This is a genomic window from Xenorhabdus littoralis (assembly GCF_033949345.1).
In the GTDB taxonomy this organism is placed as follows: Bacteria; Pseudomonadota; Gammaproteobacteria; order Enterobacterales; family Enterobacteriaceae; genus Xenorhabdus; species Xenorhabdus littoralis.
Genome location: NZ_VCDP01000061.1, coordinates 1 through 85114, shown reverse-complemented (window position 1 = coordinate 85114; position 85114 = coordinate 1). Strand labels below are relative to the sequence as shown.

General features: G+C 42.1%; 67 protein-coding genes and 2 pseudogenes. 49 read left to right on the top strand and 20 right to left on the bottom strand.

Annotated elements, in window-relative coordinates; translation table 11 throughout:
- Window positions 1–219 precede the first annotated feature (219 nt).
- The 4 genes from metA (at window position 220) to aceK (ending at window position 6217) form a co-directional block, all read left to right on the top strand.
- On the top strand, window positions 220–1149 hold the full coding sequence (metA, locus tag FE394_RS15200) for a homoserine O-acetyltransferase MetA (protein ID WP_319927205.1): 930 nt from the start codon (window positions 220–222) through the stop codon (window positions 1147–1149).
- A 307-nt stretch (window positions 1150–1456) separates the two neighbouring features.
- The gene (gene aceB, locus FE394_RS15195) at window positions 1457–3052 is read left to right on the top strand and encodes a malate synthase A (RefSeq protein WP_319927204.1); all 1596 of its coding nucleotides are present in this window, start codon (window positions 1457–1459) and stop codon (window positions 3050–3052) included.
- Between the two features lie 56 nt (window positions 3053–3108).
- Entirely contained in the window at window positions 3109–4416 is a 1308-nt protein-coding gene (aceA, locus tag FE394_RS15190) for an isocitrate lyase (protein WP_319927203.1), read from the top strand.
- 76 nt (window positions 4417–4492) lie between these two features.
- Window positions 4493–6217, top strand: a complete 1725-nt coding sequence (gene aceK, locus FE394_RS15185) for a bifunctional isocitrate dehydrogenase kinase/phosphatase (protein ID WP_319927202.1) — start codon at window positions 4493–4495, stop codon at window positions 6215–6217.
- A 162-nt stretch (window positions 6218–6379) separates the two neighbouring features.
- Here the strand turns inward: aceK and FE394_RS15180 are convergent, their stop codons facing one another.
- The 4 genes from FE394_RS15180 to lysC form a co-directional block, all read right to left on the bottom strand.
- Window positions 6380–7021: a bifunctional 4-hydroxy-2-oxoglutarate aldolase/2-dehydro-3-deoxy-phosphogluconate aldolase gene (locus tag FE394_RS15180; RefSeq protein ID WP_319927201.1), complete on the bottom strand. Its 642-nt coding sequence runs from the start codon at window positions 7019–7021 to the stop codon at window positions 6380–6382.
- A 54-nt stretch (window positions 7022–7075) separates the two neighbouring features.
- Complete coding sequence (edd, locus tag FE394_RS15175) at window positions 7076–8914, bottom strand: phosphogluconate dehydratase (protein ID WP_319927200.1); 1839 nt, start codon at window positions 8912–8914, stop codon at window positions 7076–7078.
- Window positions 8915–9108: 194 nt separating this feature from the next.
- On the bottom strand, window positions 9109–9939 hold the full coding sequence (iclR, locus tag FE394_RS15170; RefSeq protein WP_319927199.1) for a glyoxylate bypass operon transcriptional repressor IclR: 831 nt from the start codon (window positions 9937–9939) through the stop codon (window positions 9109–9111).
- A gap of 353 nt (window positions 9940–10292) precedes the next feature.
- Window positions 10293–11666 carry a lysine-sensitive aspartokinase 3 gene (gene lysC, locus FE394_RS15165; protein WP_319927198.1) on the bottom strand — a complete coding sequence of 458 codons (1374 nt, stop codon included), beginning with the start codon at window positions 11664–11666 and terminating at the stop codon, window positions 10293–10295.
- A 265-nt stretch (window positions 11667–11931) separates the two neighbouring features.
- Here lysC and pgi point away from each other — a divergent pair, with 265 nt between their 5' ends.
- The 3 genes from pgi (at window position 11932) to ubiA (ending at window position 15156) form a co-directional block, all read left to right on the top strand.
- Window positions 11932–13578 carry a glucose-6-phosphate isomerase gene (pgi, locus tag FE394_RS15160; protein WP_319927197.1) on the top strand — a complete coding sequence of 549 codons (1647 nt, stop codon included), beginning with the start codon at window positions 11932–11934 and terminating at the stop codon, window positions 13576–13578.
- A 182-nt stretch (window positions 13579–13760) separates the two neighbouring features.
- Complete coding sequence (gene ubiC, locus FE394_RS15155) at window positions 13761–14288, top strand: chorismate lyase (protein WP_319927196.1); 528 nt, start codon at window positions 13761–13763, stop codon at window positions 14286–14288.
- 13 nt (window positions 14289–14301) lie between these two features.
- Window positions 14302–15156 carry a 4-hydroxybenzoate octaprenyltransferase gene (gene ubiA / locus FE394_RS15150; protein ID WP_319927195.1) on the top strand — a complete coding sequence of 285 codons (855 nt, stop codon included), beginning with the start codon at window positions 14302–14304 and terminating at the stop codon, window positions 15154–15156.
- Between the two features lie 53 nt (window positions 15157–15209).
- On the opposite strand, the gene plsB is transcribed toward ubiA, so the two are convergent.
- Window positions 15210–17681, bottom strand: coding sequence for a glycerol-3-phosphate 1-O-acyltransferase PlsB (gene plsB / locus FE394_RS15145; RefSeq protein ID WP_319927194.1), 2472 nt, complete (start codon window positions 17679–17681; stop codon window positions 15210–15212).
- A gap of 137 nt (window positions 17682–17818) precedes the next feature.
- Here plsB and FE394_RS15140 point away from each other — a divergent pair, with 137 nt between their 5' ends.
- Window positions 17819–18190 (top strand): diacylglycerol kinase, encoded by a 372-nt coding sequence (locus FE394_RS15140; RefSeq protein WP_319927193.1) that lies wholly within the window; start codon window positions 17819–17821, stop codon window positions 18188–18190.
- A 118-nt stretch (window positions 18191–18308) separates the two neighbouring features.
- On the top strand, window positions 18309–18923 hold the full coding sequence (lexA, locus tag FE394_RS15135) for a transcriptional repressor LexA (protein WP_319927192.1): 615 nt from the start codon (window positions 18309–18311) through the stop codon (window positions 18921–18923).
- Between the two features lie 152 nt (window positions 18924–19075).
- On the opposite strand, the gene zur is transcribed toward lexA, so the two are convergent.
- Window positions 19076–19588, bottom strand: coding sequence for a zinc uptake transcriptional repressor Zur (zur, locus tag FE394_RS15130; RefSeq protein WP_319927191.1), 513 nt, complete (start codon window positions 19586–19588; stop codon window positions 19076–19078).
- A 289-nt stretch (window positions 19589–19877) separates the two neighbouring features.
- Window positions 19878–20285, bottom strand: coding sequence for a DUF2628 domain-containing protein (locus FE394_RS15125; protein WP_319927190.1), 408 nt, complete (start codon window positions 20283–20285; stop codon window positions 19878–19880).
- Between the two features lie 425 nt (window positions 20286–20710).
- On the opposite strand from FE394_RS15125, the gene FE394_RS15120 reads away from it, so the two are divergent.
- From FE394_RS15120 to dusA, 4 genes are all read left to right on the top strand, one after another.
- Window positions 20711–22993 (top strand): type I restriction-modification system subunit M, encoded by a 2283-nt coding sequence (locus tag FE394_RS15120; RefSeq protein ID WP_319927189.1) that lies wholly within the window; start codon window positions 20711–20713, stop codon window positions 22991–22993.
- Window positions 22993–24414 carry a restriction endonuclease subunit S gene (locus FE394_RS15115; protein ID WP_319927188.1) on the top strand — a complete coding sequence of 474 codons (1422 nt, stop codon included), beginning with the start codon at window positions 22993–22995 and terminating at the stop codon, window positions 24412–24414. The genes FE394_RS15120 and FE394_RS15115 overlap by 1 nt, the downstream gene beginning before the upstream one ends.
- 176 nt (window positions 24415–24590) lie before the next feature.
- Window positions 24591–27836, top strand: coding sequence for a type I restriction endonuclease subunit R (locus FE394_RS15110; protein WP_319927187.1), 3246 nt, complete (start codon window positions 24591–24593; stop codon window positions 27834–27836).
- Between the two features lie 154 nt (window positions 27837–27990).
- Window positions 27991–29019 carry a tRNA dihydrouridine(20/20a) synthase DusA gene (gene dusA / locus FE394_RS15105; RefSeq protein ID WP_319927186.1) on the top strand — a complete coding sequence of 343 codons (1029 nt, stop codon included), beginning with the start codon at window positions 27991–27993 and terminating at the stop codon, window positions 29017–29019.
- A gap of 20 nt (window positions 29020–29039) precedes the next feature.
- Here dusA and FE394_RS15100 read toward each other — a convergent pair whose 3' ends face one another.
- Window positions 29040–30023, bottom strand: a complete 984-nt coding sequence (locus FE394_RS15100; protein ID WP_319927185.1) for a quinone oxidoreductase — start codon at window positions 30021–30023, stop codon at window positions 29040–29042.
- A 267-nt stretch (window positions 30024–30290) separates the two neighbouring features.
- Here FE394_RS15100 and FE394_RS15095 point away from each other — a divergent pair, with 267 nt between their 5' ends.
- Together FE394_RS15095 and FE394_RS15090 are read left to right on the top strand one after the other, a co-directional pair.
- Window positions 30291–31508, top strand: a complete 1218-nt coding sequence (locus FE394_RS15095) for a tyrosine-type recombinase/integrase (RefSeq protein WP_319927184.1) — start codon at window positions 30291–30293, stop codon at window positions 31506–31508.
- Between the two features lie 44 nt (window positions 31509–31552).
- A pseudogene (locus FE394_RS15090) lies at window positions 31553–32107 on the top strand (primase-helicase zinc-binding domain-containing protein); the annotation flags it as partial.
- Between the two features lie 394 nt (window positions 32108–32501).
- Here the strand turns inward: FE394_RS15090 and FE394_RS15085 are convergent.
- A complete protein-coding gene (locus FE394_RS15085; RefSeq protein WP_319927183.1) occupies window positions 32502–33401 on the bottom strand; it encodes a YopJ family acetyltransferase in 900 nt (299 codons plus the stop codon).
- A gap of 268 nt (window positions 33402–33669) precedes the next feature.
- Between FE394_RS15085 and FE394_RS15080 the strand changes: the two are divergent.
- The 8 genes and pseudogenes from FE394_RS15080 to FE394_RS15045 form a co-directional block, all read left to right on the top strand.
- Window positions 33670–34371 (top strand): annotated as a pseudogene (locus FE394_RS15080) (phage major capsid protein); the annotation flags it as partial.
- Window positions 34372–34582: 211 nt separating this feature from the next.
- On the top strand, window positions 34583–35383 hold the full coding sequence (locus FE394_RS15075) for a phage tail protein (protein WP_319927182.1): 801 nt from the start codon (window positions 34583–34585) through the stop codon (window positions 35381–35383).
- A gap of 407 nt (window positions 35384–35790) precedes the next feature.
- A complete protein-coding gene (locus FE394_RS15070) occupies window positions 35791–36084 on the top strand; it encodes a helix-turn-helix domain-containing protein (protein WP_319927209.1) in 294 nt (97 codons plus the stop codon).
- 294 nt (window positions 36085–36378) lie between these two features.
- The gene (gene dnaB / locus FE394_RS15065) at window positions 36379–37788 is read left to right on the top strand and encodes a replicative DNA helicase (protein WP_319927181.1); all 1410 of its coding nucleotides are present in this window, start codon (window positions 36379–36381) and stop codon (window positions 37786–37788) included.
- A gap of 107 nt (window positions 37789–37895) precedes the next feature.
- Window positions 37896–38975 (top strand): alanine racemase, encoded by a 1080-nt coding sequence (gene alr, locus FE394_RS15060; protein WP_319927180.1) that lies wholly within the window; start codon window positions 37896–37898, stop codon window positions 38973–38975.
- Between the two features lie 134 nt (window positions 38976–39109).
- Window positions 39110–40312 carry an amino acid aminotransferase gene (locus FE394_RS15055; protein WP_319927179.1) on the top strand — a complete coding sequence of 401 codons (1203 nt, stop codon included), beginning with the start codon at window positions 39110–39112 and terminating at the stop codon, window positions 40310–40312.
- A gap of 460 nt (window positions 40313–40772) precedes the next feature.
- A complete protein-coding gene (locus FE394_RS15050) occupies window positions 40773–41522 on the top strand; it encodes an RNA ligase family protein (RefSeq protein ID WP_319927178.1) in 750 nt (249 codons plus the stop codon).
- Complete coding sequence (locus FE394_RS15045) at window positions 41519–42646, top strand: AAA family ATPase (protein WP_319927177.1); 1128 nt, start codon at window positions 41519–41521, stop codon at window positions 42644–42646. The genes FE394_RS15050 and FE394_RS15045 overlap by 4 nt, the downstream gene beginning before the upstream one ends.
- Window positions 42647–42741: 95 nt before the next feature.
- Here FE394_RS15045 and FE394_RS15040 read toward each other — a convergent pair whose 3' ends face one another.
- From FE394_RS15040 to uvrA, 3 genes are all read right to left on the bottom strand, one after another.
- The gene (locus FE394_RS15040; protein ID WP_319927176.1) at window positions 42742–43308 is read right to left on the bottom strand and encodes a disulfide bond formation protein B; all 567 of its coding nucleotides are present in this window, start codon (window positions 43306–43308) and stop codon (window positions 42742–42744) included.
- 12 nt (window positions 43309–43320) lie between these two features.
- Window positions 43321–43473 (bottom strand): DUF5993 family protein, encoded by a 153-nt coding sequence (locus tag FE394_RS15035; RefSeq protein ID WP_419836350.1) that lies wholly within the window; start codon window positions 43471–43473, stop codon window positions 43321–43323.
- A gap of 261 nt (window positions 43474–43734) precedes the next feature.
- A complete protein-coding gene (gene uvrA, locus FE394_RS15030) occupies window positions 43735–46566 on the bottom strand; it encodes an excinuclease ABC subunit UvrA (RefSeq protein WP_319927175.1) in 2832 nt (943 codons plus the stop codon).
- Between the two features lie 250 nt (window positions 46567–46816).
- On the opposite strand from uvrA, the gene FE394_RS15025 reads away from it, so the two are divergent.
- Entirely contained in the window at window positions 46817–47338 is a 522-nt protein-coding gene (locus FE394_RS15025; RefSeq protein WP_319927174.1) for a single-stranded DNA-binding protein, read from the top strand.
- Window positions 47339–47738: 400 nt separating this feature from the next.
- Here the strand turns inward: FE394_RS15025 and FE394_RS15020 are convergent, their stop codons facing one another.
- Window positions 47739–49484, bottom strand: a complete 1746-nt coding sequence (locus FE394_RS15020; protein WP_319927173.1) for a beta-ketoacyl synthase — start codon at window positions 49482–49484, stop codon at window positions 47739–47741.
- 155 nt (window positions 49485–49639) lie between these two features.
- On the opposite strand from FE394_RS15020, the gene FE394_RS15015 reads away from it, so the two are divergent.
- Window positions 49640–50617 carry a GlxA family transcriptional regulator gene (locus FE394_RS15015; protein ID WP_319927172.1) on the top strand — a complete coding sequence of 326 codons (978 nt, stop codon included), beginning with the start codon at window positions 49640–49642 and terminating at the stop codon, window positions 50615–50617.
- 126 nt (window positions 50618–50743) lie between these two features.
- Here the strand turns inward: FE394_RS15015 and glk are convergent, their stop codons facing one another.
- The 5 genes from glk to FE394_RS14990 all read right to left on the bottom strand — a co-directional run bounded on the left by glk (window position 50744) and on the right by FE394_RS14990 (window position 54367).
- Window positions 50744–51712: a glucokinase gene (gene glk, locus FE394_RS15010; protein WP_319927171.1), complete on the bottom strand. Its 969-nt coding sequence runs from the start codon at window positions 51710–51712 to the stop codon at window positions 50744–50746.
- A 183-nt stretch (window positions 51713–51895) separates the two neighbouring features.
- Window positions 51896–52141, bottom strand: coding sequence for a nitrite reductase (NAD(P)H) small subunit (locus FE394_RS15005; RefSeq protein WP_319927170.1), 246 nt, complete (start codon window positions 52139–52141; stop codon window positions 51896–51898).
- Window positions 52138–52344 (bottom strand): hypothetical protein, encoded by a 207-nt coding sequence (locus FE394_RS15000; RefSeq protein WP_319927169.1) that lies wholly within the window; start codon window positions 52342–52344, stop codon window positions 52138–52140. Before FE394_RS15000 ends, FE394_RS15005 begins: the two co-directional genes overlap by 4 nt.
- Before the next feature lie 10 nt (window positions 52345–52354).
- Window positions 52355–53617 carry a DUF1479 domain-containing protein gene (locus tag FE394_RS14995; protein ID WP_319927168.1) on the bottom strand — a complete coding sequence of 421 codons (1263 nt, stop codon included), beginning with the start codon at window positions 53615–53617 and terminating at the stop codon, window positions 52355–52357.
- Between the two features lie 147 nt (window positions 53618–53764).
- The gene (locus tag FE394_RS14990) at window positions 53765–54367 is read right to left on the bottom strand and encodes a hypothetical protein (RefSeq protein ID WP_319927167.1); all 603 of its coding nucleotides are present in this window, start codon (window positions 54365–54367) and stop codon (window positions 53765–53767) included.
- 729 nt (window positions 54368–55096) lie between these two features.
- Between FE394_RS14990 and gltS the strand changes: the two genes are divergently transcribed.
- The 6 genes from gltS to FE394_RS14960 all read left to right on the top strand — a co-directional run bounded on the left by gltS (window position 55097) and on the right by FE394_RS14960 (window position 63088).
- Complete coding sequence (gltS, locus tag FE394_RS14985; RefSeq protein ID WP_319927166.1) at window positions 55097–56302, top strand: sodium/glutamate symporter; 1206 nt, start codon at window positions 55097–55099, stop codon at window positions 56300–56302.
- Between the two features lie 106 nt (window positions 56303–56408).
- Complete coding sequence (locus FE394_RS14980; protein ID WP_319927165.1) at window positions 56409–57314, top strand: LysR family transcriptional regulator; 906 nt, start codon at window positions 56409–56411, stop codon at window positions 57312–57314.
- Between the two features lie 57 nt (window positions 57315–57371).
- On the top strand, window positions 57372–58613 hold the full coding sequence (locus FE394_RS14975) for a D-amino acid dehydrogenase (protein WP_319927164.1): 1242 nt from the start codon (window positions 57372–57374) through the stop codon (window positions 58611–58613).
- A gap of 294 nt (window positions 58614–58907) precedes the next feature.
- Window positions 58908–60254: an NCS2 family permease gene (locus FE394_RS14970; RefSeq protein ID WP_319927163.1), complete on the top strand. Its 1347-nt coding sequence runs from the start codon at window positions 58908–58910 to the stop codon at window positions 60252–60254.
- Between the two features lie 261 nt (window positions 60255–60515).
- The gene (locus FE394_RS14965) at window positions 60516–62165 is read left to right on the top strand and encodes a Na+/H+ antiporter (protein WP_319927162.1); all 1650 of its coding nucleotides are present in this window, start codon (window positions 60516–60518) and stop codon (window positions 62163–62165) included.
- 23 nt (window positions 62166–62188) lie between these two features.
- Window positions 62189–63088, top strand: coding sequence for a carboxylate/amino acid/amine transporter (locus tag FE394_RS14960; RefSeq protein WP_319927161.1), 900 nt, complete (start codon window positions 62189–62191; stop codon window positions 63086–63088).
- Here the strand turns inward: FE394_RS14960 and metR are convergent.
- Window positions 62973–63929 carry an HTH-type transcriptional regulator MetR gene (gene metR, locus FE394_RS14955; protein ID WP_319927160.1) on the bottom strand — a complete coding sequence of 319 codons (957 nt, stop codon included), beginning with the start codon at window positions 63927–63929 and terminating at the stop codon, window positions 62973–62975. The two genes, FE394_RS14960 and metR, sit on opposite strands and share 116 nt — an antisense overlap.
- Before the next feature lie 108 nt (window positions 63930–64037).
- Here metR and metE point away from each other — a divergent pair, with 108 nt between their 5' ends.
- On the top strand, window positions 64038–66317 hold the full coding sequence (metE, locus tag FE394_RS14950; RefSeq protein ID WP_319927159.1) for a 5-methyltetrahydropteroyltriglutamate--homocysteine S-methyltransferase: 2280 nt from the start codon (window positions 64038–64040) through the stop codon (window positions 66315–66317).
- A 95-nt stretch (window positions 66318–66412) separates the two neighbouring features.
- Here metE and FE394_RS14945 read toward each other — a convergent pair whose 3' ends face one another.
- Window positions 66413–66805, bottom strand: a complete 393-nt coding sequence (locus tag FE394_RS14945; RefSeq protein WP_319927158.1) for a YidB family protein — start codon at window positions 66803–66805, stop codon at window positions 66413–66415.
- Window positions 66806–67200: 395 nt separating this feature from the next.
- On the opposite strand from FE394_RS14945, the gene ltnD reads away from it, so the two are divergent.
- The 17 genes from ltnD to hemB all read left to right on the top strand — a co-directional run bounded on the left by ltnD (window position 67201) and on the right by hemB (window position 85003).
- Window positions 67201–68109: an L-threonate dehydrogenase gene (ltnD, locus tag FE394_RS14940; protein WP_319927157.1), complete on the top strand. Its 909-nt coding sequence runs from the start codon at window positions 67201–67203 to the stop codon at window positions 68107–68109.
- Window positions 68106–69371 carry a 3-oxo-tetronate kinase gene (gene otnK / locus FE394_RS14935; RefSeq protein ID WP_319927156.1) on the top strand — a complete coding sequence of 422 codons (1266 nt, stop codon included), beginning with the start codon at window positions 68106–68108 and terminating at the stop codon, window positions 69369–69371. Before ltnD ends, otnK begins: the two co-directional genes overlap by 4 nt.
- Window positions 69372–69539: 168 nt before the next feature.
- Window positions 69540–70319 carry a 2-oxo-tetronate isomerase gene (gene otnI, locus FE394_RS14930; protein ID WP_319927155.1) on the top strand — a complete coding sequence of 260 codons (780 nt, stop codon included), beginning with the start codon at window positions 69540–69542 and terminating at the stop codon, window positions 70317–70319.
- Window positions 70320–70347: 28 nt separating this feature from the next.
- The gene (locus FE394_RS14925; protein ID WP_319927208.1) at window positions 70348–71115 is read left to right on the top strand and encodes a DeoR/GlpR family DNA-binding transcription regulator; all 768 of its coding nucleotides are present in this window, start codon (window positions 70348–70350) and stop codon (window positions 71113–71115) included.
- A 292-nt stretch (window positions 71116–71407) separates the two neighbouring features.
- Window positions 71408–72793, top strand: a complete 1386-nt coding sequence (locus FE394_RS14920) for a GntP family permease (protein WP_319927154.1) — start codon at window positions 71408–71410, stop codon at window positions 72791–72793.
- A gap of 502 nt (window positions 72794–73295) precedes the next feature.
- The gene (locus FE394_RS14915; RefSeq protein WP_419836349.1) at window positions 73296–74675 is read left to right on the top strand and encodes a GntP family permease; all 1380 of its coding nucleotides are present in this window, start codon (window positions 73296–73298) and stop codon (window positions 74673–74675) included.
- Window positions 74676–74988: 313 nt separating this feature from the next.
- On the top strand, window positions 74989–75744 hold the full coding sequence (gene udp / locus FE394_RS14910) for a uridine phosphorylase (protein ID WP_319927153.1): 756 nt from the start codon (window positions 74989–74991) through the stop codon (window positions 75742–75744).
- Window positions 75745–76034: 290 nt separating this feature from the next.
- Window positions 76035–76817 (top strand): tyrosine-protein phosphatase, encoded by a 783-nt coding sequence (locus FE394_RS14905; protein WP_319927152.1) that lies wholly within the window; start codon window positions 76035–76037, stop codon window positions 76815–76817.
- A 94-nt stretch (window positions 76818–76911) separates the two neighbouring features.
- Complete coding sequence (locus tag FE394_RS14900; RefSeq protein ID WP_319927151.1) at window positions 76912–77442, top strand: DedA family protein; 531 nt, start codon at window positions 76912–76914, stop codon at window positions 77440–77442.
- A 172-nt stretch (window positions 77443–77614) separates the two neighbouring features.
- A complete protein-coding gene (gene rmuC / locus FE394_RS14895) occupies window positions 77615–78982 on the top strand; it encodes a DNA recombination protein RmuC (protein WP_419836348.1) in 1368 nt (455 codons plus the stop codon).
- A 119-nt stretch (window positions 78983–79101) separates the two neighbouring features.
- Window positions 79102–79857, top strand: a complete 756-nt coding sequence (gene ubiE / locus FE394_RS14890) for a bifunctional demethylmenaquinone methyltransferase/2-methoxy-6-polyprenyl-1,4-benzoquinol methylase UbiE (protein ID WP_319927150.1) — start codon at window positions 79102–79104, stop codon at window positions 79855–79857.
- Between the two features lies 1 nt (window position 79858).
- A complete protein-coding gene (gene ubiJ, locus FE394_RS14885) occupies window positions 79859–80533 on the top strand; it encodes a ubiquinone biosynthesis protein UbiJ (RefSeq protein WP_319927149.1) in 675 nt (224 codons plus the stop codon).
- Entirely contained in the window at window positions 80530–82167 is a 1638-nt protein-coding gene (gene ubiB / locus FE394_RS14880; RefSeq protein WP_319927148.1) for a ubiquinone biosynthesis regulatory protein kinase UbiB, read from the top strand. The genes ubiJ and ubiB overlap by 4 nt, the downstream gene beginning before the upstream one ends.
- A gap of 159 nt (window positions 82168–82326) precedes the next feature.
- Window positions 82327–82596: a Sec-independent protein translocase subunit TatA gene (tatA, locus tag FE394_RS14875; RefSeq protein WP_319927147.1), complete on the top strand. Its 270-nt coding sequence runs from the start codon at window positions 82327–82329 to the stop codon at window positions 82594–82596.
- A gap of 3 nt (window positions 82597–82599) precedes the next feature.
- On the top strand, window positions 82600–83076 hold the full coding sequence (gene tatB / locus FE394_RS14870) for a Sec-independent protein translocase protein TatB (RefSeq protein WP_319927146.1): 477 nt from the start codon (window positions 82600–82602) through the stop codon (window positions 83074–83076).
- Window positions 83077–83079: 3 nt separating this feature from the next.
- Window positions 83080–83871 carry a Sec-independent protein translocase subunit TatC gene (tatC, locus tag FE394_RS14865; protein ID WP_319927145.1) on the top strand — a complete coding sequence of 264 codons (792 nt, stop codon included), beginning with the start codon at window positions 83080–83082 and terminating at the stop codon, window positions 83869–83871.
- A gap of 115 nt (window positions 83872–83986) precedes the next feature.
- Window positions 83987–85003, top strand: coding sequence for a porphobilinogen synthase (hemB, locus tag FE394_RS14860; RefSeq protein ID WP_319927144.1), 1017 nt, complete (start codon window positions 83987–83989; stop codon window positions 85001–85003).
- The last annotated feature ends 111 nt before the right edge of the window (window positions 85004–85114 follow it).

Genomic DNA, 85114 nt, shown 5'->3' with positions numbered 1-85114 from the left:
CGGGTGGTTCTGATTTTGGGCCGCCGGAAAATTCGGGACCGTATCTGACAAAAAATCTACCATTCTTGTTACTTCCTTTATTATTCTTTTTTATCTCATAGAACAAAATGAAATAATTTCAATTTGGGTACAATAACTCGACATCTTTATCTCTTTCTGATTAAATTTGGCTATCTGGAAGTCTAAATGAGATAATTAATGTAGTTGAGGTTTCGAACAATGCCAATTTGTGTACCAGATGAATTACCTGCGGTAAATTTTCTCCGTAATGAAAACATCTTTGTCATGACATCTACACGGGCAAATATTCAGGATATTCGTCCATTGAAGGTATTGTTGCTTAACTTGATGCCAAAGAAGATAGAAACTGAAAATCAGTTTATTCGGTTATTGTCCAATTCTCCGTTACAGGTTGATATTCAATTGCTGCGCATTGATAGTCGGCAATGTAAAAATACACCTGAGGAACATTTAGATACCTTTTATTGTGATTTTGACTCAATAAAAGATCAAAATTTCGATGGATTGATTGTCACGGGTGCTCCTTTGGGGTTAGTTGAGTTTAAGGATGTGACTTATTGGCATGAGGTTGAAAAAATTGTCATTTGGGCAAAGAGCCATGTCACTTCGACACTTTTTGTTTGTTGGGCGGTTCAGGCAGCCTTAAATATTCTTTACAATCTTCCAAAATATACCCGAACGTCCAAACTATCCGGTGTTTACTCTCATTCAACTTTAGATCCTCTGACTTTATTAACACGCGGATTTGACGAAACTTTTTTTGCACCTCATTCCCGTTTTGCTGATTTTCCTGAATCAGTTATTCGCGATCATACAGATTTAGATATTTTAGCCTCTTCTGAAGAGGCTGGTGCTTATTTATTTGCCAGCAAAGATAGAAGACTGGTATTTGTAACAGGTCATCCTGAATATGACGCGGATACACTTGCTGCAGAATATTGGCGTGATCAGGGCGCTGGTTTGGAGCCAATGTTACCCGTTAATTATTTTCCAAATAATGATCCTGAAAATAAACCAGTTGCTGCTTGGCGTAGTCATGGTCACTTACTATTTTCAAATTGGTTGAATTACTATGTTTACCAGATTACGCCATATGACCTGACTTTTATGAATCCCTCCTTAGATTGAATGCTGTTTGAAACAGGAAAATGGGAATTAGCTGAAGCGAGCCATTTCTCATTTTTAAAATTTTCTTTCTCTTACGGTTAGTCCCCACCTATTAGTTATTTCTCATACATAACAAAAAGTTAACAATACGATATCGACCTTTTCGGAATTTATTTCTTCTGCTTTTTTATCATTGCATCATCTTAATCATTTGATTTTATTTAACTAATCCAAATTATTTAAAATAATGGAAATGGTTTTTGATTTATTTTTAATATTGATTACTCTTAATCGAGCAGACATTTAAAAGATGATAGAGAAGGGGATTATGCAGCAGACACTAACGACCCAATTGACCTTTACGAAGCCTTTCACTGAGGCAGATAATCAGGTGTTATCACCTGAATCTATTCGTTTTTTAGAGGATTTAGTTGTTGAATTCTCTGACAGGCGCCAAAAATTATTGGAAGAACGTGTTCATTGGCAGAAAAAAATAGATGATGGATTATTACCTGATTTTATTTTGGAAACATCTTCCATTAGAGAAGGTGATTGGAAAATTCTGGGAATACCAGATGATCTCAAAGATCGCCGTGTTGAAATAACAGGACCAGTAGAACGTAAAATGGTTATTAATGCCCTGAATGCAAATGTAAAAGTGTTCATGGCTGACTTTGAGGATTCGCTGGCTCCTGCATGGGATAAAGTTATCAGTGGGCAAATTAACTTACGGGATGCTGTGGATGGCTCAATCTCATACAGCAATGAGCAGGGTAAACGTTACGAATTGAAAGCAGATCCGGCAGTGTTGGTCGCTCGGGTCAGAGGTTTACATCTGCCAGAAAAACATGCTCTCTATAAAAACGAACCGATTTCAGGTGGATTATTTGATTTTGCCCTGTACTTTTACTTAAACCATAAGAAATTATTGGAAAAAGGGAGTGGTCCTTATTTTTATCTACCCAAGATACAGAGCTACCATGAAGCACAATGGTGGAGTGATGTTTTCAGTTTTGCAGAATCACGTTTCAATTTGCCAAAAGGCACTATTAAAGCCACCGTTTTAATTGAAACATTACCTGCCGTCTTTCAGATGGATGAAATTCTCTATCACTTACGTCACCACATCGTTGGCCTGAACTGTGGTCGCTGGGATTACATTTTCAGTTATATCAAAACACTGAAAAATCATGCAGATCGTGTCTTGCCGGATCGCCAATCCGTTACGATGACACAACCTTTCTTGAGCGCCTATTCTCGTTTATTGATTAAAACCTGCCATAAACGCGGTGCATTTGCGATGGGTGGAATGTCGGCATTTATACCGAGTAAAGATCCGGAGCAAAATCAACAAGTGTTGAATAAAGTCAGGGCAGATAAAGAACTGGAGGCGAACAATGGTCATGATGGTACATGGGTAGCGCATCCGGGACTGGCGGATATTGCCATGATGGTCTTCGATACAAAACTGGGAGATTGCCAAAATCAATTGACTGTTTTGCGTGAAGAAGATGAAGAAATCACAGCTTCACAATTACTCGCCGCTTGTCCGGGAGAAAGAACCGAACAAGGAATGCGTGCGAACATTCGTGTTGCTGTCCAGTATATAGAAGCATGGATTTCGGGAAATGGATGCGTTCCGATTTATGGCTTGATGGAAGATGCTGCTACAGCAGAAATTTCCCGCACCTCCATTTGGCAATGGATCAGACATGAAAAATCACTTTCCAACGGCAAAAAAGTGACAAAGGAACTGTTCAGGGAAATGTTGAAAGAAGAACTTGACGTTATTAAACATGAGATTGGAGAGCTTTCCTTTAATCAGGGACGATTTATAGAAGCGTCTTCTTTGATGGAAAGGATCACCACTCAGGATGACTTAATTGATTTCTTAACGTTATCAGGCTATCAATTAATTGATTAATAAAAACACAATAATGACAACAATATCCGATTAATAAGAATAGGAAGTAGAACATCATGACCATCTCCCGTACACAACAGATCGCTCAACTAGAACAAGAATGGAAACAGCCACGTTGGAAAGATATTACTCGCCCATATAGTGCTGAGGATGTCATTAAATTGCGTGGTTCTATCAATCCTGAACACACTTTGGCGCAAATGGGGGCGAAAAAGCTGTGGGAATTGTTGCATGGCAAATCAAAAAAGGGCTATGTAAACGCACTTGGTGCGCTGACTGGAGGTCAGGCTCTTCAGCAGGCTAAAGCGGGTATTGAGGCAGTTTATCTTTCTGGTTGGCAGGTTGCAGCGGATGCAAATACGGCTTCCAGCATGTATCCCGATCAATCATTGTATCCCGTTGATTCTGTTCCTAATGTAGTTAAACGTATCAATAACAGCTTCCGTCGTGCTGATCAGATCCAATGGTCAAATGGCATCGATTCAGATAGTCAGGAATATATTGATTATTTCCTGCCGATTGTTGCGGATGCAGAAGCGGGATTCGGTGGTGTTCTGAATGCATTTGAACTGATGAAAGCGATGATTGAGGCAGGTGCCGCTGCGGTGCATTTTGAAGACCAATTGGCTGCGGTGAAAAAATGTGGCCATATGGGGGGGAAAGTCTTGGTTCCGACTCAAGAAGCCATTCAGAAACTGGTAGCAGCGCGTTTAGCGGCTGATGTATCCGGTGTCCCCACCCTGTTAATCGCGCGTACTGATGCAGATGCCGCTGATTTACTGACATCTGACTGCGATCCTTATGATAGTGAGTTCATCACGGGTAAGCGGACTTGTGAAGGTTTTTACTGTACCCGCGCTGGTATTGATCAAGCTATCAGCCGTGGGTTGGCTTATGCTCCTTACGCTGATGTTGTCTGGTGTGAAACTTCAACTCCGGATATTGAAGCGGCACGTCGTTTTGCAGAAGCCATCCATGCCAAATATCCGGGCAAATTACTGGCCTATAACTGCTCCCCATCTTTCAACTGGAAAAAGAATCTGGATGATAAGACTATTGCCAGTTTCCAAGAACAATTGTCGGCTATGGGATATAAATTCCAGTTCATCACGTTAGCAGGTATTCATAGCATGTGGTTTAACATGTTTGATTTGGCCTACGATTACGCCCGTGGTGAAGGCATGAAACATTACGTTGAGAAAGTTCAGGAACAAGAATTTGCAGCCCTTAATCGTGGCTATACTTTCTCTTCACACCAGCAGGAAGTAGGGACGGGATATTTTGATAAAGTAACCACTATTATTCAGGGAGAAACCTCTTCTGTTACCGCATTGGCGGGATCAACAGAAGAGCAGCAATTCTAATTGAAGAGCATCCATTGATATCATTGGGGGATTCCATAAGGAATTCCCTTTTACGTGTTGGATAAGGTGACTAAATATGGAAATAGATCTTGCCCATTTAATTGCACAAACCATTTTGCAGGGATTTGATGCGCAATATGGTCGATTTCTCGAAGTCACTTCTGGCGCGCAGCAACGTTTTGAACAGGCTGACTGGCGTGCTGTACAGAAAGCGATGAAAAAGAGGATCAACTTGTATGATCACCATGTAGGTTTGGTGGTAGAACAGTTGAAACGAATTCACGGTTCATTGCAGCATGATGAAGATGATATTGCTGAGGTCAAAGCTGTTTATACCCGCTTATTACCTGATTATCCTCGTTTTGAAATTGCAGAGAGTTTTTTTAATTCGGTTTATTGTCGTTTATTTCATCATCGTAATTTAAAGCCAGAGAATCTGTTCATCTTCACTTCTCAGCCACCTTGCCGTTTTCGTTATATTTCTCGTCCACTGTCGCGGGATTTTTTCCCTGATGGCAATCTTATATCGATGTTACGAACCATCTTAAACGATTTGCCATTACGTCTTAAATGGGAAGATCTGGAGCGGGATATTGGTTACATCACACAATACTTACAACGTACATTTTCCCAGCCCGATTTATTACAGGCTACGTTCCAAATTGCCAATGAGCTGTTTTACCGTAATAAAGCAGCATGGCTGGTGGGGAAAATCAGAATAGGCACTGAGGTTTACCCATTTTTACTGCCCATTCATCACGACGAATCAGGGGGAATTTTTATTGATTCTTGTTTGACCAATCGCGATGACGCCAGCATTGTTTTTGGTTTCGCTCGTTCCTATTTTATGGTTTATGCCCCCCTGCCAGCCGCTTTGGTGGAGTGGCTGCGTGAGATCCTGCCGATGAAATCGACAGCCGAGTTATATATGGCGATTGGTTGTCAGAAGCACGGTAAAACGGAATATTACCGAGAATATCTGACGTTCATTCATTCCTCTTATGAACAGTTTACGATTGCTCCGGGTGTTAGGGGAATGGTGATGCTGGTTTTTGCGTCACCATCATTTGATCGCGTATTTAAAGTGATTAAAGATAAATTTGCACCGCAGAAAGAGGTTTCCCAGGAACGGGTTCAGGAATGCTATCGTCTGGTAAAAGAGCATGATCGGGTGGGTAGAATGGCTGATACGCAAGAGTTTGAAAATTTTGTCATTGATAAGCGCCATATCAGTTCTGAATTAATGGAGGAGTTGCAAAAAGAGATACCAGCAAAACTTGAAGATCTGGGAGACAAGATCTTGATAAAACATCTTTATATGGAACGCAAAATGATCCCTCTGAATATTTACATGGAGAATGTGAATGAGGCGCAACTTAAGGATGTAATAGAAGAATACGGCAATGCCATTAAACAATTGGCAGCCGCAAATATCTTTCCTGGCGATATGTTGTTTAAAAACTTTGGGGTCACGCGTCACGGTCGTGTGATTTTCTACGATTATGATGAAATTTGCTATATGACGGAAGTGAACTTTAGGGATATCCCTCCGCCACGTTATCCTGAAGATGAGCTGGCTAGTGAGCCTTGGTACAGCGTTGCTGTAAATGATGTTTTTCCGGAGGAGTTTCGACACTTTTTATGCACAGACAAGCGGGTACGAAGCTACTTTGAAGAAAGTCACAGTGATCTATTCAACGCTGATTATTGGCGGGCATTGCAAGAGCGTATTAAAAATGGGCATGTGGAGGATGTTTTTGCTTATCGCCGTAGACAGAGATTCAATCAACGTAATGAGTAAAATAGGAAATTACAGCTACAAACATTTATCATCGTAAAAATTAACTGTAATCAGATTCTCAATGATAAGAATGATTTTAAAAATGGAATTGGTTATTTATTTTTTCAATGCGGAAATGATGAAATAGTCAAATTCCGCATTGAAAATATTTAAATAAACAAATTACGCTTTTGCTCCAGAAATTGCGGCACGTGCCAGTTCTGTAATCTGAGCATAATCTCCTTTTTTCAATGCGTCACCCGGTACTAACCATGAGCCACCAATGCATAGAACACTATTTAACGCGAGGTAATCGCGATAGTTTTCAGGCGAAATACCACCAGTCGGGCAGAAACGTACTTGAGGGAATGGGCCAGCAATGGCTTTCAAGGCCTTAACTCCGCCATTCGCTTCTGCTGGGAAGAATTTGAAGCATTTTAAACCATAACTCATTCCCAGCATCAATTCAGAAACCGTGGAGATCCCCGGAATAAGAGGAATAGAACCCGCAGTTGCTGCTTTTAGCAGCTCGTCCGTTAATCCCGGGCTAATGGCAAATTGAGCACCCGCTTCAGTAACGGCAGCCAATTGTTCAGGATTAATGACCGTGCCTGCACCGATAATGGCTTCGGGAACTTCTTGGGCAATCAGACGAATAGCATCCAGTGCCCACTCAGTTCTTAGTGTCACCTCTAAGACACGAATTCCACCGGCAACCAACGCCTTTGCCAAAGGAACAGCGTGTTCAATCTCATTGACGACAATAACAGGAACGACTGGGCCATCGGTCAGGATATTTTCTGCGGTTGTTTTCCAATTATTCATTAGCAGTTTCTCTCGTTAAATCAGAACACAGGGGGATTTAAAATCCCTCGTCTATTAAAATGTAATGCAACATGCGCCGTGCTCTGCACCCGAAAGCTGAGTTCGCAGGGCACCAAATAGTTCACGTCCACAACCAGTGTGCGCTTCGCTTAAATCCGGTTGATATGGCATTCTTTGTGCTAATTCTTGCTCATCAACCAGAAGCATAAGTTCTCCGGTACGACCATCAACGCGGATCAAATCGCCATCTTGTACTTTTGCCAGCAATCCGCCTGTTTTTGCTTCCGGCGTAACATGAATAGCTGAAGGCACTTTGCCCGAAGCGCCGGATAAGCGCCCATCAGTGACCAAAGCTACTTTAAAGCCGCGATCCATCAGAACCCCCAAGGGTGGCATTAGTTTATGCAATTCGGGCATCCCGTTCGCTTGTGGACCTTGATAGCAGACAACCACAACACAGTCACGATCCAGTTTACCAGCCTCAAAAGCAGGTACGATATCATGTTGGCTATTGAAGACGACTGCGGGTGCTTCGATAACTTTATTCTCAGCAGGAACGGCAGAGGTTTTCATTACTGCACGACCAAGATTACCGGTCATGACTTTCGTGCCGCCGTGCTGTTCGAAAGGGGATTCGATGCTGGCAATCACATTGCTGTCCAATGAAGTCAGTGAACCTTCACGCCATACTAACTGGCCTTCATTAAGCCAAGGCTCTTGAGTATAACGCTCCAGACCAAACCCTGCGATAGTATTAACATCGCGGTGCAGTAAGCCTTTTTTCAGTAATTCTCGAATAACCAGCGCTACTCCGCCTGCCGCCTGAAATTGATTGATATCTGCCGGCCCATTTGGATAGATGCGGCATAGCAGAGGAATAACGTCTGACAATTCAGAGAAATCATCCCAATTAATGATAATCCCTGCGGCTCTTGCCATTGCGATGAGATGCATAGTCAGGTTGGTTGATCCACCGGTTGCCAGTAAGGCAATAATGCCATTGACGATCACTTTCTCATCGACCAGCAAACCTAACGGAAGATAATTACCCGAAGTTTCAGTTAAACGAGTGAGTTGACGTGCCGCCGCATCATTTAATGCTTCACGCAGTGGAGTATCAGGATGGATAAAAGAGGCACCCGGTAAATGCAGACCCATAACTTCCATCACCATTTGGTTGGAATTGGCGGTGCCATAAAAAGTACAGGTGCCGATACTATGATAAGAGGCAGCTTCGGCTTCGAGCAGTGCTTGGCGGTCAACTTTGCCTTCAGCATAAAGTTGGCGGATGCGAACTTTTTCTTTGTTTGGCAAGCCGCTGGTCATCGGTCCTGCGGGAACAAAAACAGCAGGCAAGTGACCGAATGACAGTGCAGCCATTACCAAGCCCGGTACAATTTTATCGCAGATCCCCAGATAGAGAGCACCATCAAACATATTATGAGAAAGCCCGACAGCAGCCGACATCGCAATGACATCACGGCTGAGCAGGGACAACTCCATACCGTCCTGACCTTGTGTCACACCATCGCACATCGCGGGAACACCTCCTGCGACCTGACCTACAGCCCCAACTGAACGCAAGGCGTCTTTTAATTTTTGGGGATAATCTTCATAAGGTTTGTGAGCAGAGAGCATATCGTTGTAAGAGGTGATAATGGCGATGTCATTATGCACCATATTCTTCAATGCGATTTTCTCATCGTTGTGACAGGCAGCAAAACCATGAGCCAGATTACCGCATGCCAGCTGTGCGCGATGGACGGTTTTTGAACGGGCAGCTTCAATGTGTGTTAAATACTGGCTGCGAGTCTCTTTTGATCGTTCAATAATACGTTGTGTAATACGCGCGACAGTTTCGTTGGTAGCCGTGCTGTTCTGGTTTGTAGTCATGATAATTGCTCCTGACACCACAATGGAATGTGACTATTGCTTCATTGTTACCGGTAACATTGTTAATGCAATAATCAGTGGATGCAATCAACTTTCATCGAACACACATTTATCTGTGATCTACATCAACTTTTAAAGCTGAAACGTAACAGCTTGTCAACAAAATCGCCTTTTTGGTGATATTTTGACGAAAATCACTTAATTCCACCGTATTCCCGACTGATCGCTTTTGCTGCGCGCATAACAAGAGCTCCAAGTTCAGTAACACGATCATCAGAGATGCGTGATATCGGGCCAGAGATGGAAATCGCGGCAAAGGCTTCATGATGCTCATCATAGATACAGGCGGCAATACAGCGTAACCCTAACGCATGTTCTTCATCATCAAATGAAAAACCTTGCTTGCGGATCTGCTCCAGGTTTTCGGTTAATGCTGCGGCTGTGGTACGGGTATGTTGGGTGTAAGCATGCGTTCCTTTTTTATGCAGCAATTGGAGGCGTTTTTGTTCAGACAGCGTAGAAAGCAGTGCTTTTCCTGCGCCGGAAGCATGCATCGGTAGATTGCCACCAATCGGGGCGGACATTCTCATCAACGCGTTGCATTGTACTTGATCGACAATCACAGCTTCGTATTCATCGAGGTTAAGGATGGCAAGGTTGACGGTTTCGCCGGAATCTTCCATTAACTGGCGCAATATCGGATGAACCAACACCATCAGATTGCGGCTTTGCAGAAAACTACTGCCAACCACAAATGCATGAGAAGCGATCACCCATAATCCCAAATCACCTATTTGGCGGACAAAGCCATGTTGCTGCAATGTCGTCAAAAGACGATGTGTAGTGGAGTTAGGCAAACCTGCTTGGATCGCCAAATCAGTCAAGGCAACACCAACGGGTGAATCGGAAATGTATTCCAAGAGTGTTAGCCCTCGGCTTAAAGACTGAACCTGACCGCTCGCAGCGGCACTGTTTGTTGTGACTTTAGTTTTTTTTGTGCGCTTGCTGGTAACGGCTGTGCTCATAAAAATACCCTCTGAATCATCGTCTGTTTGCAGCAATGATCGCTGCGATGAAAAATGGAACTCATTTTCGTTTTATTATTATGGACGATAAAGAGGGTAAAAACACATCCGATGAGTGTGAACTGGAAAGTGGGATTTATTTCCCACTAATTTACTTTATGAGTATTAAGTCAACTTTTCTGTTACTAAACAATTCATGCATTGGGAGGGATATAAAATAATGACATTTCGCGACAAAATGATGCCAAAAGCTGCTTTTTGCATTGTGGATTTCAATGATGTCATTGTGTTGGTGCTATAAATCAGAAAGTTAATCCCATCACTCAAGATAGGATTAACGGTATAAACGAGTATTAAGACTCAAACAAACTCCGATGCAACGTCTGGATCACCTGTTCTGCATCTTTGCCGGGAACAAGCAGGCAGACATTATGGCTGCTTGCACCACAGCTGATCATCCGAATATTAAACGACTCCAGAGCGCCAAAAATTTCTTTCCCCAGTCCTTTGGCGTGTGACAAGTCATTACCGATAATCGCCACGAGTGCCATATCTTCTTCGACTTCCACGCGGCAGAGCGTAGAAAGCTCTGTCAGCAGGGCATTGGTCAGCAGGCTGCCATTAGTGCTGGTGGAACCTGTTGTATCCAGAGTCAGGGCGATGCTCACTTCTGAGGTGGTAATCAAATCCACTGAAATATTATGCCGTGAGAGCAGGGTAAAGACTTCTGCCAGAAAACCTCGTGCATGCAGCATTTTCAGGCTATGCAATGTCAATAAGGTTTGTTTGCGACGCAAGGCCAACGCTCGGTACAGTGGTGGATTTTTCGTTTTATCACACACTATTGTACCTCCCGCTTGTGGATCTTTGCTGGAACCAACAAAGACCGGAATACCACAACGCACTGCTGGCAATAGTGTGGCGGGGTGGAGGATTTTGGCACCAAATGTCGCCATCTCCGCTGCTTCATCAAAAGCAATGGTATTGATACGTTTAGCCGTTGGGACAAGGCGGGGATCTGTTGTGTAGATGCCCGGAACATCTGTCCAGATATCAACGCGCTGTAATCCAAGCGCTTCACCCAGCAAGGCAGCAGTATAATCACTGCCACCTCGTCCCAGTGTGGTTGTGCGGCCCTTTTCTTCCCTGCCGATAAAACCCTGAGTGACGACAATGGCATTATTCAGGCGGGGATGAAGGTGTTCCATCGCCAAAGAATGAAGTCGGGAAGTATCAGGCTCTGCGCGACCAAAGTTATCGCTGGTTCGCATGATCCGGCGGATATCAAACCATTCTGCGTCAGTATTGCGTTGCCGCAGCAATTCTACAAACAGCAAAGTAGACATGACTTCACCGTGGCTAACTAATTCATCTGTCAGCGCTTCTGAGGTAGCGAGCGATGAGGCTTCTGATAACGTTGCGATATTTTCCAGCAGGCGATCAATTTCTTCGTAGATTACGTCTGGTTCATTCAATTGCTCAATAATGGCATATTGAATATCACGGATCTGTTTCAGGTAACTCTCCCGTTTATCGCTGTTGCAGCCTGCCGCCAACGCAACCAGCAAATTAGTCACGCCAGATGAGGCTGACAGAACGACTACGCGGACATTTGCGTTTGCCAAAATAATATCAGCACAGTTATTCATGGCATCAAAATTTGCCACACTAGTACCACCAAATTTTGCTACAACATATTGCGAGTCAGGAGATGAAACAGCACACATGGATGATAACCTTTTGTTCGGAGAGTAGACTTTTAGAAATATAGGGTTAAATGCACTGAGTCAATGTTTGCTAATTAAGCATAAATAATTTTCATGATGGAAATGGAATTATCGTTTTTGCCTATCTCAACAATTAGGGCTGGAAATCATTGCCTATTTTGACCAATATCAGTAATTACAAGGAAAGGGGAACTAAACACAGAATTAACCCGTTACAATCTGTGCATTCCCATTGTTTATCGACAGTTGATAGAGAGTATCATCCATGAAAAACATCAACCCTAGCCAGACTGAAGCTTGGAAAGCATTGCAACAACATTTTGAGCAGATGAAAAATGTTCATTTGCGGGAACTGTTTGAACAGGATAAAGAGCGTTTTACAGCATTTTCTGCGACATTTGATCAGCAAATCTTGGTGGATTATTCCAAAAACCGCATTACCACTGAAACATTGACAAAATTACAGGCGCTGGCACAAGAAACAGATTTGAGCAGCGCAATTCGCAGTATGTTCTCCGGTGATAAAATTAATCGTACCGAAGATCGAGCTGTGTTACACATCGCCCTGCGTAATCGCAGCAATACTCCGATTATTGTGGATGGGGAAGATGTGATGCCGCAAGTCAATGCGGTACTGGCAAAAATGAAATCCTTCAGTGAACGCATTATCGGTGGTGAATGGAAAGGTTATACCGGTAAAGCCATTACTGACGTGGTAAATATCGGTATTGGTGGTTCCGATCTTGGCCCGTATATGGTGACTGAAGCACTGAAAGCGTATAAAAATCATCTGAATATGCACTTTGTTTCCAATGTTGACGGAACCCATATTGCAGAGACGCTAAAAAATCTGAATCAAGAAACGACTTTGTTCCTGATTGCTTCCAAGACTTTTACCACGCAAGAAACCATGACCAATGCGCATTCTGCGCGTGACTGGTTCCTGCAAAGTGCCGTTGATGAAGCGCATGTGGCGAAACATTTTGCAGCACTATCGACGAACGAACAGGAAGTCAGCAAATTTGGTATCGATCCCCAGAACATGTTTGAATTCTGGGATTGGGTCGGAGGGCGTTATTCGCTCTGGTCTGCGATTGGTTTATCTATTGCTCTTTCCATTGGCTATGACAATTTCGAACAGTTGCTGAGCGGTGCTCATGCAATGGATAAACACTTTGAACAGACTGCCTTTGAACAGAACATTCCTGTTTTATTGGCGTTGATTGGCATCTGGTACAACAATTTCTTTGGCGCAGAAACTGAAGCGATTCTGCCATATGATCAATACATGCATCGCTTTGCTGCTTACTTCCAGCAAGGCAACATGGAATCAAACGGCAAGTACATCGATCGCAATGGTAACCCAGTGAATTATCAAACCGGACCAGTTATCTGGGGAGAGCCGGGCACGAATGGGCAACATGCGTTTTACCAGCTTATTCATCAGGGAACCAAGCTAATTCCTTGTGATTTTATCGCTCCGGCAATCAGCCATAATCCCATTAGCGATCATCACAGCAAACTGTTATCCAATTTCTTCGCGCAAACAGAAGCGCTGGCATTTGGTAAAACTCAGGCGCAAGTGGAAGCAGAATTTGTGGCGGCAGGAAAAAGTGCTCAGGACATGGAGAGTGTGGTGCCATTCAAAGTATTTGAAGGTAACCGCCCGACTAATTCCATTTTATTGCGCGAAATTACGCCATTTAGTTTAGGGGCACTCATTGCTCTGTATGAACATAAGATCTTTGCTCAAGGCGCAATTCTGAATATTTTCTCCTTTGATCAATGGGGCGTAGAATTGGGTAAACAGTTGGCGAACCGTATTCTGCCGGAATTGCACGATGCAGAAGCCGTGAATAGTCATGACAGCTCTACAAATGCCCTGATTAACCGATTCAAAGAATGGCGTTAATCTGACTCTTTGTTTTATTTGATTTACCTTCCCTTAATAAATGTTGTTATTGAGGGAAGTTTTTTTATGATTTCCATAATTTGTTATCAACTTTTTATTTTCTTGGTCTGCAACATGATATCCTCATTCCCCATTCGTTGTACTATCGGGGAAATTGATATTCCCCGTAGTGGGAAAATGACATGACAGATGACTCAATATTAACTTCGACCCCTATCCACTGGTTTTCGACCGATGAATCCGACCTTCCTGAAAATATTTTAGATTGGTTGATAGAAGTTGGTTCAATGACACGCCGTTTCGAACAACATTGTCAGCAGGTTTCAGTCGCTCCTTTTAGGGAATGTTTCGTCACAGCAGAAGAGTTAGGTGATGAAAGTGAGTGCTTACCTGAAAGTGAAAAATATTGGTTGCGTGAAATTATCTTGTATGGGGATAACATTCCGTGGCTTTTGGGTCGTACCGTTATTCCGGCTGAAACACTCACTGGCCCAGATAGAAAATTAGTCGATGTGGGAACTGTTCCCCTCGGACGCTATCTTTTTAGTGGTAATAATCTGACGCGGGATTATATTCAAATAGGCCAGCAGGAGCATCGTTGGGTACGCCGTTCTCTATTGAGACTATCCGGTAAGCCACTGCTGCTTACAGAGGTTTTTCTTCCAGAATCACCTGCATATAAAATTAACAGCACAAAAAGGGAGAAATAGATTGGAGGTCAGCATGACGCAGAATAAATGGCGTGCTTATTGCCGTTTAATGCGTATCAATAAACCGATTGGCGCATTATTACTACTATGGCCGACATATTGGGCCTTGTGGATTGCCGCAAAAGGTATGCCGAATTTGCACATCTTGTTAGTATTTACTATCGGTGTATTTTCCATGCGTGCCGCAGGATGCTGCATTAATGATTTTGCAGATAGAAAATTTGATGGATATGTAGAACGGACAAAATCCCGTCCTCTTCCTAGTGGCGACATCACCGAAAAAGAAAGCAAAATCTTGTTTGCCACCCTGGTACTTATCTCTTTTGCACTGGTTCTGACACTGAATAAAATGACCATTGCACTGTCGGTCGTGGGCTTAGTGTTGGCGTGGGCTTATCCTTTCGTCAAACGAGTGAGTCATCTGCCACAAGTTGTATTAGGCGCAGCCTATGGTTGGTCAATCCCGATGGCATTCGCCGCAGTAAGTGAGTCCTTACCTTTAGAATGCTGGCTGCTATTTTTGGCTAATATTATCTGGTCAGTGATTTATGATACACAATACGCAATGGTTGATCGTGATGATGACCTGAAAATCGGTGTGAAATCGACCGCCGTACTCTTTGGGCGCTTTGATAAACTGATTATTGGTATCCTGCAATTCATCATGTTGAGCATTCTGGTATCGGTTGGCTGTATGGTCAATCTGGGAGGAATGTATTACTGGACGATATTGCTGGCAGTAGCACTGTTTGTTTATCAACAGAAATTGATTGCAGGCCGGGAAAGATCATTTTGCTTCCAAGCATTTATGAATAATAACTACGTTGGTCTTATTTTATTCCTTGGTATCTTTTTCAGTTATGTCTAGCATAACGGGCGGTATTCCCGCCCGTTAACCCTCTGAGATTCAGCGCAACATCATTATTCCTGCTCTTTTGCCTGTTCAGGGTCATTTTGCTCTGGAGGCATACTGACACTTTCAATTGTCAGGCGAATTTCAGGTGACATCAAATCACTCAGCACATGGTAGAGTTCCTGAGCACTGGTCGTAATCATATCGCCGCTGTCTTGAATATATCCTTCTTCGCGCAGCGTATTGACTGAGCTGGCGAACACGGCTTTGTCAAAGAACTCGGGGGCATTGATACCATGTAGTACGGACAAACGTTGTGCCAGCATTCTACTCTCTTTTTCCAGTACACCACGGCTGATTTCCGGGGTGGCATTCAATAAAGAGAGCGTAATGGCATAGCGTTGCAGAGTTTCCCTGATACCGGCTGCCAGCAATTGCAGCGGGCGAATACGGGCAGGATTCAGTACCAGCATATCTTGTTCTTTATTACAGATAAGGTACTGACGTGCCAATTCATCAATCAGGGTATTGACGACATCGGGAAGCGTTTCCTTGTTGTAACGCATGAACAATTCCTGCTTAAGTAGTGGATAAATCAGCTCTACTTGTCTGAGCAGTTCACTACGACTAATGCGACGGTGGTGCATCACAATGCTGGCAATCAAGGATGGAAGAATCAACAAGTGCTGGATATTGTTGCGATAATAAGTCATCAGCACTGCGATTTCTCGAGGCAGAATAATAATATCTCCCAGACTGTCTTTTTCCACTTCGAACTTATTCATCAGCAAGGCATGTTCCAGCAACTCTTCTGCTGTTTTGTTCGGCACAGTGATATCGTCAGTGTAAGGCACATTTCGCAGTAATTGCAGATAGCAATCCAACTGTTCAATAAGCTGTTCACGAGTAAGTGCCCGCTGACGTGACGAAAGCAATGCTGTGGTGCATAAATTGATAGCATTGGCTGCGGCGGCATTATTGATATTGACCATAATATTACCAGCCAGCTTGCTGACTGTTGGATTCAGCCAGCTAGGACGTTGGGATTCTATCGGGTCAATAGAATCACGCCACTCAGGAACATGGTGGTTAAGGTACTGTATCAACGGGATTGGCTCACCAAAGTTCACGTAACCCTGCCCCAGATTACGCAATTTGCGCAAGCCACGCACCATTTGGAAAAAACCTTCTTTTTCTTTGGTTGCACCGCGTAGTTCTTTGGCGTAAGTCGCAACTTCCATCACATGCTCGTAACCGATATAGATTGGCACAATAGTGATTGGGCGAGATTCACCACGTAACATCGCCTGTAAGGTCATAGAAATCGTACCCGTTTTCGGGTCAAGTAAACGACCAGTACGGGAACGACCACCTTCGACAAAGTATTCCACCGAATAGCCACGGACAAACAACTCACCGAGGTATTCACGGAAGATCGTCGAATAGAGTTTATTGCCTTTAAAAGTACGGCGGATAAAGAACGCACCAAGACGACGGAATATCGGGCCGGCAGGCCAGAAATTCAGGTTAATGCCCGCTGCAATGTGCGGTGGAACCAACCCTTGGTGATAAAGCACATAAGAGAGCAGGAGATAATCCATATGGCTGCGGTGGCATGGAACATAAACCAGTTCATGACCATCCTGAGCCAATTGGCGAACGCGTTCAGCATTGTGAACATTGATGCCTTGATATAAACGGTTCCACGTCCAACTCAAAACGCGGTCGGTTAAGCGCACTGTTTCATAAGAAAAATCAGCAGCAATCTCTTCCAACATATTGATGGCGTTCTGTTTCGCCTTTTCAGGAGAAATTTTCTTGCTACGGGCTTCATCTGCAATCGCTTTTTCTATTGCTTTTGATGTCAGTAACTTTTTGAACAAATCCTGTCTGGCAGGCAAACGAGGCCCAACAGCAGCCAGACGTTGACGGGAATAGTGTATCCGCGCAACACGGGTAAGTTTATTGGCGATGATATTATCCGTACCATGTTCGTCAGCCATGTGGCGTAGAGAAACCGGCGTGGAGAAACGCACAAAACTATCTCGCCCAAGCCACAGAATGGCAAAAAACTTCTGAACACCATTCAGCAGGCGTAATTGTGGCGCAGTATTAACTTCTTGCCCTTGCCCTTCACGCCCCGGAGAGCGACCAAACATCACGGAAACAGGCACCATCTGAATATTCAAATCAGGATTATTGCGATGCAGATCCAGATATGAGTGAAAAATTTTCACAGATTCATGTTTTGGTGCATAGCAACTGAATACACGTGGACCGTTATCAATAAAAACACAACTAGGAAGTTGCGTGTCACCTATTTCCAAAGAATTCAACGGATCCGGCAGATCTTGCGCCAGACATTGTTGACGCAGGGTCAATAAGTCTGTTTTTGAATGATACGGTAGCACGTACAAAATAGGCCGAGTCGTATCAAGACGCAGCTCTGCAATGGGATCCGTAGGGATGAGTTTACTTTTGACTAATAATTTTAGTGGTAAATTCAATAACTTATAATATATTTTACGCCAACCTGACATAACTGCTTTAAGCCTCTTGTTAGCAACGGGTCGCAAGGATACCAGAAACAGATTTTGAGATCTGTGGAAATAAGACAATAATAAGAGCTAAAAGTTATATAACCATACAATAAATAAGTTTTTTAAAGAAAATTCTTATGGCAAATCAATCTACGGGTTTAACCCGAATCATTAAAGCGGCTGGATATTCGGCGAAAGGTATCAAAGCGGCATGGCGAAATGAAGCGGCGTTCCGACAGGAGGCAATCGCGTCTATATTTGCAGTCATAGTCGCATTTTCTTTAGATCTTGGCCTATTCGAGAGACTCCTGCTTATCAGCTCTGTCATGCTGGTCATTATTGTTGAGATCCTTAATAGTGCCATAGAAGCGGTAGTGGACCGCATTGGCAGCGAATATCATGAATTATCGGGCCGGGCGAAAGATATGGGTTCAGCAGCAGTATTCCTGACTATACTTCTGGCGCTGTTTATCTGGGGAATGCTCCTTTGGTCGCATTTCATGCGCTGATATGATGTGTTTATCATCAAAACACGTTATTTAGCTGCTTTTACGTGCTGACCGGTTCCCAATTCGAATTTAGCTGTATATACTCACAGCTGGACTGTATAAACAAACAGGGGGCGAAATGAAAGCATTAACTGCCAGGCAGAAGCAAGTCTATGACTTGGTGCGTGACCATATTTCGCAAACGGGTATGCCACCAACACGTGCTGAAATTGCAGCACGTCTTGGTTTTCGTTCACCTAACGCGGCAGAAGAGCATTTAAAAGCACTGGCGCGTAAAGGGGTGGTAGAGATTATCTCTGGTGCATCCAGAGGTATCCGTTTGCTTCTCGAAGAAGAAGATAATACGGGATTACCGTTAATCGGTCGTGTTGCAGCTGGCGAACCATTGCTGGCTCAGGAACACATCGAAAGTCACTATAAGGTTGATCCTGAATTATTTAAACCAAGCGCTGATTTTTTGTTGCGTGTTAAAGGAATGTCCATGAAAGACATCGGAATTATGGACGGAGATTTACTTGCTGTACATAAAACACAGGATGTTCATAACGGACAAGTTATAGTTGCGCGCATTGAAGATGAAGTGACAGTAAAACGCTTAAAACAAACAGGCAACAAAATTGAGTTGATTGCTGAAAATCCAGAATTTGAACCCATTGTTGTTGATTTAAGCGAGCAGAGTTTCACCATTGAAGGATTGGCAGTAGGCATTATTCGTAACGGGGACGGGTTCTGATTGTAAAAACGGATAATTGTACTTTGCCATTCTGGGGCGGTCATTTCTCACAGTACCCGTAAACCCGAGTTCAACGGGAACTTGATAATATATCAACCATGACCGCCTCACTGCCTTATAAGGCTTCAAGTATTTCGTCTTATTTCTTTTTCTTATTTCTTTTTATTTTCTTCAACCGGATGAGGGTGCTGGCATGTATCGCGTTCCGTACAGGAATCGATCTCATGACAGGAAGAGCATAAGCCGTGGATTTCTATCACACTATTCCGCAGATGAAAGCCTGTTCCTTGTGCTAACTGTTGAATAGTAGATTCAATATCTTTCGCGTTCTTTTCGGTCACTGAACCGCAATCTTCACAGATAAACATAGCCGAAGTATGGCAGGGTTCTTCAAAATGATGGCAGAGAACATAACTGTTTGTCGATTCTATTTTGTGGATAAAACCTTGTTCCAACAGGAATTCCAATCCACGGTAAACTGTTGGTGGCTTAGCTTGCGGCTCAACTTCTCGTAACAGATCAAGTAAATCATAAGCACTGATTGCGCTGGGTTGTTCCGTAATTAAACGAAGAATTTGCAGGCGCTGAGGTGTCAAACGAACCCCTCTTGACAGACAAATAGTCTCAGCCTGTGCCAGTAAATTTTTTTGATTGATAGTTTTCATACACCTCTCACACCTACACGATGCTAATGGCTTTAATGTTATCACGTTTTTTGGCTTGAGAGTGGAACCCACGTAATGCTCAGAGAATATATCCCAGAAGCAGAAATAGAGAATTTGATGAGAATTTGGATAGATGAAATGAAGTAGGGGAATACCCAATTGCACGGTAAGGAGTGGACGATTCCTGTTTAAGTGAATCGATCTTTGATCGAATATTGATTTATTGTTGTGCATAAAAAGTAAAAAAGACAGCGGATTTTAAAATCTGCTGTCTTTATGAAAATGTCTTTTATTTGGAAAATATACCTTTAAAGGGATTCCAGCTATCGTCCCCTTTTACTTCTTTTAAATAGTAAGAATAATTTGCTGAGAACCCATACAATATTGCAAATCCAGCTCCTAATCCATTCCAAATAGCATCTGATAATTCATAGCCCACCATCTCTTCAGTAATTCCTATTGCTATAGCCACTGCAAAGATCATTCCTAATAAGGCCAGTCCTTTTTTCCATAATCCAAGAATTAAAAAGTAAAAAATACCAAAGAAAACGGCAAAGAAATTCATGCTTATTTTTATACGCTTAGAAAAAGTGACTTTTCTAAGCGCTTCTTGGTGTCCTTTAGAAGAAGGACACCCATTTTTTTCAAAAAATTCAAAACGTTCTTGCCATTTTTCAGAATACTTAGATGAATCCATTTTCTTTCCTTAATAGTGATGGTATCTAATAAAGGCTAGATACAATAATTATTGTTAATAACAATACCAGTAGAAAAAATCATTAAGCAGAGCAATTTATAATTGATATTTTATTACTGATTTATAGGTTTTTTTTATTTTTCCAATTGTAATGTGTTGGATAAACACACTTTTATTGATGTTTCAGTAAGGTATTCTATCTGTCCATGATTTTTACAGCCAGAAATTTTCGGTAAAAAGAACAAATATTCAAACACGATAAAAATTTCCTCACACTTTTCCCACTAGCTGCCATAATTAAATTAGGAAAATTGTGTGCAATTGTATGCGTTTTTCTTTGAGTTTAGTGACACCTTCATCGTGCTGATTAATACCATTGCTGTGTGTAATCAGCCCAATTAATTTTCTCAAAATTATGTGCTGTTATGACGAACTCAAATTTTTCTCGAACCGCTGCTTTTATCTGGTCAGTTGCTGATTTGCTTCGTGGTGACTTCAAACAATCTCAATATGGGCGGGTGATCTTGCCATTTACGCTGCTCCGTCGGTTGGAATGCGTACTGGAACAGAGTAAAGATGCAGTTGTTGCTGAATACGAACGTATTAAGCCTATGAAGCTACTGGAAGAGGCACAGGAGAAATTCTTATTTCGTGCAGTCAATGGATTAGCTTTCTTTAATATCTCACCAATGAATCTTGGCAAGATGGGGCAAAATGGCATCAAAGATAACTTAGAGAATTACATACAGTCGTTTTCCAAGGATGCACGTGAAATTTTTGAACATTTTAATTTTTATGAATTTATTGGCTTATTGGATGAGGCTAACTTGCTTTACAAGATAGTGAAAAAATTTGCTACAACACCTCTCAGTCCCGATGTGGTTTCTAATCATGAAATGGGCTTGATATTTGAAGAGTTAATCCGCCGCTTTGCAGAAAGTTCCAATGAAACAGCAGGGGAACACTTTACCCCGCGTGATATTGTAGATCTAACAACATCGCTTGTTTTTACTGGAGATGAAGACAGTTATACACCAGGTTCAATTAGAACAATTTATGATCCTACCGCTGGAACGGGTGGATTCCTGTCTGCGGGTATGGAATATGTTCTGAAAGGTAGTCCATTAGCGAGGATGGTTGCTTTTGGTCAGGAATTAAATCCTGAATCCTATGCGATTTGTAAAGGGGATATGCTGATTAAAGGTCAGGATGTCAGCCGTATTAAATTGGGCAATACTTTATCTAATGACCAACTACCAGCCGATAAATTCGACTATATGCTGTCAAATCCGCCATTTGGTGTGGATTGGAAAAAGATAGAAGAAGACATCAAAAGTGAACATGCTGTAAAAGGTTTTGATGGTCGTTTTGGTGCGGGATTACCACGTGTTTCTGATGGTTCTTTGCTATTTCTGATGCATCTGCTCAGCAAAATGCGTGATCTTCGTTTTGTTGATGGTAGAGCTATTGAGGGTAGTCGTATCGGCATTATCCTTAATGGTTCACCACTGTTTACGGGCAGTGCAGGCAGTGGCGAAAGTGAAATTCGTCGCTATATTCTGGAAGCTGATTTACTTGAAGCGATTGTCGCCTTGCCGACCGACATGTTCTACAACACGGGCATTGCAACTTACGTGTGGATACTGAGTAATAAAAAAGTGCCAGAACGTAAAGGTAAAGTGCAACTGATTAATGCTACAAACCTGAGCAGCAAAATGCGTAAGTCTCTGGGTTCAAAACGTCATTATCTTACCGATGAAGCAATCCGGGCCATTACACTTAATTACGGTCAGTTTGAAGAAGCTGATACTCAGATCCAAGATGGTGCTACCGATAGTCAAAAGCCTTTTGCGAGCAAAATCTTTGAAACCTACGCTTTTGGTTATCGCCGTTTAACCATTGAACGCCCCTTACGTTTGTCTGCGCAAATTACCGATCAAGCGGTGGAATCACTGCGTTTTGCACCAAAACCATTTAATGCGGCGATGTCTGCTATTTATGAAGCATTTGGCTCGGAATGGACTGCAGAGACTTATGGCTCTTTGAATAAAGTAGAAGACAAAATCCGCGCAATGGTCAAACGGAATTTCCCGGAACTTAAAGAGAAACAGATCAAAGATCTATTGGATAGCAAAATATGGTTATTCCAGAAGTCATTACTGGAAAAGGCGCGAAAACTGCAAAGTATTATTGGATCAGAGCAGTTTAATGATTTTAACCAGTTTGAGCAGGTTCTTAAGGATGCGCTTAAAACAGCAGGTATCAAACTTGATACCAAAGAGAAAAAGCAATTCATTGATGCGATTACGTGGAAAAATCCAGAGGCTGAGCCTGTGATTGCCAAAGTATTAAAAGAAAAAGCCCAGCCACTTTATGGTGCATTTAACTACCAAGGTAAAGTCGTTGAATTACAACAGGATGGTGATTTGCGTGATAACGAAAATGTGCCACTTGATCCAGCAACGACGACAACACAGTTAATTGAAGATTACTTTAAACGTGAAGTACAACCGCATGTTGCTGATGCCTGGATCAATGCGGATAAGCGCGATGAAAAAGAGGGTGAAATCGGCGTAATCGGGTATGAAATTCCCTTTAACCGCTATTTTTATGTCTATCAGCCACCGCGTGACCTTGCAGCCATTGATGCCGATTTGGATAAAGTCAGTGCCGAGATTATGAAACTGCTGCAAGAGGTGCATTCGTAATGAGTAAGTATCAGGCGTATCCGGAATATAAGGACTCTGGGGTTGAATGGTTGGGATATGTACCCAGTCACTGGAAGCTAACTCAAGTAAAATATGGCTATAATATTACATTAGGCAAGATGTTGCAGAAATCACCTAAATCCAGTGTTGATATACTCAGGCCATACCTTAAAGCTCAAAATATACAGCCAAATGGTATTAATCTATCAAAAGTAGATCAAATGTGGTTTTCTCCTGAAGAGTGCAAGAACTTATTACTTCTTCCTGGAGATGTATTAGTGAGTGAAGGTGGCGATGTTGGGAGATCTGTTCTCTGGAATAATGAAATTGCAGAATGTTACATCCAGAATGCGATTAATCGAGTAAGAACTGTCAATGATAATAGTACAAAATTCTTTAATTATTGGATAACTTACTTAAAGGCCTCAGATTATATTAATGTTCTCTGTAATAAAGCTACAATCGCTCATTATACAGCAGAAAAGCTCAAAGCATCGCCATTGCTGTTACCAATGGTGAATGAACAAGAACAAATAGCCGATTTCCTCGATCATGAAACAGCAAAAATAGACACTTTGATTGAAAAACAACAACAACAACTAATTAAGTTACTCAAAGAAAAACGCCAAGCAGTAATTAGCCATGCTGTGACTAAAGGGCTGAACCTTGATGTGCCAATGAAAGATTCTGGTGTGGAGTGGTTGGGGAATGTGCCAACGCATTGGAATATCACGAGAATAGGATTCCATACTTTAAAAATTGGTAGTGGCAAAACACCAAAAGGCGGTGCTGAAATCTACCAAGAGGATGGAGTGTTGTTTTTGCGTAGTCAGAATATTTATGATGATGGTTTACGCATAGGAAAATCAGAAAGTGTCTTCATTTCGGAGAATATACATGAGGAGATGAAGGGAACAAAAGTTTATGGGGGAGATATTCTGCTAAATATTACTGGTGGTTCAATTGGTCGAAGTTGTTTGGTACCTAAAAATTTTATAGAAACTAATGTAAATCAACACGTTTGCATCATAAGGATGCCAAAATCGTTGAGTGAATACGTATCGCTTGTAATGAAGTCTGTATCAATTAAAGAACAAATAGTATCTATACAGACAGGTGGAAATAGAGAAGGGTTGAATTTTGAACAGATATCTAAGTTTGTTTTTTGTTTGCCTTCTGAAAAAGAGAGAATTTCATTAATAAAATATATTCATTTCGTACTTAAAAAATTTGATAGTCTCGAAAGTAAAGCTAATGAGGTAATTCGATTGATGCAAGAACGCCGCACCGCCCTAATCTCCGCCGCAGTTACAGGCAAAATTGATGTTCGTCATTGGCAAGCACCCGTTACCCACCAAGCAAGCAATCACTCAGCATATCAAAGCCATTTATGCAGGCATGATTTGTCAAAAGTAAGCTAAACAAAAAACCAAGCAGGAATACGATAAATACCGCCGGATCAAAGGTATACATCCTTCTCGGGTTGATAAAGATTTAGCGGATGAATTGAAACTTCTAAGTGATAAACAAAGTAAAAAGTAATCAGTGATGAACGTTTATTAATTGTCTACAGGACTGAAAGAGTAAATACAAAACAATGAAAGACGTAACGCAGGAAAGGACTTTTCAAGCCGATATTATTTCCCAAATGGTGAGCAATGGCTGGGTACAAGGTAAACCGGAAGGCTATAGCCGTGAATCAGCACTGTATGAGCAAGATGTATTGATTTTTGTTCAGCAAACTCAACCTAAAGAATGGGAAAAGTTCTGCAAAGTTTTTCCTGTCGATTCTGAACGTCACTTTTTAGCCGCATTGGTTGCTCAGCTTAAGAAGGCGGATATCAATGCCACCGATAGAGCTTCACGTACCTATGGTACTTTGGGTGCATTGCGCCACGGCTTAAAAATCCGAAATGCCCGTTTTTCTCTGTGCCAGTTTAAACCAGAACATGCCCTTAATCCTGATACATTGGCGCGTTACCAGCAGAATATCTGCCGTATTGTACCGGAATTGGTCTATAGTCCTTATGCAACGAAAGAGCATTTAGATCTCACCGGAAAACAAGCCAAAAAGTGGCGTATTGATCTGGTTTTGTTTATCAATGGGTTGCCTGTTTCGACATTAGAACTGAAATCAGAATTTAAACAGGCGGTAGACAGTGCAATTGCACAGTATAAGAACACACGACGACCGAAAGACCCGGCCACCAAAAAATTAGAACCCCTGTTGGCTTTTAAACGTGGTGCGTTGGTGCATTTTGCTGTCAGCCAGTATGAAGTCTATATGACAACAAGACTGGCAGGTGAAGAGACTTTTTTCTTACCCTTTAATAAAGGTACGCACGATGGCGGTGCAGGTAATGATATTCCTGATGATCCAAATCGTTATGCCACTGATTATCTTTGGAATGAAGTTTTAACTCCGGATAATTTACTGAATATCATTGGATGCTTTGTTCATCTACAAATTGAAGAAAAAGAAGATGAACAGGGATATAAGTCTAAAAGAGAGACGCTGATTTTCCCGCGTTATCATCAATGGGATGTGGTGACAAAGTTGATTAATGCGGCAGTTAAAGAGGGTATAGGCAATAAATACCTGATTCAACACAGTGCAGGCTCAGGTAAATCCAACTCTATTGCATGGACAGCACACCAATTATCTACTTTGCATGATGTACAAGGTGACAAACAGTTTCACTCGGTCATTGTGATCACAGACCGGACTGTTTTAGATGATCAGCTACAAGAAACTATCTATCAATTTGAACATAAAGACGGTGTTGTTGAGCGTATCAGCAATAAAAAAAGGGATGGTTCAAAATCAGAAAAATTGGCTACTGCGTTAGAAACCTCACGATCAATCATTATTGTTACCATCCAAACTTTTTCGTTTGTGCTTGATGCAATTGAGAACAGCACAAGTCTGAAAGAACGTCGTTATGCAGTAATTGCTGATGAAGCCCATTCATCACAAACTGGTTTGGCAGCCGCTGAATTAAAAAAAGCGCTGATGAAGAAAGAAGCGGAGGATGTTGAACCTTCTTCGGAAGATGCTATTAACGCAATGATAGCAGCTCGTTCCGGTAGTCTTAATATCAGTTATTATGCTTTCACCGCAACACCAAAGGCTAAAACCATAGAATTATTTGGTCGTCGTCCCAATCCAGACTTGCCTGCTTCAAAACAGAATAAACCTGAGGCCTATCATATTTATTCAATGCGCCAAGCCATCGAAGAAGGATTTATTCTTGATGTCCTGAAAAATTACACCAATTACAAGGTAATTTATCAATTGGCGCAAAAGGTTGAAGCGAAGGACAAAGAAGTAGACGCTGGTAAAGCCAAAGTCAAACTCAGCCATTGGGTGCGGCTGCATGATTACAATATTTCACAAAAAGTGAAAGTGATTGTGGAACATTTTAAAAAGAATGTCATTCACCTGTTGAGTGGCCAAGCAAAAGCGATGGTTGTTACCCGTTCTCGTAAGGAAGCCGTACGCTATAAGTTGGCATTTGATAAATACGTGGCTGAAAATGGTTATTCATCCATTAAAGCAATGGTCGCCTTTTCTGGTGAAGTAGAGTTTGATTCGAGTGACCCCGATAGCTCTATGTTGCTTGATCAAAAATTTACGGAACGGGGGATGAATCCAAACCTAAAAGGCCGGGAGATGCGTAAAGCCTTTGATAGTGATGACTATCAAGTGCTATTGGTCGCAAATAAATTCCAAACGGGTTTTGATCAACCAAAGTTATGCGCCATGTATGTGGATAAAAAGTTAGCAGGAGTGGAATGTGTCCAGACTCTTTCACGTTTAAATCGGACTTACCCGGGAAAAGCCGAATCAGGCACATTTGTTTTGGATTTCTTTAACGAACCGCAGGATATTCTGGATGCTTTCCAGCCTTATTACCAAGTGGCAGAATTAGGGGATGTTTCTGATCCTGACAAGATATTTGATTTATTTGAAAAACTGCGTAGCAGCGGTATTTTTCAGTGGTCTGAAGTGGAGCAATTTATCGAGGCTTTCTTCACTAAAAATAAGTCTCCTGCTGCGATAAGCAATATTTGCAAGCCTGCGGTAGAACGTTGGCAGAAGCGCTACAGTTCAGCAATACAGGCTTATGTTAAAGCCAAAGAAATGTCTGAGCGTACAAAGAAAACTAATGATGCGGTATTAATCGCCAATGCTGAAAACAGTCTTAAAGATTGTACGAAAGAAAAAGATCGTCTTGAAATCTTCAAAAAAGATTTAGGCAGTTTTACCCGTTTTTATGAATTTATGTCACAAATTGTCGATTATGATGATAGAGAACTGGAAAAACTCAGTCTTTACGCGCGTCATCTGCGTCCGTTGCTGCGTGAAAAAGTCGTTGCGGAAGATGAGATCGATCTCAACAACGTCGTTATGAGTCACTATCGTGTATCGAAGATACGTCAGCAAGACCTTCAACTACAAGAAAATAGCGCTGAATATAAACTCCAGCCAAGCAATGACATTGGAACTGCCAAACCTAAAGACAAAAAAGAAGAGTTATTATCCCTTATTATTGAGCGGTTAAATGAAGTTTTTATTACGGATAATCTGACCATCAAGGACATGATTAACTATGCTTTCACCGTGCGGGATAAACTGACCGAAAACGAAACGGTAATGAGTCAAATAGCGAATAACACGCGTGAACAGGTGATGTTAGGCGATTTTCCCCAAGCGATTGATGATGCAATCCTGAGCAGCAGCACAGCACATCAAAATCAGATGATGCAGCTTCTTTCTGATCCAGAAAAAACCCGTCAATTCTCACAGGTTATTTTTGATATGTTGAGTATAGGTAAATAACGTCTCATCACTAATGGCATCATCACTAATAGCATCATCAATGCGAGGTCGTTGCACTATGTTATAATCGGTCATTACTCACCTCTAAAGACGCCAGTTCACCACTTTCAATGGTGTACTGGATGGCGTACCGATAAACTGAAAATAGCCTAAAATGCACGAAAATAAAGAATTTAATTATATTTCTGAAAATGGCGAAAAAGCCTATAAATTCAAACCCTCCCGCTTCTCCGTTGCGCCCATGTTGGACTGGACTGACCGTCATTGCCGTTATTTCCATCGCCTGTTGAGTAAAGAAGCTTTGCTTTACACAGAAATGGTGACGACAGGCGCGATTATTCATGGCAAAGGGGATTATCTGGCTTATAACGAACATGAACATCCACTGGCATTGCAGTTGGGCGGCAGCGATCCTCAGGCATTGGCTCAATGTGCCAAGATTGCGCAGGATCGGGGTTATGATGAAATCAATTTGAATGTCGGTTGTCCTTCTGATCGCGTGCAGAATGGTCGTTTTGGTGCTTGTCTGATGGGAGACGCAATGCTGGTGGCCGATTGTGTTAAGGCGATGCAGGATGTAGTTGATATCCCTGTTACCGTCAAAACCCGCATCGGGATTGATGAGCAAGATAGCTACGAGTTTTTGTGCGATTTCATCAATACTGTCGTGAAAAATAGCGATTGCGATAATTTTGTTATCCATGCGCGCAAGGCATGGTTGTCCGGTCTGAGCCCAAAAGAAAACCGTGAAATTCCGCCTTTGGATTACCCTCGTGTCTATCAGTTGAAGAAAGATTTCCCTCAACTGACGCTTTCTATCAACGGTGGCATTAAGTCACTGGAAGAAGCAAGGCAACACTTGCAGTATGTGGATGGCGTGATGATTGGGCGAGAAGCTTATCAAAACCCCTCTATTCTGGCACAAGTAGATAGTGAGTTGTTTGATCAGAAAGCACCAGTAACGAATACGATTGATGCGATTAAGGCACTTTACCCTTATATCGAACAGGAATTATCAAAAGGCACTTATTTAGGGCATGTCACCCGCCATATCTTGGGAATATTTCAAGGTATCCCCGGTGCTCGTCAATGGCGCCGTCACTTGAGTGAAAACGCTCATAAACCGGGTGCTGATATTATGGTAATTGAAAAAGCGTTGGAAATGGTGACTGAGCGGATGTAATCCGCCCAGATTGTGCGGCATTACGGAATAAGTAAACTGGAGCCGTGAGTGGCGCGGCTTTCCAGTGCCTGATGCGCTTTTACCGCTTCGCTCAATGGGAACTTCTGGTTTTCTGGTACGTTCACATTGATTTTTCCGCTGGCGATCAAATCAAACAGAGCCTTGCTGGCTTCATTTAATTCTTCCCGGGTGGTGATATAGCCGTTAATAGCAGGTCGGGTGACAAACAGAGAACCTTTTTGGTTGAGAAGCCCTAAATCGACGCCAGTGACAGGCCCGGAAGCATTGCCGAAACTGACCATCAAACCCCGGCGCTTAAGACAATCCAGTGAATCCAGCCACGTGGCTTTACCTACGGAGTCATAAACGACACTGACTTTCTCCCCTCCAGTAAAGTTTAAAACACGCTCTACAATATTTTCATCGTTATAATTGATGGTCTGCCATGCGCCCGCTTCTTTAGCAAGAGCGGCTTTTTCATCAGAACCTACTGTTCCAATCAATTTTGCTCCCAGCGCTTTTGCCCATTGGCAGGCGATCAAGCCAACTCCACCTGCTGCGGCATGGAATAAGAAAGTTTCACCTTCTTGAATTTGGTATGTCTGATGGAATAAATAGTAGACGGTCAGACCTTTCAACAGTGATGCTGCGGCTTGTTCGAATGAAATTTCATCGGGCAGGAGAGCGAGTCTGCTTTCCGGCACATTATGCACTTCGCTGTAAGCGCCGACGCCAGACTGCGCATAAGCCACACGATCACCAATTTTGACTGATGTTACATTTGAGCCAACTTTGGTGACTATGCCAGCGGCTTCCATTCCAAGCCCACTTGGCAAGCTGGCTGGAGGATATAACCCACTGCGAACATAAGTATCAATATAATTAATTCCGATGGCCTTATTTTCTACCTGAACTTCGTCAGGCGCAGGATCAGCAGGCGTGAATTCACCATATTGGAGTAATTCAGGGCCGCCAGTGGCGGAAAATTCGATGCGTTTTGCCATAGTAACTCTCTCATTATGTAGGGAATATTGGTAAGAGCCTCGCACGTTTGCAATGAAAACGCTGTAAACGGCGTAAATGTAACTGAAATCATTACAGATTATCTATATTAACTTTGTGTTTTGATGTTTGTCCATGATGATTGTTTTTATATAAATATCAAGTAATTAATAAGCTATCCAACTGTATGTTGTTACAGTGTTTATTGACGTTTCCTCACTCTTGCAGCACACTATGTATAAACATTTGTATAAATACCTTGAGTAATCATGGCTGCCGAATTAAACAAGCTCAGTGACAAAAAACTTAGAACCCTGAACGGGAAAGAAAGGGATAATATTGAGTTTTTTGCCGATGGTGCTGGATTGAGTGCCAAAGCATCTAAAGCTGGTGGCATTAGCTGGGTTTTTACCTACCGACTTGATGGTAAAAAGTTAAACCGCCTTACCATTGGGCGCTATCCTGATATGCCACTCAAACAAGCTCGTGAAACACGGGACAAATGCCGTAACTGGTTGGCATCCGGTAAAGATCCAAAGCTCCAATTTAACTTAGTAATGCAAGAATCATTAAAACCAGTCACTGTAAAAGATGCTATCGAATATTGGATAGAGCACTACGGTAGAGAGAATCGAGTGAATATCGATACCCTCATTCTCCAATTAGAAAAGCATATTTATCCTTATATTGGTGAAATGGCATTGTCTGATTGTGAAACAATATATTGGCTGCAATGCTTTGATAGAATGAAAAAGAAAGCGCCGGTGGCTTCTGGTTCTGTATTTCAACTGTGCAAGCAAGCTCTAAAATTTTGCCGAGTAAGAAGGTATGCAGTTAGCCATGTATTGGATGATTTAACTATTCAGGATGTTGGACAAAAACAAAATAAAGGTCAGCAGTATTTAGAAGATAATGAACTTGGTCAATTATGGGAATCCATAAATTCAGGTATTTACCTACCTTATTATAATAATCTATTGAAAATACTGGTTGTATTTGGTTGCCGGACACGAGAGGTCAGGCTGTCTAAATGTTCAGAATGGAATTTTAATTCTATGTTATGGACTGTTCCAAAAGAAAATAGCAAAACAGGCGAGAAAATCATTCGTCCGATACCAGAATGTATGAAAGCATTTTTAGAAAATCTTGTTTATCAAAACAATAAAAGTGATTACCTCTTAGGAGAATTTAAAAAACTTGAAGCAGTCGCCCAATATGGCAGAAAAATATGGAAAAAATTAGAGCATGACGAGGAGTGGTCTTTGCATGACTTGAGGCGAACGTTCGCAACTAAATTAAATGACATGGGAATAGCGCCACATATTGTCGAACAGCTTCTAGGCCACGCTTTGCCGGGCATTATGGCGATATACAACAAGAGCCAATACCTACCAGAGAAGCTGGACGCTTTAAACAAATGGTGTGAGCGGCTTGATGTAGTGGCGGGTAATTATGAGAATGTGGTTATATTGAAAGCAGTGCAATAATCGGTATTAATTCGTTTAATGATGGACATGAGCATTAATCCGCCATGAATCACTGGCAAAGCCTATTGCCAGCTTGTGGCGTTGATGTTCCTGCAAAGGGGAAGCATGGCGTTTGCCCGATATGCGGCGGTACTGACCGTTTTCACTTTATAGACGATAACCATCACGGCGACTGGCATTGTCGCCAGTGTGACCAGCCCAATCATGGTGATGGTCTGGATTTAGTGGCAAGAGCTAAAGGTATCACTATTCTGGCCGCCGCTAAGCAGGTTGCTGATGTGTTGGCGATGCCGTTGCCTGAACCCAAACCAGTTAAAGATCAGCCTCGAACAGTAAAACCTATTGCGGAACGGATCTCGGTGCTGGTGGAAAAGTCGATAAGGGGAGAATTTCTGTATCTGGTGAAAAAGGGGCTGCAATGCCCCAATCAGCGGTTATTACAGGATTCTCTATTACTGGTGACTCAGATACTGGACGGTACTATCACGGGCGCTCAGACCATCAAACCAAACGGTGAAAAACACCTTGTTTCCGGCACTCAGAAAAAAGGGAGCTTTATTCCGGTATTTGAAATTACCGGAGCGCCTGACACCATCATTACACTATTTCAAATATCTAACTGTATTTAAAAGAAAATAATAGATGTATAGTTATTTTTTAACTGTACATCAACTCTACATGCTCTTCATTAATCTAAAAAGTGGGTGAACAGGTGATACAGTCAGTGAATATCATGTTAATTGCCTCAAATCAGATGTAGCAAGGCTTTCAGAGTATTGTGCAGAGGGTGCATAACTGAGAGGATGAAAAAGATTTTCAGGGGGGGCTTCTGGCAAGTAAACGAAATCAGAGACAATTTTATTTTCACCTTTGGTGAAATTGGCTTTATTGGATATAAACCCCGCTTGAAATTTGGGTTTGTGATAGCCCCAAATAACCTCTATCTCGAAGAAGTAGCTCAAAAGATGAAAAGTTATCATTCTTATTTTTTATTTATGACTCATCGAGCCAACGTAGCGCAGCCTCAGCAAGGCTAAGTCTTTTTTCTTCAATAGAGTTACTGTAGGTTCGTTTTTTTTCGGCAATTGTTCGGGTTACTTCATGGCGCTTATATCTGTCTATTAATGTCTCTCTTCCTCCTGGCTGTTTATTTGCTTTCATATCCTTATTGATTTCACCCAAATGATTTTTGAAGTAATTATTATAAGTATCCATTATCTTCATTGACTGTGCGTGTTTAAAAAAATCAATAGGCAATAATTTTATTGCTTGATCGAAAAATACTACCTTAGCTGTCTTCAATAAGGCATCATCAAATCCTAGATCGTAAGGAGTATGGCTTTCTCTAATAAATTCTATTTTATTATTGAAAAGATCTTGATGAAGCTTTACAAAGTGATCGCTATATTTATGCATCTTTTTCAAAAAATGGAGTGAAAAGAGTAAACAATCTGCATCACTATTTTGTATTTGGTTGTAAATATAAAGGGTTTTTATATTGGAAACATCATTAAGTTTATTAAGCTTAATATATAATATGGAAAAAATAAACTGATTTCTTCCGTGACTTGAATCAACAAAAATGATAGAAATATTATTATCCATATCTTTAAAAACATTAGCTACGGCAAAATGTGTTCTATCATCACCAGCATTAATCACAAATCTCTTGTGCTCATTATTATTCAAATTGTTTAATTCATGTATGGAATTAGCAAAATCATTTATAGTCATAATAGTAGGATGTGCATTCATACTGGATGTCGCATTTAAATGCTTTAATATTATTTGACAATTAATAAAATCCATTCGTATATTATTGAATTGATAGTTATTTGTTTTATTTGATCGAATTTTATCTATATACGATATTAACGAATCTCTATCAGACATTTTAATACTCCAATTAGCTATCTGAAAAAACCATAGCTCTGATTGTTAATTTTTTTACCTTGAGAAACACAGGTAATAATGACTGTGTTACTTATTGTATTTTACTCTACTTCATTTTTAATGGAAGTGCTTAATCTAATTATTTTGTTAAACAACAAGCATTAAATTTATTGTATATTCAAACATCATAGTTAGAGTTCTTTCTTGTTATTTTTCATTCTGTTAAAAAACTCACTTACTGAGAAAACAAATTAATTATGAAAATATCATGAAAAAATTACTCGAATTACGTCAACAAAAGTCCGATTTAAACCATCAAATGCGTTCACTGCTTACCAAAGCCGAAATTTAAAAATGTTCACTCACCAGCGATGAATCCAAACAGTTCGACGAATTGCGCCACTATGTTCTGACTGGTGAGTCTCGTTCCCTATCTACGGGCGTTCCGTCTGATGGCGGCTATACCGTTATCCCTGAATTGAACAAAAAAATCATGCAGCAATTGACTGATGAGTCAGTCATGCGCCGTATCTGTTCAGTTAAAACTACGCGCGGCAACGAATACAAACAGCTTGTTTCTGTCGGCGGTGCTGCCGTGGCATACGGGGAAGAAGGCAAGGCACGTACTGAGACTGCCACGCCAAAAATGGAAGAAGTTAGCATTAAACTTTTCCCCATCTACGCCTATCCTAAGACAACCCAAGAGATTATCGATTTTAGCGATGTAGATATCTTAGGCTGGCTGACCGCTGAAATTGCCGACACGTTTGTCGATACCGAAGAAACGGATCTCGTGAGTGGTTACGGCAGCAAAAAAGCGAAAGGCTTCCTGTCTTATCCCCGTGATACCCAAGCCGACAAGATTCGCGCGGTTGGCACATTGCAAAAACTGGAAGTTGCAACCCTTGAAGCGGATAGCCTGATTGACCTGAAATTCTTACTCAAAAACAAATACCGTAACCGTTATGTGTCCATTGCTTACAGATGGATATATTTTATTAATTCCCCGCCTGTTATTTTATGTCATCCTGCCGTCAAAACATGCAACCTGTCAAATATTAGTCAATCCGTACTCTCCAATATTGATGAACCGATTTTATTGATGTTCACTGGCGGAGCAGTATCCCACCGCCTTCATGTTACTTAGCAATGTGTATTGTTGATTAAATGAGGGAATTACTATGCAAGATAAGAAGCCTGATGCACCTGTTTCAGAAGATAGTAATCTGGTTATTGTTACCACACCGGAGTATGTCAAAGACTCAATTAAAGAAGCCATCGAACAACACGCCGCAAGTCGGAATCATCCCTATGCAACATTGGACGATAGGGGTTTTGTCACTCTCAGTAATGATGTTTGTAGTGATAGTGAAACTCATGCAGCAACATCTAAAGCAGTTAAAGCGGCAAATGATTTAGCAAACAAAGCTAATGATAATGCTGATACTCGTCTGGCAAAAGACCAAAATGGAGCAGATATACCTAACAAAGAGGAATTTGTTAAGAACCTTGGTCTAGCAGAAGGATCGGTATTACCTGTTGGTGTTCCCGTTCCTTGGCCGACAGAAACGGCACCGGAAGGATGGTTTATATGTAATGGTGAGCCATTTGATAAATCCAAATACCCGAAACTTGCTATTGCCTATCCATCAGGAATATTACCTGATTTGAGAGGGGAATTTATTCGTGGCTGGGATAATGAGCGAGGAGTCGACTCTAACCGTACAATGCTATCATGGCAGGAAGGTTCTTATGTAGTGCAAGAAGCTAAAACTTCTGCTGATAGAGTTGTAAATTTTTCACTTAATGGACGTGAAGAGTTAAATTGGGATACTCCGAATCTCCCAGATACAGAAATTAAGTTGCGTGCAAAAGCAACATCGGGAGGAGTATGGCACACAGATCATTATTATGACTATCATTATATAGGTGCAACCCGCCCCCGAAATATAGCATTCAATTATATAGTTAGAGCAGCTTAAGACTGAATCAATATAGATAACTTTTAACTCGCAGCTTCCTGTGAGTTCATCTCAATTTCACAGATTATTCCAACATCAGGGGCAATCAGCCCCTGTTCTGAAGCACTTTAATATACTTAATGGCATATAACGCAAAAAGTTAAGCTGTTTTACTGGTTCACTTATTAAATTTGATAAACCAATTCATTAAAGTAGCTCCGCCATTGGCAAAATCCGATGGTCAAGGTTTTGCAGCCTTGAATGTATCCCACTGGTAGGAAATTTCTACCAGTGTGCCTGCTATCGCCTGTTCAATGGCGGTTCAGGCAGGGGAGGCTTCGGCCTCACCGGTTGGATACATCCGGTCTGCAAACCCTGTCTTGAATCGCCACCATCAATTTTCTCAATTAATGGAAGGGGTAGCAAAGATGATTAATGTCAAACCAGACTGGCATCAAGCCGATGTTATCGCCGCATTACGTAAACGCGGTACAACGCTTGCCGCAGTTTCCCGCGAAGCTGGACTCAGTTCTTCTACATTAGCAAATGTATTAGCAAATGTATTATCACGCACTTGGCCTAAAGGGGAATGGATCGTTGCCAATTACCTCGGCATTCACCCCGCAGAAATTTGGCCAAGCCGTTATTTAGATATGGACGGTAATACCCCGCAATCCCTTCATAGCGACCAACGAAATGCGTTACAATACTCTATAGATTAGTACATTTAATGTACTGTCTGCTTTTTATTTATCACAAATTCACTCTTAATTCTTTTCTTTCTTTTATATTGTTCTTATCTTATGTTTTGTTTATAGGTTCGTTCAGTGTTTTATGTATAAACAATTATATAAACAAGTAAGGAAAATTCAGTTAATAAATAAAATTTATTTATTTAATATCAAGTGATTATATCTTAACTATAAGTGCAGACTATATATAATTACTCAAGGCTGTTTTCATGGCGTATACTGATGCGCTATTTTGTTCTTTTTTAATAGATTGAAGCGGTGTACATGGCTGGAAAAAAACCAACTAACAACAGTATGGCTGAACCAAAAGATCGCCAAGTGGAAGGGCTGAAACTTCCACCTCACTCTTTGGAAGCAGAGCAATCCGTGTTGGGCGGTTTGATGCTGGATAATGAACGTTGGGATAACGTATCTGAGCGAGTTACCAGCAATGATTTTTTCAGCCGACCACACAGGCGTATTTTCTCTGAGATGCAGCGTTTGCTCGAGACGGGTAAACCTATCGACCTGATTACGTTATCTGAATCGCTTGAGCTGAATGGGGATCTCGATAATGTCGGCGGGTTTGCTTATCTGGCGGAGTTATCGAAAAATACTCCAAGTGCTGCTAACATCAATGCTTATGCTGATATTGTCCGTGAACGTGCCGTCGTGCGCGATATGATCTCGGTGGCAAATGAAATCGCAGATGCGGGCTATGATCCACAAGGGCGAACCAGCGAAGAATTATTGGATCTGGCGGAATCGCGGGTATTTCAAATTGCGGAGAATCGGGCCAATAAAGATGAAGGCCCGAAAGGCATTGAGCAGATCCTTGAAGAGACTGTCGAACGAATTGAGCAGCTCTATCAGCGCCCGCATGATGGCGTAACAGGCGTTTCTACTGGCTATCAGGATCTGGATAAAAAGACCGCTGGCTTGCAAAAATCGGACTTAATCATCGTGGCGGCCCGTCCTTCAATGGGTAAAACCACTTTTGCGATGAACTTGTGTGAAAACGCAGCGATGATGCAGGATAAGCCTGTCCTGATTTTCAGTCTTGAGATGCCCGGCAACCAGATCATGATGCGTATACTGGCATCCCTTTCCCGCGTGGACCAAACACGCATTCGTACTGGTCAGCTTGATGACGAAGATTGGGCGCGTATTTCCAGTACCATGGGTATTTTGCTGGAAAAACGCAATATGTATATCGATGACTCATCCGGTTTGACGCCTACAGAAGTACGCTCCCGCGCCCGACGAGTTTTCCGTGAACATGGCGGGCTTAGCTTAATTATGATCGACTACCTGCAATTGATGCGGGTGCCTTCTTTGTCTGACAACCGAACACTGGAAATTGCGGAAATTTCCCGCTCACTGAAAGCATTAGCGAAAGAGCTCCAGGTACCGGTTGTTGCACTCTCCCAGCTTAACCGTAGTTTGGAACAGCGGGCTGATAAACGCCCGGTTAACTCTGACTTACGTGAATCAGGCTCTATCGAACAGGATGCCGACTTGATCATGTTTATCTATCGTGATGAGGTTTATCACGATAACAGCGAACTAAAAGGTGTGGCAGAAATAATCCTTGGTAAACAGCGTAATGGCCCTATCGGTAAAGTAAGGCTGACGTTTAATGGCCAATGGTCACGATTCGATAATTACGCAGGGCCAAGCTATAGCGACGAATAAACTCAGAGCCTATCGTTCATATTCAAATGATCTGTAATCATTGGTGTCTATGGCGGTAGGCGGTTATTTATCAGACCTGAATCGGAAAAACATAAAAAGGGGATGAAATGAAAGCGGCAACTGCTGTTATCAACCGCCGCGCTCTGCGACATAACCTGCAACAGGTCAGGATACAAGCTCCTGACAGCAAAGTGATTGCAGTTGTGAAAGCAAACGCCTATGGACATGGTGTATTAGAAGTTGCGTACACAATGGAAGATGCTGATTGTTTCGGTATTGCTCGAATTGGGGAAGCGCTTGCCTTGCGTAGTGGTGGGATCGTTAAGCCAATTTTACTATTGGAAGGTTTTTTTGAGGCAGCAGATTTACCCGTATTGGTCGCCAATCATATTGAGACCGTAGTGCATAGCATTGAGCAATTAGAAGCACTGGAACAGGTTGATTTGTCCCATCCGATTAAAGTGTGGATGAAATTGGATACAGGGATGCATCGTCTGGGAGTCAGGCTTGACGAAGCGGAAGCATTTTATCAGCGCCTGAATCGCTGCCATAACGTAGAGCAGCCTGTGAATATCATCAGCCATTTCAGTCGTGCAGATGAACCAGAAGTAGAAACGACCCAACAACAAATTGACCATTTTATGGCATTCGCTGCGAATAAATCTGGTGAAAAATCCATAGCGGCATCAGGGGGCGTTCTGTTGTGGCCACAATCACATTTGGATTGGGTACGTCCTGGCATCATGATGTACGGAGCTTCGCCGATGGCAGACAAAACTGCCGCTGATTTCAAACTGATCCCTGCCATGACATTAAAATCCAGTTTAATTGCTGTGCGTAAACATAAAGCAGGTGAGTCGATAGGATACGGTGGTACATGGTGTAGCGAGCATGATACTTGTATTGGTGTCGTAGCGATGGGATATGGTGATGGTTATCCCCGCAGTGCGCCTGCGGGTACCCCAGTCTTTGTCAATGGCCGGGAAGTGCTGCTTGTTGGCCGGGTTTCAATGGACATGATTACCGTGGACTTAGGGCCTGCGTGTCAGGATAAAGTCGGGGATGAAGTGACCCTTTGGGGCAGAGTGCTACCTGTTGAAAGAATCGCGGAACATTCAGGGATCAGCGCTTACGAACTGATTACTAAACTGACTTCACGTGTTGAAATGGAATATCTAGACGAATAATTCGATAAGTTATACTGTTTGTTAATTAGTTTTTATATGCCCGAGAGATTTCAGGTGCAGCCAACAAGGCCATAATTTGAAAGCTATAACTTGAAATATCAAGGGGATAATTTAATAGCAGGGAGTATAACTTGATGTTCCAGAATGTTGATGCATATGCAGGCGATCCGATCCTGTCGTTGGTGGAAGAATTTAAAAAAGATCCTCGTACAGACAAAATCAATCTGAGCATCGGACTGTATTACGATGAACAGGGCATAACGCCACAATTACAGTCTGTTGCAACCGCAGAAAAACAAATCTGTGCTTTGCCTCAGTCAGCGTCTCTTTATCTGCCGATGGAAGGTTTGCTGGCTTATCGTGTGGCAATTCAGGAATTGCTGTTCGGTAAAGATCACCCATTGTTAAAGCAGAAGCGTATCGCAACCATTCAAACAGTGGGTGGTTCAGGTGCATTGAAAGTGGGTGCGGATTTCTTGCACCGTTATTTTCCTGATTCCGAAGTATGGTGCAGTGATCCAACATGGGAAAATCATGCTTCCATTTTTGCCGGAGCAGGGATCAAGGTGAATTATTACCCCTATTTTGATAATAAAACCAAAGGGGTAAAATTCGATGAAATGCTGGCAAAACTCAAGCAACTGCCGGCAAAAAGCATTATTTTGATGCACCCTTGCTGCCATAATCCAACGGGCTCAGATTTAACCAATGATCAGTGGGATCAAGTCGTTCAGGTTACGGAAGAACGGGAGCTAATACCTTTCTTTGATATCGCCTATCAGGGATTTGCTGAGGGTATGGAAGAAGATACTTATGCTATCCGTGCAATGGCAAATGCAGGACTGCCTTGTTTGGTCAGTAACTCATTTTCGAAAATCTTTTCACTCTATGGTGAGCGCGTTGGTGGCTTATCAATTATCGGTGATGATGCAGAAACGACTGAATGTATTCTGGGGCAATTAAAAGCAAGTGTGCGCCGTATATACTCCAGTCCGCCGAACTTTGGTGCTCAGGTTGTTGCCGGAGTATTAGGTAATCCTGAATTAAAAAAACAATGGCTGGATGAAGTTGAACAGATGCGCTTGCGTATGCGGGAAATGCGGACTGTATTGGTGAATGCATTGCAACAAGCTTTGCCCGAGACGAATTTTGATCACTTGCTGAACCAGCGTGGTATGTTCAGTTACACCGGATTCAGTCGGGAGCAAGTTGATAGATTGCGTGAAGAATTTGGCGTCTATCTGGTCGGTACTGGTCGTGTTTGCATGGCTGGCGTCAATCATCATAACGTACAACGTATTGCAGAAACGTTTGCTGCGGTGAGTGATCACAATTAACAATGCTGCGGCTTGAAAGACGGCGAGTATGTAATCCCCTGTTCTTATAACGAGCAGGGGAAAATCCATCAACCAAGTAAATTAAAGGCTCATTCCATAGGATGAGTAATACAGAATATCTCGTATAACAAGATAAAATGATTAGCCATATCACAGATATCTCTGTTATAGCTCAAAATAGCAGGTTTTTATTGTTTATTAGTGATTGAAATTTATTCAATATGTCAATATATAATGTTTTCATATATAGTAACCCTCTGGATTTTTACTCCTTCCTTTAATATAAAACCCAATCGAATATTTAACTTAATCTTTTTGACATTAAAAGATTAAATGAATGGAAATAAAGAAAATGTAATACCAATACTTGAGCTCTTTCATCAGTTATTAAGATGAACATTAGTCTGTAAAGGCGCTATTGCGCTTTTATTGGGATAGTTAATAAAAGAGTAAAGGCATTATGGATATGCAATCAAGAAAGTATGGTAGAACGTTTCATTACCCGTTCTCGCCAGGTACAACCAGTGACGATCGTATTAACCATCATTGGTGGCCGGATATACAAAAAATTAAGCAGCTTATTCATACGGAAAAATTAGACGGTGAAAATAACTGTCTAAATCGTTATGGCGTATTTGCCCGATCACATGCGGCACCCACACAATCAGCATGGAGTCAGCAAATTCGCCAACGTTGGCAATTAATCAAAGATGATTTAGGTGATATCGAAATCTTCGGTGAGAACCTTTATGCCATTCATTCTATTGAATATCTTCATCTTGAAGAGTATTTTTTTGTGTTTGCTGTACGAATTAAAAATAGATGGCTCAGTTGGGAAGAAGTCAAATTTTATGCATCGCTATTCGATTTTCCTACGGTGCCTGAAATCATTATTCCTGAAGCACGGAATGAATTTGCATTTATGCAAAACATTATTGAAACAGCAAAACAGGGAAGTTGTTTTTCTTCATGGGATACACAAAGCAAAAATTTGTGTTCAATGGAAGGTATTGTTAGTCGTGATGCAGGGGAATATTCGGTAACTGATTTTGCGCATCATGTATTTAAATATGTGCGAAAAAATCATGTCAAAACAGATATTCATTGGAAGCGACATTGGAAAAGATCACCTCTCTGTTTCGAACGCCTTTCTGACTCAAATGAGTTTTCTGACTTGAAAAAACACGGTGTAGAAGGAGGAAGGGAATGAGCTGGGTATTTAGTCACAATAAATCGTGGGATTACTTATCTTCAACCTTCTCTTTTATTGCTGATATGAATGGGATTCAACAAGATCCCATTCATCATGCAGAAGGTGATGTGGCAATTCATACCCAAATGGTATTAGCTGCATTGGAACAATTGCCAGAATATTCCTTGTTGACGGCTGAAGAACAGGAAATTCTCTGGGTGGCTACCCTGTTGCATGATGTAGAAAAGCGCAGCACGACGCGGGAGGATTGGGATGGACGTATTATTTCTCCGGGACACGCCCGTAAAGGCGAATTGACGACCAGACAAATTTTGTTTCAGCAAATACCGACACCGTTTGCAACACGAGAACACATTGCCGCGCTTGTGCGTTTTCATGGATTACCATTGTGGTTAATGGAAAAGCCTAATCCACAAAAGGCACTACTGGCAGCCTCACTGCGTGTGGATACTTATCTACTGACTTTATTGGCAAAAGCAGATGTATTGGGACGAACATGTCATGATGCACAAGAATTTCTAGAGCGTATTGAGCTGTTTGAACTCTACTGTCGTGAACAGGGTTGTTGGCGTGAACCGAGAAAATTCTCTTCTGACGAAGGTCGGTTTCATTATTTTTCCAGCAATAGTGAACAGCCAGATTATCAGCCTTATGATGACTACGGCAGTCAGGTAACTTTGTTATGTGGATTACCGGGAATGGGAAAAGACCATTTTATCCAACAGCATTGTGAAGGAATACCGATTATTAGTTTGGATGCGATCCGTCGTCAACATCAAATTAGGCCCGAAGATAAAGATGCGAATGGTTGGGTGGTACAACAGGCAAAGCACCAAGCCAGAGAAAAACTACGCAGTAGACAAGATTTTATCTGGAATGCGACTAATCTGACCGCTCAAATGCGCCAGCAATTGATTAAATTGTTCATAGGCTATAACGCCAAAGTCAGGATTGTTTATATTGAGCAGGACTACAAACGCTGGCGGCAGCAGAACCGGGATCGCCAATATGTCGTACCGGATAAGGTGCTGGATCGAATGCTTGCTAAGTTGGCGATTCCAACACCTGAAGAGGCACATGAAGTCTGTTATTTCATTGATTCGGTATTGTTGAACAGATGATGGTGGAATAGCTTTCTGTAAATTTGCGTTGAAAAAAGTAGAAGGCTGCGTGAATACGTCAGCCTTCCTGTCTTCGCATCTCAGTATAAAAAGAATTACTTATTCAATAACTGATAGAACGTTGGGTTGTCGTCACATTGACCAGCACCGCATTCCAATATAGTAGAAACGAGATTAGCGGCGATCAAAAATGCGAACAGGCCCATGGCAACTTTACCTAATGTTGGTGGAGTATATCTTGAGGAATCCGTATTGCCTGCTTTCAGAGGCATAATAACTGCGATGGCAATAACAGTCAGAATAGACAGGATTGCAGCCCAGGTATAAAAATGTAATCCGAAGAAAGTTGAACCATATCCTGTATCTCCCGGCAGAATATGAAGAGAAACCTGACGCATGGCAACAAATCCAGTCACAATACAGCCAAATATTGAAAGGCTATAATGGGAGTTTTTTATACCGAAATAAATATTAAATAAAAATCCGAAACCAATCATTATGATCCCTGCACGTTGTAATAAGCATAACGGGCAAGGAAGTTCAAAACGCGCTAACTGATAATAAAATGCGACTATCAAAATCACACTGATGCCGAACAGACCGAGAATATTTAAGGCCGTCGCGAGGTTAATATCACGTTGTGCTGACATTGTATTATTCATTACTGCCTCCGATCAGAAAGAAAGATTTAATGCATCAGTAGCATGATATTTAAACCAAAATACCGTGATGACGAATAAAGCAAACCAAAGCGTATATGTCAGCTTTTTCTTGCCGGTAATGACAGTGACAATAATAACTAGCGCAATTAAGAATGGTAAAAACATATACATGTAGAATCTCCATTATAAATTTAAAGCATATGTTATGTCATTATGACATTAGTACATCGGCAATGTGATCATTAATAATATTAGATCAACAATACAATACTGATTTACGAAAGGTTATTTCATTCGAAATGATTGCAAGAATAGCCCTTATTGGTACGTATAGAGATAATCTTGGTTAACAATTGGTTATCGGATAGACAAAAAAACTCCCCACAGGGTGGGGAGATAGTAGTTTACTTTCGTTACGAAAGTAAACTACTCACGCTCAAGCATCGGCTTCAAGAAACGGGCGGTATATGATTCCTTGCATTGAGCCACCTCTTCCGGTATTCCGGATATAAGTATCTCACCACCACCGCTACCGCCTTCCGGTCCGAGATCGACAATCCAGTCAGCAGTTTTGATAACATCCAGATTATGTTCGATCACAACAATCGTATTTCCCTGATCTCGCAGTTGATGCAGAACAGACAGTAACTGCTGAATATCCGCAAAATGCAGGCCGGTTGTCGGTTCATCAAGGATATACAGGGTTTGGCCTGTCCCTCGTTTGGATAGTTCCCGCGCCAGTTTTACCCGCTGCGCTTCCCCGCCTGAAAGTGTGGTTGCGGATTGACCCAAACGAATATAGGAAAGGCCGACATCTATCAAAGTTTGCAGTTTGCGGGAGAGGGCAGGAACGGCATCGAAAAACTCCCGCGCCTCTTCGATGGTCATATCCAACACTTCATGAATATTCTTGCCTTTATATTTGATTTCCAGTGTTTCGCGGTTGTAACGTTTGCTCTTACATTGATCACAAGGTACATAAACATCAGGCAGGAAGTGCATCTCAACCTTAATCACGCCATCGCCCTGACAGGCTTCACAGCGCCCACCCTTTACATTAAAACTGAAACGTCCCGGTGTATAGCCACGGGCGCGGGATTCAGGAACGCCGGAAAAGAGTTCCCTTACAGGAGTAAATACGCCGGTATAGGTCGCAGGATTTGAACGGGGTGTTCTGCCAATCGGGCTTTGATCGATATCGATAACCTTGTCAAAATGCTCTAATCCCTGAATATCAATATACGGAGCAGGATTAATGTTTGTTGCACCGTTTAACTGGCGCTGTGCGATAGGGAAGAGAGTATCATTGATCAGGGTCGATTTACCGGAACCGGAAACACCAGTGATACAGGTAAACAGGCCAACCGGCAGTTTTAGTGTCACTTTTTTGAGATTATTGCCTTTTGCGCCAATCAGTTTCAGCATCTTGTCAGGATCGGCAGGCACGCGCTGTTCCGGGATGGCAATTTTACGTTCACCACTCAGGAATTTGCCTGTGAGCGATTTATCACTCTCCATGATATCGGTGATACTCCCTTCGGCAACAATTTCTCCGCCATGTATACCCGCTCCCGGCCCGATATCAATAATGTGGTCAGCCGCGCGGATAGCATCTTCATCGTGTTCGACCACGATAACGGTATTACCCAGATTGCGCAGGTGCAGCAACGTTTCCAGCAAACGCTCATTATCGCGTTGATGCAGACCAATGGAAGGCTCATCCAGCACATACATCACACCGACAAGGCCTGCACCAATTTGGCTGGCTAAACGAATACGCTGGGCTTCCCCGCCTGAAAGGGTTTCTGCTGAACGGGAAAGCGTCAGATAATTCAATCCGACATTGACCAGAAATTTTAGCCGGTCACCGATCTCTTTCAGGACTTTTTCAGCAATCTTCGCCCGTTGCCCATTCAGTTTAATATTCTGGAAAAACTCCATCGCATGACCGATGCTGAAATCCGAAATCTGTGGCAGCGTAGTGCTTTCAATAAAGACATAGCGAGCTTCTTTTCGCAGTCGGGTACCTTCGCAGGAAATGCAGGAGCGATTATTGATATATTTTGCTAACTCTTCCCGTACGGCAGTGGATTCCGTTTCTTTATAACGGCGTTCCATATTATGCAGAACACCTTCGAACGGATGGTTACGGACAGTCACATCACCACGATCATTGGTGTATTTGAATTCAATGGATTCTTTGTCTGAGCCGTATAAAACGACTTTCCTGATCTCTGGGTTTAACTGATTAAATGGCGCTTCGATATCGAATTTATAATGTTCTGCCAGCGATCTCAGCATCTGGAAGTAATAGAAATTACGGCGATCCCAACCACGGATTGCACCACCGGCAAGAGAGATATCGCCATTTTGGACAACACGTTCAGGATCGAAAAATTGCTGAACGCCTAAACCATCACAAGTCGGGCAAGCGCCTGCGGGATTGTTGAAAGAAAACAGACGCGGTTCCAATTCGCTCATGCTATAGCCGCAGATAGAACAGGCAAAATTGGCGGAAAAGACGAGTTCCTCAGCTTGTTCGTCATCCATATTGGCAATGACAGCAGTACCACCAGAGAGATCCAGGGCAGTTTCGAATGACTCCGCCAGCCGTTGAGCGAGGTCAGCACGTACTTTGAAACGATCGACGACCACTTCGATAGTGTGCTTTTTCTGTAATTCCAGTTTTGGCGGATCAGAAAGATCGCACACTTCACCATCAATACGGGCGCGGATATAGCCTTGTGCAGAGAGATTATCCAACAGTTTGGCATGTTCGCCTTTACGCTCTTTGACCACCGGCGCCAGCAACATCAACCGTTGTCCTTCCGGCAGTGCCATAACATTATCCACCATCTGGCTGACAGTTTGCGCCGCCAGAGTGATATCGTGATCAGGACAACGTGGTTCGCCTACCCGTGCAAACAACAGGCGAAGATAATCGTGGATCTCGGTAATTGTCCCGACCGTAGAACGTGGATTATGGGAAGTAGATTTTTGCTCAATTGAAATGGCGGGGGATAGCCCCTCAATATGATCGACATCCGGTTTTTCCATCAATGACAAAAACTGTCGGGCATACGCAGAAAGTGATTCTACATAACGTCGTTGACCTTCTGCATACAGAGTATCGAAAGCCAGAGATGATTTACCGGAGCCGGACAACCCAGTAATGACGATTAGCTTGTCACGGGGAATTACCAAATTGATATTTTTGAGATTATGGGTGCGGGCGCCCCGAACTTCGATGTTATCCATATACCACTTCCCAGATTATTGATAGAGCAATACTCGTAAACGGGTTATTATTGCACAAACATTGCTGAATGGATATACAGTGTTTGATGGAGAATCATGCTGCAACCATTACAATGTAAAGTACGATGCGCTTCGTAAAGTATAATATAACGGGTCTATGTTTAAACTTAGTCCTCGCATGGTAAACTACTTCGCTTATAATTAGAGAAATCCATTTTTAGTAAAATTCATTTCATCAGGAGTATTTCCAATGGCCAGCAGAGGCGTAAACAAAGTTATTTTAGTGGGTAATTTGGGACAGGACCCGGAAGTTCGCTATATGCCGAACGGAGGAGCAGTCGCCAACATTACTCTGGCAACGTCTGAGAGCTGGCGTGATAAGCAAACCGGTGAGATGAGAGAGAAAACCGAATGGCACCGTGTAGTGCTTTTCGGCAAACTGGCAGAAGTCGCTGGTGAATATCTGCGCAAAGGTTCTCAGGTTTACATCGAAGGTTCTTTGCAGACTCGCAAATGGCAGGATCAGAGCGGTCAAGACCGTTACACCACTGAGATCGTGGTAAATGTTGGCGGCACAATGCAGATGCTGGGCGGTCGCGGTGGTGCAGCAGGACAAGATGCACCAGCACAAGGCGGCAGCTGGGGACAACCACAGCAGCCACAAGCATCACAGCAATTCAGCGGCGGCGGTGCTCCATCTCGTCCGGCACAGTCTCCTGCGCCACAGAGCAATGAACCACCAATGGATTTCGATGACGATATCCCATTCTGAGTTTCTGGGTTCAAAAGTGTAAACTAAAAACTCATATGTTATTTGCTAAGCCGCGCTTGTCGCGGCTTTTTTTGACGCGTTTTTATGATTTCCTAATAATTTTATTTTGTTGAATTAAAAAAATAAAAAACATTGCTCCCGTTATTAAAGAGGCAGTAATGACCACACTCCAGACACTTACAAATCCGGATGATTGAATATGTCTAGTCCTGATATGCGTTATGATTTCTTTTTTATGCTGAAAAAGAAAATTCAATTGTTCAGAACTTCTTGGGTAAGAATCCATAAAGTGATTTTTCGGAGTGTTATATCACACTTTGTAGTTAAAAATAGTAGTCAAAAATATCGAAATTCAAGATGTTATGTCTCAACGGTGGTTGATTACATGCCATGAGTATAATCAAAAAAACTCACTAAACTCTTCTGCATTTGGTAGTTTTATCGTTTGTTTGAAGCCAGATAATTTGATTTCCTGACGTGAAAGCGTGATATCAGATGCTTGCAGTACGGCATTACCGAAGTTGTAAATAACGGATTCTTCGCCTCGACAGATTGCCTGATCTTGCTCATCACTTTTGTTTTTTACTATTTCATTGCGTTTATGGTACGCACTGATGGACGCGCTGCCGTGCTTTTTGCCCAGCATTTGCAGAGTGTGTTGTGGAGACAAAACAACAGCACTTGCGTTATTACCCCCGAATCCTTTTGAATTAATAATACTGGCTTTCATATTTTTGCCACGTTCGCCAACAAATTTACTCTGCATTAAGATATTCAAATTGGTTGCATGTACATCTTCCGCGATGTGATCAATGGTTGTAATTCCTGGGATCCAGCCATACTGCCAAACACCTAAAGCACTGGCTAATTGATCCCCTGCGGCTGCGGCAATGGAGTGTCCGACATGAGCTTTAATGGCGGTGACATCCCAGCTATTGAGTCCAAAAATTTTGGCGACTTCATTAATGATATGGCTTTCAGTTACTCTGTTTTGTGGTGTTCCAGTCCCATGTGCCTGAATGTAAGAATATTGCAACTTCTCATCCAGTAAATGGTTGGCAAGGGAAGCGGCTTTCATCATGGTGATATAATTACCGGCACCCGGTGAAGATATTGATTTTTTGTTTGCATCCGCATTAACGAAAACATCGGGTATTGAGCCAAGAATATTCGCGCCACACTGCAAGGCTAAATCATCACTCATCAGTAAGACAAATTGAGCAGATTCTGCAATGGTAAACCCGACATTGGTCGAAAATGGGCGGCTAGCGCGTCGATGATTAACAATATCAGTTTTATCTAGCTTACAGAGTTGATGGTCTTCAGCAAGGGCACTCATGGACCTGAATCCTTCAATAATTTCCGGGACGATAGGTGCTTCTGCACATCCAACTAAACAGATCTTGGCCTTACTTTGCTTGATGTCATTAATACCTTGTCTGAGGTTATACAGAAAACTCGCACAGGCGCCCAGATTGGCTGAAGTAGTACCTATATTGTTAATTATGTAGCCATTAATGAAATTGGCGGGCATATCTGCCATAGAAAATGGGAGCATTTTGGAACTGACTCGTGAGCCATTCAATGGGTTGCCAATTAATCCCGCAAGTGAAAATCGATCTATTTGGCCATATGCGCTGCTGGCATAAACAGAAATCTGGTCTGGCTCTACCAATGCAGTGATGTCTGACCATGAAAGTCCGATTGAACTCAGCAAATCAGAAGCACCATAGACTGTCAGGCGCAAGCCGCGTGGATGGTTATTGGCGTTATATAGCTCACCAATTTCAAATCCCTCCGGCAATTGCCCCGCACTAGTGACAGAAAGTGACATATATGTGCTTTTCAATAATCTGTCTGAATTATTGTTCTTGTTGGTAACTATTTTGTTTATTTGTACTTTTTGGGTGTCAAACTGAGAGATCTTTCTTATTAACGTACCATTTTTGGCACATTCAATATGGGAGTCTGTTATAGATTCTGAATTCTTGATAATTCCCATTCGGTGACATAAATCGGCCCATGTGTTTTGCATTATTTCGTCATTAAGGCTGTCTGACACAATGCGTTTATATCCGTGGAATCCAGAACTCCTTCCTGCTGCATTGATTCCGCCGAAACCTACAATTACAGGTAATTTACTCATCATTAACTCCAAACAGATTTTTATTTAAGTCTATCAGTTAGGATTAATGACTATCTCTGATATTAATGTCATTAATACTGATAATATGGTCATCAGGTCTATTATTAGGAAGTTAAATGTAGGTATAGTCAGGTGCAATATGCGGAGGTATAACAATGAAAATCGCGTTTGTTTTGTATGACAAAGCACTACAAAGCGGGATAACTTTAGCATCGGATATGTTAAATAGTGCCAGCAGATTGAGAAGTCGGAAGCAGCAGAGAGAAGAACCTCTCCATATGTCTGTTATTGGTGATCTGGCAAAAAATCACGAACAAATACCGCAAATTACGTTATATACACATCATCAGTTTGCAGAGCTGGCCGATTTCGATTTGGTTTTTTTACCTCCAATGTGGGGAAATCCACTCCCTTCCATGGTTGGTAGGGGCGATATTCTTGAATGGCTGCGTCGACAAAAAGAAAATCAAGCCGTTATCGTCGCAACAGGAACGGGGGTATGTTGGCTGGCGAAAGCTGGATTGCTTGAAGAAAAAACAGTAACAACTCATTGGTATTTTTATGACAAATTTGAGCACCATTTCCCAACGGTAGATATAAACCGTAAAGCAAATATTACGTATTGCGACAATATTTATTGTGTGAAAAGTATTAACTCCCAAACAGAATTACTTGTTTATCTAATTGCCCAGTTTTTCAGTGTGCCAATTGCTGAAATCATTGAGAAACATTTTTTGCATGAAGTATCGAATTTCCAATCTGAACCCTTTTTTCAAATCGGAGGCAACGCGCAATTTGATGAAATGATTGCAATAGCACAAGACTACATTAAGCAGAATGTTGATTCACAAATTACTATTAAAAATATTGCCACTTATGTTGGTGTATCAGAAAGTACTTTACTGCGCAGATTTAAACGACAAGTTGGGATCTCACCTCATAAATACATACTGAACCATCGCTTATTAACAGCTAAACAGTTATTGACGGATAATAGCTTAACTTTACTGCATATCTCTCAATTAGTGGGATTTAAAGATACTCATTACTTCAGCAAAGTGTTTGAACAACACTTCAAACTGACGCCAACGGCTTACCGTAAACTTGTTAAAGCTAAAGTTTTTAGTGCTTGATGAGTAAATAACAATTTAGTGTAATTTGTTATCGATCTGTCGATTGCCCATGCTGAATATCGCTTAAATTTGTTATCAGCAAAATCAAACAAATAAATAGCATGAGCAAATATAAAAAGGATCTATTTACCCAATCGCTTTACCCAGCGATTGACGGATATAAGATCCTGCTCCCAATAATCCCGGTTTATCATGGGTAATCAGATACACAGGAATATTCTTCAAATAACTTGTAAATCGGCCTTTGCTCTCAAATCCCTTTCGGAATCCCGATTTCTGCAAGAAATCGAGGAAGCGCGGAACGATCCCACCCGCAATGTAAACGCCGCCGAATGCGCCAATATTCAGTGCCAAATTTCCGCCAAAACGACCCAATGCCGAACAGAAAAGTTCTAATGCGTGTTTACAGGTAGGGCAGTTTCCACTCAATGCACGATCAGAAATGTCGCGAGGACTCAAGTCTTCCACTGACTGACCATTCAGTTTCATCAGTGAACGATAAATATTGACCAATCCCGGTCCGGAAAGAACTCGCTCGGCAGAGACATGACCATACTCTTCCCGCAATACATTCAGCATGTGATCTTCTTCCGCACTGTCTGGTGCAAAATCGACATGACCGCCTTCACCAGGCAGACTCATCCACTGCGTTCCCGTATGAATCAGATGGGCGACACCCAATCCTGTTCCTGCACCATAAACCGCGATGGGTCGCTTGGACTGAGGCTGTTTTCCGCCAATCTGAATCATGTCTTCTGCATTCAGAACCGGGATCGCGAGGGAAACAGCGGTAAAATCGTTAATTACCTCAAAACGTTCCCATCCCAGAGATGCTTTCATTTGGCTGACGGAAAAACACCAACTGTGGTTGGTCATACTGATAACGTCATCTGTCACCGGACAAGCAATGGCGATGCAGCCGTATTTAATGTCACAGTTTTGCTGTTGCAGATAATGACGGATAACTATTTCAAGCGATGCATAATGCGCACAGGGATAGCATTCGACAGTGCTCAGTTGCCCAGTATCTACATCACATAATGCCAGACGTGCATTTGTACCACCGATATCACCTACCAGCGCATAAGTTGTCATGGTTTATCTCCTTAAGTCTTACGAAACAGTCTATATCCTAATGAACCAGTCAAATTGAGGGGATTTTACACAAGGACAAGGGTAAAGACGCATAAAAATGTATCGCTATACTGACAAAAAATATTGTAAGCCCTCAAGCAATGCGAGGGCCATATATTGCTAAGCGTGAAAAAGAGGAATGTTCTATTCAAGAAAAACCTGAACATACCCGTGATTTACTCTGACTGGAAATGAACGGATAGAGTAATTTTCATCTTCCAGACAAAAACCATCACTTAGCCTGAATCGCTCTTTTTTCAACGGACTGGCAACCCATAATTCATCATTATATGGACGAAAGATGGCAACTTGTTGATCCCCGACCAGAGCACAAACACCTGTGCCGGGAACAATATCTTCTGGCAGACAGACTTCTATCCATTGATTCATGCGGTTTCCTCCTCCGATTTAACCATCCTGATTGCAATTTTTTCTTGTGGATATGCAGGCCGATGTTGCGCCCGTTCTGCAACCATCTGAATATTGGGATCACGTTCAGGACTATTAATAAAATGGGAAAAACGGATCAGTGCGTGAGGATCGTTTACGGTTTGCTGCCATTCGCAGACGGTTATCGCTCTCAGCTCAGCCATATCTTGTTTTTTAACTCAAGCCAAGTCCACGCAAGCCAATGGAGTTTAATTCAGCAGCAGTAAAACGATGTTCCCAGTTTTTTTCATAATCTTCATGCGCAAAATCAGCCGGAGATGTACCATTTTTAAGTGATTCAGCCACGTTATGCGCATACGTCAGATTTCTGTCACATCGAGGAGCCGCAGGAATATACATTACATTCCCCCAACCTTGCTGGTTTTCCACGGGAGCAACGGAATGGATAAGATCACAGTGCCACCAGACGGAATCACCGGCTTGTAAAGATGGAATACTGTATAGCCCACAGGCGAGATGAGGGTGCCATTTTTCAGAAGTCGGTAACGCCTTGCTGGGAGCAACACCGCAAAGCTCATCCTCAGGTACATCCTTCAGCAAAGGCCGTAACAGTATATAAGCGATCGCTTCTGGGACGGGGACAACATGCAAAAGCCCTTGATTGAGCGCCATATCTGACAGCGCTGTCCAGCCTTGAAATGTGCGAAAAACCGAACATCGGGTGGCGTTATCCAACTTATATTCATTTATTTCTGGGCGATAGGCTGCATCCCAAGGATCGTAATCTGCAAATCGGCTATTGAAAATATTTCTGAACACTTTCTGATAAGCAGGATGTAGCCAACGTTCCAAAGCTCCTGAGTCAGTATGTGCCCCAAGCCCCTTCGAAATCGTACCCGGAGGCCTGCGCCGGATTCGATCGGGATAAATCATGCTGACATCAGGATCAAACCAACGTGTTCCATCTGACTCAAATTTCCACAGTCGGTTGAGAAAAGATTGTACTTGAGCGATCTCTTCACTTTGCCGAGCCTGCATTTGTGCCTGCGACCAATAGATGGGATAAATTTCCGGACGAGAGGCTTCAAGGCTGCCGAAATAGTTATCCCCCGCGTTTTGATAAACATCATCAAAGTGATTCAAATCAAGATAATCTCGTATAGATTTATCCCATGCCAACGCAGTATCACGGGGAAAATTCTGTCTGATAACTAAACATCCCCGACGTTTAATTTTCTGTATGGTTTCTGCTGTGACTCGGTTTTCGGCCAAATCACACCAGTGGATCTCCGGCCAGGCACTGCCTGCGTTTTTTTCATCTTCCCGGGCTGCGGAGAGTTCTTGTTCTATTTTGTCGCAAACCTGCTTGAACAGACCTTCAACATCACCAATTTGCTCGCGCATGGCTTGCTTCATCTGGCGGATTTTTTTGCGGTAATCATCAGGAAAGGTAATAGAAGTAAATGATGTATCCATTGTAGCCCCCTATTTATTCACCATAATTTGCTTATCATTTTCGTATGCAGATAGAGTTGAAAGGGCGTCGGGCAAAAAAGATTTGTTCATTATTAAAGGGATAACTTACATAGATTTATATGATATTCCCGAGTATGTTGAGCCTTGTTACAACAAAGCATTTTTGCTGATTATAATCAGGCGATGACGGTGTATTTCAGTATCATATCCCCAACAGAATGTTTCCCACTTTTCAATGAGTTCATCCATTGAAGAAATCTGTGTCAGTGGTCGATCCATTTCCGTCCCATCAGAGACATAGACGTGATAATTTGCTGCGAGAGACCATGCAATCATTATCTGCCAAAAGCGTTTACCATCACCTGTTTGCTCTTCGTCAGTAACAATAATGTTGTAATTTTCTAATAGGTATTTGAAAAACTGCCTTGGGAAACCACTTATAGCATCTTGGTGTTCAGCAGAAAATGTACGCCATACCATAATTTGGGTACATGTTTCTTTATCAATGATAATGTCTCTACGGAATGTAATCATAACTGCATAAACGGTTTCTGGGGTATTACCTGCCGTTATCATACGAAATTGATCTTGCTTGAGTGATTTCACAAAGCGGTATCCATAAGGGACTATGAATCCCGGAAAAGAAAAATCTTTCGCACCATTCTCCAGAAAGGTTTTAGTGTGTTCTCTGTTTTTTTCTGAAATACGTAATTTTTGATTGAATTCTGCATCGTGGATCAAATAAGGCATTGTTTGATCCCCTGTATTGTTATGATTCGACATGTCTTGCCCCCAATCAGTAGAACCACCAGAAAATTGAGTGAACACTGCTTAAGGTTCATTATACATATCCTCGTAATTTTTGAGTGAATATTCATCAATTTTAACCAATTGCCCTGTAAAAAGACAGCGCATAAGTTTTATCGTTCGAAATGTCAGCAAAGCTGCAACCAGTGCTAAATATTGTGTATGGGGACTCATATCCATCTTCTTGTGTTTTTCTGGAGCAATAAAGAATGAAATCTTCTGTGATGCTTCCAATTATTTATAATATGACGGATTTCATTCATGAAGTCATGGTCGTTGAGATAAGGACTAATGTTAATACATTTGAGATTTTTTGAAGGTGATTTTTGCTAGATATATCAAATATATATTTGGTTAGGCTTTTATTATGTGAATGCAAGCCCAATTAAAATTTCTTATTAATCAGTCAGCTCAAAAATAACGCCTAAACACGATAATGACTTAATCGGCATTCTTATCATCCTTTCAAGTAAATATAGGATAATCACGAATATTTAATTTTTAACATTTAATGACATAACTACGTTTTAAATCATATTAAGGTTAACTAAAAGTTATAGATACCCAATGAAAACTCATTATTAAATAAACGTTAACCAAAGTAATTTAATTCATCACTGATGTTAGATAACGATAGTGAAGGGTCTGGTAAACTAACGTGAGGTAAAAATAATGATTCTAGATGCCAGTTATACATTATTAGTGGCATGCTTAGCGCTACTAATTGGTATGTTTGTTGTAAAATTTACCCCTTTCCTACAAAAAAATCATATTCCAGAAGCCGTTGTTGGTGGTTTTATCGTTGCTATTATTCTATTGATTTTTGATAAAACAGCTGGTTATACATTTACATTTGATACTTCGTTACAAAGTTTGCTAATGATTAGCTTCTTCTCCTCTATCGGGCTAAGCTCTGATTTTTCTCGCTTACTTAAAGGCGGCAAACCACTTGTATTACTGACTATCGCAGTCACAGTCCTTATTGCCATCCAAAATACCGTAGGTATGGGTATGGCTGTGATGATGAATGAAAGTCCGTTCATCGGCTTAATTGCGGGATCTATCACATTAACAGGTGGTCATGGTAACGCCGGCGCTTGGGGACCTATTTTAGCCGACAAATACGGTGTGGTGGGTGCAGTCGAATTAGCCATGGCCTGTGCGACCATGGGGCTGGTATTAGGGGGATTAATTGGTGGACCTGTCGCAAGACACCTATTGAGAAAAGTCGCTATACCCAAAGCGACAGAACAAGAACGTGATACTATTGTTGAAGCTTTTGAACAACCTAGCGTTAAAAGAAAAATCAATGCGAATAATGTGGTTGAAACCATTTCAATGATGATCATCTGTATTATCGTGGGCGGCTATATCAGTGCTTTATTTAAAGATACTATTCTTCAAATGCCAACCTTCGTATGGTGTTTATTTATCGGTATCATTATTCGTAACGTGTTAGCCCATGTTTTTAAACACGAGGTTTTTGAGCCAACCGTGGATGTTTTAGGAAGTGTGGCCTTATCGCTCTTCTTAGCGATGGCATTAATGTCATTGAAATTTGGTCAACTGGCTGGCATGGCGGGTCCAGTATTAGCCATCATCGCAGTACAGGCCGTCGTTATGGTGTTATTTGCTTGCTTTGTGACATTCAAAATGATGGGCAAAGATTATGATGCGGTCGTTATTAGTGCGGGGCATTGTGGTTTTGGTATGGGGGCAACACCAACCGCCATTGCGAACATGCAGACGGTAACTAAAGCCTTTGCACCGTCACATAAAGCTTTCCTCATTGTACCCATGGTTGGTGCCTTTATTGTCGATATTTCAAACAGTATTTTGATTAAAATCTTTATCGAAATCAGCACCTACTTTGCCTAGTAGTACCGGAGCAGTGGTTTGACCATAACAAACGTATATGGGGTGAATCACTGAATTTCATTTATTTCCTTCCCCAAAATTCATAGCAACTTGTAGGTCACGAAGGATGAAGTTAAGACACCTCGATATCTTTTATGCCGTGATGACTTGCGGCTCATTAACCCGGGCGGCGGAAGTTTTACATATATCTCAACCTGCTGCCAGTAAGGCGCTTAAGCATGCCGAACAGCAATTAGGCCTTGTTTTATTCCAACGTATCAGGGGGAAATTATTACCGACTGATGAGGCATTACTTCTATTTGATGAAGCAAAAGAGGTTTACCGAAATTTAGACCGATTAAGAATTTTGGCACAAAATTTGTCCAAAAATCCGCATGGGAAGTTGGCAATTGGTTGCTTGCCTAGCTTAGGTTTGAGTTTAGTACCGGAAGTCACCGCACAGTTTATAAAAAAACACCCTAATATAAAATTAACCATTGGTACTCATCATACTGCCGATATTTTGCAATTATTAACGCAACAGGATTTAGATATCGGTATTGGCTTCAATCTGGCTATTGAAGGTGGTATTACAGTTCTTCCTATCGCCGAAATTCCTCTTGTGTACGTCGATAATAAAAAAAAGCAATCGCCTGTTTCATTAGCTGATATTGATAAAGAACGTTGGATTCATCCGGGCTCTGATTCTCTCGCACAATTATTACAGCAGTATCATGAATTTTCAGCCTCCAATATTAGTGTTCATACTTATCATATGGCAGCGGAGTTTGTGCAAGCAGGGTTAGGATGCAGTATCACGGATATATTTTCCGCTGAACATACCTTGCCTGAATTCATGATCTACCCTTTAAAAGAAGACTTACATTTATCAGTATCCGTTTTCCATCGTGCAGACAGGCCCTTAACTAAAGCGTCTCAAAACTATGTAAATACTTTGTCATTAATACTCGAGAGAAGAAATAAACTAGTTAACCAAAAGTTATACTCCGGAAATAAAAACTCAATTGTTTAGCTGACCTATTCGCCGTTAAATAATGACTCTTCAAGTTATTATTGGTTGCGGATGATTATGAAAAAACATGTGGTGGTTATTGGTGCAGGTGTGATTGGATTAAGCACTGCATATGCTTTAATTAAAGCAGGTCAAATCGTCACTCTGCTGGAATCAGAATCAGAAGTTGGTATGCAAACCAGTTTTGCTAATGGTGGACAGCTCAGTTATCGCTATGTCTCTCCTCTTGCGGATGCAGGAGTGCCATTACAGGGTTTGCTCTGGATGGGTAAAGATGATTCACCGCTAAACTTAAATATTCAGTGCTCTTTGCCGCAGTGGTCTTGGTTAGTACAATTTACTCTGGCCTGTAATCGAAAAACCAATAAAATTAATGGCGCTCACCTGCTGCGACTTTCATTATTAAGCCAAGAAACCATGAACGCATGGCGCTCGAATGGCGATATTGATGACTTCGTATGGGAAAAGTCAGGTAAATTAATTATTCACCGCGATAAAAAAAGTTTTCAAAAAGCGTGTGAAACTATCGATAACCAATTTCAGCAAGTTTTGGATGCACAAGAGATTGTTTCTTTAGAGCCTTCATTAAAAAATATTCAGTCACAATTGATTGGTGCCATTTATGCGCCAGACGATGAAAGTGCAGATTGTTACTTATTTTGTAAAAAACTGCTGCAATATTTATCAACACAACCACAATTTAATTTGCTTTTACAACATTCAGTTAAATCATTTATTCAAGACAATAATCGCATTATTGGAGTAGCCACTCATCAAGGAACTATTCTTGCTGATGACATCATTGTTTGTGCCGGAAATGGAAGCCGAGAGTTATTACAACCACTTGGAATCAATGTACCTATGTTGGGTTTAAAGGGCTATAGCTTAAGCGTACCTTATCCACAACAAGCACATATTGTACCGAAAATAAATGTAACCGATTATGGCAATAAAATTGTATATGTTAAATTAGATAAACAATTACGCATCGCTGCGATGGTCGATATTGGCTATGATAAATTAGGATTACGTAATAATAGAATTACGGCGTTAAAAAACATTATCAAAAAAACTTTTCCAGAACTACCGAATTTGGATGACGCAGAAACATGGAGTGGTTTACGTCCATCAACACCAAAAGGTCCACCGATTTTAGGTAAAACAGACTATGCCAATCTATGGTTAAATATTGGCCACGGTAGTTTAGGTTTCACATTAGCCGCAGGAAGTGCTGTGATACTCAGCCAATTAATTACAGAACAAACTTCACCTATTTCTTTAGCAGGATTAACGAGGTAGTACATATCATGCCGTCGCCGCAGGGGAGATCATGCCATTATGGTTAGAATTTGCGGTTATCACTTGATTCTCATCCCTGATTAGCCGGATAATCATTCGCTTCAATTTTCCTCACCATTTTTTGCCTGATAAGCCAAACGATTGCGCAAGTAAACGGCTGAACCAACGAGTACAGCACGGATCTTTGTTATCTTGTGACGTAATCGTTTTCGTGGGGCAATCTGATGGCAAAAAGTGGTGGGAAGTAGCGATAAATGTTAACGCATAATATTCAACAGAAAGCAGGGGAAAAACATGTCTGGTATGCAGGCGCGAACTCAATGCAAACTCGATAAGTATTTTAAGATTACTGAACGCGGTTCAACGGTACGTCAGGAAGTTCTCGCCGGATTAACGACGTTTTTGGCGATGGTTTATTCCGTTATTGTGGTGCCGGGTATGCTTGGACAAGCCGGCTTTCCTCATACCGCCGTGTTTATTTCTGTCTGTCTGGTCACGGGTGTCGGCTCATTATTGATGGGACTGTGGGTTAATTTACCGATGGCAATTGGCTGTGCGCTTTCATTATGCACATTTACTGCGTTCAGTTTGGTATTGGGACAGCAAGTGAGTATTCCTGTTGCGCTTGGTGCGGTTTTCCTGATGGGATGCCTGTTTACGTTGATTTCAGTCACGGGTGTGCGAGCGTGGATTTTACGCAATATACCCATGGACATTGCACATGGGGCAGGGATTGGTATCGGGCTGTTTCTATTGCTGATTGCAGCCAATGGTGTTGGTCTGGTGATAAAAAATCCACATGAAGGTCTGCCCGTCGCTTTCGGTTCATTGACCGCTTTTCCCGTGATGATGACGCTATTGGGGCTGGCGGGAATTATTGGTTTAGAGCGGAGAAAAGTACCGGGCAGTATTGTGCTGGTGATTATTGCTATCTCAATTATCGGTTTGATTTTTGATCCGACCGTAAAATATCAGGGATTTTTTAAACTCCCTACCGTGGGAGAAGATGGTTTATCCCTGATGTTCAGTATGGATATTATGGGCGCTTTACAGCCTGCTGTGTTACCCAGCCTTTTGGCATTGGTAATGACGGCGATATTTGATGCGACAGGGACAATTCAGGCAGTGGCAAGTCAGGCAAATCTGCTGGATAAGAGAGGCCAGATTATTAACGGTGGTAAAGCACTGACTGCGGATTCTGCATGCAGTATTTTTGCGGGAGCTATCGGTTCTTCTCCGGCCGGCGTTTATATTGAATCCGCCGCTGGAACGGCTGTTGGCGGCAAAACGGGTTTAACTGCCTCGGTTGTTGGTATTTTGTTCCTATTGATTTTATTCCTGTCCCCGCTGTCGTATTTAGTTCCTGCTTATGCCACCGCACCCGCTTTGATGTATGTCGGATTATTAATGCTGAGCAATGTGCGGAAACTGAACTTCAATGATTTTGTCAGTGCGATGTCGGGCTTGCTGTGCGCAGTGTTTATTGTACTGACTTGCAATATTGTGACAGGAATTATGTTGGGCTTCAGTACGCTGGTTATGGGACGTGTTTTCTCTGGTGAATGGCGTAAGCTGAATGTCGGTACGGTCATTCTTGCCATCATATTGGTTGTATTTTATGCCGGTAACTGGGCTATCTGATCAAAAAACATGCGCAAATGATTGAAGTTTGCGCATCCTCACCTTTGTTAGACACATTTTCAAAATGTGCTAATTTTTCAACACTACCCCGCCGATAAGTATAAAGAATACAAATGACTCGTTGGTCATTGATTCATAATGTGATTGTTTTTTGATTTTCTTTAATAACTGCAATAATTATGGTTATTAGCGCTGTTATTAGGGAAAAAAAACAGTCACAATCTCTTCACCGAAAGATTTTTGGCAATTTGTAAGGGTAACATGGAAATATTCTTTACTATCTTGATCTTGATTTTGGTGGTGTCAGTTTCTGGTGTTCTTACTAAAATGATTCCATTCCGTGTTCCCTTGCCGATAGTGCAAATAGCAATGGGAGCGTTGCTGGCCTGGCCTCATTTTGGTTTACACGTTACTTTCGATCCTGAACTATTCCTTGTTTTACTTATTCCTCCTTTGTTATTTGTTGATGGTTGGAAAACCCCGACCAGAGAATTTTTCCAGCATGGGCGTGAAATCTTTATTTTAGTTTTAGTGCTGGTATTGGTGACGGTTGTCGGCATTGGCTATTTAATTCACTCGTTGCTGCCGAGTATTCCTATTATTGCTGCTTTTGCACTGGCGGCAGTATTATCACCAACCGATGCAGTAGCTCTGTCATCCATTGTTGGAAAAGGGAGTATCCCTAAAAATATGATGAGCGTACTGGAAGGAGAAGCATTGATGAATGATGCTTCTGGTCTGGTAGCGCTTAAATTTGCCGTAGCGATTGCTATGGGAACAATGGCGTTTACCGTCACTGGTGCAACATTGGAGTTTTTCAAAGTTGCTATTGGTGGATTGGTTTCTGGTATTGCTGTCACATTGTTGTACAGTAAATCTCTGCGACTGATGAGCCGCTGGAGTGGCGACGATCCTGCAACACAAATCATGTTCATGATGTTGTTGCCATTCGCCTCTTACATGATTGCTGAACATATCGGTGTATCAGGTATTTTGGCCGCAGTTGCTGCGGGGATGACGATCAGCAAAGCGGGTGTGATCCGCAATGCGCCATTGGATATGCGCTTGCGTGCCGATAACGTTTGGGGAATGCTGGCTTTCGTCTTTAATGGCCTTGTCTTCGTTATGTTGGGACTACAGTTACCGGGCATTTGGGAAACATCTGTGGCTCAGGCAGATCTTGATCCGAATGTTGAAACCTGGATGCTGTTCTCTGCCGTAGGTGTTATTTACGGTGCATTGGTATTGCTGCGATTCGTCTGGCTATGGCTGATGAAAAATATCAGCAAAGTGTCCATGAAGAAAAAACCACTGGAGTTTGTTTCTTATACGACCCGTGAATTGTGGCTGGCTACATTTGCGGGTGTCCGTGGAGCGATTACGCTGGCAGGTGCGCTGTCTGTCCCTCTGTTCTTGCCGGATGGCGATCCGTTCCCGGCACGTTACCAATTGATTTTCATCTCCGCAGGCGTGATTCTGCTCTCGCTGTTTGTAGGGGTTATCGCTTTACCTTTACTGCTGCGTGGTATGAAAGTGGGCGATAAACTGGCGGACTTGAATGAAGTCAGGATGGCAAAAGCTGCAATGGCTGAAGTTGCGATTGTCAGTATGAATAAGATGGAAGAGCGCTTATCTGCCAATACTGAAGAAAAACTGGATGCGGAGGTTATTGGTGAAATCGCTTCCCGGGTTACAGGCCATTTGCGGCGTCGTACTGCCGGTACGGATGAAGCCGAGCATAACCTGATGATTGAAGAGCTGGAGCGTCGTTTCCGTTTAACGGCACTCAGGGCTGAGCGAGGAGAGCTGTATCATCTGCGTGCAACTCGTAAGATTAGCAATGAAACACTACAAACGCTGCTGCATGATCTTGATTTGTTAGAAGCGCTGTTAGTGGGAAAAGATCAATAAACGTAGGTAAAGATCAATAAATCATGTGGCTGTTAACAATCACAACTTTTTTGTGGGCCGCTTCATTTAGCCTGATCGGGGTTTATCTTTCCGGTCAGGTTGATAGCTGGTTTTCTGTACTTGTCAGGGTCGTTCTGGCAGCAATAATATTCTTGCCATTTTTGCGTTGGCGCGGGTTATCGCTAAAAGTCATTGCGTTATATATGGCTGTCGGCGCTTGTCAGCTTGGTGTGATGTATTTGTTTGTATTTCATGCCTATCACTATCTGACCGTGGCTGAATTTTTGCTGTTTACCATTATGACACCGCTCTATGTCACATTGATTTATGATTTGATGGGACGTCATCGACTGCGTTGGGGTTATGCCCTGAGTTCTTTGCTCGCGGTGGCGGGGGCGGCGATTATCCGATATGACCATCTGAGCGAATCTTTCTGGGTTGGCCTGATATTGGTGCAATTGGCGAATATTTTCTTTGCTGTTGGTCAGGTTGGTTATAAGCGCTTGATGGAAATCCACCCGATCCCGCAGCGAGTTGCCTTCTCATGGTTCTATCTGGGAGCATGTGTTGTCGCCATAATCGGTTGGCTGATGTTTGGCGATCCACAAAAATTACCGACAACTCAGTTACAGTGGGGTATCCTGATTTGGTTAGGCGCAGGTGCATCAGGTATTGGCTACTTTATGTGGAACTATGGCGCAACCCAAGTGGATGCCGGAACACTGGCTATTATGAATAACATGCTGGTTCCGGCGGGGTTATTGGTCAATTTCGCAATTTGGCAGCACCACCCTGATTGGCTGAGTTTTACCATTGGAGGCAGCTTGATTGTTGCGTCACTTTGGGTACATCACCGTTGGGTACTGAAAGCCGCTTCACAAACGGTAAATTATCCACCGCGTGCTGGCGCGAAGAACGAATAAAAGTATCAATAGCTGGTTGGCGCTGTTCTCCTTCTCGGTTGGCAGCGTACAATCTGCTCCATAATCCCTCTCCCAGTGTTTTGGTTACAACCAATCCCTGTCTTTCGAATGTCTCCACAGCCCAATGCGGTAGTGCGGCGATACCCAGACGTGCTGCAACCATCTGGATCAATAACAGGGTATTATCAACAGTTTTTAATGTCGGGGTAACCTCAGCAGGCTGGAGAAAACGTCGCCAAATATCAAACCGTTGCCGCTGTACGGGATAAATCAGCAGAGTCTCAGAAGCAAGATCTTGCGGGAGGATATCGCGCTTATTCGCCAATGGATGATCCGGTGCAATCACCAGCTTCACTTCATAGTCAAATAGCGGCGTATAGTGCAGATTGCTGTCCGCAATAATGTCTGATGTCAGGACAATATCCAGTTCTCTCTGTTGCAGTGCAGGCTGGGGATCAAATGTTACACCGGATTTAAAATCCACGTTAACCTGCGGCCAACTCTCACGAAAACGCTTAAGTGCAGGTGTCAGCCACTGGATGCAGCTATGACATTCAATGGCAATACGCAGATTTGTCTCTTCCGGTTCATTGCATTCACGTAAAGAGGCTGTAATCAGGGGCAATACTTGCTCCGAGAGCCTTAATAACACTTCCCCCTGAGAAGTCAGTTTCAGAGGCTGGCTTTTACGAATGAATAGCTTGAATCCTAGCCGGTGTTCTAACTCACTGAATTGATGAGAAAGGGCCGATTGTGTCTGATGCAGATAATTTGCTGCCGCTGCTAACGATCCACAATGATTCAATGCCTGTAACGTTTTTAAATGTTTTATTTCGATCATGAAAAACCTTCAAGTTGATGATGAATAATTTGCGCTTGTGGTTTATACACTACCTGTTGATTATAGAAGTGTAAACATCTAGACGGCTAAAATTTAACGGGTGACGACATGACAGTTTTGAATCATACATTAGGTTTTCCACGTATCGGCTTGAAAAGAGAGCTAAAAAAGGCGCAAGAGAATTATTGGGCAGACAAAATTTCTCAACAAGAATTGTTGGAGACAGGTCGTGAATTACGTACCCGTCACTGGCAACAACAAAAAGATGCGGGTGTTGATTTAGTTCCCGTTGGTGATTTTGCATGGTATGACCAAGTATTGACCACGAGCTTGTTGTTGGGCAATGTTCCTCCGCGCCACCAAAATGAAGATGGCAACATTGATTTGGATACACTGTTCCGTATTGCCCGTGGCCGGGCACCGACAGGTACGCCAGCGGCTGCATCGGAAATGACCAAATGGTTCAATACAAACTATCACTATATCGTCCCTGAATTTCAGGAAGGTCAGGAATTCAAACTCGGTTGGACTCAACTGTTGGATGAAGTGGATGAAGCTCTGGCATTGGGACATAAAATAAAACCTGTTCTTTTAGGCCCTGTGACTTATTTGTGGCTTGGTAAGGTCAAGGGAAAAGCGTTTGATCGTCTATCATTATTGGCCGATATTCTTCCTGTATATCAGCAAGTATTGGCTGAACTGGCAAAACGTGGCATTGAATGGGTACAGATTGATGAGCCAGCTTTAGTACTAGAACTACCAGAAGAATGGCTGGCAGCGTTTTCAACGGCTTATCAGGCGCTTGAAGGGCAAGTGAAATTATTGCTGACGACTTATTTCGATAGCATCGGTCATAATCTGGAGGCAATCAAATCACTGCCAGTACAAGGATTGCATGTTGATTTAGTCGCAGGACAAGATTCTTTGGATAATTTGGTGAGCTTGCTGCCAGAAAATTGGCTGCTCTCACTGGGAGTCATTAACGGTCGCAATGTCTGGCGAGCTGATGTGAGTGAGAAATACCAGCTTATAGCGCCACTGGCAGCTAAAAGAGATGTGTGGATCGGTACTTCTTGTTCGCTTTTGCATAGCCCGATTGACCTAAATGATGAGACGGGATTGGATGAAGAAGTGAAGAGCTGGTTTGCCTTCGCATTGCAGAAATGTGCAGAACTCTCTTTGTTGTCACAGGCGCTGAATACCCCGGCAGGCAGCAAACAGGCTGAACTGGATGCTTATAGTGCGCCGATTCGCGCCCGTCGTAGCTCCACAAGAGTGCATAACTCTGCGGTCGCTGAGCGTCTTTCTGCCATTAAGCCACAGGATAGCGAACGTAATCAGGCATATCCTGAACGCGCAAGACTTCAGCGTCAACGTTATAACTTACCACTGTGGCCAACGACGACCATCGGTTCATTCCCACAAACAACGGAAATCCGTAGCTTGCGGCTCGACTTTAAAAAAGGTCGGGTGGATAGCCAGCATTACCGGACGAATATCAGTGAACATATCAGACAAGCGATTCAAGAACAGGAGCGTCTGGAGTTGGATGTATTGGTACACGGTGAAGCTGAGCGTAACGACATGGTGGAATATTTTGGTGAGCACTTTGACGGTTATGTCTTTACCCAAAATGGCTGGGTACAAAGTTATGGCTCCCGTTGCGTGAAACCACCCGTGATTATTGGCGATATCAGCCGTCCAGAAGCAATTACCGTAGATTGGGCGACATATGCACAGTCTTTGACTGATAAGCCAGTGAAAGGGATGTTGACGGGGCCTGTGACGATTCTTTGTTGGTCATTCCCAAGAGAAGACGTCAGCCGTGAAACTATCGCTAAACAGATTGCGCTGGCTTTGCGTGATGAAGTTGATGATTTGCAAAAAGCAGGCATTGGTATCATTCAGATTGATGAGCCAGCATTACGTGAAGGATTGCCACTACGCAGGGAAGAATGGCAGGCATATCTGGAGTGGGCGGTGGATGCCTTCAAACTGAGTGCAGCAATTGCGGAAGATGACACCCAAATTCACACTCATATGTGTTATTGCGAGTTCAATGACATCATGGAGTCCATTGCAGCACTGGATGCGGATGTGATCACCATTGAAACTTCTCGCTCAGATATGGAGTTACTGGATTCATTCGAACACTTCTCATATCCGAATGAAATCGGGCCGGGAGTGTATGATATTCACTCACCAAACGTACCAAGCGTTGAATGGATTGAAGCATTACTGCGTAAAGCGGCTGATCGTATCCCGGTTGAGCGCTTGTGGGTTAACCCGGATTGTGGCCTGAAAACTCGTGGCTGGCCGGAAACAAGACAATCACTGGCGAACATGGTAGAAGCAGCTAAACGCCTGCGCTCTTCGGTGATTAATTAATTTTAGAATTAATAGATAATTGTATAGATAGATAAAGATAGATAAATAAATAGAAATGCCCGCCACAATAGATGACATGTGGCGGGCAAAAAGCATCATTTACCCAGCAGATTATCTTTCAGCATATTCAAGCCAGCGGATTTTAAATCCAGATTTTCCGGAACCTCACCGTTTGGTGTGGCTTTATCGATTAGATTCGGTAAATGTCTGGAGAGCAAAGAAGAAGCTTCATTGGGGTCTATCCCAATTTTTTCGGCCAACTGTTGTATCGTAGAAGAGCCAAAAATAGAAGAAAGTTGATCCACATGAATCGGTAAATTTTCACCTGAACCAATCCATGAATGGATAGTGCCATCCAGTCCTTGCTGGGAAAACTTTTCAATTAATCCACTCATTCCTCCCTGACCTTCAACCCAGTCCATCATATGCTGGAGTTGCTGATTTTTTCCACTACCCAGCATATTAGCGATTTGATCAAAAAAGCTCATCGTAACTCCCCTTTTGTTGAGGCTTTATCCGGCTAACCAGATAAAACACTTAATTAGGTATGTTTGCAGGAACAAATCAGTAGAAATGTTATGAGATAAAGATGTATGACAGATTTAATTATTACAGTAGCACAATATTTAAAATGCGCTTTATTTTGGGTAATGGGAGGCATCTGGATATTAAGTAATTCTTCTTATGTTATTTATATTTATTCACACAAGTATGTGAAAAACAAAACCTCCTGTTATTGATAAAATCATTTTATATTCATTATGTTATGTTTATTTTCTTATCACATATATAAACTGTGAATGTGATATCCATCGTTTTTTTGTGAAGTTATCTATGTGAAGATAAAAAGGTAACAAATTGTCACACAACACCAGGGAACCTCATGAATAATTCAATACAAAAAATAGGGGTTATAGGACTGGGAGCGATGGGAATGGGAATCGCACAGTCTTTAATAAGAGCAGATATTCCAATTTATGGTTTTGATCTAAACAGTAAAGCTTGTGAACAATTAAAACAGGCTGGTGCGATAGGTGTAGATAGTAAAGCAGATCAGTGGTGTCAGGAGCTGGATGCAATTTTATTGGTAGTAGTTAACAGTGAGCAAATAGAAAATATTTTATTTGGAGGAGAAAAACCGTTAGTTACACAATTTAAGGAAAACACAGCAGTTATTCTGCATAGTACGATTTCTTCTGAACAGGCGAAAAATTTCGCTTATCGTTTGCTCAAATATAACATTCAAATGTTTGATGCACCAATTTCAGGAGGGATATTAAAAGCAGAGCAAGGCCAGTTAACAATTATGGCCTCTGGACCTTCTGAATTGTTCGAACGACTCAAACCAATTTTCAATGTAATGTCTGAACGTCTTTACTACATCGGTCCTGAAGTTGGTCAAGGCTCAATGGTTAAAATGATTCATCAGTTATTGGCAGGTGTACATATTACCGTTGCGGCAGAAAGTATGGCGCTTGCCGCCAAAACAGGTATCTCATTGGACTTAATGTATGACATCGTGACTCATGCGGCAGGAAATTCATGGATGTTTGAAAACCGTGTTCCCCATATTCTAGCTGGAGATTATACACCTAAATCTTCCGTAGATATTTTTGTTAAAGATCTGGGAATTGTTCTTGATGCGGGTAGAGCAATGAAATTTCCGTTGCCAATGGCGACAGCAGCATATCAGATGTTTTTAACTGCTAGCAATGAGGGAATGGGGCAATGGGATGATAGTGCGGTGATCAATACTTTTAAAGGAATAACTTTACCAGAAATAAAGTTATGACTATCAAACTCGGGGTAATTGCTGATGATTTCACTGGAGCAACAGATATTGCCAGTTTTATGGTTCAAAGTGGTTGGAAGGTTATCCAATTATTAGGAGTACCAGATGAAAACACGCATATACCATATGATGTAGATGCTATTGTGGTTAGTTTGAAAAGTCGTTCTTGTCCCGTTAATGATGCGATAGAAAAATCACTGAAATCCTGTCGATGGTTACGGTATAAGGCAGGTTGCCAGCAACTTTTTTTTAAATATTGCTCCACTTTTGACTCAACTTCTGAAGGAAATATTGGCCCAGTTATAGATGCTTTAATGGATGAACTCCAAGCCGATATTAGCCTGATTTGTCCGGCACTTCCTGTTAATGGACGAACAGTAGTAAATGGATATTTATATGTGCATGGAAAATTATTGAATGAGTCTGGAATGCAATATCATCCTACTACTCCCATGAAAGATGCTAATTTGCTCCGACTGATAGAACTGCAAGCAAAAGGACAGGCTGGGTTAGTTGATATTCACTGTGTTCGTCAGGGAAAACAGGCCATTTACTATCAAATGGAATCATTACGTCAGCGTGGTATTCGCTATGCAGTCGTGGATGCCATGAGGATGGAGGATTTATTATCAATTGCTCAAGTTGCATCGGACATGATTCTAGTCACGGGAGGATCGGGTTTAGGGGGAGCTCTTGCTAGTTATCATACAGGAAAAACTTTGGCAGCTTCGATAATTGGAAATGCTCCACCAATTAAAGGCAGAAGGTCAGTTATTCTTTCGGGAAGTTGTTCGGTCATAACAAACCAGCAAGTCAGTGAATATAAGAAAATAGCACCTGCAATGGTGCTGAAGATTGGCGAATGTATCAATAACCCTGAGTATGCAAGTCAATTAGCTGATTGGGTTATCCAGCAACCATCGAATGATTTGGCACCAATGTTATATTCGACACATTCTCCTGAATCATTGAAAATGATCCAGCAACAATATGGGGCAATAAAAGCCAGTAATTCAATTGAATTGGTTTTTGCTGAGGTTGTCAGGAAACTGAAAAGACGAGGATTCAATACGTTTATCGTTGCGGGAGGAGAAACTTCCGCGCAAGTTGTGCAGAGTTTAGAAATCAAACAATTGATTATCGGTACATCCATTTCTCGGGGTGTTCCTTGGGTACATGGTTTGCAGACTGATTATTGGTTAGCTCTGAAATCAGGCAATTTTGGTCACAAAGATTTCTTTTTACATGCACAAACTACATGAACAAAAAATAGGGAGATTTAACGATAAATCTTCTACCGCTTATTGTCTTGTATTACGTCATGTTAGTTGGGAGTAATTTACTACCAGAAGATAACTGAATTGGCCTGAATTCAAAATGAAAAGAGCTGAATAGTTGATAATGCGCATCTCAGATAATAAGGAGTGATGGTGGCTAAATTTTCAGCTAATTTGAGCGTAATGTTTACCGAAATTCCCTTTACTGAGCGTTTTGCCCGGGCTGCAAATGCAGGTTTTAAAGGTGTTGAATTCTTGTTCCCTTATGAAGAATCAATGGAGGAACTTGCAGTATTATTGAAGAAGCATCAACTGACACAAATACTATTCAATATGCCAGCGGGTGATTGGAATAAAGGTGAGAGGGGAATAGCTTGTTTACCCGGTCGCGAGAAAGAATTTATTGATGGAGTGCACAAGGCATTGGAATATGCTTTGGAATTAGACTGTAAACAACTTCATGTAATGGCGGGTAAATTGGGTAATCAATTTACGTTGGAACAACAATACGAATGTTATATTAAAAATCTCCGATACGCTGCGGATGTGATGGCTAAATATGATATCAATGTATTAATTGAACCGATCAATATTCGCGATATACCCGAGTATTTTTTAACAACACAAAAACAGGCTGAATTGTTGTTAGAATCTATTGATCGTAAAAATGTTTTTATTCAATTGGATCTTTATCATTGCCAGATTATGGAAGGTGATTTATTGCGTACGATAGAACGATTGTGGGGGAAATTTAGCCATATTCAAATAGCCTCAGTGCCTGAACGCAATGAACCAGATAATGGTGAGGTGAATTATTTTTGGTTGTTCAGAAAGTTAGATGAGATGGGATATCAAGGATGGCTTGGGTGTGAATATCATCCAGCAGGCCATACGGAAGAAGGGCTTGGATGGTTAATAAAAGCCCAGTCATGATGGTGCGACAATGGCAGTAGGAGAGTTAATGAGTCCCCCGGAGCGCAGAGATTTTATTTATCGTCACTTACATGAACATCGGACGGTTTCTATTGGTGCATTAGTTGAGTTGCTGAGTGTCTCTCATATGACTGTGAGACGTGATATTCGTATTTTGGAGGATGAGGGTAAAGTTATTGGGATTTCTGGAGGTGTTCAGCTCAATGATGCTTTACGGCAAGAATTACCCTGGAGTGAAAAAGCACTTATTAATCATAGGTACAAACGTGCGCTCGGTAAATATGCTGCATCATTAGTAAAAGATGGGCAGGTGGTTTATCTGGATGCAGGAACGACGACATTTGAAATTGCTCAGGTATTGGCAGAACGTTTCAATTTGACGATTGTCACCAATGATTTTTCAATTACTCAATGTTTGATGAATAAACCGCAACTTAATTTATTTCATACTGGAGGGCAGGTCGATAAGCGTAATTACTCCTGCGTTGGGAATACTGCCGCCATGGTATTACGTACTTTGAATGTGGATATTGCATTTATCAGTACCAGTTCATGGGATCTTGAGCATGGAATTTCTACGCCTCATGAAGAAAAGGTTTTTGTAAAACAAACTTTATTGGAAATAGCTCGTAGAAAAATATTGATTTCTGATAGCAGTAAATACGGCAAATATGGCATGTTTCATGTCTGTTCACTTTCAAATCTAAATGACGTTGTGTGTGATGGGCAATTGCCAAAATCAGAACAGCAACAATTACAGGAGATAGGCCTGAAGCTACATATTGTAGATGTATAATAAAAAATCATTATTTAAAAAATATCCTAAAGAAACTATTAAAGAAAATATTTATATGAAAATTATTATTGATTCCGATGGTTTTTGTGGTGGCTATTTTTCTTAATGATAATTATTGGTTGAATGTTGAATGTTGAATGTTGAATGTTGAATGTTGAATGTTGAATGTTGAATGTTGAATAATTAATTATCAATAATGTCAAGTTATTATTTTCCCGGTTGAGATCATTTATTCAATGATGATATTCAGGTGTTTTATCTCTAATAACATAATATTTAATGAGGTTTGAAGATGGCATCTTATATTCCGATCATTGGATTGGGAGTATCGGTATTTACGTTGATTTTTCTGGTCTTACGTACTCGTATTCATGTATTGCTTGCCATGTTGATTGCTGCAGTCATTGCTGGGATTACTGGAGGTTTAACTATAAGTAATGTCGTTGAGGTAATTACGAAAGGATTTGGTTCGACACTGGGTAATATAGGTATTGTGATTGGACTGGGGATCATGATGGGACGGATATTGGAGGTATCTGGTGCAATGGAACAAATCGCTTATAGCTTGATTAGACTTTTGGGGAAAAAGCGAGAAGAATGGGCGTTAGCGATTACCGGTTATATTGTCAGCATTCCCATCTTTGTTAACTCAGCTTTTGTGATCCTATATCCATTAGCAAAAGCATTAGCTAAGAAAGGTAAACGAAATTTATTGACACTGGGAGTCGCATTGGCAGGTGGATTGGTAGTGACTCACCATGTTGTCCCTCCAACTCCCGGGCCACTTGGTGTAGCTGGAATATTTGAGGTTAGCATAGGTTCAATGATGCTGACAGGTATGATATTAGCTATCCCATGTGTGATTGGCATAACCCTTTATGCTAAGTGGTTAGAAACTAAGTATCCTGAATATCAGCTTAAGGATATAGAAGAAAACTCAGAAAATTTGCAACAAATACATAAAAATTATGTGGAAGAGAAAGCCAATAAACAGCTACCGAGTTTACTTCTTTCCCTTTTGCCGATTGTTGTACCAATTGTGCTGATTTTTATTAATGTCATTATTGGAATGTTACAAAGAACTGAAGAGATTACTGATAAAACAAATAATCTTTCTTTTCAGATTATTAATTTTCTTGGAACACCAATTATTGCGCTGTCAATCAGTGTCTTGTTGGCTATTTATACACTAATACCAAAAGCCAGTAAGTACGAGGTGAATGAGTATTTGGAAACAGGATTACAAACGGTAGGTATGATTCTGTTGGTAACAGGAGCAGGAGGTGCATTGGGAGCTATATTAAATGAAAGTGCAGCAGGGGCATTATTGGCACAATATATTACCAGCTTGCCAATAACACCAATTTTGATTCCATTCATTATTTCTACCCTAATGCGTTTGGTTCAAGGCTCTGGTACTGTGGCAATGATAACTGCGGCCTCTATTTCAGCACCTATTATCAGCCAGATACCAGATATTAATATGCTTGTAGCCGCTCAGGCTGTGATGATGGGATCGCTGTTCTTTGGTTTCTTCAATGATAGCTTGTTCTGGATGGTTAATCGGATGATGGGCATTAAAGACGCAAAGCAACAGATGATCGTTTGGTCAATTCCTACCACCATAGCATGGGGAATTGGACTTTGTGGTGTACTGCTTCTTAACCTTGTTATGTAAGTTGTAATAATTCAAATTTGATCTGGCAGTTATTCATATTTATTCGGTGATTGTCAGATTATCTTCAAGCAAAGTTCTTCCCTTCAACTGTGACTTTCATTACCCTTCGCTGTTTCGCTCAAGCAGCGTTTTTCATACGTATTTATCCCGCCATAGGTAAAAATGACGTTCAGTATTTATAAAGAAAAAATCTTTATAAAACAGCCTTTATTGTAATTTATCCGTATAACATATTGATTTTTTATGGCAGGAAGTATGACAAATATGGCATGTTTCATGTTTGTCCACTTTGGATATTGTCTGTGATGGGACGTTGCCGACGTCAGAACAACAATGACGGGGAATTGCTCTGAAACTACATATGCAACAAACAGGGTTTAGTAAGGCGGTGTAGGAATGAGCTTTTGAGACTGGTAACGCTATTTTTCTGGAGCATCAGTTATTCATTCAGCAATGCCATTCGTGCATTTATCGCCAATAATACAGATTGAAATGAGGTTTTATGATGGAGTTTTATATTCCCATTATTGGATTGGGAGTGGCGGTATTTACGCTGATTTTTTTAGTTTTACGCACTCGTATTCATGTACTGCTTGCCATGTTAATTGCTGCGATAATCGCCGGTATTTCTGGTGGTTTAACGATGAGCAATGTCGTTGAGGTGATTGCCAAAGGATTTGGCTCGACATTGGGCAGTATCGGCATAGTGATTGGTTTGGGAAGTATGATGGGGCGGATCCTGGAGGCTTCAGGCGCAACTGAGCGGATCGCCTATAGCTTGATTAAATGGTTGGGGAAGCGGCGTGAAGAGTGGGCTTTGGCTATTACCGGCTATATCGTCAGTATTCCCATCTTTGTAAATTCAGCTTTTGTGATCCTCTACCCGTTGGTGAGGGCATTGGCAAAGAAAGGAAATCGCAATGTATTGACTCTGGGAGTCTCTCTGGCCGGAGGGTTAGTGGTAACCCATCATATTGTACCGCCAACGCCGGGTCCTCTTAGCGTGGCAGGGATTTTCGGGGTGAGCATAGGTTCAATGATGTTGGCAGGAGCTGTACTGGCGATTCCATGCGTTATTGGCATTACCCTTTATGCAAAGTGGCTGGCGACTAAATATCCTGAATATCAGGCTCCTGATACAGAGAAAAATGCGCAACAAATTCATCAGCGCTATATGGAAGAAAAAGAGAGTAAACCGTTACCGAGTTTATTTCTGTCCCTTTTACCTATTGTCGTGCCGATCGTCCTGATTTTCATGAGCGTCATGAATGGAGTGCTACTGAAAACCGATGAATTTGCGGGCAAGGAAGAGGCTTTCTATTTTCAGGCTTTGAATTTCCTTGGATCTCCGATTATTGCGCTGGCAATCAGCGTATTGCTGGCGGTTTACACTCTCATGCCAAAAGCCAGCAAGCAAGAGGTGATTGAACATTTGGAAGCCGGGTTGAAAACAGTCGGTATTATTCTGTTGGTATCCGGCACGGGAGGCGCATTGGGCGCGGTATTAAACGAAAGCTCGACAGGGACAATACTGGCGCAGTATATCGCCAGCCTGCCAATAACACCGGTATTGATTCCATTTATCATTGCGACCTTAATACGCATTATCCAAGGTTCTGGCACTGTAGCAATGATTACCGCTGCTTCTATCTCAGCCCCTGTTATCAAACAGATACCGGATATTAATATGTTGGTGGCAGCTCAAGCCGCAGTGATGGGAACGCTGTTTTTCAGCTACTTTAATGATTGTTTTTTCTGGGTAGTTAACCGGATGATGGGTATTAAAAATGTAAGGCAACAGATTATCGTCTGGTCAGTTCCGACGACCATTGCTTGGGGAATTGGGCTATGTGGTGTATTGGTGCTCAATCTTGTGATGTAAATGATCTTATGTTCACTTCGTTTTTTAAACTGTAATTCAAAATCTATTGGATATAGCGCCCTGTAGAGGGTGCTTTTCCGTTGACGGGCTTTGTGACTGATCTTCGAATATTCTTTTTATTTCAGCATGATACTCTCTACATTATTTCTTTGCTAAATTGTGATTATTGTCTGTTTGTGATTGTTGTCACAAATGTATGTAATCGTTTCTTTTTTAAATCGATTAAAGATGATTTTAGTCACTAAAAAGTGTCAGAGTATTCACTAAATTTAGGTATCCATATTTTGAATCAATGTCCGTTGAGGAGTCTGATATGTCTGATGTATTTCATTTAGGTATCACTAAAAGCGACCTGCAAAGCGCGACTCTGGCGATTGTGCCAGGCGATCCTAACCGTGTTGAGAAAATAGCGCGATTGATGGATAACCCAGTACATCTGGCTTCCCATCGTGAATTTACAACATGGCGCGCAGAAATTGACGGAAAAGCCGTAATCGTCTGCTCCACCGGAATTGGTGGCCCCTCGACGTCGATTGCTGTAGAAGAATTGGCACAACTGGGTGTACGTACTTTCTTGCGTATCGGTACGACTGGTGCGATCCAGCCACATATCAACGTGGGAGATGTACTGGTTACGACAGCAGCAGTACGTTTAGATGGAGCTAGTTTACACTTTGCACCAATGGAATTCCCGGCGGTTGCCGATTTTGAGTGTACTAATGCATTGTATGAAGCGGCTAAATTATCCGGCTCTGCGACTCATGTTGGTGTGACAGCTTCTTCCGATACCTTCTACCCCGGACAGGAACGCTACGATACTTATTCTGGTCGTGTTGTCCGCCGTTTCCAAGGCTCCATGAAAGAGTGGCAGGAAATGGGCGTAATGAACTTCGAGATGGAATCTGCAACATTGCTGACCATGTGTGCCAGTCAGGGATTGCGTGCTGGCATGGTAGCCGGAGTTATTGTTAACCGTACACAACAGGAAATTCCTGATGCTGAGCTGCTGAAAAAAACAGAAAGCGATGTTCTGGGAATCGTTGTTGAGGGTGCCCGCCGCCTGCTGTAATACCCTTTATTATCTAATTTATTATGCAGTTTATTATTCATATAGACATAAGGGCCGGAATATTCCGGTCCTATCATTTGTGCGATCTTCTCTTCCTTTCATTACAAAATCTGATAATGTCATAACGTTTTGTGCTAACAACCATTTATGCTAGTTACTATCAATTGAGTCCTCCAGAACCAATAATTGTTTGTTTTATAACGTTCTGTCTCCCATAGATTTCAAGTTATTGTCGACCAGGCCACAATTTGAAAGGTAAAAGGCATATTTTAATTGCAAAAAGAGTGACTATGACCACAACATTTCTATCTCATCCTTCGCTACTTCCTTTGAATGGTGGCATTAATTTTCGTGACTTAGGCAATAAGTCGCTGAGTAATGGCGCTAAAATTAAGTCAGGTTTGCTATTTCGTTCCGGCTCACTGGACAGACTGACAGAAAACGATCAGGTTTTTTTGGCGGATCAGAATCTTTTTCAGATCATCGACTATCGTGATAATAGCGAAATCATGGATAAACCTGATCAGATATGGCATTGCGCTCATTACCACCATGCTCCGGCAAATCCTCTTGCCAAAGAAGTTGATGCTAATCTGGACAAGCTAGGTAAAGAGATACTGGAGCAATTTGATGCAAAAGTATTTATGTCACGCCTGTATGAATTGCTTCCGATCAATAACCCTGCCTATAAAAAATTGGCTACTCTATTGTTGCAACCGGACAAAGGTGGAATTGTACAACACTGTGCAGTAGGTAAAGACAGAACGGGAGTTGGCTCTGCACTGGTTTTGCTGGCACTGGGTGCGGATTTGGATATGGTCATGGAAGATTATTTGCTGACCAATGTCACGTTGGCTCCCTACCGGGACTATTTATTGAATGAACACGCAAAAATCATGAGTGAAAGTGTGGTTGAAAAATTTGCTTATGTTTACTCAGTCAGGGAGGAATTTTTGCTGACTGCATTAAATAGTATTAATCAGCATTATGGCAGCGTGGATATTTGGCTGGAAAAAGATATCGGGCTCAATATTGCTGCACGTGAAAAACTACAATCTTATTTTCTCGAATAATCAAATTTTATTGAATCAAAGCATTAGGTTAGCATTGGTTGATTTGCTCAGTGCTAACCTATGACATCATATTGATAACACAGGAAAGACTAATGTGAATCTGCATGACATCATCGAACTGGTCACTAATTTTGTAAAAGCCCATGAAGTTTGGGCAATTCCTATCATTTTCCTACTAGCGTTTGGTGAATCACTGGCATTTATCTCTCTATTATTACCAGCGACGATCATTTTATTGGGCTTAGGGGCATTGATTGGTGAAAGCGGGTTGAATTTCTGGCCGATATGGCTGGCCGCAGCCGCAGGTGCTTTCTTTGGTGACTGGCTCTCTTACTGGTTTGGTTTCCACTACAAAGAAAATGTTGGCAAGATGTGGCCACTTTCTCGTCATCCCCAAACTTTGGTTCGCGGTCATCGTTTTTTCGGGCGCTGGGGAGTCTGGGGAGTATTCATTGGACGATTCTTTGGGCCATTGCGGGCAGTTGTGCCGCTGGTAGCCGGGATTTGCGCTATGCCAAAACGTCATTTTCAGCTTGCCAACTTTGCTTCTGCCTTGATTTGGGCATTTGGTATCTTAGCTCCGGGGGCTTTTGGTCTGCGTTGGTTGGCCGAATGGATGGGATAAGTGCGGATTAAGTGCGGATAAAGTCAATCTGGATGGCTTTATTGCGAACCGCTTTGCAAACTAAAAGAAACCTATTAAATAATCTGGACATCTATACAGCGTCTATTTAACTTACATTGAGGCCAGTGAGCCAGAAGCAGTTAACCGGAATGACGTTAGCGAGGATGTATAGGTGGATATCCAGTGGTTATATATGTTAATTGGCGGTTTAAGTGGATTGCTGGGCGGAGGGATCTTCGTCTGGCTTTCCATTCACCAGCGAATTCAGCAAAAAGAGCAGGAACTGCGTGAATTATATAGCCAGCTTGCTGTGAACCATGAAAAGTTGGAACAATCCCATTACTGGCGTACCGAATGTGAACAGTTAAACCAAGAGTTGCTGACTCAGCGCGAAATTAATAGCGCTCAGGAATCTGAATTACGAGAATTAAGTACTCGTCTGGAAGAGAGCAAACTGGCAGCGGAGGAAAAACAACGTTTATTGATCAACAGCGAACAGCGCCTGAATACCCAATTTGAAAATCTCGCTAATCGTATTTTTGAGCAAAATCGTCTTCGTACTGACGAACACCACCGTCAAAATCTCAATAATCTCCTGATGCCATTTCGTGAACAACTGGAAGGATTTCGCCGTCAGGTGCAAGACAGTTTTGGGCAGGAAGCACGTGAACGGCATACCCTCACTCATGAAATTCGCAATCTTCAGCAGCTCAATGCACAGATGGCAAAAGAAGCCATTAACCTCACAAAAGCCCTGAAAGGCGATAATAAAATACAGGGAAACTGGGGGGAGATGGTGCTGGCTCGTGTGTTGGAAGCTTCCGGCTTGCGTGAAGGGTATGAATTCCAGACTCAGGTTAATATTAAAACTGAAAACAGTGAGCGTTTTCAGCCTGATGTCATTGTGCATTTGCCACAAGGCAAAGATGTGATTATTGATGCCAAAATGTCCTTGGTTGCTTATGAACGTTATTTCAACAGTAATGATGAACAGCAGCAGGTGCAGGCATTACAGGAACATGTTAATTCGATAAAAGGACATATTCGGGGTCTAAGCAAGAAAGATTATCAGCAATTGCCGGGGCTGCGATCGCTGGACTATGTTCTGATGTTTATTCCTATAGAGCCGGCTTATTTGGTGGCACTGAATCAGGCTCCTGAATTACTGGATGAAGCACTGAAACATAATATTATGCTGGTTAGTCCATCCACCTTGCTGGTTGCTGTTCGTACTATCAATAATCTTTGGCGCTATGAATATCAGAGCCAAAATGCGCGCCTGATTGCTGATAAAGCCGCCAGAATGTATGACAAAATGCGATTGTTTGTGGACGATATGCAAGGGTTGGGGCAAAGCCTCAATAAAGCACAGGCGAGTTATCATTTTGCCATGAAAAAACTGGTTGAAGGACGAGGAAACCTCATTAGTCAGGCTGAAGGATTTCGCGATTTAGGTGTGGATGTGAAGCGCCCTATTGATTCACAGCTGATTGATATATCCAATGGATTTCAAGATGCAGCCAACAAAGCGGCAACTTGAAATACAAGGGGATAAATCTTTCCAATCGTTGCCGTGGAGGGATAAAGTCTGGATAGGGTTTTACCCGAAAGGCTGGTACACTTGCTATAAATTTTTTGAATAAAAAGCGGACAAATAACATGGCAGATCAATCAAAAGAAACCACTGATTTTGGTTTCCGCACCGTAGTCAAAGAAGAGAAAAAAGACATGGTAGCAGAGGTGTTTCACTCTGTAGCCGCAAAATATGACCTGATGAATGATTTGATGTCATTCGGCATTCATCGTATCTGGAAACGTTTCACTATTGAGGCCAGCGGTGTTCGTCGTGGACATAAAGTACTTGATCTTGCAGGCGGAACGGGTGATCTGACGGCGAAGTTTTCCCGTATCGTAGGTGAAAACGGTCAAGTCGTTTTGGCGGATATTAACGACTCGATGTTAAAAGTCGGACGCGAAAAATTACGTGATATCGGTATTGTGGGTAATGTCAGTTATGTTCAGGCTAATGCTGAAGAATTACCTTTCCCGGATAATCACTTTGACTGCATTACCATTTCATTTGGTTTGCGTAATGTCACGGAGAAAGAAAAAGCCCTGCGCTCTATGTGCCGTGTACTTAAACCGGGTGGACGTTTGTTGGTACTGGAGTTCTCCAAACCTGTATTGGCACCATTGAGTAAAGTTTACGACGCTTATTCATTCCACGTCTTACCTCGAATTGGTCAGATGGTTGTCAAAGATGCGGACAGTTACCGTTATCTGACAGAATCCATCCGTATGCACCCTGATCAGGAAACCTTAAAAGGTATGATGGAAGAAGCCGGTTTTGACCAAGTTTCTTATAGCAACATGAGCGGGGGAATCGTTGCACTTCATAAAGGGTTCAAATTCTGAAATGGAAACACCCTCATTAAGCCATAGAATGAATTCTGCGGTTACAAATTCAGCGGTATCAAATCATAAGGTTTTGTTTCCGGTATTGACAGCTTTTCTGGAAACGACCCTGAATCACCTGTTGTACCGAGAAACCGTATTGAAGCCCGCCCGCTTGAGATTGGTGGGCAAAACCCTGTCCATCAAATTGAAGGAAATTGAAACACCATTAGTGCTGATATTCAGTGAGCAGCAAGTGGATGTTCTGAGTCAATGGGCAGAATCAGCGGATTGCTCAATGAAAACGACGATACCTGCATTGCTCAAATTACGGGATCGCCAGTGTCTTTCCGCACTGATTAATAATGGTGAGATTGTCATTGAAGGAGATATGCAGGTTATTCAGCAATGGTCTGCTTTACTGGATATGTCTGAGTGGGACCCTGCCTATTATCTTTCTCCTTATGTCGGTGACATTGTGGCAGAAGGTATCAGCCGGATGATGAAAAAGGGACTCAATTTCGCCAATAATACCATTGCAAGGAAGAAGACTTATTTCACCGAATCATTGACGGAAGAGTGGAAAATGGTTCCTAATGCGTTAGAAGTGGCTTATTTCAGTGAAGAAGTTGATGCGGTTGCCAATAAGATAATTCAAATCGAAAAACGGCTGGCGGCACTGGAGGGAAAACAATGACGCCCAGTGAAATCAAGCGGCTTTACTTTATTATCCGGGTTTTTCTTTCCTATGGTCTGGATGAACTGATCCCTAATATTCGTCTGACTTGGCCGTTGCGTTTTGGCCGTTACTTTCTATTCTGGATACCCAATCGGCACAAAGATAAACCTCTTGGTGAGCGTTTACGTTTGGCGTTGCAAGAACTCGGTCCTGTGTGGATCAAGTTTGGTCAGATGCTATCTACTCGCCGCGATTTGTTCCCTCCTGCCATTTCTGATCAGCTTTCGATGTTACAGGATCGGGTTGTTTCCTTTGATGGTGCTGTAGCGCGAAAATCTATTGAGAAAGCATTAGAAGGGCCTCTGGAAACATGGTTCGAGGATTTTGATTCAGAGCCACTGGCTTCAGCATCCATCGCTCAGGTACATACTGCCAGACTGAAAGAGAATGGTAAAAAAGTTGTCCTGAAAGTCATTCGTCCAGATATCCTGCCTGTCATCAAAGCGGATGTCCGGTTAATGTACCGTTTGGCTAATTTGGTTCCTCTGTTGCCGGATGGTCGTCGTCTTCGTCCGCGTGAGGTCGTGCGTGAGTACGAGAAAACACTGCTTAATGAGCTGAATTTGTTGCGTGAAGCTGCAAGTGCGATCCAATTGCGTCGAAACTTTGAAAATAGCCCGATGCTTTATGTACCTGAAATTTACCCTGATTATTGTCGGGAGAATGTTTTGGTCATGGAACGTATTTATGGTATTCCCGTGTCTGACGTTGCGGCTTTAGAAGCGCAGAATACCAATATGAAATTGTTGGCTGAACGTGGTGTTCAGGTTTTCTTCACTCAAGTATTCCGCGATAGTTTTTTCCATGCTGACATGCATCCCGGTAACATCTTTGTCAGCTATGAAACGCCGGAAAATCCCATTTATATTGGGATCGATTACGGCATTGTTGGTTCTTTGAATAAAGACGATAAACGCTATCTGGCCGAAAATTTTATTGCTTTCTTTAATCGGGATTATCGCCGAGTGGCTGAACTTCATGTTGATTCTGGCTGGGTTCCTGCCGATACCAACGTGGAAGATTTTGAGTTTGCCATCCGTACCGTTTGTGAGCCGATTTTTGAAAAACCACTGGCTGAAATCTCATTCGGGCATGTTCTGTTGAACCTTTTCAATACCGCCCGCCATTTTAATATGGCTGTTCAGCCCCAGTTAGTCTTGCTGCAAAAAACGCTACTGTATGTTGAAGGTTTAGGGCGTCAGCTCTATCCTCAACTTGATCTGTGGAAAACAGCAAAACCTTTTCTGGAAGATTGGTTGCATGATCAGGTAGGGTTACCCTCTATTATGCGTGCTTTTAAAGAAAAGGCGCCTTATTGGGCGGAAAAATTACCAGAACTTCCTGAATTAGTGTATGGCACACTTCAGCAGCACCGTCGTTTACAGGCCAGCATTGATCAGATATCTCAACAATTCAAAGAACAGCAAATCAGGCAGCGAAAATCACTCTACTTATTGGGTGTCGGAGCAACATTATTTGTTTGTGGCAGTTTGTTTCTAACCATTGGGCAGAAACATTTGTCATGGGGATTGATGGGAGCCGGGGTTTTATCGTGGATATTGGGTTGGCGTAATTTAAGCAAACGCCAATGACGGTCAAAAACTGCGGTGGTTAAAAACGATGGCGGTTAAAAAGTAAGTGAAATTGTTTTATCGCAGTGTCTGGTATGATTGCGTTATTCTCGAACATAAAGTTCGTAGGTTATAATGGAATCATTAGTGATATTCCAATGAGAATAGAGGTAGGTCAGTATGGGTGGTATAAGTATTTGGCAATTGCTCATCATTGCAGTCATTGTCGTATTGCTGTTTGGTACTAATAAACTTCGCACTCTGGGTTCAGATTTGGGTGAATCGATCAAAGGCTTCAAAAAAGCAATAAATGGCGATGATAAAGAGGCAAAATCAGATCAAGCTGAAAAAATGAACCATGATGCCGATTTTGAACCCAAAAATCTCGCTGAAAAGTCTGCGGTTGAACAGTCCGAAAAGCCAGAGAGCAAAAATAAAGAGCAGGTATAAACCGTGTTTGACATTGGTTTTAGTGAACTGTTGCTGGTGATGGTCATTGGTTTGGTTGTTCTGGGGCCGGAGCGTTTGCCTATTGCTGTCAAAACTGTGGCCGGGTGGATTCGGGTATTGCGCTCGCTGGCGGCTAATGTCCAGAATGAACTTGCTCAAGAACTGAAATTGCAAGAGCTTCAGGACAGCCTGAAAAAAATGGAAGAAAAGGCTGATATGCAATCTCTGTCTCCAGAATTGAAGGCATCAATGGAAGAGTTAAGAGAAGCAGCGGAATCGTTAAAAAACGCCTATCAGTTAAAGCCGGATGAAATGAGGGAGTTGGAAGAAGATGAAACACATTTTCACTCTTCTGTATCCACGTCGGCCGCAAAACACCCGATTCCAGAAGAACCCGTTTCTGAACGCTCAATTCCAGAACCGTCAACTCCAGAGCAACAGAAAAAGAAATCCCCTGAACAAGCAAATGGCGAACACTAAAACATGTCTGTTGATGATACCCAACCCCTCATCAGTCATCTGATTGAGCTGCGCAAGCGGATTTTGAATAGCTTAATTACCATTTTGGTCGTTTTCTTGTCATTGGTTTATTTTTCCAATGACATTTATCAACTTATTGCCGCGCCTTTAATGGATCAATTACCCAAAGGCGCAAATATGATTGCAACAGATGTTGCATCGCCTTTCTTTACACCAATAAAACTGACAATCATGGTATCTGTTTTTATTTCGGTACCGATGATCCTCTATCAAGTATGGGTATTTATTGCTCCGGCGTTGTATAAACATGAACGCCGTTTGATCATGCCTTTACTGTTTTCCAGCAGCGTATTGTTTTATCTGGGAATGGCATTCGCGTATTTTGTGGTGTTTCCCCTTGCGTTCGGTTTCTTTATCAATACTGTACCGACAGGTGTTGTGATCTCAACAGATATCAGTAATTACCTGAGCTTTGTCATGGCACTATTTATGGCCTTTGGTGTTTCGTTTGAAGTGCCGATCGCCATTATCCTGTTATGTTGGAGCGGGGCAGTCACTCCAGAATCACTGAAAAGAAAGCGCCCTTATATTCTGGTGGGCGCATTCGTGGTTGGGATGTTGCTAACACCACCCGATGTTTTCTCTCAAACTTTGCTGGCTGTTCCCATGTATTTGTTATTTGAATTGGGAATTTTGCTTTCTCAGTTCTATATCGGCAAATCCGGTAAACGACGCCAGACAGTCGATCCAGAAAACGAATCAGACCGTGATACCGATGACAGTTTTAAAAAATAACCTTGTCTCTGTCGTGCATGGTTATCGATAACTGATTGATCATGTTAAAATTATTAGTATGAAGCGATAACGATTAACCCAGCTTTATTGCTGGGTTTTATATGAGGAAAACAGTATGAGTTATGTATTTCCGGGTGCATTTCCCGGTCGTCGTATGCGCCGTGTACGACGCCATGATTTTTCCCGCCGCTTAGTTGCTGAGAATCAACTTACTGTCAATGATCTGATCTATCCCGTTTTTGTGATGGAAGGTACAAACCAGCGTCAGGAAGTCTCTTCTATGCCAGGAGTGTATCGTCTGACAATCGATCTTTTGCTGAAAGAAGCTGAAGAGATTGCCCGACTGGGTATTCCTGTTTTGTCTTTGTTTCCGGTTATTGAAGCGGACAAAAAATCACTGGATGCAAAAGAGGCTTATAATCCAGATGGTTTGGTTCAACGTTCCATTCGTGCTCTCAAAGATGCTGTGCCTGAACTGGGGCTTCTGACTGATGTGGCTCTGGATCCATTCACCATACATGGGCAGGATGGTGTTATTGATAAGGATGGTTATGTTATCAATGACATTACTAAAGAAATTCTTGTTAAGCAGGCATTGTCCCATGCAGAGGCAGGTGCTGAAATTGTTGCGCCAAGCGATATGATGGATGGTCGTATCGGTGCTATCCGAGACAATCTTGAGCTGGATGGTCATATTAATACTCAAATCATGGCTTATTCTGCTAAATACGCTTCTTGTTACTATGGGCCATTCAGGGATGCTATTGGTTCTAGCGGTAATTTGAAAGGCGGCAATAAAATGACCTATCAAATGGACCCAGCAAATAGCGATGAGGCGTTGCAGGAAATCGCACAAGATTTGCAGGAAGGTGCGGATAGCGTCATGGTAAAACCCGGTATGCCATATTTGGATATAATTCATCGGGTGAAAGAGACGTTTGGTGTACCAACATTTGCCTATCAGGTTTCCGGTGAATATGCGATGCATATGGCTGCTATTCAAAACGGTTGGTTGAAAGAACAACCAGCGATTATGGAATCATTGTTGTGTTTCAAGCGGGCAGGTGCAGATGGTGTTCTGACTTATTTTGCCAAGCGTGTAGCGCAATGGCTGCATGAACAAAAGTATTAGAATAAAAAATATGAATAAAGCATGAAGAAAATATGAATAAAGTATGAATAAAGTATGAATAGTGAAAACGGGCATTTATGCCCGTTTTTTGGTTTATGGCTTTAGCCAGTT

Bases quoted from the DNA above. Each gene is read 5' to 3' on its own strand.
- aceA (WP_319927203.1), top strand. From the start codon at position 3,109: ATGACCATCTCCCGTACACAACAGATCGCTCAACTAGAACAAGAATGG.
- FE394_RS15110 (WP_319927187.1), top strand. From the start codon at position 24,591: ATGAAAGACGTAACGCAGGAAAGGACTTTTCAAGCCGATATTATTTCC.
- dnaB (WP_319927181.1), top strand. From the start codon at position 36,379: ATGGCTGGAAAAAAACCAACTAACAACAGTATGGCTGAACCAAAAGAT.
- metE (WP_319927159.1), top strand. From the start codon at position 64,038: ATGACAGTTTTGAATCATACATTAGGTTTTCCACGTATCGGCTTGAAA.
- ubiB (WP_319927148.1), top strand. From the start codon at position 80,530: ATGACGCCCAGTGAAATCAAGCGGCTTTACTTTATTATCCGGGTTTTT.
- lexA (WP_319927192.1), top strand. From the start codon at position 18,309: ATGAAAGCATTAACTGCCAGGCAGAAGCAAGTCTATGACTTGGTGCGT.
- FE394_RS14965 (WP_319927162.1), top strand. From the start codon at position 60,516: ATGGAAATATTCTTTACTATCTTGATCTTGATTTTGGTGGTGTCAGTT.
- lysC (WP_319927198.1), bottom strand. From the start codon at position 11,666: ATGTGTGCTGTTTCATCTCCTGACTCGCAATATGTTGTAGCAAAATTT.
- FE394_RS15140 (WP_319927193.1), top strand. From the start codon at position 17,819: ATGGCAAATCAATCTACGGGTTTAACCCGAATCATTAAAGCGGCTGGA.
- FE394_RS15040 (WP_319927176.1), bottom strand. From the start codon at position 43,308: ATGAATAATACAATGTCAGCACAACGTGATATTAACCTCGCGACGGCC.
- dusA (WP_319927186.1), top strand. From the start codon at position 27,991: ATGCACGAAAATAAAGAATTTAATTATATTTCTGAAAATGGCGAAAAA.
- FE394_RS14915 (WP_419836349.1), top strand. From the start codon at position 73,296: ATGATGGAGTTTTATATTCCCATTATTGGATTGGGAGTGGCGGTATTT.
- alr (WP_319927180.1), top strand. From the start codon at position 37,896: ATGAAAGCGGCAACTGCTGTTATCAACCGCCGCGCTCTGCGACATAAC.
- glk (WP_319927171.1), bottom strand. From the start codon at position 51,712: ATGACAACTTATGCGCTGGTAGGTGATATCGGTGGTACAAATGCACGT.
- gltS (WP_319927166.1), top strand. From the start codon at position 55,097: ATGATTCTAGATGCCAGTTATACATTATTAGTGGCATGCTTAGCGCTA.
- FE394_RS14920 (WP_319927154.1), top strand. From the start codon at position 71,408: ATGGCATCTTATATTCCGATCATTGGATTGGGAGTATCGGTATTTACG.
- FE394_RS15070 (WP_319927209.1), top strand. From the start codon at position 35,791: ATGATTAATGTCAAACCAGACTGGCATCAAGCCGATGTTATCGCCGCA.
- metA (WP_319927205.1), top strand. From the start codon at position 220: ATGCCAATTTGTGTACCAGATGAATTACCTGCGGTAAATTTTCTCCGT.
- FE394_RS14990 (WP_319927167.1), bottom strand. From the start codon at position 54,367: ATGCCTTATTTGATCCACGATGCAGAATTCAATCAAAAATTACGTATT.
- FE394_RS15120 (WP_319927189.1), top strand. From the start codon at position 20,711: ATGACGAACTCAAATTTTTCTCGAACCGCTGCTTTTATCTGGTCAGTT.
- aceB (WP_319927204.1), top strand. From the start codon at position 1,457: ATGCAGCAGACACTAACGACCCAATTGACCTTTACGAAGCCTTTCACT.
- FE394_RS14980 (WP_319927165.1), top strand. From the start codon at position 56,409: ATGAAGTTAAGACACCTCGATATCTTTTATGCCGTGATGACTTGCGGC.
- FE394_RS15075 (WP_319927182.1), top strand. From the start codon at position 34,583: ATGCAAGATAAGAAGCCTGATGCACCTGTTTCAGAAGATAGTAATCTG.
- FE394_RS14925 (WP_319927208.1), top strand. From the start codon at position 70,348: ATGAGTCCCCCGGAGCGCAGAGATTTTATTTATCGTCACTTACATGAA.
- pgi (WP_319927197.1), top strand. From the start codon at position 11,932: ATGAAAAACATCAACCCTAGCCAGACTGAAGCTTGGAAAGCATTGCAA.
- FE394_RS15005 (WP_319927170.1), bottom strand. From the start codon at position 52,141: ATGAATCAATGGATAGAAGTCTGTCTGCCAGAAGATATTGTTCCCGGC.
- otnK (WP_319927156.1), top strand. From the start codon at position 68,106: ATGACTATCAAACTCGGGGTAATTGCTGATGATTTCACTGGAGCAACA.
- uvrA (WP_319927175.1), bottom strand. From the start codon at position 46,566: ATGGATAACATCGAAGTTCGGGGCGCCCGCACCCATAATCTCAAAAAT.
- FE394_RS15020 (WP_319927173.1), bottom strand. From the start codon at position 49,484: ATGAGTAAATTACCTGTAATTGTAGGTTTCGGCGGAATCAATGCAGCA.
- FE394_RS15000 (WP_319927169.1), bottom strand. From the start codon at position 52,344: ATGGCTGAGCTGAGAGCGATAACCGTCTGCGAATGGCAGCAAACCGTA.
- FE394_RS15125 (WP_319927190.1), bottom strand. From the start codon at position 20,285: ATGGATTCATCTAAGTATTCTGAAAAATGGCAAGAACGTTTTGAATTT.
- FE394_RS15180 (WP_319927201.1), bottom strand. From the start codon at position 7,021: ATGAATAATTGGAAAACAACCGCAGAAAATATCCTGACCGATGGCCCA.
- FE394_RS15055 (WP_319927179.1), top strand. From the start codon at position 39,110: ATGTTCCAGAATGTTGATGCATATGCAGGCGATCCGATCCTGTCGTTG.
- udp (WP_319927153.1), top strand. From the start codon at position 74,989: ATGTCTGATGTATTTCATTTAGGTATCACTAAAAGCGACCTGCAAAGC.
- metR (WP_319927160.1), bottom strand. From the start codon at position 63,929: ATGATCGAAATAAAACATTTAAAAACGTTACAGGCATTGAATCATTGT.
- FE394_RS14970 (WP_319927163.1), top strand. From the start codon at position 58,908: ATGTCTGGTATGCAGGCGCGAACTCAATGCAAACTCGATAAGTATTTT.
- FE394_RS15085 (WP_319927183.1), bottom strand. From the start codon at position 33,401: ATGTCTGATAGAGATTCGTTAATATCGTATATAGATAAAATTCGATCA.
- tatC (WP_319927145.1), top strand. From the start codon at position 83,080: ATGTCTGTTGATGATACCCAACCCCTCATCAGTCATCTGATTGAGCTG.
- ubiC (WP_319927196.1), top strand. From the start codon at position 13,761: ATGACAGATGACTCAATATTAACTTCGACCCCTATCCACTGGTTTTCG.
- ubiE (WP_319927150.1), top strand. From the start codon at position 79,102: ATGGCAGATCAATCAAAAGAAACCACTGATTTTGGTTTCCGCACCGTA.
- plsB (WP_319927194.1), bottom strand. From the start codon at position 17,681: ATGTCAGGTTGGCGTAAAATATATTATAAGTTATTGAATTTACCACTA.
- ltnD (WP_319927157.1), top strand. From the start codon at position 67,201: ATGAATAATTCAATACAAAAAATAGGGGTTATAGGACTGGGAGCGATG.
- FE394_RS15025 (WP_319927174.1), top strand. From the start codon at position 46,817: ATGGCCAGCAGAGGCGTAAACAAAGTTATTTTAGTGGGTAATTTGGGA.
- ubiJ (WP_319927149.1), top strand. From the start codon at position 79,859: ATGGAAACACCCTCATTAAGCCATAGAATGAATTCTGCGGTTACAAAT.
- FE394_RS15095 (WP_319927184.1), top strand. From the start codon at position 30,291: ATGGCTGCCGAATTAAACAAGCTCAGTGACAAAAAACTTAGAACCCTG.
- ubiA (WP_319927195.1), top strand. From the start codon at position 14,302: ATGACGCAGAATAAATGGCGTGCTTATTGCCGTTTAATGCGTATCAAT.
- hemB (WP_319927144.1), top strand. From the start codon at position 83,987: ATGAGTTATGTATTTCCGGGTGCATTTCCCGGTCGTCGTATGCGCCGT.
- FE394_RS14945 (WP_319927158.1), bottom strand. From the start codon at position 66,805: ATGAGCTTTTTTGATCAAATCGCTAATATGCTGGGTAGTGGAAAAAAT.
- FE394_RS15035 (WP_419836350.1), bottom strand. From the start codon at position 43,473: ATGTTTTTACCATTCTTAATTGCGCTAGTTATTATTGTCACTGTCATT.
- FE394_RS15100 (WP_319927185.1), bottom strand. From the start codon at position 30,023: ATGGCAAAACGCATCGAATTTTCCGCCACTGGCGGCCCTGAATTACTC.
- iclR (WP_319927199.1), bottom strand. From the start codon at position 9,939: ATGAGCACAGCCGTTACCAGCAAGCGCACAAAAAAAACTAAAGTCACA.
- FE394_RS14995 (WP_319927168.1), bottom strand. From the start codon at position 53,617: ATGGATACATCATTTACTTCTATTACCTTTCCTGATGATTACCGCAAA.
- FE394_RS15045 (WP_319927177.1), top strand. From the start codon at position 41,519: ATGAGCTGGGTATTTAGTCACAATAAATCGTGGGATTACTTATCTTCA.
- FE394_RS14960 (WP_319927161.1), top strand. From the start codon at position 62,189: ATGTGGCTGTTAACAATCACAACTTTTTTGTGGGCCGCTTCATTTAGC.
- tatA (WP_319927147.1), top strand. From the start codon at position 82,327: ATGGGTGGTATAAGTATTTGGCAATTGCTCATCATTGCAGTCATTGTC.
- FE394_RS15115 (WP_319927188.1), top strand. From the start codon at position 22,993: ATGAGTAAGTATCAGGCGTATCCGGAATATAAGGACTCTGGGGTTGAA.
- aceK (WP_319927202.1), top strand. From the start codon at position 4,493: ATGGAAATAGATCTTGCCCATTTAATTGCACAAACCATTTTGCAGGGA.
- FE394_RS14905 (WP_319927152.1), top strand. From the start codon at position 76,035: ATGACCACAACATTTCTATCTCATCCTTCGCTACTTCCTTTGAATGGT.
- zur (WP_319927191.1), bottom strand. From the start codon at position 19,588: ATGAAAACTATCAATCAAAAAAATTTACTGGCACAGGCTGAGACTATT.
- FE394_RS15050 (WP_319927178.1), top strand. From the start codon at position 40,773: ATGGATATGCAATCAAGAAAGTATGGTAGAACGTTTCATTACCCGTTC.
- FE394_RS14975 (WP_319927164.1), top strand. From the start codon at position 57,372: ATGAAAAAACATGTGGTGGTTATTGGTGCAGGTGTGATTGGATTAAGC.
- edd (WP_319927200.1), bottom strand. From the start codon at position 8,914: ATGACTACAAACCAGAACAGCACGGCTACCAACGAAACTGTCGCGCGT.
- FE394_RS15015 (WP_319927172.1), top strand. From the start codon at position 49,640: ATGAAAATCGCGTTTGTTTTGTATGACAAAGCACTACAAAGCGGGATA.